At 40.1% G+C, this 115,343-nt stretch carries 109 protein-coding genes; 60 read left to right on the top strand and 49 right to left on the bottom strand.

The genetic code is table 11. The annotated features are described in order from the left end of the window. Positions 1 to 60 precede the first annotated feature (60 nt). On the top strand, positions 61 to 5,439 hold the full coding sequence (locus ESA94_RS10220) for an alpha-2-macroglobulin family protein (RefSeq protein WP_164972699.1): 5,379 nt from the start codon (positions 61 to 63) through the stop codon (positions 5,437 to 5,439). 136 nt (positions 5,440 to 5,575) lie between these two features. On the opposite strand, the gene ESA94_RS10215 is transcribed toward ESA94_RS10220, so the two are convergent. After that, positions 5,576 to 6,049, bottom strand: coding sequence for a GNAT family N-acetyltransferase (locus ESA94_RS10215; protein WP_129130788.1), 474 nt, complete (start codon positions 6,047 to 6,049; stop codon positions 5,576 to 5,578). A gap of 43 nt (positions 6,050 to 6,092) precedes the next feature. On the opposite strand from ESA94_RS10215, the gene ESA94_RS10210 reads away from it, so the two are divergent. Then, positions 6,093 to 7,280 carry a dipeptidase gene (locus ESA94_RS10210; RefSeq protein ID WP_129130787.1) on the top strand — a complete coding sequence of 396 codons (1,188 nt, stop codon included), beginning with the start codon at positions 6,093 to 6,095 and terminating at the stop codon, positions 7,278 to 7,280. Between the two features lie 31 nt (positions 7,281 to 7,311). Here ESA94_RS10210 and ESA94_RS10205 read toward each other — a convergent pair whose 3' ends face one another. Next, the gene (locus ESA94_RS10205) at positions 7,312 to 11,433 is read right to left on the bottom strand and encodes a hybrid sensor histidine kinase/response regulator transcription factor (RefSeq protein ID WP_129130786.1); all 4,122 of its coding nucleotides are present in this window, start codon (positions 11,431 to 11,433) and stop codon (positions 7,312 to 7,314) included. A 224-nt stretch (positions 11,434 to 11,657) separates the two neighbouring features. Here ESA94_RS10205 and ESA94_RS10200 point away from each other — a divergent pair, with 224 nt between their 5' ends. The 16 genes from ESA94_RS10200 to ESA94_RS10125 all read left to right on the top strand — a co-directional run bounded on the left by ESA94_RS10200 (position 11,658) and on the right by ESA94_RS10125 (position 28,402). Beyond that, on the top strand, positions 11,658 to 12,401 hold the full coding sequence (locus ESA94_RS10200) for a hypothetical protein (protein WP_129130785.1): 744 nt from the start codon (positions 11,658 to 11,660) through the stop codon (positions 12,399 to 12,401). A gap of 163 nt (positions 12,402 to 12,564) precedes the next feature. Next, positions 12,565 to 13,215 (top strand): DUF2306 domain-containing protein, encoded by a 651-nt coding sequence (locus tag ESA94_RS10195; RefSeq protein ID WP_129130784.1) that lies wholly within the window; start codon positions 12,565 to 12,567, stop codon positions 13,213 to 13,215. A gap of 11 nt (positions 13,216 to 13,226) precedes the next feature. Further along, positions 13,227 to 13,703 carry a lipocalin-like domain-containing protein gene (locus ESA94_RS10190; RefSeq protein WP_129130783.1) on the top strand — a complete coding sequence of 159 codons (477 nt, stop codon included), beginning with the start codon at positions 13,227 to 13,229 and terminating at the stop codon, positions 13,701 to 13,703. A gap of 78 nt (positions 13,704 to 13,781) precedes the next feature. Further along, on the top strand, positions 13,782 to 14,672 hold the full coding sequence (locus ESA94_RS10185) for a dioxygenase family protein (RefSeq protein ID WP_129130782.1): 891 nt from the start codon (positions 13,782 to 13,784) through the stop codon (positions 14,670 to 14,672). Positions 14,673 to 14,692: 20 nt separating this feature from the next. After that, the gene (locus tag ESA94_RS10180) at positions 14,693 to 15,136 is read left to right on the top strand and encodes a nuclear transport factor 2 family protein (protein WP_129130781.1); all 444 of its coding nucleotides are present in this window, start codon (positions 14,693 to 14,695) and stop codon (positions 15,134 to 15,136) included. A gap of 9 nt (positions 15,137 to 15,145) precedes the next feature. Beyond that, positions 15,146 to 16,078, top strand: a complete 933-nt coding sequence (locus ESA94_RS10175) for a hypothetical protein (protein ID WP_129130780.1) — start codon at positions 15,146 to 15,148, stop codon at positions 16,076 to 16,078. Positions 16,079 to 16,081: 3 nt separating this feature from the next. After that, positions 16,082 to 17,020 (top strand): hypothetical protein, encoded by a 939-nt coding sequence (locus ESA94_RS10170; protein WP_129130779.1) that lies wholly within the window; start codon positions 16,082 to 16,084, stop codon positions 17,018 to 17,020. A 2-nt stretch (positions 17,021 to 17,022) separates the two neighbouring features. Beyond that, positions 17,023 to 17,976: a hypothetical protein gene (locus ESA94_RS10165; protein WP_129130778.1), complete on the top strand. Its 954-nt coding sequence runs from the start codon at positions 17,023 to 17,025 to the stop codon at positions 17,974 to 17,976. A 3-nt stretch (positions 17,977 to 17,979) separates the two neighbouring features. Next, positions 17,980 to 18,888 (top strand): hypothetical protein, encoded by a 909-nt coding sequence (locus ESA94_RS10160; RefSeq protein ID WP_129130777.1) that lies wholly within the window; start codon positions 17,980 to 17,982, stop codon positions 18,886 to 18,888. Positions 18,889 to 19,015: 127 nt separating this feature from the next. Continuing rightward, a complete protein-coding gene (locus ESA94_RS10155) occupies positions 19,016 to 20,209 on the top strand; it encodes a DUF1624 domain-containing protein (RefSeq protein ID WP_129130776.1) in 1,194 nt (397 codons plus the stop codon). 10 nt (positions 20,210 to 20,219) lie between these two features. Beyond that, positions 20,220 to 21,377 carry a serine hydrolase domain-containing protein gene (locus ESA94_RS10150; RefSeq protein ID WP_129130775.1) on the top strand — a complete coding sequence of 386 codons (1,158 nt, stop codon included), beginning with the start codon at positions 20,220 to 20,222 and terminating at the stop codon, positions 21,375 to 21,377. A 20-nt stretch (positions 21,378 to 21,397) separates the two neighbouring features. Beyond that, positions 21,398 to 22,813, top strand: coding sequence for an APC family permease (locus ESA94_RS10145; RefSeq protein WP_129130774.1), 1,416 nt, complete (start codon positions 21,398 to 21,400; stop codon positions 22,811 to 22,813). A 102-nt stretch (positions 22,814 to 22,915) separates the two neighbouring features. After that, a complete protein-coding gene (locus tag ESA94_RS10140; protein WP_129130773.1) occupies positions 22,916 to 23,674 on the top strand; it encodes a DUF2490 domain-containing protein in 759 nt (252 codons plus the stop codon). A gap of 78 nt (positions 23,675 to 23,752) precedes the next feature. Then, positions 23,753 to 25,936 (top strand): penicillin acylase family protein, encoded by a 2,184-nt coding sequence (locus ESA94_RS10135; protein WP_129130772.1) that lies wholly within the window; start codon positions 23,753 to 23,755, stop codon positions 25,934 to 25,936. 51 nt (positions 25,937 to 25,987) lie between these two features. Next, positions 25,988 to 27,559, top strand: coding sequence for an N-acyl-D-amino-acid deacylase family protein (locus ESA94_RS10130; protein ID WP_129130771.1), 1,572 nt, complete (start codon positions 25,988 to 25,990; stop codon positions 27,557 to 27,559). A gap of 9 nt (positions 27,560 to 27,568) precedes the next feature. Then, entirely contained in the window at positions 27,569 to 28,402 is an 834-nt protein-coding gene (locus ESA94_RS10125) for an aminotransferase class IV (protein ID WP_129130770.1), read from the top strand. Here ESA94_RS10125 and ESA94_RS10120 read toward each other — a convergent pair. Continuing rightward, positions 28,395 to 28,691, bottom strand: a complete 297-nt coding sequence (locus ESA94_RS10120; protein WP_129130769.1) for a hypothetical protein — start codon at positions 28,689 to 28,691, stop codon at positions 28,395 to 28,397. The two genes, ESA94_RS10125 and ESA94_RS10120, sit on opposite strands and share 8 nt — an antisense overlap. Before the next feature lie 189 nt (positions 28,692 to 28,880). On the opposite strand from ESA94_RS10120, the gene ESA94_RS10115 reads away from it, so the two are divergent. Both ESA94_RS10115 and ESA94_RS10110 read left to right on the top strand, forming a co-directional pair. After that, positions 28,881 to 29,462, top strand: a complete 582-nt coding sequence (locus ESA94_RS10115; RefSeq protein WP_129130768.1) for a hypothetical protein — start codon at positions 28,881 to 28,883, stop codon at positions 29,460 to 29,462. A 21-nt stretch (positions 29,463 to 29,483) separates the two neighbouring features. Continuing rightward, positions 29,484 to 29,969 (top strand): hypothetical protein, encoded by a 486-nt coding sequence (locus ESA94_RS10110; RefSeq protein WP_129130767.1) that lies wholly within the window; start codon positions 29,484 to 29,486, stop codon positions 29,967 to 29,969. 35 nt (positions 29,970 to 30,004) lie between these two features. Here the strand turns inward: ESA94_RS10110 and ESA94_RS10105 are convergent, their stop codons facing one another. Continuing rightward, positions 30,005 to 30,295 carry a hypothetical protein gene (locus ESA94_RS10105; RefSeq protein ID WP_129130766.1) on the bottom strand — a complete coding sequence of 97 codons (291 nt, stop codon included), beginning with the start codon at positions 30,293 to 30,295 and terminating at the stop codon, positions 30,005 to 30,007. Positions 30,296 to 30,389: 94 nt separating this feature from the next. Here ESA94_RS10105 and ESA94_RS10100 point away from each other — a divergent pair, with 94 nt between their 5' ends. Together ESA94_RS10100 and ESA94_RS10095 are read left to right on the top strand one after the other, a co-directional pair. Then, the gene (locus tag ESA94_RS10100; protein ID WP_129130765.1) at positions 30,390 to 32,297 is read left to right on the top strand and encodes a sensor histidine kinase; all 1,908 of its coding nucleotides are present in this window, start codon (positions 30,390 to 30,392) and stop codon (positions 32,295 to 32,297) included. Beyond that, positions 32,266 to 32,874 (top strand): response regulator, encoded by a 609-nt coding sequence (locus tag ESA94_RS10095; RefSeq protein WP_164972698.1) that lies wholly within the window; start codon positions 32,266 to 32,268, stop codon positions 32,872 to 32,874. The genes ESA94_RS10100 and ESA94_RS10095 overlap by 32 nt, the downstream gene beginning before the upstream one ends. On the opposite strand, the gene ESA94_RS10090 is transcribed toward ESA94_RS10095, so the two are convergent. Together ESA94_RS10090 and ESA94_RS10085 are read right to left on the bottom strand one after the other, a co-directional pair. Next, positions 32,875 to 33,486, bottom strand: coding sequence for a zinc-dependent metalloprotease family protein (locus ESA94_RS10090; protein ID WP_129130763.1), 612 nt, complete (start codon positions 33,484 to 33,486; stop codon positions 32,875 to 32,877). A 5-nt stretch (positions 33,487 to 33,491) separates the two neighbouring features. Next, positions 33,492 to 35,435 (bottom strand): alpha-ketoacid dehydrogenase subunit alpha/beta, encoded by a 1,944-nt coding sequence (locus ESA94_RS10085; protein ID WP_240671025.1) that lies wholly within the window; start codon positions 35,433 to 35,435, stop codon positions 33,492 to 33,494. 105 nt (positions 35,436 to 35,540) lie between these two features. On the opposite strand from ESA94_RS10085, the gene ESA94_RS10080 reads away from it, so the two are divergent. Beyond that, positions 35,541 to 35,906, top strand: a complete 366-nt coding sequence (locus ESA94_RS10080) for a hypothetical protein (protein ID WP_129130761.1) — start codon at positions 35,541 to 35,543, stop codon at positions 35,904 to 35,906. A gap of 2 nt (positions 35,907 to 35,908) precedes the next feature. Here the strand turns inward: ESA94_RS10080 and ESA94_RS10075 are convergent, their stop codons facing one another. From ESA94_RS10075 to ESA94_RS10055, 5 genes are all read right to left on the bottom strand, one after another. Beyond that, on the bottom strand, positions 35,909 to 36,271 hold the full coding sequence (locus tag ESA94_RS10075) for a phage holin family protein (protein WP_129130760.1): 363 nt from the start codon (positions 36,269 to 36,271) through the stop codon (positions 35,909 to 35,911). A 77-nt stretch (positions 36,272 to 36,348) separates the two neighbouring features. Next, the gene (locus ESA94_RS10070) at positions 36,349 to 36,747 is read right to left on the bottom strand and encodes a GxxExxY protein (RefSeq protein ID WP_129130759.1); all 399 of its coding nucleotides are present in this window, start codon (positions 36,745 to 36,747) and stop codon (positions 36,349 to 36,351) included. Positions 36,748 to 36,866: 119 nt separating this feature from the next. Continuing rightward, complete coding sequence (locus ESA94_RS10065; RefSeq protein WP_129130758.1) at positions 36,867 to 38,165, bottom strand: M16 family metallopeptidase; 1,299 nt, start codon at positions 38,163 to 38,165, stop codon at positions 36,867 to 36,869. A gap of 114 nt (positions 38,166 to 38,279) precedes the next feature. Further along, positions 38,280 to 39,518, bottom strand: a complete 1,239-nt coding sequence (locus ESA94_RS10060; RefSeq protein ID WP_129130757.1) for a M16 family metallopeptidase — start codon at positions 39,516 to 39,518, stop codon at positions 38,280 to 38,282. Positions 39,519 to 39,612: 94 nt separating this feature from the next. Continuing rightward, positions 39,613 to 40,797, bottom strand: a complete 1,185-nt coding sequence (locus tag ESA94_RS10055) for a pepsin/retropepsin-like aspartic protease family protein (protein WP_240671024.1) — start codon at positions 40,795 to 40,797, stop codon at positions 39,613 to 39,615. A 163-nt stretch (positions 40,798 to 40,960) separates the two neighbouring features. On the opposite strand from ESA94_RS10055, the gene mqnC reads away from it, so the two are divergent. From mqnC to ESA94_RS09995, 12 genes are all read left to right on the top strand, one after another. Continuing rightward, positions 40,961 to 42,085, top strand: coding sequence for a cyclic dehypoxanthinyl futalosine synthase (gene mqnC / locus ESA94_RS10050; RefSeq protein ID WP_129130756.1), 1,125 nt, complete (start codon positions 40,961 to 40,963; stop codon positions 42,083 to 42,085). Positions 42,086 to 42,222: 137 nt separating this feature from the next. Further along, positions 42,223 to 42,699: a hypothetical protein gene (locus ESA94_RS21595; RefSeq protein WP_205755949.1), complete on the top strand. Its 477-nt coding sequence runs from the start codon at positions 42,223 to 42,225 to the stop codon at positions 42,697 to 42,699. A gap of 92 nt (positions 42,700 to 42,791) precedes the next feature. Continuing rightward, entirely contained in the window at positions 42,792 to 43,442 is a 651-nt protein-coding gene (locus ESA94_RS10040; protein ID WP_129130755.1) for a hypothetical protein, read from the top strand. Positions 43,443 to 43,523: 81 nt separating this feature from the next. After that, positions 43,524 to 43,988 (top strand): VOC family protein, encoded by a 465-nt coding sequence (locus ESA94_RS10035; RefSeq protein WP_129130754.1) that lies wholly within the window; start codon positions 43,524 to 43,526, stop codon positions 43,986 to 43,988. A 152-nt stretch (positions 43,989 to 44,140) separates the two neighbouring features. Further along, positions 44,141 to 44,959, top strand: coding sequence for a helix-turn-helix domain-containing protein (locus tag ESA94_RS10030; protein WP_129130753.1), 819 nt, complete (start codon positions 44,141 to 44,143; stop codon positions 44,957 to 44,959). 87 nt (positions 44,960 to 45,046) lie between these two features. Beyond that, entirely contained in the window at positions 45,047 to 45,451 is a 405-nt protein-coding gene (locus tag ESA94_RS10025; protein ID WP_129130752.1) for an MmpS family transport accessory protein, read from the top strand. A gap of 9 nt (positions 45,452 to 45,460) precedes the next feature. Further along, entirely contained in the window at positions 45,461 to 45,883 is a 423-nt protein-coding gene (locus ESA94_RS10020; RefSeq protein WP_205755948.1) for a DoxX family protein, read from the top strand. 136 nt (positions 45,884 to 46,019) lie between these two features. After that, positions 46,020 to 46,589, top strand: coding sequence for a Crp/Fnr family transcriptional regulator (locus tag ESA94_RS10015; protein WP_129130751.1), 570 nt, complete (start codon positions 46,020 to 46,022; stop codon positions 46,587 to 46,589). An 83-nt stretch (positions 46,590 to 46,672) separates the two neighbouring features. After that, a complete protein-coding gene (locus ESA94_RS10010) occupies positions 46,673 to 47,296 on the top strand; it encodes an NAD(P)H-dependent oxidoreductase (protein ID WP_129130750.1) in 624 nt (207 codons plus the stop codon). A gap of 83 nt (positions 47,297 to 47,379) precedes the next feature. Further along, positions 47,380 to 48,051, top strand: coding sequence for a type 1 glutamine amidotransferase domain-containing protein (locus ESA94_RS10005; RefSeq protein ID WP_129130749.1), 672 nt, complete (start codon positions 47,380 to 47,382; stop codon positions 48,049 to 48,051). Positions 48,052 to 48,209: 158 nt separating this feature from the next. Then, entirely contained in the window at positions 48,210 to 48,776 is a 567-nt protein-coding gene (locus ESA94_RS10000; RefSeq protein WP_129130748.1) for a hypothetical protein, read from the top strand. Positions 48,777 to 48,864: 88 nt separating this feature from the next. Continuing rightward, positions 48,865 to 49,320: a DinB family protein gene (locus tag ESA94_RS09995; RefSeq protein WP_129130747.1), complete on the top strand. Its 456-nt coding sequence runs from the start codon at positions 48,865 to 48,867 to the stop codon at positions 49,318 to 49,320. A gap of 4 nt (positions 49,321 to 49,324) precedes the next feature. Here the strand turns inward: ESA94_RS09995 and ESA94_RS09990 are convergent, their stop codons facing one another. Then, complete coding sequence (locus ESA94_RS09990; protein WP_129130746.1) at positions 49,325 to 49,711, bottom strand: winged helix-turn-helix transcriptional regulator; 387 nt, start codon at positions 49,709 to 49,711, stop codon at positions 49,325 to 49,327. 122 nt (positions 49,712 to 49,833) lie between these two features. Here ESA94_RS09990 and ESA94_RS09985 point away from each other — a divergent pair, with 122 nt between their 5' ends. The 3 genes from ESA94_RS09985 to ESA94_RS09975 all read left to right on the top strand — a co-directional run bounded on the left by ESA94_RS09985 (position 49,834) and on the right by ESA94_RS09975 (position 51,767). Next, on the top strand, positions 49,834 to 50,697 hold the full coding sequence (locus tag ESA94_RS09985; RefSeq protein ID WP_129130745.1) for an SDR family oxidoreductase: 864 nt from the start codon (positions 49,834 to 49,836) through the stop codon (positions 50,695 to 50,697). Between the two features lie 107 nt (positions 50,698 to 50,804). After that, positions 50,805 to 51,251, top strand: coding sequence for a DinB family protein (locus ESA94_RS09980; RefSeq protein WP_129130744.1), 447 nt, complete (start codon positions 50,805 to 50,807; stop codon positions 51,249 to 51,251). Between the two features lie 63 nt (positions 51,252 to 51,314). Continuing rightward, entirely contained in the window at positions 51,315 to 51,767 is a 453-nt protein-coding gene (locus ESA94_RS09975; RefSeq protein WP_129130743.1) for a GNAT family N-acetyltransferase, read from the top strand. Between the two features lie 2 nt (positions 51,768 to 51,769). Here ESA94_RS09975 and ESA94_RS09970 read toward each other — a convergent pair whose 3' ends face one another. The 10 genes from ESA94_RS09970 to ESA94_RS09925 all read right to left on the bottom strand — a co-directional run bounded on the left by ESA94_RS09970 (position 51,770) and on the right by ESA94_RS09925 (position 62,338). Continuing rightward, on the bottom strand, positions 51,770 to 52,498 hold the full coding sequence (locus ESA94_RS09970) for a 2-phosphosulfolactate phosphatase (protein WP_129130742.1): 729 nt from the start codon (positions 52,496 to 52,498) through the stop codon (positions 51,770 to 51,772). Positions 52,499 to 52,563: 65 nt separating this feature from the next. After that, positions 52,564 to 54,654 (bottom strand): matrixin family metalloprotease, encoded by a 2,091-nt coding sequence (locus ESA94_RS09965; RefSeq protein ID WP_129130741.1) that lies wholly within the window; start codon positions 54,652 to 54,654, stop codon positions 52,564 to 52,566. An 83-nt stretch (positions 54,655 to 54,737) separates the two neighbouring features. After that, positions 54,738 to 55,262 (bottom strand): SRPBCC family protein, encoded by a 525-nt coding sequence (locus ESA94_RS09960; RefSeq protein WP_240671023.1) that lies wholly within the window; start codon positions 55,260 to 55,262, stop codon positions 54,738 to 54,740. 39 nt (positions 55,263 to 55,301) lie between these two features. Further along, entirely contained in the window at positions 55,302 to 56,387 is a 1,086-nt protein-coding gene (gene gcvT, locus ESA94_RS09955; RefSeq protein ID WP_129130740.1) for a glycine cleavage system aminomethyltransferase GcvT, read from the bottom strand. Positions 56,388 to 56,502: 115 nt separating this feature from the next. Continuing rightward, positions 56,503 to 57,393 carry a hypothetical protein gene (locus tag ESA94_RS09950; protein ID WP_129130739.1) on the bottom strand — a complete coding sequence of 297 codons (891 nt, stop codon included), beginning with the start codon at positions 57,391 to 57,393 and terminating at the stop codon, positions 56,503 to 56,505. Between the two features lie 73 nt (positions 57,394 to 57,466). Next, on the bottom strand, positions 57,467 to 57,937 hold the full coding sequence (locus tag ESA94_RS09945; RefSeq protein WP_129130738.1) for a nuclear transport factor 2 family protein: 471 nt from the start codon (positions 57,935 to 57,937) through the stop codon (positions 57,467 to 57,469). A gap of 108 nt (positions 57,938 to 58,045) precedes the next feature. Further along, on the bottom strand, positions 58,046 to 60,289 hold the full coding sequence (locus ESA94_RS09940) for a PspC domain-containing protein (protein ID WP_129130737.1): 2,244 nt from the start codon (positions 60,287 to 60,289) through the stop codon (positions 58,046 to 58,048). 19 nt (positions 60,290 to 60,308) lie between these two features. Then, positions 60,309 to 60,707 (bottom strand): PadR family transcriptional regulator, encoded by a 399-nt coding sequence (locus ESA94_RS09935; RefSeq protein WP_129130736.1) that lies wholly within the window; start codon positions 60,705 to 60,707, stop codon positions 60,309 to 60,311. A 292-nt stretch (positions 60,708 to 60,999) separates the two neighbouring features. Then, positions 61,000 to 61,824: a sterol desaturase family protein gene (locus ESA94_RS09930; protein WP_129130735.1), complete on the bottom strand. Its 825-nt coding sequence runs from the start codon at positions 61,822 to 61,824 to the stop codon at positions 61,000 to 61,002. Between the two features lie 79 nt (positions 61,825 to 61,903). Next, complete coding sequence (locus tag ESA94_RS09925) at positions 61,904 to 62,338, bottom strand: putative signal transducing protein (RefSeq protein ID WP_129130734.1); 435 nt, start codon at positions 62,336 to 62,338, stop codon at positions 61,904 to 61,906. A 116-nt stretch (positions 62,339 to 62,454) separates the two neighbouring features. Between ESA94_RS09925 and ESA94_RS09920 the strand changes: the two genes are divergently transcribed. Then, positions 62,455 to 62,835 carry a hypothetical protein gene (locus ESA94_RS09920; protein ID WP_129130733.1) on the top strand — a complete coding sequence of 127 codons (381 nt, stop codon included), beginning with the start codon at positions 62,455 to 62,457 and terminating at the stop codon, positions 62,833 to 62,835. A gap of 56 nt (positions 62,836 to 62,891) precedes the next feature. Here ESA94_RS09920 and dnaN read toward each other — a convergent pair whose 3' ends face one another. Beyond that, entirely contained in the window at positions 62,892 to 64,007 is a 1,116-nt protein-coding gene (gene dnaN / locus ESA94_RS09915) for a DNA polymerase III subunit beta (RefSeq protein WP_129130732.1), read from the bottom strand. Positions 64,008 to 64,169: 162 nt separating this feature from the next. On the opposite strand from dnaN, the gene ESA94_RS09910 reads away from it, so the two are divergent. From ESA94_RS09910 to ESA94_RS09900, 3 genes are all read left to right on the top strand, one after another. Further along, positions 64,170 to 65,495: a type III secretion system chaperone family protein gene (locus ESA94_RS09910; RefSeq protein ID WP_129130731.1), complete on the top strand. Its 1,326-nt coding sequence runs from the start codon at positions 64,170 to 64,172 to the stop codon at positions 65,493 to 65,495. Positions 65,496 to 65,524: 29 nt separating this feature from the next. Beyond that, complete coding sequence (locus tag ESA94_RS09905) at positions 65,525 to 66,628, top strand: trypsin-like peptidase domain-containing protein (protein WP_129130730.1); 1,104 nt, start codon at positions 65,525 to 65,527, stop codon at positions 66,626 to 66,628. A 90-nt stretch (positions 66,629 to 66,718) separates the two neighbouring features. Further along, positions 66,719 to 67,975, top strand: coding sequence for a pyridoxal phosphate-dependent aminotransferase (locus tag ESA94_RS09900; RefSeq protein WP_129130729.1), 1,257 nt, complete (start codon positions 66,719 to 66,721; stop codon positions 67,973 to 67,975). 85 nt (positions 67,976 to 68,060) lie between these two features. On the opposite strand, the gene ESA94_RS09895 is transcribed toward ESA94_RS09900, so the two are convergent. Next, positions 68,061 to 68,525 (bottom strand): hypothetical protein, encoded by a 465-nt coding sequence (locus ESA94_RS09895; protein WP_129130728.1) that lies wholly within the window; start codon positions 68,523 to 68,525, stop codon positions 68,061 to 68,063. A 126-nt stretch (positions 68,526 to 68,651) separates the two neighbouring features. Between ESA94_RS09895 and ESA94_RS09890 the strand changes: the two genes are divergently transcribed. Together ESA94_RS09890 and ESA94_RS09885 are read left to right on the top strand one after the other, a co-directional pair. Continuing rightward, entirely contained in the window at positions 68,652 to 68,978 is a 327-nt protein-coding gene (locus ESA94_RS09890) for an MmcQ/YjbR family DNA-binding protein (protein ID WP_129130727.1), read from the top strand. A 143-nt stretch (positions 68,979 to 69,121) separates the two neighbouring features. Continuing rightward, a complete protein-coding gene (locus ESA94_RS09885; protein ID WP_129130726.1) occupies positions 69,122 to 70,243 on the top strand; it encodes an aryl-sulfate sulfotransferase in 1,122 nt (373 codons plus the stop codon). A gap of 67 nt (positions 70,244 to 70,310) precedes the next feature. On the opposite strand, the gene ESA94_RS09880 is transcribed toward ESA94_RS09885, so the two are convergent. After that, positions 70,311 to 71,642: a Gfo/Idh/MocA family protein gene (locus ESA94_RS09880; protein WP_129130725.1), complete on the bottom strand. Its 1,332-nt coding sequence runs from the start codon at positions 71,640 to 71,642 to the stop codon at positions 70,311 to 70,313. A gap of 110 nt (positions 71,643 to 71,752) precedes the next feature. On the opposite strand from ESA94_RS09880, the gene ESA94_RS09875 reads away from it, so the two are divergent. Then, entirely contained in the window at positions 71,753 to 72,895 is a 1,143-nt protein-coding gene (locus tag ESA94_RS09875) for a methionine aminotransferase (RefSeq protein WP_129130724.1), read from the top strand. A 93-nt stretch (positions 72,896 to 72,988) separates the two neighbouring features. Here ESA94_RS09875 and ESA94_RS09870 read toward each other — a convergent pair whose 3' ends face one another. Further along, positions 72,989 to 74,536, bottom strand: a complete 1,548-nt coding sequence (locus tag ESA94_RS09870; RefSeq protein ID WP_129130723.1) for a hypothetical protein — start codon at positions 74,534 to 74,536, stop codon at positions 72,989 to 72,991. A 571-nt stretch (positions 74,537 to 75,107) separates the two neighbouring features. On the opposite strand from ESA94_RS09870, the gene ESA94_RS09865 reads away from it, so the two are divergent. The 10 genes from ESA94_RS09865 (at position 75,108) to ESA94_RS09820 (ending at position 85,902) form a co-directional block, all read left to right on the top strand. Continuing rightward, on the top strand, positions 75,108 to 76,016 hold the full coding sequence (locus ESA94_RS09865; RefSeq protein ID WP_129130722.1) for a DMT family transporter: 909 nt from the start codon (positions 75,108 to 75,110) through the stop codon (positions 76,014 to 76,016). A gap of 290 nt (positions 76,017 to 76,306) precedes the next feature. Next, positions 76,307 to 77,017 (top strand): GNAT family N-acetyltransferase, encoded by a 711-nt coding sequence (locus ESA94_RS09860; RefSeq protein WP_129130721.1) that lies wholly within the window; start codon positions 76,307 to 76,309, stop codon positions 77,015 to 77,017. A 76-nt stretch (positions 77,018 to 77,093) separates the two neighbouring features. Further along, a complete protein-coding gene (locus ESA94_RS09855; RefSeq protein WP_129130720.1) occupies positions 77,094 to 78,296 on the top strand; it encodes an argininosuccinate synthase in 1,203 nt (400 codons plus the stop codon). 5 nt (positions 78,297 to 78,301) lie between these two features. Continuing rightward, on the top strand, positions 78,302 to 79,279 hold the full coding sequence (gene argC, locus ESA94_RS09850) for an N-acetyl-gamma-glutamyl-phosphate reductase (RefSeq protein WP_129130719.1): 978 nt from the start codon (positions 78,302 to 78,304) through the stop codon (positions 79,277 to 79,279). Positions 79,280 to 79,350: 71 nt separating this feature from the next. Continuing rightward, entirely contained in the window at positions 79,351 to 80,496 is a 1,146-nt protein-coding gene (locus tag ESA94_RS09845; RefSeq protein ID WP_129130718.1) for an aspartate aminotransferase family protein, read from the top strand. Positions 80,497 to 80,527: 31 nt separating this feature from the next. Continuing rightward, entirely contained in the window at positions 80,528 to 81,484 is a 957-nt protein-coding gene (locus ESA94_RS09840; protein ID WP_129130717.1) for a Rossmann-fold NAD(P)-binding domain-containing protein, read from the top strand. After that, positions 81,477 to 82,268 (top strand): acetylglutamate kinase, encoded by a 792-nt coding sequence (gene argB / locus ESA94_RS09835; protein WP_129130716.1) that lies wholly within the window; start codon positions 81,477 to 81,479, stop codon positions 82,266 to 82,268. The genes ESA94_RS09840 and argB overlap by 8 nt, the downstream gene beginning before the upstream one ends. Before the next feature lie 10 nt (positions 82,269 to 82,278). Continuing rightward, positions 82,279 to 83,352 (top strand): M20 family metallo-hydrolase, encoded by a 1,074-nt coding sequence (locus ESA94_RS09830; protein ID WP_129130715.1) that lies wholly within the window; start codon positions 82,279 to 82,281, stop codon positions 83,350 to 83,352. Between the two features lie 45 nt (positions 83,353 to 83,397). After that, entirely contained in the window at positions 83,398 to 84,693 is a 1,296-nt protein-coding gene (gene argH / locus ESA94_RS09825) for an argininosuccinate lyase (RefSeq protein ID WP_129130714.1), read from the top strand. A 57-nt stretch (positions 84,694 to 84,750) separates the two neighbouring features. Continuing rightward, complete coding sequence (locus ESA94_RS09820; protein ID WP_129130713.1) at positions 84,751 to 85,902, top strand: hypothetical protein; 1,152 nt, start codon at positions 84,751 to 84,753, stop codon at positions 85,900 to 85,902. Between the two features lie 67 nt (positions 85,903 to 85,969). On the opposite strand, the gene ESA94_RS21415 is transcribed toward ESA94_RS09820, so the two are convergent. Next, positions 85,970 to 86,107 (bottom strand): hypothetical protein, encoded by a 138-nt coding sequence (locus ESA94_RS21415; RefSeq protein WP_164972697.1) that lies wholly within the window; start codon positions 86,105 to 86,107, stop codon positions 85,970 to 85,972. A 427-nt stretch (positions 86,108 to 86,534) separates the two neighbouring features. Between ESA94_RS21415 and ESA94_RS09815 the strand changes: the two genes are divergently transcribed. Then, complete coding sequence (locus tag ESA94_RS09815) at positions 86,535 to 87,149, top strand: hypothetical protein (protein ID WP_129130712.1); 615 nt, start codon at positions 86,535 to 86,537, stop codon at positions 87,147 to 87,149. A gap of 39 nt (positions 87,150 to 87,188) precedes the next feature. On the opposite strand, the gene ESA94_RS09810 is transcribed toward ESA94_RS09815, so the two are convergent. Further along, the gene (locus ESA94_RS09810; protein WP_129130711.1) at positions 87,189 to 87,479 is read right to left on the bottom strand and encodes a hypothetical protein; all 291 of its coding nucleotides are present in this window, start codon (positions 87,477 to 87,479) and stop codon (positions 87,189 to 87,191) included. A gap of 258 nt (positions 87,480 to 87,737) precedes the next feature. Between ESA94_RS09810 and ESA94_RS09805 the strand changes: the two genes are divergently transcribed. Beyond that, the gene (locus tag ESA94_RS09805) at positions 87,738 to 91,499 is read left to right on the top strand and encodes a DEAD/DEAH box helicase (RefSeq protein WP_129130710.1); all 3,762 of its coding nucleotides are present in this window, start codon (positions 87,738 to 87,740) and stop codon (positions 91,497 to 91,499) included. Between the two features lie 91 nt (positions 91,500 to 91,590). Here ESA94_RS09805 and ESA94_RS09800 read toward each other — a convergent pair whose 3' ends face one another. From ESA94_RS09800 to ESA94_RS09790, 3 genes are all read right to left on the bottom strand, one after another. Beyond that, entirely contained in the window at positions 91,591 to 91,947 is a 357-nt protein-coding gene (locus ESA94_RS09800; RefSeq protein WP_129130709.1) for a hypothetical protein, read from the bottom strand. Positions 91,948 to 92,060: 113 nt separating this feature from the next. Continuing rightward, entirely contained in the window at positions 92,061 to 92,363 is a 303-nt protein-coding gene (locus ESA94_RS09795) for an FKBP-type peptidyl-prolyl cis-trans isomerase (protein ID WP_129130708.1), read from the bottom strand. A 217-nt stretch (positions 92,364 to 92,580) separates the two neighbouring features. Then, positions 92,581 to 93,666, bottom strand: a complete 1,086-nt coding sequence (locus tag ESA94_RS09790; RefSeq protein WP_164972695.1) for a ligand-binding sensor domain-containing protein — start codon at positions 93,664 to 93,666, stop codon at positions 92,581 to 92,583. A 136-nt stretch (positions 93,667 to 93,802) separates the two neighbouring features. Between ESA94_RS09790 and ESA94_RS09785 the strand changes: the two genes are divergently transcribed. Further along, a complete protein-coding gene (locus ESA94_RS09785; protein WP_129130706.1) occupies positions 93,803 to 94,678 on the top strand; it encodes a winged helix-turn-helix domain-containing protein in 876 nt (291 codons plus the stop codon). A 131-nt stretch (positions 94,679 to 94,809) separates the two neighbouring features. Here the strand turns inward: ESA94_RS09785 and ESA94_RS09780 are convergent, their stop codons facing one another. From ESA94_RS09780 to ESA94_RS09770, 3 genes are all read right to left on the bottom strand, one after another. Next, positions 94,810 to 95,505, bottom strand: a complete 696-nt coding sequence (locus ESA94_RS09780) for a hypothetical protein (protein ID WP_129130705.1) — start codon at positions 95,503 to 95,505, stop codon at positions 94,810 to 94,812. 187 nt (positions 95,506 to 95,692) lie between these two features. Then, positions 95,693 to 96,214, bottom strand: coding sequence for a GNAT family N-acetyltransferase (locus tag ESA94_RS09775; RefSeq protein ID WP_129130704.1), 522 nt, complete (start codon positions 96,212 to 96,214; stop codon positions 95,693 to 95,695). Between the two features lie 123 nt (positions 96,215 to 96,337). Further along, complete coding sequence (locus ESA94_RS09770; RefSeq protein ID WP_129130703.1) at positions 96,338 to 96,883, bottom strand: hypothetical protein; 546 nt, start codon at positions 96,881 to 96,883, stop codon at positions 96,338 to 96,340. Positions 96,884 to 97,345: 462 nt separating this feature from the next. On the opposite strand from ESA94_RS09770, the gene ESA94_RS09765 reads away from it, so the two are divergent. Then, on the top strand, positions 97,346 to 97,768 hold the full coding sequence (locus ESA94_RS09765) for a TIGR03067 domain-containing protein (protein ID WP_129130702.1): 423 nt from the start codon (positions 97,346 to 97,348) through the stop codon (positions 97,766 to 97,768). Positions 97,769 to 98,050: 282 nt separating this feature from the next. Here ESA94_RS09765 and ESA94_RS09760 read toward each other — a convergent pair whose 3' ends face one another. The 15 genes from ESA94_RS09760 to ESA94_RS09690 form a co-directional block, all read right to left on the bottom strand. Further along, on the bottom strand, positions 98,051 to 98,599 hold the full coding sequence (locus ESA94_RS09760) for a hypothetical protein (RefSeq protein WP_129130701.1): 549 nt from the start codon (positions 98,597 to 98,599) through the stop codon (positions 98,051 to 98,053). Positions 98,600 to 98,813: 214 nt separating this feature from the next. Continuing rightward, positions 98,814 to 99,341, bottom strand: a complete 528-nt coding sequence (locus ESA94_RS09755; protein WP_129130700.1) for an Imm51 family immunity protein — start codon at positions 99,339 to 99,341, stop codon at positions 98,814 to 98,816. 119 nt (positions 99,342 to 99,460) lie between these two features. Next, a complete protein-coding gene (locus ESA94_RS09750; protein WP_129130699.1) occupies positions 99,461 to 100,348 on the bottom strand; it encodes a polysaccharide deacetylase family protein in 888 nt (295 codons plus the stop codon). A gap of 224 nt (positions 100,349 to 100,572) precedes the next feature. Next, positions 100,573 to 101,199: a hypothetical protein gene (locus ESA94_RS09745; RefSeq protein ID WP_129130698.1), complete on the bottom strand. Its 627-nt coding sequence runs from the start codon at positions 101,197 to 101,199 to the stop codon at positions 100,573 to 100,575. Between the two features lie 263 nt (positions 101,200 to 101,462). Next, positions 101,463 to 101,936 carry a hypothetical protein gene (locus tag ESA94_RS09740; protein WP_129130697.1) on the bottom strand — a complete coding sequence of 158 codons (474 nt, stop codon included), beginning with the start codon at positions 101,934 to 101,936 and terminating at the stop codon, positions 101,463 to 101,465. Further along, a complete protein-coding gene (locus ESA94_RS09735; protein ID WP_394342829.1) occupies positions 101,933 to 102,631 on the bottom strand; it encodes a M949_RS01915 family surface polysaccharide biosynthesis protein in 699 nt (232 codons plus the stop codon). Before ESA94_RS09735 ends, ESA94_RS09740 begins: the two co-directional genes overlap by 4 nt. 247 nt (positions 102,632 to 102,878) lie before the next feature. Continuing rightward, complete coding sequence (locus tag ESA94_RS09730; RefSeq protein WP_129130695.1) at positions 102,879 to 103,424, bottom strand: hypothetical protein; 546 nt, start codon at positions 103,422 to 103,424, stop codon at positions 102,879 to 102,881. Positions 103,425 to 104,601: 1,177 nt separating this feature from the next. Beyond that, complete coding sequence (locus ESA94_RS09725; RefSeq protein WP_129130694.1) at positions 104,602 to 107,781, bottom strand: type ISP restriction/modification enzyme; 3,180 nt, start codon at positions 107,779 to 107,781, stop codon at positions 104,602 to 104,604. Beyond that, positions 107,778 to 108,818: a DNA cytosine methyltransferase gene (locus tag ESA94_RS09720; protein WP_129130693.1), complete on the bottom strand. Its 1,041-nt coding sequence runs from the start codon at positions 108,816 to 108,818 to the stop codon at positions 107,778 to 107,780. The genes ESA94_RS09725 and ESA94_RS09720 overlap by 4 nt, the downstream gene beginning before the upstream one ends. Then, positions 108,815 to 110,095, bottom strand: coding sequence for a DNA cytosine methyltransferase (locus ESA94_RS09715; protein ID WP_129130692.1), 1,281 nt, complete (start codon positions 110,093 to 110,095; stop codon positions 108,815 to 108,817). Before ESA94_RS09715 ends, ESA94_RS09720 begins: the two co-directional genes overlap by 4 nt. Before the next feature lie 3 nt (positions 110,096 to 110,098). Continuing rightward, entirely contained in the window at positions 110,099 to 110,401 is a 303-nt protein-coding gene (locus tag ESA94_RS09710; protein ID WP_129130691.1) for a helix-turn-helix domain-containing protein, read from the bottom strand. A gap of 91 nt (positions 110,402 to 110,492) precedes the next feature. Then, positions 110,493 to 110,933, bottom strand: a complete 441-nt coding sequence (locus tag ESA94_RS09705) for a very short patch repair endonuclease (protein WP_129130690.1) — start codon at positions 110,931 to 110,933, stop codon at positions 110,493 to 110,495. Between the two features lie 454 nt (positions 110,934 to 111,387). Then, positions 111,388 to 112,068: an alkylmercury lyase family protein gene (locus ESA94_RS09700; RefSeq protein ID WP_129130689.1), complete on the bottom strand. Its 681-nt coding sequence runs from the start codon at positions 112,066 to 112,068 to the stop codon at positions 111,388 to 111,390. 186 nt (positions 112,069 to 112,254) lie between these two features. After that, positions 112,255 to 113,349, bottom strand: a complete 1,095-nt coding sequence (locus ESA94_RS09695; protein ID WP_129130688.1) for a tyrosine-type recombinase/integrase — start codon at positions 113,347 to 113,349, stop codon at positions 112,255 to 112,257. Positions 113,350 to 113,464: 115 nt separating this feature from the next. Continuing rightward, positions 113,465 to 113,854, bottom strand: a complete 390-nt coding sequence (locus ESA94_RS09690) for a helix-turn-helix domain-containing protein (protein WP_129130687.1) — start codon at positions 113,852 to 113,854, stop codon at positions 113,465 to 113,467. 249 nt (positions 113,855 to 114,103) lie between these two features. Between ESA94_RS09690 and ESA94_RS09685 the strand changes: the two genes are divergently transcribed. Then, positions 114,104 to 115,135, top strand: coding sequence for a HEPN domain-containing protein (locus tag ESA94_RS09685; protein WP_129130686.1), 1,032 nt, complete (start codon positions 114,104 to 114,106; stop codon positions 115,133 to 115,135). The last annotated feature ends 208 nt before the right edge of the window (positions 115,136 to 115,343 follow it).

Raw genomic sequence — 115,343 nt, 5'->3', positions numbered from 1 at the left:
GTTGTATTAAATTCAACTTCAAATTATCTCCCCTTCAAACGTCTTTCAACTTTAACCTTTATGCGTAGCCATCTGCACCTGCTGTTTGTAACAGTAGCAGTCACCTGTATGCTTTCCTGTAACCGTAATGCTGTAAAACTAACCGACAGTAATGCCAAAGGCGAAATTCAGCAATTACAAAATCTTGTGTTCAGGTTTAATAAAAACCTGGTGCCTGATTCGTTGCTTAACCGTTGGGATTCGATTCCCTACGTGGAGTTTGAACCAAAGATCAGCGGACGTTTTCGCTGGGAGCATGGCGATGAGTTGATCTTTTCACCATCAGGTCCTCTTTCGCCTGCTACTTCATACAAAGCAAAGATCAACGACGATGTACTTGCATTTACGAAGTACAACAAAGTATCGGTTGGCGAGCCTTTAGAGTTTTACACACCTGAACTGAAACTGGAAAATTCCAACATCACCTGGGTGTTGGATGATGCAACCAACAAAGCCATCCCGCAGGTTGATCTTTATTTTAACTATGTTGTTACCCCTGCTGCATTAAAAGAAAAGCTGAAAGTAAAACTGGACGAACAGGAGAAAGATTACAGTATTCAAACCATCAACAACGACCGGAAAGTTTCTATCCGTTTATTGAATGTAAAAACCGAAGACCGTGATTACAATACAACCATTACACTCGACAAAGGATTGGTGCCAGATGGTGGTAAGAACGCTACCAAAGAATCCATTGAAGAAAAATTCACCATTCCTTCACCATATACACTTACGGTCACCAATATGGAGGCAAGACATGATGGATTGTCGGCAACAGTAAAAGTCTTTACCTCGCAACAGGTGGTGGCTGATGTATTGAATCAATACATCAAACTCAATCCCGGTGTTAAGTATGATGTGGAAGTAGAAGATGATGGCTTTATTATCACAGGTGATGGCTTTGATGTTGATAAAACTTACGAGCTGCTGTTAACAAAAGGATTGCGTGGCAAACTTGGCGGTACGTTGAAAGAAGATTACAAAGAAACCGTTGCCTTTGGTGAACTGGAACCGGATATTGCATTTGGCAACAGCAAGGCGGTTTATCTTACTTCGCAGGGGAATAAAAATATCGAGATCAGGATCAGCAATGTGCCGAAGGTGAAAGTGATCATTTCCAAAATTTATGAAAGCAATTTATTGGCGGCGCATAAATATGGCTACTATCCAAAAACTGGTGGTGATGATGAATATTATTACGATGAAGATGGTGGCGATGCAACGTTGGGCGATGTGATCTACGAAAAAGAAATTGATACACGCAGTTTGCCAAAACTTGGCGGCAGCCGTTTGTTCAACTTCAATATTGCCGACCGTGTGAAAGATTTCAATGGCATTTATCATTTACAGATACAATCAACAGAAGACTACTGGATCAAAGACAAGCGTTTTATTTCTCTCAGCGATATTGGTCTCATTGCTAAAGAAGGCAAGGAAAAAATGCTGGTGTTTGCCAACTCCATTAAGTCGGCAGCATCATTAAGCGGGGTGAATGTAACAGTGTATGGCAGCAACAATCAACTGCTTGGTACAGGAACAACCAATAATGATGGTGTAGCAGAAGTAGCCTATGCACGCAAAGAATACAGTGGTTTTAAACCGGCGATGGTGATCGCTAAAACTGCAGATGATTTCAACTACTTACCATTTCATAATACAAGAGTAAATACCAGTCGGTTTGATGTGGGTGGTAAAGCATGGAGCACAACAGGCATGGATGCATTCATTTATGCAGAGCGTGATATTTATCGACCCGGTGAAAAAGTAAATGCAAACATTGTATTGCGTACCAACGATTGGAAATCACCAGGTGAATTACCGGTGAAGCTCAAGTTCATTATGCCGAACGGAAAAGAAATGAAAAGCTTCCGTAAAATGCTGAACGAACAAGGTTCTGCCGAAGTAAGTATCGATCTGCCTGTTGCTGCCATCACCGGTAGTTATCAACTCGAATTATATTCCGGTAATGATGTATTGCTCAGCAGTAAATCGTTCAGCATTGAAGAGTTTGTTCCGGATCGTATTAAAGTAGCCGCATTGCTCAGCAAAGAATTTTTAACTGTGGGTGATTCTGCTTCGCTTCGCATCAATGCAACTAACTTTTTCGGACCACCTGCTGCCAATCGCAAATACGAAACAGAAATTCAGTTCAAGCAGGCTTACTTTTCGCCTGATAAATATGATCGTTATACATTCTCATTAAGCAATCAATCTTCTTTCTTCGATAAAGTGGTGAAAGAAGGAGCAACCGATGCAAACGGTAATGCAACAGAAGGCGTAAGTGTGCCTGCACTCTATAACAATCTTGGTTTGTTACAGGTTGATATTTATACAACCGTGTTTGATGAAACCGGCCGGCCTGTAAGTAAACTCACCAAAGCCGATGTGTTTACACAAAAAGTGTTTTATGGTTTAGGTTATGATGGTTACTATTATTATCCGCTGAATCAAAGTATCAAGTTCCCGTTGATCGCTTTAAACAAAGATGAAAAAGTAGTCAATGCCATGTCCCGTGTGCAGGTGATCAAGCATGAATACAGAACGGTGCTGAGCAAGAGCGGTGATTATTTCCGTTACGAATCACAGAAAGAAGATAAAGTGATGAAGGAAGATGTGATAACCATCATGGGTGAAAACACGAACTATACTTTTGTTCCCCGTCAACCCGGCGATTATGAAATACGTATTTACGCACCGAATGCTGATACATATGTAAGCCGTAGTTTTTACAGTTACGGAAGCTGGGGCGGCAGTAACAGTTCGTTTGAAGTGAATACCGAAGGACAGATCGATATTGAAACCGACAAGAAAGAATATGCTACCGGCGAAAAAGCAAAGCTGCTATTCAAAACACCTTTCAGTGGTCGTATGCTGGTAACGTTTGAAACAGATCATGTGGTTTCGCATCAATTCATTAATGTAGAAAACCGTTCAGCATCTGTTGATCTGCCGATAACAGCCGATCATTTACCAAATGTGTTTGTCACTGCAACACTTATTAAACCACATACAACAGGCGATATTCCGTTAACAGTAGCACATGGTTTCCAATCGTTGAAAGTAGATGAGAAGAGTCGCAAGATCGATGTGCAGATCACTGCAAAAAAATCAACACGGAGTCGTACGCATCAGAAAGTAAAAGTAAAAGCAACACCGGGCAGTTATGTTACATTGGCCGCAGTTGATAATGGTGTGTTGCAGGTAAGCAATATGAAAACACCTGATCCATATAATTATTTCTATCAAAAGAAAGAGTTGGGTGTAAATGCATTTGATCTCTATCCATTATTGTTTCCTGAATTGCGTGCACGACTCAGCAGTACGGGTGGCGATGGAAGTGATATGGAAAAACGCAATAACCCCATGCCGAACAAACGCATCAAAATTGTAAGCTACTGGAGTGGTGTGCAAAAAGCAAACGGCAGCGGCGATGCAGAATTTGAATTTGATATACCACAGTTCAGCGGTGAAATTCGTTTGATGGCCGTTGCTTATAAAAATGAACAGTTCGGCAGTGCAGAAGAAAATATGACGGTGGCCGATCCTGTTGTGATCAGCGCAGGCTTGCCACGTTTTTTAAGTCCGGGTGATACGGTGCTTGTACCCGTTACATTAAGCAATACCACAAAGAATGCAAGCAATGCAAATGTAAAGATCAATGTAAGCGGACCATTGCAGGTGGTTGGTGTAAGTAATCAGCAAGCACCTTTACCAGCTAATGCCGAAAGCAGGGCAGTGTTCCAGGTGGTGGCACAACAACGCATCGATTCAGGTCGCATCCGCATTGAAGTAAATGCAATGGGTGAAACATTTTTTGATGAAACACAGATCACTGTTCGTCCGCCATCAACCTTGCAAAAAGAAAGTGGCAGCGGCAGTATCAATGCCGGTGCAACACAAAACATCAACATTCCTGTTAATCGCTTTATGCAGGGCAGCGCCGATTATCAACTCATCATCAGTAAATCACCTGCGTTGGAATTAAGTGATCAGTTGAAATATTTAGTGCAGTACCCGTATGGTTGTACTGAGCAAACGGTGTCTGCTGCATTTCCTCAATTGTATTTTTCTGATCTCGCCGATCAGTTGAAGAAAAACAAAGGCGCAAGCGCAACTTCTGTTGCCAACATTAACGAAGCTATCCGCAAAATAAAAATGCGGCAGTTATACAATGGTGCAGTTACGTTGTGGGATGATGAAGGAACGGTGCATTGGTGGAGTACTATTTATGCTGCACACTTTTTACTGGAAGCACGCAAAGCAGGTTATGATGTTGATAACAGTTTGCTTGAAACCATGATGGGCTATCTCATCACCCGTTTAAAAACAAAAGAAACCATCGACTATTATTATAACCGCACACAGAAAAAGAAAATTGCACCAAAAGAAGTGGCGTATAGTTTATATGTGCTGGCATTGGGCAACCGTGCACAGATCAGTGTGATGAATTATTACAAAGCCAATCAAAACATGCTGGCACTCGATAGTCGCTATCTGTTATCTGCTGCGTATGCATTAAGTGGTGATAAGAAAAGTTATGCAGCCATGTTACCATCATCGTTCAGTGGTGAAATAAGTATGCCGCAGACAGGTGGAAGTTTTTACAGTGATGTGCGTGATGAAGCCATTGCATTAAACACCATTATTGATGTTGATCCCGGCAATGCACAAATACCGTTGATGGCAAAACATGTATCACAGTATTTAAAAGAACGTCGCTGGTTAAGCACACAGGAACGTGCATTTGGATTTTTAGCATTAGGCAAACTTGCACGTGCAGCAGCCAAGAGTAATGCAACGGCTGATGTGATCGCTAACGGAAAAACAGTTGGAAAACTCAATGGCACAGACTTGAAACTAAGTGCAAAACAATTGGGTTCATCTAATGTGCAGGTTGCAACAAAAGGAAGTGGTCGTTTATATTATTATTGGGTGGCCGAAGGTGTAAGTGCAACAGGTGAGTATAAAGAAGAAGACAGTTACCTGAAAGTACGTCGGCAGTTTTACAATCGTTACGGACAACCGGTTGCAGGTAATACGTTCAAACAAAACGATCTGATCATTGTGAAAGTGACCATTGATAAAAGCTTCTCCACAAGTGTTGAGAATGTGGTGATCACCGATCTGTTACCTGCCGGTTTTGAAATTGAAAATCCACGCACCAAAGAATTACCGGGCATGGATTGGATAAAAGATGCATCGAACCCGACTGCATTGGATGTGCGTGATGACCGTATTCATTTCTTTGTTGATCTTAACAACATCAGACAAACATATTATTATGCAGTGCGTGCAGTATCACCGGGTATTTATCGCATGGGACCTGTAAGTGCTGATGCGATGTATAATGGAGAATATCATTCGTATAATGGAGCAGGTGTTGTGAAGGTGATACAGTAAGAAACGCTTTGGTATGCCATATCTATAACAGGTTGATAAATATTAATCATGTTGATATAGATATGGCATACCTGACAACAGAAACAAAAACAGCGCCTTCAAAATTTGAAGGCGCTGTTTCTTTATATCGATTTTTTTACACTAACTCTTTCTCCATATACACCACACCATCCAACGGGTTTTCGTAGTATGATGTTGTTTCTACAAAACCATATTGTTTGTACAAACCAATAGCAGGTTGCAGTTTTTCGAGTGTGTCCAGTTTCATTTTAGTGTAGCCGAGCATCTGTGCATCTTTGATCAGTTGCTCCACCAACACTTTCCCGATCTTGTGTTTTCGGTAATGTGGTTTTACATAAAGCCGTTTCATTTCGCAGGCGCCCCGTTCACGCAAAGGTTGCAATGCCACACAGCCAGCCACTTCATTATTCCATTTGGCGAGGTAGATAACACCTCTCGGCGGCCCATATTTTCGAAGAGGGTTTTTCAGTTCTTCTTCAAAACTCTGGAAACAAAGATTTTCATCTAACTCCAGTTCATATTCCCGAAACAGCTTCCGCACTTCATCCAACAGCCAGCCTTCCTGCTGTATATAAATTAACTCCGTCATTTTTTTAATACCTTAACTGCAAACTTACAACCTTTCGTTGCTCATGATTGTACGAATTCTTACTTTATTATTATTTCCTGCATTCCTCTTTGCACAGAACTACCAAAAGCTTCATAAAAAAGCTGTTTTGGTTGATACGCATAATGATATTCCCTCTTCAGCCATTGAAAAGAAAGTAGCATTCGATACGGATCTCAAAGGCAAAACCCATTCCGATCTCCACCGCATGTTTGCCGGTGGCGTAGATGCACAAATGTTTTCGATCTTTTGCGGTGGTGAGCAGAAAACACCTTATGCATTTGCCAACCAGGAGATAGACAGTGTGTATGCATGGGCCAACCGCAATCCATCGAAAATGATGATGGTGTATAATCCTACAGATTTTGCAAAAGCCATCAAAGAAAAAAAGCTTGCAGCGATGTTGGGTGTGGAAGGTGGACACATGATCGAAAACAGTCTGGCTAATCTTGATGCATTGTATAAAAGAGGTATGCGTTACATGACCATTACCTGGAATAACTCCACTCCGTGGGCAACAAGTGCAGCTGATGAAACAACTCCCGGCGGTGCTGTTAACAGCGAAGGGAAAAAAGGTTTAACTGCATTTGGCAAACAGGTGATTCAACGAATGAATGAGTTGGGTGTAATGGTTGATATCAGTCATGTGGGTGAACAAACTTTTTGGGATATTGTCAGCATCAGCACCAAACCCATCATTGCATCGCATAGTTGTGTATGGAACCTTTGCCCACACAGAAGAAATTTAAAAGATGATCAGATCAAAGCCATTGCAAAAAGTGGTGGCGTCATCTTTCTGAATTTCTACGGAGGTTTTATTGACAGCAGCTATGAAGCAAAACGGGATGGCATTTTGAAGCAATACCAACCCGAGATCGATTCACTGATCAAAACAAATATGCAGCCCGATTATGCACGCATCGTCACCGCAGAAAAATACAAAGACAGGCTGTTGAACATACGACCCTCTCTTTCAGTATTGATCGATCATCTTGATTATATAGTAAAACTGGTTGGTGTTGATCATGTTGGTATGGGAAGTGATTTTGATGGCATTGAAGTACCCCCACGTGAGTTGAACGGCGTGGAAGATTTTCCGCTTATTACAAAGGCATTGCTTGAAAGAGGATACAGTAAAAAAGATATTCGTAAAATATTAGGTGGAAATTTTGTGCGTGTGTTTGAAGCGAACATGAAGAATGTGGTGGAGTAAAAAGAAAGATTGCACGCAGAGAAGAATACTTTTATTTTTTCACCTCTGCTCTCCACTCCTGCGGTGTTACTCCAAACTCCTGTTTAAACACTCTTGCAAAATAGCCGGGATCGTTATAACCACAGTCCAGTGCAATGCCGGCAATACTTAATGAAGGGTCGGCTAATAATTCTTTCGCTTTGTTTAAACGGATGATGCGGATAAACTTGTTGGGTGAACAACCGGTCAGCGCTTCAAGCTTACGGTGCAATTGCGAATGACTCATAAAGATCAACTTGCATAACTGCTCCACACTAAATTCATAATTGGTAAAGTTGGCTTCCACCAGTTCTCTTACTTTTTTTACAAAGGCATGCTCGGCTTTTTCTTCCGGTATAATTGCAATTTCTTCTGTTGATGCTGCTTCAGCTTTATCTGCAATGCCCATTTGCCTGCTGTAATACTGCTGTAAATTTTTACGAAGCTCCAACAACTTCTTAATACGCAACAACAACTCTTCTTTATGAAAAGGTTTTTCCAAATACACATCAGCACCTTTATCTAACCCTTCCAGTTTGCTTTGCATATCGGCTTTCGCTGTAAGCATAATAATTGGGATATGGCTGGTTCGTTCATCAGCTCTTAATCTCCTGCACATTTCAAACCCATCAATGAACGGCATCATTACATCGGTGATAATTAAATCAGGAATTATTTCAACAGCAATATCAAAGCCTTCTTTTCCATCTTTACCAACAGCTAATTTATAATTGGGTAAACAGCTTGCAGTATAAGCCACCACATCCACATTATCTTCCACCAATAAGATCAGCGGTGTACCGGCTGCTGTATGTTCGTTATTGATGATAACAGGTTCTTTACGTATAGCATCAGTTACAACAACAGGTTCTTTTATAAAAGCAGGAATAGTTGCAGCAACTTCTTCTGCATGTACTTTCTTCAGCGGTAATGTGATGGTAAACTCTGTTCCTTTTGTTGCACCTACCGGCGGACTTTTTACTGCAATGGTTCCGTTCATCAGTTTCACCAGTTCTTTCGTTAATGCAAGACCTATACCTGTACCTTCTGCTTTGCGTGTATGGCTGTTATCTAATTGATAAAACCTGTCGAAGATGTGTTGCAACTGGTTCTCCGGAATACCAATGCCGGTATCTTTTACTTTCAACAGCAGTGTAGTATAACCTTCTGCTGCTGGTTCCTGTGAAATGCTTACATACACATTACCATGAGCCGTAGTAAACTTCAACGCATTTGATAAAAGATTGGTAATGATCTGCCGCAATTTTTCTGCATCATAAGCAACAGTTAACTCATCTGTATCCGATAAAAAGTGAAACTGCTTTTGCTGTCCTGCTGCCAATGATTGAAATGATTCTACGATATATCGTAAGAAATTGATCACATCACCGTTTACCAAGTGCAGCGTCATCTTTCCATCTTCGAGTTTCGACAGGTCAAGCATTTCATTTACCAGATTGAGCAGGTGCTGACCGTTTCGTACGATCATATCCATCCCATTACCCAAATGTTCTTCAGGATCTGTTTTCACCTGCTGTGCCATGCCCATAATAACGGTAAGCGGTGTACGAAACTCATGTGTAATGTTTGCGTAGAGTTGTGTTTTGAGCGTATCTAATTCCTTTATACGTTTTGCTTCCTGTTGCTCATAATGCAATTGCGATCTCAGTTTCGTTTTATTAATTCTGAAAACGATATAGGACCTCACTGCAAACCCAATCAATAATGCATACAACACATAAGCCCACCAGGTACGCCACCACGGAGGCTTCACTGTAATTTTTAATTCTTTCACACTGCCACTCCACATACCCTGGCTGTTACTTCCCTGCAGTTTAAATGTATAATTGCCGGGTGGAAGATGTAAGTAGGTAGCTGTTCTTCTTGTACCGCTTTCAACCCAATCCTTATCAATACCCACTAATTGATAACGGTATTTATTTTGAGCAGGTGCTGTAAAATCAAGTGATGAAAATTCAAGCGTTAAAATATCCTGCAAGTGATTTAAGGTAATGGAAGATGATTGTTCAATAGCTTCTTCTAAGATGCCCGTTTTATCGTTGGGCAACACCGTTTCGTTACCGGCTAAAATATTCGTGATAAAAACATTGGGTGTGTAGCCCGTTTGTAAAACGGTGACAGGATTAAAAATGTTTATGCCGTTAACACCACCAAACGCAAGATCGCCATTGCTGAGTTTTGTAAACGCACCGGTGTTAAACTCATCATCCTGCAAGCCCGAACTTTTTGTGAAATGACGGAACAACCATTTTCCTTGTTTTTCTTTATTGTTATTCAGCAAACAAAAAATACCATTGTTGGTACTGCCCCAGATATTACCTGCATCATCGGTAAGTAATCCATACACCACATTATTGCAAAGACCTTCTTTGGTAGTGATATGTGTAAACTGGTTGGTTGTTTTATTGAGCCGGTTAAGACCGCCTCCTTTTGTTGCCACCCACAAAATAGCATTATCAAACGCATCATCAATCATACAGGACACATGGCTATAGTTTAAGGCCGTTTTATCTGCAGCGTTTGTTTTATACCATGTAATTTTTGGTGGAGCATCAGCATTGAATTGAAAATTAATTCTTGCCAACCCGCTTTCTGTCCCAGCCCAAAAAACACCGCTTGCATCTTCATGCAATGCTGTTATCTGTGCGCCTTGTAACATCGAATTAGCAGCATTTGCAATGCTGATTTTTTTATAAGCACCTGTATGCGGATTTAAAACAATAAGCCTTCCTCCAAGACCCATGAGCCATATATGGCCCTTACTGTCTTCCATTTTAGATTCAACCAGTTCTTCTTCTCTGCTTACATTGATCCTGTAAGTGGTTGAAATTTTGGTTACGAGGTTTAGCTTTTCAACTACTTTATCAAAATTATCGTCCCTGTAACCATTTTTACGACGCAGGCCCCAGATGGTAAACTCTTTACCCATGAAAAAATCACTTCCATTAAATAAAATCTTTTCTTCTTTGCCCGTTAAGTTTTTTCCGTTGGTATCAAACTTTTGTAATTCGCCCCAGCCTCTTACAAAAACCTGGTTGTTGGGCAAGTCCATTATTGTACGCACACTAAGACCGTTGGCGATATGATGAAACTTTTCTGTGTCGTTACTGTATTTGCGTACACCATAACCGTTTGTGCCAAGCCACACAAGCCCTGATCGGTCTTTATAAATTTTTGTTGGTGTTAATTGCGAAAAACCATGCAGTCTTGTTTGTTCGGGATCGAGCGGACTGCCACGTTTCCAGTTTTTAGTATCAAAAATTTCCAGTCTGCCGGAATCAGTAATGCCCAACCAAAATCTTTTTTTATCTGCTTCGTGTAAAAAAACTCTGCCATGACCTTTGACGATATCTTTTGAAAACAGCGGATACATAACGGTATCCTGTACCTGGCTAAAGAAAAAATCATCGGCCCACACACTGCCATCCGGCGCCGGAGCAGTTTGCCCAAATGAAAAACTGTTCTTTCGCCAAATAAGCGACAGATCGTTGGGCAGCAATTCGTAAACCTTATCAGAAATGATCCAGACTTTTTTCCGGCCATCCATATACATGCAGCTAACATTCCCTGCACCAGGTGCTGATAAATGTGTAATAACAGGCTGGGTATTCTTTTCCAAAAAATCAGCAGGCAGTGAAATAACATTCAATGTTTTTTCCTGTGGAAATACAAGAAACCGTCCATCGGGCAGTTCAATGACTGGTACAAAAACTTTATTGCCGGAAAGACTGTTTGCATTTTTGGGATCGTGTAAAATGCGCCGGAACTGATCTCGCTTCTTATCGTAAATATTAATGCCATCATCAGTAAGTACCCAAAGCCTTCCCTTGCTGTCTTCAAAAAGACGGTTCACATTGTTATTACTTATGGAGTAAGGATTGTAGCTGTCGTGTGTGTACACTTTAAAACTGTATCCATCGTAACGGTTCAGTCCATCTTTGGTACCAAACCACATAAAGCCATCTTTGTCCTGCAAAATATCGTACACATAACCCTGGCTCAAACCTTCCGATGTGGTTAACTGCTCATACTTCAACTGACCTGAAACAGGCATAACAAACCAAATCCCCAAAAGGATCAACAGCAGTTTGGTGAAGAGGAGATGTTGGGGCATTTCTATAAAGATAATCGAAGCCGCATTTTTTATTCAATCTGCCCACTATTAAACAAGGCCTTACGGAGCAGAATGCTGAATTTATCCTGACGATGCACAATTTGTCCTGCCAATTGCGGAGAAACTGAAGAGTAATGGTTGATTCGTACTCACAGAAATTTTTGTTTACCAAGAGCTTTGAGGAAGATTTTAACCGCATTGTTCCTAAACCAAAACAAATCAGTATGAAACAGAAACTTGTTGCGAAGTTGAGCACATACCTTCTTTTAATTGTGCTGCTTCCTTTTGCCGGCATCGGCCAAACAAAAAATGTAATATCTACACACCGGGTATTTCCTAAAATTGACAAGATCACGGAGTTTGAAAAGGCCGTTGCTAATCACGCCCAGAAATATCATAGCGGCGATCACCACTGGCGGGTGTTCGCCATTCAATCGGGACCGGACATTGGTGGCTATCATATTACCGAGGGACCAAAAAGCTGGGAAAGTGAAGATGCAAGAGGCGATATCAGCCCCGAACACCAAAACGACTGGAATAAAAATGTAGCTATTTATTTAACTGATAAGCAAAGTGGTGGTTACTCTGTTTACCAGGAAAACTTAAGCACTATTGCATTGGGCGATTTTAGCGATAAGATCCAGATCAATCATGTATATCCGAAAATGGGTCAAAACGATAATGTGGTAGCCATCATTAAGAAAGTAAAAAAAGCCTGGGAGGCTTCAGGTGTAACTGTTGCTGTGTATATATCGAGTGCATCAGGTCCAACACAATACACATTAGTTACAAGATACAAACAAGGCTTAAAAGAAAGAGCCGTTGGATTTCGTAAACCATTTAAAGAAGTATATGAAAGTGTGCATGGCGAAGGTTCATATGATCAGTATTTAAAAGACATCGCAGAATACACTCAGGAAAGCTGGAGCGAATTATTGTTTTTGCGAAAAGATCTGAGTTCGAAATAACCCTTTTTCCATGTTGATTGATAAACAACCTCATCATACTGCAAATGTGGTGGGGTTTGTTTTTAATATTTATTTCAGGAATTGTATGCCTGTAAATAAATCAGACAACCGCCTTGGTTCGTGTCTTCACGAACCGCAAAGCTTAATAAATAAATCAATCGTTATGGCACAAACAAGAAATTTACCCGTTCCGCAAAAATCAAAATCGTATCTAACACTTGCGGTTGTTCTTTTCCTTACTGTATTTGCAGGAAAATTTATTGTAAAAGATGCCTTGCCTTATTTTGGGTTTGATGAGGAAACCTTTGGACGGTATTGGAATGTTAAATGGCCGTTGATTGGTCATATTTCAGGAGGGTTGATTGCTTTGTTAATTGGCCCCTTCCAGTTTTGGAAAACATTCCGCAATAAATTTTTGAATGTACACAGGGTTCTTGGCCGTGTTTATCTCATTGCTATTTTAATAGGTACAATTGCATCCACCTTTTTAGCATGGACAAGCGGTTACGAAATTGGTTTTACATGGGCGCTTGCATTACAGTTTCTGGCATTTGCGTGGATAGCGTCTGCATCTATGGCCTACCTATCTGTAATGCGGAAACGAATTGTTCAACATAAAGAGTGGATGATAAGAAGCTATGTTATAACTTTTGCTTTTGTTCTCTTCCGCTGGTTGAATGAACTGGAAATTGCAAGGACACTGATGCCTCAATTTACTGACAGAGGCCCAACACTTATATGGTTAAGCTGGGTTGTACCCCTGTTCATTACTGAAATGATCATAAGCTTCAACAAGAAAAAATCAACCTTGTAAAATTTCAACGTATGAAATATTTATTGATAACGATTGCCTGTTTTCAATTTGCAGCAGCAGTGGCACAAACAACAAACAATTCCAAAGGCATCGCAGGTGTGTGGAAGCTGGTTGAGTTTGTTGATTATGATTCTGTTTCCAACACATGGGTCAATCGTTATGGCAAAAATCCAAGAGGTTATTTTATTTATACAGCAGGAGGAATACTAAGTATTAATGTTTCCAGCGATACGCCACTTAAAATAACAGAGGAAGAGTCTAAAAATTATACCATCAACTTTCATGAATTTTATAGCAGTCATTCTTTCGGATACTTCGGTACGTATACATATGAACCTGCAAAAGGACAGGTGATCCATCATGTAAAAGGCGGAACGCTTCCTTTCTATACTGATACAGAACAGCCAAGGCAAATTCAACTGAAAGGAGATACGGCAATCATAGGTGACAACATCAGAACAAGAAGAGTGCTGGTGCGAGTGGAATAATAAAAGCCGATCAGCATTTTATAACAGCTCTGAAATTTATACCTTACTGTAGCCCTTCACCAACTAAAACTAATCATTATGCAACGCAGAACATTTATCAAAAGCTCATCACTTACTGTTATCAGCATTAGTGCATTCGGTGGTTTAAACTGGAATGGAAAAAATTTTGAAGGCGACAACGCAACCACTACGGATATTCTTGGTCCGTTCTACCGGCCAGGTGCACCATTGCGCAGTAACTTAAGATTGCCAAAATCAAATGGAGCGCCCATTGTTTTAAGAGGAATCATTTTTAAAGAAGATGGAAAAACGCCCATCAACAATGCATTGGTTGAAATATGGCATTGCGATGAACAGGAAGTGTATGATAATGCTTCGGATGACTACAACTATCGTGCTGCACAAAAAACAAAAGCAGATGGCAAGTATACATTCAAATCTATTTTGCCTGTTCCCTACAAAGCCGATCCAAACGATGAAGCATCTTGGCGACCTGCACATATACACATGCGTGTGTCTGTTCCCGATCAGCAGGACCTAATTACACAGATCTATTTTAAAGGCGGCAAGTATGTGGAGACGGATAAGTGGTCTTCTTCTCCCGGCGCAGTAAACAGAATTCTTCCTGTAAGCAAGAGCTCATCTGGAGAAAGTGAAATTGTATTTAATGTAGTGATGGCCAAAGAATTTCCGCTCGACCCAAAAGTATATGCTAGGATCACCGGGCTCTATCAATTGCAGGATAACATGAATGTAGAATTTCTGAAAAACGACGATCTGTTGTTTATGAAACAAAACGGATGGTTAAGGGCAAGTTTGAAATACATTGGTAACAACAGCTTTGTAGGCGGCATTGGCTATCCCAAAGTAGTATTTGAATTGCTAAAAGATGGAAATGTAAAAGTAGTGATCGAACGAACAGCGGATATAACATATACAGGTACTAAGTTTTTGAAGTACGAGCAGTAAATCCCTTTCATTTAAAACTCATGATGCAAAAAATAAAACTTCTGTTTGTTGTATTGCTCTTTTCGGCAAGTGTAAATGCACAAGCCACACAAGAACAGAAAACTGTACAGCAAACAATTGAAAACCTGTTCACCGCTTTATCAAACAGAGACAGCGCAGGGTTAAGATTGCACAGTACAGCCGATGTACATTTTTATGAATACGGCGAAGTGTGGACAATTGACACACTGATCAAAAGAGTGATGATCAACAAACCGGCAGATTATAAACGAACCAACAGCTTTGATTTTGTAAAAATAACCATCGAAGGAAACACAGCATGGGCTACCTACTACCTGCAATCAGAAATAACCCGCAACGGTAAAAAGGAATTGGTGAAATGGATGGAAACAGTTGTATTGGTAAAGCTGAAGGAAGAATGGAAAATAAAGTTGCTTCACTCATCGCTCATTTCAAGAACTTAAAACAGCAACATGCAGGAAGAAGAAAAGAAAGAAAGTTTACTGTCAACGGACGACAGTCCGCATCAAGATTTACAGTTGAATACTCCTTCAACTGATGAAACCATTGTACCTGCTACTGAAACATCAGACATCATCAATCCACCATCAGACATAAAAGATATGGAAGTACATCATCATGCCCACGACCCTGCTGCCCCGCACCATAAGAAAAACTGGAAATCTTATTTCTGGGAATTTTTAATGTTGTTCCTTGCTGTGTTCTGTGGATTTTTAGCAGAGTATCAACTGGAGCATAAGATAGAAAAGCAAAGAGCTAAAGAATATGCTTTATCCCTTTACAGAGATTTAGCAGCAGATACAGTAACCAACAGCAGAGCGATTGCAAACTTACACACCTGTATCAGCAGCATTGATTCATTAATTAAGCTGCTGGGGAACAAAGAAGAATTAACAAAAAACACAACTGCAATTTATAAGCTTAGCGTTTATGCTTTTGTTTTTCCGCAATATAAACCCAATGAATCCACTCTTCAGCAATTGCTCAATTCAGGAGCTTTACGCTATTTCAGAAGCAACCAATTAATAGACACGATCAAAAACTATAATAACTCAATACAGGGTTTTAAAGATATAAGAGATGATATGGGAAGCATGAATATTGAATTTCGGAAAGTGCAGTCACGGGTGCTGGAAATTGACCAGGTGATAGAAGCGGTGGCAGCTAATAATTTTTTAAGTCGTGATGCACTAAGTTTTGATCAATTGAAATTTACAGGCAGTCCCCGGCTGATGGTAACTGATCCGCTGCTGATAACAGAGTATAAAAACTGGTGTGCCATCAAAAAATTTTATATGTCTAATACGGCAGCCAGTTTTTCCATTATTAAACGACGTGCCGAAGCAGTATTGCGGATGTTGGAAAAAGAGTATCATTTTAAATAACTCATGGAAGAAAACAAACCCAATCCACAAAACAATGAGGAGCAACCATCACTTCCATCGTTGAATGAAATTTCAATCGATGAATCCATTGCACCTGCTGCTGAAACATCAGAAATCATTCATCCTACATCAGACATAAAAGACATGGAGGTACATCACCACGCCCACGACCCTGCTGCACCACATCATAAGAAAAACTGGAAAAATTATTTCTGGGAGTTTTTAATGTTGTTCCTTGCTGTGTTCTGTGGTTTTTTAGCAGAATATCAATTGGAGCATAAGATTGAGAGAGACAGGGCAAAAGAGCTGGCAAAGAGTTTTTATGAAGAGTTGAAAAATGATTCTGTGAATGTGCAGATAAAAAGCCGCTACCGGATCCGACAAGAAGAATCGTTGTTTTATCTGGAACGCTATTTTCAAGACAGCAGCCTCACAAATCTTTCAAAGCAATTTCAATTAAGCTTTTTGATCGGAATAATATTTCGCTCACCCTCTGTGTTTGAACCAAGAACGGTTGTGCTAGAACAATTGAAAAACTCCGGTTCACTACGTTACTTTAAAAACGATGAGTTGCAAAAGTTGATAGGCGACTTATTGGTGTCTATAAAAAATATTTATGACCGTCAGCAAATAGAACAAGAAATAAGGAATAAGTATTTATGGGATTTAATGATACGGCATTATGACTATTCGTTTGATGATAAAATTAAACGCCTGAACTCTGATTTGTTAGTAGCTGCAGAAACCTATGAAAAAAGTGACCAGGTGATTCCTTTCCAATTTAAGTCTATTGAAAAATTCGACAAACAAGGTACCATCAACGCAATTGGCTTGTTTGGAAGAAATGGATTGCATTCCACACGGGAGTTACATTACAAAAAATATATGCAAATAAACGCTGCTCTGTTACGCCTGTTAAGAAACGAATATCATCTTAAATAACAATGGACGAAAACAAACCTATCCACAACGAAGAGGAAAAAGGTCCGCCGTCGATAGACGAAAGTCCACAGCAAAATACACAGTTGAATACTCCTTCAACTGATGAAACCATTGCACCTGCTACCGAAACATCAGAAATCATCAATCCTACATCAGAAATAAAAGACATGGAAGTACATCATCACACCCACTCAGGTCATGGAAAGAAAAACTGGAAAAGTTATTTCTGGGAATTTTTAATGTTGTTCCTTGCTGTGTTCTGTGGTTTTTTAGCAGAGTATCAACTGGAGCATAAGATTGAAAGAGACAGAGCTAAAGAGTTGGCAAAGAGTTTATATGAAGAACTAAAAAGTGATTCTGTTGCTATTGCAGAGAAATCAGGGAACAGAATAAAGCTGGAGAACTCTGTACAATACATGATGGATTATTTTAAGGATAGCAGCTTTTCAAATTTTTCAAAACAGTTTGTTATTCACTTCAATCGGACATTTGCTTTTAACGCTCCAACTTTGTTTGAGCCCAAAACGATTATTTTGGAGCAATTAAAAAATTCAGGGTCGCTTCGTTATTTTAAAAACGATGAATTACAAAAATTAATTGGAGAACTTACTGTTGTTATTGATAATATAAATGTAAGGCGTGAAATGGAAGCCTCATACAGGCAGTCCTACATTATTCCCTTCCTGATAAAACATTTTGACTCAGATTTTGAAGAAACTACAAGAAAATTAGGTGCACAAAACTTAATTGATTTCATTGCTGAATATGAAAAGAACAGTACAGAGGTATCCTTCAAATTGAGAAAACCTGAACAAATAGATACAGATGAGGCAAGGAACATGTTAAGTGTGTTTGCTATAACCTACAGAGGCACAAGAACCATTCAATTTCAAAAATACTTTGAAGTAAATGCGGCGTTGCTTGAGGAGCTGCGTAAACAATACCATCTGCAATAAAGTATGGAAGAAAACAAACCTATCCACAACGAAGAGGAAAATGGTTCACCGTCAATAGACGATAGTCGACAGCAAAATACACAGTTGAATACTCCTTCAACTGATGAACCCATTGCACCTGCTACCGAAACATCAGAAATCATCAATCCTACATCAGAAATAAAAGACATGGAAGTACATCATCACACCCACTCAGGTCATGGAAAGAAAAACTGGAAAAGTTATTTCTGGGAATTTTTAATGTTATTTCTTGCTGTGTTCTGCGGATTTTTAGCGGAGTATCAGTTGGAGCATGTAATAGAAAACAGCAGGGAAACACAATTCATCAGATCTTATATTGAAGATTTGAAACTGGATACAGCTTCCATCAATAGAAATCTTGTTTATCAAAAAGAAAGAAAACTGCAACTCGATTCCATGATGAACTTTTTAGAAACACAAACGATCAAAGGCCATGAAAGTGACTTCTATTATTTAGGAAGAGTTCTTTTACGAACCAGGCGTTTTCAATCAAGTGACAGAACCATTACTCAATTAAAAAATTCAGGAGCGTTGAGGCTGATCAGGAATGAACAGGCAGCAGACAGTATTATCAGTTATCAAAAACTGGTTGAAACAATTCTTGGCAATATTGCTGATGAACGGGATGAGCGAAGAGATGCTGATCCTTTAGTATTACGGATATTTAACCCCTATGTTTTTGATAAAATGCTGGATGATGACAACATCATTCATAAACCCGCAGGCAATCCGCCGCTGCGTTCTTATGATGCCTCGTTACACCAGGATTTGGCGTATCGTTTTCATCAATTAAAAGGAAGTAATCGTATTCTGTTCACGAGGCTTACACTATTACATCAAAAAGCGTCAGCCATTATTACTTTTTTGCAAAATGAATATCACCTTAATTAACAAGCAGCATTTAAACAGGTATTAAAACAATTCAATCAGGTTAATAGTTGTTGCAAACTTCAATTCTTATTTCTAATTTCAACTGCCGACCTTGCCTGGCCGGCTTTTTTATTTTAACCAACCAACTATGCTTCAGCAACCACTATCATCACCCAAACGCATTGAATCGATCGATCTGCTTCGTGGTCTTGTTATGATCATTATGGCACTCGATCATACAAGAGACTTCTTTCACAAAGAAGCGTTCACCGGCGATCCGTTGAATGCAGCCACCACCACACCCATTCTTTATTTCACCAGGTGGATCACCCATTTCTGTGCACCAACATTTGTGTTTCTGTCGGGTATGTCGGCATGGTTACAGCATCAGCGTAAAACAACAAAAGAACTGAGTTGGTTTTTGATCACCCGTGGGCTTTGGCTCATTGTTGTGGAGATCTTCATTGTTACACTCGGCATCACAGCCGATATTCATTACAGCATTTTTATTCTGCAAACCATCTGGTCCATTGGTATCAGCATGGTGCTGCTTGGTTTGGTTATTCATCTTCCGTTCAAACTTATATTACTCATTGGTGCTGTAATTGTGTTAGGGCATAACAGTCTCGATTTTGCAGAAGCAGCACGCAAAGGCATTGTTCCCATCTGGTGGAATTTCCTGCATCTGCCAACAGTATTCCCCATTGCTGATGGTCATGTGGTGGGCATTTTTTATCCCTTCCTCCCATGGACGGGTTTAATGATCATTGGTTACTGCTTTGGCAAATACTATACATCGCTACAACCGGAAAAGCGAAACAAACATGTATTGTACATTAGCCTGTTGCTGCTGTTGATCTTTGTTGCAGTTCGTTTCAGTAATATTTATGGCGATCCTGCCGACTGGACCAAACAAAAAGATGCGCTCTCTACTTTTCTTGTATTTATGAACGTGCAGAAATATCCGCCTTCGTTATTATTCATGTGTGCAACCATTGGCGGTGCATTGTTGTTTCTTTCGTTTGTAAAAACAACAAGCGGTAAGTTGGCGAAGATCATTATTGTGTATGGCCGTGTTCCTTTCTTTTATTATATCCTGCATTTCTATTTACTTAACCTCTTACACATTCTTGCTTACCTTTCGAGAGGACACAGTTTTGCAGAAGGGTTAAAAGGAATACCTGATTTCCCGTTTTTGTTTGCTGTACCCGGCGAAGGTTATTCTTTAGGTATTGTTTACCTGATCTGGATAGCAGTGGTAATTGCATTGTATCCATTATGCAAATGGTACGATACCTATAAGACCACACATAAAGAAAAGAAATGGCTGAGTTATTTATAATATTGTATACATGAACCACAACAAACAGAAAACCGTTCTCAGTTTCGTTTTGCTTCTTTTTCTTTTTTCAGTTAATGCACAGCAAACTTATTTCCCGGATGCTGATTGGCAGATCAAAAAGCCGCAGGATCTTAAAATGAATGCAGCTTTGCTCGACAGTGCTGTTGCTCTTGCGTTAAGAAGTGAAAACAAAGTAGAGCGTGACCTACGTATTGCCAATATGAAATCGTATTCACGTGAACCGGGCTACAAGATCATTGGCCCAATGAAAGAACGTGGCGGACCTGCCGGCCTTGTTATTAAGAACGGATACATTGTTGCACAGTGGGGCGATGTGAACCGTGTTGATATGACCTTCAGCACAACCAAGAGTTATCTTTCTACTGTTGCAGGTTTAGCTGTTGATCAGGGCCTTATTAAAAATGTAAATGATAAAGTGGGTACGTATGTGTGGGATGAAAGTTTTGAAGGTGCACATAATGCAAAAGTTACCTGGCATCATTTACTCAATCAATCAAGCGATTGGAGTGGCACTTTGTTTGGCTTACACGATTGGGCCGATCGTCCGCCGAGAGACGGTGGTATTGATGATTGGAAAAACCGCAAGCTGCTTGAGCCAGGAACAAATTATGAATACAACGATGTACGTGTAAACCTGTTGGCTTATTCGTTATTGCAGGTTTGGCGCAAACCATTACCTGTTGTACTGAAAGAAAAAATTATGGATCCTATTGGTGCATCCACAACATGGCGTTGGTTTGGTTACGAAAATTCGTATGTAACAATGGATGGTTTAACCGTTCAATCGGTAAGTGGTGGCGGGCATCATGGTGGTGGTATCTTCATCAACACATACGATCATGCACGTTTTGGTTTATTGTTTTTGCGAAACGGCAAATGGAAAAACCAACAGCTGCTTTCAGAAAAATGGATCAACGCTGCAACACAACCATCACCTGCCAATAAAAATTATGGCTATATGTGGTGGCTCAACACAGAGCAAAGCTGGAAAGGCATTTCACCAAACGTTTACTATGCTGTAGGTTTTGGCGGCAATTATATTATTGTTGATAAAGAACACGACCTTGTTGTAGTTGCACGCTGGATGGATGACAGTAAGGTTGCCGATGTGCTACGCCTCATCATTCAATCAGCAGAAAATAAATAAGCTTCCACGCAAACCCGGCCATGAACAACGAAACTAATACATCAACTACTCCACAACCAACGCTTAAACGGGCATTGGGTTTAGGCACAGGTGTATTGCTGGTGGCGGGTATGATGATCGGCTCCGGTGTGTTTAAGAAAATTGTTCCCATGGCACAAACGGGACTAAGCGAAACATGGATCATTCTTGCATGGATCAGCGCCGGATTAATTACCATGTTCGGGGCATTTACACTTGCCGGTCTTTCCGACTTAACAGAAGAATCGGGTGGTGTGTACGAATACCTGCGGCTTTCGTTTGGCAATTTCTTTTCGTTTCTGTTTGGCTGGACCGATTTTACCATCATCGGTTGTGCATCTGTTGCAGCACTTGGTTTCATCTTTGCACAAACCGTAAATGTGTTTATTCCGTTGGGCAATCCGTTTCATAGCCTTGCACATATTTCCATTGGAGATTTTATTTTTCCTTTTGCTGATGGCGGTATTAAACTGCTGGCTATCGTTGCTATTGTATTACTCACGTGGATCAATTATCGTGGCGTACAAAACGGAGGACTTGTAAACAACATTATTACATCTGCAAAGATCATCGGCATTCTTTTGCTTATTGTTCTTGGCTTATCGCATGCTTCTGCAAACGAAACTGCAACAATCATTACAAACAAACCTGCAACTGAACTGCATGGAATGGCTTTATTCAGTGCAGTACTTGCAGCCATGCTCAGTGCATTTTGGGCTTACGATGGCTGGAGCAACATTTCATTTATTGCAGGCGAAATAAAAAATCCGAAACGCAATATTCCCATTGCTATTATGAGTGGCGTAGCCATTGCTATGTTGTTATATGTGTTAATCAATATGGCGTACATGCATGTGTTGCCTTTGCAAACATTAAAAGCTGTTGATGACAGCCAGATAGGTGCTGCTATAGTTGCAGAAACATTGCTGGGCAAAGTGGGACAATCGTTGATCGTAATACTCATCATGATCTCAGTGTTTGGTACACTCAACGGAATTATTTTGGCGCATGCACGCATTTATTACCGGATGGCGCAGGAAAAATTCTTTTTCAAAAAAGCTGCAACAGTACATCCTGTTTACCGAACACCATCGGTGGCATTACTTTATACAATGATCTGGAGTTGCATACTTGTATTATCCGGCACGTTCGATATGTTGACCAATATGGTGATTTTTGCCGGGTTTTTGTTTTACAGTCTTGTTGTAATTGCTCTATTTAAAATGAAACGCAACGGAACTATCAAAACAAAAGTGATCGGTTACCCGTTTATCCCTGCTTTTGTGGGGTTGTTTTCTGTTGCATTGCTTGTGAACACAGTTATTACCCAACCCGTTCAATCGCTTATCGGGCTTGGGCTTGTACTAAGCGGTGTTTTGTTTTATGCTTATTTCAGGAAGCAGCACGGTACAGGTTAGTATGCTGTAATTGATGCAGCATCCCGTTTCAAAAGACATGAATCAGCATTACATGTGACAGAACTCACCAAGAAAAGAAATTCACTGTTTTATTTTTGCAGTATGTATTTGCAGTTAAACAAGTATCTCTCTTTCCTGTTTCTGTTTATCTCTTTCAGTTCCGCAGCGCAACCCACCCGTGAAGTACAGTTACAAAATCATTTCTGGACAAGCGTTAACACGCAGGCACGCATCAGCAATAAGTTTTTTGTTATCGGCGATTTTCATGTACGCAGAACCAATTATTTAAAGAACAACAACTTTTATTATACAAGGTTGGGTGTTGGTTATTATATCAACAAAAACCTCAGTGTTGCCTTAGGTGCGGGTCACATGTGGTTGGCAAATAAAACAGCTACCACCGAACTTTTTGTAAATGAAAACAGAATCGTACAACAGGTTCAGCTCAACCAACCATTAGGTAAAGTGCAGGTGTCGCAACGTTTTCGTTTAGAAGAACGCTGGATACAGAAAGTGGCAAATGGCGAACTGACTGATAACTATCGCTATACAACACGTTACCGATACCAGTTAGCACTCAACATTCCTGTAAATAAAAATAAATATGTACCAAGTATTGTTTTGTCGGATGAATTGATGTTGCAGACAGGGAAAGATATTGTGTACAACAATTTCGATCAAAACCGTTTGTTTGCCGGTATCAAACAACAGATCACTCCTTCGCTCTCATTCGATTTTGGTTATATGCATGTATGGCAGCAGCGTTTAAACGGTTATCAATACAATCTTAACCAAACAATACGTTGGTTCTTTTACTGGCAACCCGATCTCAGAAAGAAGCATAACACTGTAAAATCTTAAGCTCTACCGTTGCTGTAATGCTTTTTGCAGGCAGCCAATGAATACTTAGCTTAGTGGTAACTGTTAATGGTTATCGTTATGCGTTATTTTGTTCTACTGCTTCTTGTTCCCTTCTTTTCTGCTGCACAGTCGTTCTCCTCTGCTGAAATAAACAAATGGAAACAACAAGCCCAACGTGTTAACATTATCCGTGATAACTGGGGCATACCACATGTATATGGAAAAACAGATGCCGATGCAGTGTTTGGTTTGCTGTATGCGCAATGCGAAGATGATTTTAAACGGGTAGAAGCAAACTACATTGAAAAACTGGGCCGTAAAGCAGAAGTAGCAGGTGAAAGTGAATTATACAATGATCTGTACTTACGATTGGTTATCGACAGTGCAGAAGCTGTTGCTGATTATAATAAAGCCCCTTCCTGGTTAAAAGAGTTATTGAATGCCTATGCTGATGGGATTAATTATTATCTCTATACACATCCCAATATTAAACCGGCATTACTCACTCGTTTTAAACCCTGGTATCAATTACTGTGGACCGATGGAAGCATTGGCGCCATCAGCACCGGCGATATTACTGCAGAAGATGTAAAGAATCTGTATGGCAACGGTAACGCAAGCATTACCTATCATCCGAAAGAATTTGTAGACAACAGCAGTGGTTCAAACGGGTTTGCCATTGCCCCATCAAAAACAGCAAGCGGTAAAGCCATTCTGTACATCAATCCCCATGTAACATTTTATTTCCGTCCGGAAGTACATATGGTAAGTGAACAAGGGTTGAATGCATACGGCGCTGTAACATGGGGACAGTTTTTTGTATACCAGGGCTTCAACGAATATTGCGGCTGGATGCACACCAGTGCTAACGTAGATGTGAGTGATATGTATATAGAAAAGTTTTCCGGCAGTGGTAATAACTTCACGTATCAATATGAAAATAAACAACGGCCGGTAAAACAAAAACAGATCACGATAAAATATAAAAAGGGGAATGAGTTGTTGTCGAAAACGTTTACCACGTATGCTACGCATCATGGTCCTGTTATGGCAAAACGCAACGGACAATACATCAGTGTACGTTCGGGCAACCGAATGTTAAATGGTTTGCTGCAAAGCTGGCAGCGCACCAAAGCAAAAGGATTAGATGATTATAAAAAAGTAATGGCGTTGCGTGGTAACACCAGTAACAGCACTGTGTTTGCAGATAACAAGGGAAACATTGCTTACTGGCATGGCAACTACGTACCGAAAAGAGATATAAAGTTCAATTGGGGAAAAGCGGTGGATGGATCAGTGATAGCAACCGAATGGCAAGGGTTACACGATGCAACTGAAACAGTACAAGTCATCAATCCTTCAACAGGCTGGATTCAAAACTGCAACTCTACTCCTTACACAGTAAGCGGCGATGCAAGTCCGAAGAAAAAAGATTACCCGGTTTACATGGCACCCGACGGAGAAAACTTCAGAGGCATTAACGCCGCAAGAGTGTTGAGTCGTGAAAACAAATTCACCATCGATAAAACCATTGCTGCAGGTTATGATCGATATCTTTCTGCATTTGAAGTGTTGATACCTTCGCTCGTTAAAGCATTTGAAACCGGTGTACAACCAGGCGACAGTCTGCATCGTTCGCTTGCCGCACCCATTGCCGTGCTGAAAAACTGGAACTATCATTCTTCCAATCATTCCATTGCAACAACACTGGCGGTTGAATGGGCACAACGCTTAAATGCATCCATCCGTAAAATTTATATTGAAGATGGTGAAGATGACCAGGTAACTGCTACCAAACGTTTTGCTGCAACAGCAATACCCTTACAGTTGCTGGCGCCTTTGAACGAAACAGTAAAACAACTGAAACAACAGTTTGGTACATGGGAAGTGGAGTGGGGCGACATCAACCGCTATCAACGCATCAGCAACGAACTGAACCAGCAGTTTGATGATAACAGTTTAAGCTATCCGGTTCCTTTTGCCTCCGCTTTGTGGGGCATGTTGCCATCGTATAACAGTCGCAGTTTTCCTGGTACAAAAAAGCGTTATGGCTTTCATGGTAATAGTTTTATCTGCGCCGTAGAGTTTGGAGAAAAGATAAAAGCAAAATCACTACTTGCCGGTGGTAACAGCGGCGATGTAAACAGCAAACATTTTACCGATCAACTGGAGATGTACACCAAAGGGCAGTTTAAAGATGTGCTGTTTTATAAAGAAGATGTAGTAAAACATGCAGAACGCAGCTATCATCCGGGAGAGTAATTTCCATTGCAGATAATTGTGTTTCTTAAAACATAAAATCAACACAACAACATGAGAACAGTTCTTTGCTTTCTGTTTTTAATTCCGCTGCTTGTTTCGGCACAGCAGTACGATATACTTATCACAAACGGAAAAATTATTGATGGTACGGGTAACAGTTGGTTTTATGCAGATGTAGCTGTGAAAGATGGAAAAATTGTGGCGGTTGGAAAACTCAATCAGCAAACAGCAAAAAAAATTATTGATGCAAAAGGCTTAATTGTTGCACCAGGATTTATTGATGTGCATACGCATATAGAAGGCGAAGAAGCCAAAACACCAACGGCTGAAAATTTTATTTACGATGGCGTTACAACAGTTGTAACAGGTAACTGTGGTTCCTCGCAGGTTGATATGGGCCGTTATTTCAAATTTATCGACAGTGTTAAACTATCCATCAACGTTGCTGCGCTTGTTGGGCACAACGATGTTCGTAAAGCAGTAATGGGTAGAGCCATGCGTGATCCCGGCGAAACAGAAATGCAGCAAATGGTTTTGCTGGTGGAACAAGCAATGAAACAGGGGGCAGTTGGTTTATCAACCGGGCTTATTTATATACCGGGCACTTATTCTAAAACCAACGAAGTGGTTTTACTTGCAGCTGCGTCTGCAAAATACAATGGCGTGTATGCAAGTCATATCCGCAACGAAGGCGATAGTGTAGCTGTTGCTATACGTGAAGCAATACAGATAGGCCGGCTGAATAAAATGCCTGTAGAAATTTCGCACTTTAAAGTAAGCGGACAACAAAACTGGGGGCGGAGCAAAGAAACAGTTGCTTTAATAGAAAATGCACGCAACGAAGGTATTGATGTTACCATCGATCAATATCCCTACACTGCAAGCAGTACACAATTAAGCACAATGTTGCCCGATGAAATTTTGGCTGATGGGCAGGATTCGATTGTTGCAAGACTTAACCGCACTGATGTACGCAGTTATGTAATTGAATCGATGCTGAAGAGTTTAAAAAAACGCAGGCTCAAACATTTCAGTTATCCGGTTGTTGCCAACTACCGCTTCGATACAACATTGAACGGTAAAAGCATCGAGGAGGTAAATCTTATTAAAGGAAAAAAACACAAGGCAAGTGCCGAAGCTGAAACTGTAATTGAAATGATGCTTAACGGTGGTGCGCAAATGGTTTTTCATGGTATGAGTGAACCAGATGTAAAACGCATCATGCAATACCCGTACAATATGTTTGCAAGCGATGCCGGTATCCGTGCCTTTGGCAGTGGCGTACCGCATCCACGTGGTTATGGCACCAATGCAAGAGTGTTGAGTAAATATGTACGTGAAGAAAATGTACTTACACTCGAAGAAGCTGTCCGCAGAATGACATCCTTACCAGCACAGAAATTTCAACTGAAAGACCGTGGTTTACTGAAAGAAGGTATGGCTGCTGATATTATAATTTTTGATGCGACAACGGTAAAAGACAATTCAACATTCGATCAGCCGCATCAATACACAACAGGTTTTAAATTCGTGCTGGTAAACGGTCAATTAGTGGTTGATGAGGGAAAGCATAACGGCACACGCAGTGGTGTTGCATTAAAAGGACCGGGCTATTTACAATAAACAGTTTTTATGTGGACATTTATTAACGACAACTGGGTAGATGCAGAAAAAGCCAGCATACATGTAAGCGATCTTGCAATACAGCGTGGTTATGCTGTGTTCGATTTTTTCCGAACAGTTGAGCAAAAGCCCTTGTTCATCGATGATCATCTTGAACGGCTACAGCATTCGGCTGCAGTGCTTCGTTTAAAACTTCCGTACACGGTTAACGAGTTAAAACAGATCGTTCTTGAACTTGTCAATCGCAATCAACTTTCAACATCCGGTATTCGTATTACCGTAACAGGCGGCAATGCTGCCGATACCTATACGCCAACAACTCCCAATGTTATCATTACACAAAGTCCATTAACAATGGATGCTGCGTTTGATGCGCAAAAAGGAATTACACTTATTACTGAGGAATATGTTCGGGAATTGCCGACAGCAAAATCCATTAACTACCTCATGGGTGTTTACCTGCAACAAAAAGTAAAAGACGCCGGGGCTGCAGATGTATTGTATGTGAAAGACAGTTACGTAAGCGAACTTCCACGTTCAAACATATTTATTGTAAATCAGCAAAACGAATTAATTACTCCCGACAAAAATGTTTTGTCGGGCATTACACGAAAACATATTCTGCAATTAGCTGCAACATTTCTTTCTGTAAAAGAGCAACCTGTAACATTGCGGGATGTGCTGACAGCCAAAGAAGTTTTTGTAAGCAGTACAACCAAACGATTGCTGCCTGTATTGAATGTAAACGGTCAACCGATTGCCAATGGAAACCCAGGTGCGGTGACGAAAGAACTGTACACGCAATTTCTTTTACTTGAAAAGCAAATAACAGCTGTTACATAATTCGTTTCATGATCTCACGTTCCGAACTACGAACCAAAGGTTTAAACCTGTTGTACCATTCGCTCCAGGCTGCTGCGTTTAATTCCTTCTTCAATTCGCTTTCATAAGCAGCCAATGTTTCAAATGGCAGTTCAAGAACAAGGCGATAACCTTCTCCCGTAAAATCGGTAAGTACTCTGCTGCCCGATGGCTGCGAAAGCAAATGCTTTTCCATGGCTTCATCCAGCAATTGCTTTGCTTCACGATAACGGCCAAACTGTAAATGAAATATTTCCCGTACAATAAACATAACCTGTGTTTTAAAAGTGAACAAATAAATACGGGTTGAGTAAGTACCAGAAAGTTACATACAATCCGTTTAAAAGAAATCAGCATTGGCGAACCTCTGCAACAAAATACCAACAAAGGAGTATTGCGTGTATTGCCTTAGTTGCAGAATTTTAACCGTTTAACCATTTTGTTTCACCAACTCCTTTTTATGAAATTATTATTCCTTCTGCTTGCATGCATTTCAACAACTGTTTTACACGCACAAATTGCGCCTGAGCCCGGTGTGTACAGTTCGGAAGACGGCTATTACAGCATTACCATTGCTTACAAGAAAGATGAAAAAGTACTCACCATTGTTGAACCTAATAAAACATCCAACTACACATTTGTAAGCGGTAACGAATACAGGTTTGTAAACCCAACCAATGGCATTGAATATTTGATAGAAGTTTTAAGTACAGAAAAATTTGCAGCTTACAAGCCAGGCAACAAAGCCAACAGATCTCTTTTTTATTTTACAGGAAATGCAAGTACACCTGCAACAAAAAAAGAGTTTATTGATTACAGTAAGATAGCTGAGAAGTACAAAGAAAAAATGAAAACCGACCCAAAGGATGCGCAACTATGGTCGCTTTGTGCAGCTGCTGCCAATGCAAGAAGCAGTTTCAGCAAAGAAGGTTTTGAAGAGTATGTGGCTAAAATAGTTCCATCTATAAAAGCAATACTGGAAAAGAAAGATAAATGCCCTTGTACTGATGCTATTGATCAGTCAACCTTCGATAAATACTAAACTTTCCTCAAAAATTATTTTATGAAAAAGAAATTAATATACTGCTGTTTGGGGTTGTTGCTGTCGTGTTTACTCCTGTCGTACACTTACGCACAAACTGCAGCAAGTACAGATACAACAAAAAAACCCAGACAAACAACACTTGAATTGAGAGAGGATGGGTTGATCATTACATTACGTATTGTAACAAAAGCCGACGGTACTGAAACTGTTTTAACACGCATACGCAATACACGATCCGATAAAACAGCAGTTGTATTGCTGATTTCGGACGATGAAAAGCATTCCATTAAACAAGTGATACCACCGGGTAATATTTTTACCGGTAACATTGGCGACATACGGGGCTTTACCATTGGTACCGACTTTGTTGCCCCAGAAGTAAGAGATGAGAGTGGTATTATTGATTGGTTGAAGGTAAAAGTGCGTGACTATATTCTGCTTAACAGCAATGGTCTTGAAAAGAAACCTTTAGACTCCCGTGGAAGCCCCGGTGTTCGTGGTTAAAAAAAAGCCCGCATAAAATATGCGGGCTTTTTTTGTTAAGGACATGCTCTTTTCTGGCGTTCTGCCTCTGCAAAATTATTTGCATCGTTACAGCCATACGTTCTTGCATAAAACTCCCAGGCTCTTTTGCACGATGATGACAACCTGTTTGGAATTTGTATTGAATACTGTGTTCCTCCCGAAAAGCAACTCCACTTGTAAGTGTACGTTGAATTGTCTGTCGGTGTTGTCATGTCGTCTTCCTCTTCTGCAAACCAATCTTCGCAGGCAGTAAACAAAAACATTGTTGCAACAAGAGCAGTTAACATGAATAGTTTCTTTTTCATTTAAAGGTTTTTGGTTAGGTCAAAACTACTTTGCACAATATTTTACCGCAATACCTACAAAGGAGTATTTCTGTTGCGTAAATAACCATTTACTTTGTACAAGTTCAATTGGCTGCTTAACATTTACAAACGCTTACTATACCTGATCCTCTGTTTACTGCTTTGCTGCGTCGCAACAGCACAGATACAGTTTTTTCATAACGAATCGAAAGCAAGTATTAAGAGTTCGCTGATACTTGCTTACGCCGACAGTTCAGTAAAAATGGACATTGAGCGTTATGCACAAATAAAAACTAACATGCAGCCGCTCAATAGTGGCAAATTTAATCTCAGCTATAAAAATGAAATGCTGTGGTTGTATGTTCCGGTTACTGCTGTTGAGGGTTATTCTTCTTTTACAAACATTATGTTACGCAATCCGCATCTGAACAATTTGCATGTGTGGATGTTCGAAAACGACAGTCTTGTAAAAACATTTGCTCCTACCGGCGATCATTTACCCTTTGCTACACGCACATTACGCTATGCCGATTTTGTATTTCCTATACCTGAGCAAAACAAAAACAAGCTTGCCTTTTTAATCCTGCTCGATAAACGGAACGAGCAGTTAAATGTTCCTGTACACTTTGTTACCGAAGATGGATTTTCATCGTACAACAGGCGCAAAAATTTATTGGCAGGTTTAATGTCTGGGTTAGGGTTGTTTCTTTCCTTGTTTACATTCTTTTTGTTTTACGCCATGCGGGAAAAGCTGTATGTGTATTACAGCCTCTATGTATTAATGGTGTTCTTCTATATTTTCAGCGATTATGGTTATTCGTTCATGTACCTGTTTCCCAATCATCCTTTACCTGCCGATTTTACACGACCGCTTTCCATTTCGCTTGCATCACCATTATATATGTTATTCGCCATAACGCTGTTAAACATTAAAAAACATTTGCCCACACATTACAAATGGGTTGCAGGCTTTGTAATTTTTTATCTCAGCTGTTTAGTAATTAGTGTGTTTGTAATACCCAACACGGGAAAAGTCCGCATCGTACTTGTTTGGTTAATGCAGATCTTTCAAAATACAGGAGCTATTATTATCCTTATTACTGCCATTGCAGCATTACGCAAAAAAATTCCATACGCAGCTTATATTATCTGTACAAGCATTGTGTTGCTGTTTGCGTTTTTTGTGTTTATGCAATATGTTTCAGGTTTTATTACCGATACGTTTCTTACCCGTAATATGATGAACATTGGCTTTGCCACCGAGGTAAGTATTCTTGCGTTTGTACTTACGCTTCGTTTTAAAAAATACAAAGAACAAAGTGAGCAATTGTTGCGTACCACAAACCTGCAGCAGGAACAGATCTTTCAGAACATCAGCAATTACCAGGAAAAAGAAATGCAGCGTTACAGCAGTTTGTTACACGATTCTGTTGGCGCCCGTCTCTCGGCCATCCGGTTAAACCTCGAATCGTTGAACCGAAAATTGCCCGAAGCCCAACTGGCAAAATCCATTGGAGATATAGGCGATCTTGCAAACGATGTGCGGCAGTTTTCGCATTCGCTTTCGCCTGTACTGCTGCAAAAGAAAGGATTAATAGGGGCAATAAAAGAAATAACAGATACTGTTAATGATAGCAAGGAGCTATATATCCAGTTCGAATCGATCGGTTCTTTGCAGAAAGTGAGTTTCCGCTACGAATTAATGCTGTACAATATTCTGCAGGAGCTTATTCAAAACATTCTGAAACATGCACAGGCAACAGAAGTAATCATACAACTGATACTGGAAAAGGAATTGATTTATCTTTTTGTTGAAGACAACGGGAAGGGTTTTAACCATTTATCAATTAAAGAAGGACTTGGATTTTCTCAAATCCAACAATTGGTTACTTTCGTAAAAGGAAGTCTTACAATTGATGCCAAAGAAGGACATGGTTGTAAGGTTACACTTGAATTCCCTGTACTACCAGATGAAACCAACCATCCGACTACTTATCGTTGATGATCATCCTTTTTTTTCTGAAGGGTTGAGCAATGCGCTGCGCCCACATTCGGAGTATGTTGTGGTTAACAGCGTACAATCGGGTAACGATGTAATGGCTGCGTTACGCACAAGCGAAGCAAACATTCTTATTCTTGATATTAATCTTCCCGGCATAAACGGGTTGGAGCTGTTGCCCGGCATAAAACAAAAATATCCGGAACTGAAAATTATGCTGCTGAGTATGTATATGCCTGCCGATATACGGATTGATGCGGAGAAACAGCCCATTGATGCATATGTGTTGAAAAATTCCGGTACCGATATTCTATTAGCCGCATTGGAACAATTAAAAGCAGGAGAACGCTTTTTTGATCCGAACATTCAATCTACAAATCATCATGCCAACGATAACTTCAGCAGAAAGTTAAAACTCAGTTCACGTGAGCTGGAAATATTGCAGTTGCTGAAAGATGGCTACTCTAACAAAGAAATTTCGCAGAAGCTGTTTTTGAGTGAGCTAACGGTAAAAACCCATCGAAAAAATATTATGGCAAAAATGGATGCTAAAAATATTGCAGATCTGTTAAGGAAATAATTATAGTTGCAATTTTTGTTTGCAGCTTGTACACAACCCTTTCACGCCATCCAGTTTCATTTTTGCCTCTGCATCTACCATAATACATTGCTGATCGGGACAATGGTTGAGTGAGAAATTATGCCCCATTTCGTGTACCACCACTTTAAACAAACGCTCACGTAAATGTTGTGGTGAGTTTGCAGTTTTCTTTAACCGGTAAGTTGAAATTATACAAGCATCACCGGGTTTGTAACCTAAGCCCATTACACCAAAGTCCACCTGTCCGCTTTTAGTTGTCGACACATCCTCCTTTGTTATCCCAACAATTGCTCTTACGGAAACGGGTTTCCCCTGTTTAAGCCACTTAATGGCAGAGTCGGCCCGATAACGGTTACGTGGTTTGTAATAACAATGCGGAGGAAACTGTTGCAGCTTAGCAATTTCAATTGTTACCGGATAAAATTGTTCAATAGAATCTTTTAGAAAAACAAGCGTAGGTGAATCGTTAAATGAGAGTGGCTGTAAAAGAATAACAGGTTTATTTTTGGGTTCTTTAATTGCAATCGGCTTGTTTCTGTTGCCACAGGAACAAACAAAAAACAAAAACACAAAAAGATAAATGCGTTGCATTCTAATTAATAGCCGATCAGTTTTTCAATTGTTTTTCCCAATCTCGCCTTCGCCATAAAGTTTTGCTCTAATTCAATATTAAACGGAATGGGTGTGTCTAAACCGGCACAGCGCATCACCGGTGCATCGAGTAATTCAAAGCAATGCTCAGCAATCCATGCTGCAATTTCACCACCAATACCGCCGATCAACGTGTCTTCGTGTAACAACAACACACGGCCTGTTCGTTGCACCGCTGCACGAATAGCTGTATAATCTAAGGGAGCAAGTGAACGCAGATCAAGTATATCAATCGAAATTTCCGGATGTTCGGCTGCATAATCTTCGGCCCAGTGCACTGCAGCACCATAAGTAATGATCGACACTTCATCGCCACTGCGTACATGACGGGCTTTGCCGATTTCAATTTCATAATATTCTTCAGGCACAGCTCCACTTATAGAACGATACAATGCTTTGTGTTCGAAAAACAAAACCGGATTAGGATCGTTGATGGCAGCGATCAACAAACCCTTTGCATCCATTGCTGTTGACGGATACACAATTTTCAATCCCGGTGTTTTAGTAAACCAGGCTTCGTTACTCTGGCTATGAAAAGGACCGGCACCAACACCGCCACCAGTGGGCATACGTATCACCACATCGGCATTTTGTCCCCAGCGGTAATGAATTTTTGCAAGATTATTTACGATCTGGTTAAAACCGACTGTAACAAAATCAGCAAACTGCATTTCCATCATGGCTTTGTAACCTTCAAGACTTAAACCCAATGCTGCACCAACAATGGCACTTTCACAAATAGGTGTGTTACGCACACGCTCTTTACCAAACGCTTCAACAAAACCTTCCGTTATCTTAAATGCACCACCATACTCAGCAATATCCTGCCCCATTAAAACAAGATTGGGGTGTTGTGTCATGCTTTGATGAAGAGCTTCTTTGATAGCGTCGATGAAACGTTTTTCGTGAGTAGTGTGTGTTGAGTAGTGAATAATATCCGAATGATCGATCTTTACTGACGATTGACGACTGACGATTGACGATTCAGCAAACAAATCATCAACTTCTTCCCCTGTATCAATCTCCATCGCCTTCGCATTGTAGGCGATCTGCAGCTCCTGCTCTATCTGTTGTTTCAGTTCTGCACGAATAGCTTCAACACCTGTTTCCGTAAGTACCGCTTCCTGCAGCAAATACGATTCATAGTTTTTAATGGGATCTTTTTCTTCCCATATTTCAAACAGATGTTTTGGAACATACTTGGTGCCACTTGCTTCTTCGTGGCCACGCATGCGAAAGGTCATGCATTCGATCAAATACGGTTTCTGATGTTCGATGCAAAACTGTCGCACACCTTTAATAGTATCGATCACCGACAGAATATTGTTACCATCAATCTTAACGCCTTCCATTCCATAACCTCTTGCACGTTCAACCAAACTTTCGCAACGGTATTGTTCGTTTGTTGGTGTGCTCAATCCATAACCATTGTTTTCAATAATAAAGATCACAGGCAGATCCCACACTGCTGCCACATTCAATGCTTCGTGAAAATCGCCTTCGCTGGTACCACCTTCGCCTGTAAAAGCAAGTGAAACTTTAAGTGGTGAGCCTGTCGAACCATGTCGAAGCTTGTTTGCTAAAGCCACACCATCGGCAATGGCGAGTTGCGGACCGAGATGCGAGATCATTCCGCATACATGATGTTCTTTACTGCCGAAATGAAAGCTGCGTTCTCTTCCTTTGCTGTAGCCTTCTTTGTTGCCCTGCCATTGCATAAACAGTTTGTACAGCGGCATGTTGCGGCTGGTAAACACTCCGAGATTGCGGTGAAGCGGCATGATCCATTCATCCTCATCCAATGCCAGTGTTGCACCAACAGCAATTGCTTCCTGGCCAATACCACTAAACCATTTGCTAATTTTTCCCTGCCTGAGCAATAAAAGCATCTTTTCTTCGATTAATCTGGGATAGAGCAGATTTCTGTAAATGCTTACAAGCTCTGTATTGGTAAGGTTTTTGCGATCGAACAACATTTTTAAATTCAATATCAGGTGAACAACAACTTTTTCTCTGCCGTTTCTATTAAACAGCTGCTGTTGCTGGCGGCAATTGTTAGTCTGCAATTGCCTTTAGCAGCTGCAGCACAAGTTAAGACAAACGATCGTATGCAGGTTTCGAAACCCGAAGAACTGAAAATAAAACAAGAAGGAAACAGTTTGGTTTTGCGTTTTCCCAAATTGCAGTTTAAATCGGCATTGAAGATCATTAACAGCAACGGCATATTGCTCAAAGCCATTATGGTTGATGAAGGGTTAGAACTGTATCAACTTTCCAGTGCTGATTTTCCGAAAGGCATTTATAGCTGCGTAATTGAAAACCGTACGCAACGGTTTACTGCAAGAGTGTTACTACGTTAAGTTTAGTTTGCTTTGTCTCTTCCTTCCTCTTTCAATACCATTTTGTGTACAATGGAATTGATGATGGATAAACAGATGCTGAACAACAGCGCATACCAGAAACCATCCACAACAAAGCCCTTTACAAAATAAGCATCGAGTAAAATAATACAGGCGTTGATGACAAAGAGAAAAAGACCCAATGTAAAAATGGTGGCCGGGAGCGTAAACAATACCAGGATGGGTTTTACAATGGCATCAAGCAATGCCAATACAAATGCAACAACAATTGCTGTAAAAAAATGATTGATGCTGATGCCGGGTAATAAGTACGCCAGCAAAAATGCATTGACAGCTGTAATAAGAACCTTGAGAACAAATTTCATAGTTCAACACAGAGTTGAGGAGGTACAGAGTAACACTGAAATTTATTATCTAACCCCCGGTTAAAAATTTTACTGTTTTAAACAGTATCGATTATTCCATTAATTCTTCGTCTTATACCTTCTTTTAGCAGAACAACATTAAAATTAATTAATAAACCAAGGCGCTTATCAGCAAGTTTCAGATAAGTAACAAGCTGTGCTTCATGAACGGGCAATAATACTTCTACCGATTTAAGTTCAAGAATTATTTCATTTTCTACCAACACGTCAATAATGAATTGCTTATCCAACTCTTCGCCTTTAAAATATACCGGTAACGATACTTGTTTTTCAACATTCAATCCGGCATCTCTTAACAATTTAATCAGGCAAACCTCATATACAGACTCCATCAAACCCGGACCCAGTTCCCGATGTACCTCAATAGCACTGCCAATAATAGTTTGTGTTATCCTGTTGTAATCATCAAGCTTCATACAACAAAATACACATCACAACTTTAATCTCCAATATAGGCACCCTCATCATTCTTCCTCCAACTGTGTTCTCAACATCTCCTAAACTCTGTGTTGAAGATTGTAAGCAAAGCGCACAATTACACCACCACCAACTCATAAAACTTTTCCGGCTGTAAATATTTATTCGCCAGCTCCTGTAATTCCTTAGCCGAAATGGTTTTAATAATGTTGACTGAATTATAAAAATAGTTTTCATCCAGTCCGTTTAAAATTAAATTTTTCCAACGGCCGATGATGTGGAAAGGACCATCGAGATCGCCCAGTATTGTACCGATAAGATAATTCTTCACCAGTTGTAATTCTTCTTCATCCACCAACTCATCACGCAGGTCCCGCATTTCGTTATACACTTCCGTTATGGTTGCTTCGCAAACATCTCTACCTGCTTCGGTGCTTATCATCCATGCTGTTGTAGAAATATGGTTGAGAATATAACTGTGAATACCGTAGGTGTAACCTTTGTCTTCACGGATATTACTCATCAGGCGTGAACCAAAGAAACCACCAAACAGGGTGTTCAACACCTGTACTTTTTGAAAATCGGGGTGATGGCGGTTGGGGAATGGTTGCGCCAAACGGATTGCACCCTGCACACCCTTCTCATCGTTGATGATGCGGTACTTCATTTGTTCTGCAGGTGCAAGCGGATGAACAATGGCCGGTATTTCCTTTTTATTCAGCGGTAACTGACCAATTGTACTGTTCAGTTGTTGTGCAAAATCTGCAGGCAATAAGCCGGCAGCAAAAATGATGCACTTCCCTTCGGTATAATATTGTTTGTAATAAGCCTGTAGTTGTTGTTGCTGCAATGCATCATAATCTTCTTTGTTGCTGTACACGCCGTACGGATGATTTTTTCCAAACACGTATTCATCAATCAAACGGCCTGCAACAAAATCGCATTTCTTCAAATTCACAGTCAATCGCTGCTGCATATTCTGGCGATAGATATCCAGTTCGTGCTGCGGATAAACAGCATCGGTGATCATTTCGGCAACAACAGGTAAGTGTGTTGCTAAATGGCGATTGATGCAGTGCAACACAATGTTTGCTGTTTCGTTGTAACAGCCACGTGTAAGATGCGAGCCGTAGTAATCGAAATGCTCGTTCAGTTGAAAAGCAGTTTTATCTTTTGTGCCGTTCTTAATTAAAAAGTTAGTGGCCGCTGCTATATTGTTCTGTTGCTCGTACCAGTTACCTGCGCTGAACACCAGTTCCACGCTCATTACTTCCTGGGTGCCTGCGTTTACTGCATATACTTCTACACCATTGTCGAGTACATATTTTTCATAAGGCTTCAGCTTCAGTTCAAATTCAGTTGCATCTTTTATAACAGGTGCAATGGTTCTGTTCAATTGTTCAGTTACTATGCTCATTCGAAATATCTTATTTTTAATTTTTTGTTTCACAAAGCGAACAAAGGATACACAACAATCGCAAAGCTTTTGTGTGCATTGTACATCCTTTGAATTCTTCGTGCTGCTGCCTTATCAATTCTTACTCAAATAATACAGTGTATTGCTGTTGCGTTCATCGAAGATCTTTTTGCTTTCAGCCAATACTTCTTCTGCTGTTATACTCTGGTATTTTGATAACTCTGTATTCATCAGTTCTGCATCGCCCAGCAATTCGTAATAAGCCAAACTGTTTGCCCGGCTCATTACACTCATATCTTCAAACAAAATGGTACTTTCTGTTTTGTTGATCACTTTCTGTAATTCTTTTTCATCCACCAACTGCTCCGTCATCTTCTGCACTTCTTCGTTTACCGCAGCTTCTGCATCTTCTATCTTAACACCTTTTACCAGTTTGCCTTCAATAGTTAATAAACCATTATCAACAGAACCGAAATGATAACATTCAATGCTGCTGAAGAGTTTTTTTCCTTTCACCAATTGTTCGTACAAACGACTGCTGGCGCTGCCTCCTAAAATATCAGTAATTAAATCGGTAATATAATAACCACGTTCGAGGCGTGAGGCCATGTGCCATGTTTTTACAAATGCATCCAATGGTACATCGGCTTTAATTTCTAAACGGCGGGCTTCTGTTTGTGCAGGTTCTTGTGGAACTTTACGTTCGTACTTTTCGCCTGAGGGAATTGGAGCAAACCATTTCTCTGCAAGCTTTAACACATTTTCTGTTTCTACGTTACCGGCTACAACCAAAATTGCATTGGCAGGTGTATAATGTTTGAAGAAGAAATTTTTTACATCCTGCAATTGTGCATCTTCAATATGCTTCAGCTCTTTACCAATCGTCATCCACTTGTAGGGATGTTGCTTGTATGCCATCTCCCGCATTTTGTGCCACACATCGCCATAAGGTTTGTTGAGATAATGCTCTTTAAACTCTTCACTCACCACTTTGCGTTGCACATCCAAACTTTTTTCGCTGAAGGCAAGACTCAGCATGCGATCGCTCTCCAGCCAGAAAGCTGTTTCTAAATTTTCAGCAGGCAGCTGGCAATAATAATTAGTAAGATCGTTAGTAGTGTAGGCATTGTTTTCACCACCGGCTAACTGTAATGGTTCATCATAATCGGGTATGTTGATGGACCCGCCAAACATTAAGTGCTCAAATAAATGCGCAAAGCCGGTTTGCTTTTCATCTTCATCTCTTGCACCAACATCGTACAACACGTTTACAACAGCCATTGGAGTTGCTGCATCTTTATGAATTAATAAGCGTAACCCGTTGCTTAAAGTATATCGTTCAAACTGAATCATAGTTATTTTTTATTTCATCACAATAAGAGGTTGCCCCCTAACCCCTCCCCGGAGGGGACCGTAAAATTCGGTAAAAAACGAATGACGGAAGCTGTTACTTTAAAATACTACCAACTTTTAACTCAATCATATGCGGAACGGTGTTGCGGAAAATGAGAATGCGCAATTTTTGTCCGGGATGTTGTAACAGCAGCTTGTATTGGTTAATGTTGTTGCTGAAATTATTTTCAATACCAAAAATCACATCACCGGGCATTAATCCTGCCTGTTCAGCCGGAGAGCCCTGCTGTATTTCGGTTATCAGCACTTTGCCATCAATAAAATAATAATTCATACCCGTATATGAATAATCGAAGGCATCGTTCATGTGCGAGTTGGGTGTTAAATGAATCAGGCGTTCGGGATAATTAAATACAATATTAAACCTGCGCAACAGATCGCTCCCCAACAAACCTGCTACCGATGGATAACCGAGTACATTCAACGAATCATTGTATACATGAATAGGCACTTTCGAAAACCTGTATTTACCAATACGCATTTTTTTGATGGTGGTAAGCCGCATATTGATCTTACCGATCAAACCTTCAACCTGTGTGTTTACTGATTTTTTGTTCTTGCTTAACAGAGCACTGTCTTTCATAAGCTGTTCGCTCATGAGTACACATAAGCCGGCACCGGTATCGAAATATAAATTGAGCAGACTGGTTTTTTCATCCTGCACCTGGTGTTTGGTGATGGGTATTGATGCAAAAGCAGGATTGAGTACCGTTCCGCTTTTCGGATACTTGTAAACACCGGGAGTGTAAACGCTGATAAGTTGCTTATCAAAATCGAGCCCCACAATATAACGGCGCAGAAACGAATAGCCAATGATACCATCCACTCGCAAACCATACACCGAGGTAAGAATTTCGTAATCGTTAATATGAAAATCGAGATGTTCTACATCCAGGCCGGGAAAATGGAGTGTACCATTTTTATAATAATGAATCGGTTTAATGCCTCCAATACCTCTCACAGTGCGGTCGCTCGGTTCTAAAGGCAAACGGTAATACAAAGCAGTAAGTGTATCGAGCGAAATGCCACCGCTACCGGAATCTAAAATAAAGTTGAGCGTATCGGGCAGGTTGTTGAGTGTAGCATGCAGCACAATAATACCACCGCTGAGTTGTTCGAAGTGGAAACTGGTAAGCAGCCTTGCAGGCGGGAAACTTTTTTCCTGGGCAACCAGTTTTCCGCAGAGCAGGAGCAGGCATATCGTTCTGATAAGATTCACGTGTACTACAAGTTAGACAATGGAAATCAGAAAAATGCTTCGTGGTTCATAATTTATCAGGCTGTACCTTTGCGGCACCGATAAACGCAGATAAAACCAGATGAGCGGTTAAGTAAAACACCCATCTGGGTATTTCTGGTATTTCATTTTTAATTTGATGTCTATGAACTTGAGCGATCTCTACCGGAAGGCTTCCAACTTTGAGTTTTTAACTGTTGAAGAAGGCATGTACCTGTTTGAACATGCGCCGTTAACTGAGTTGATGTTTGTGGCCGATGAATTACGTAAGCAACAGGTGCCACATGGTAAAGTAACCTGGCAGATCGACCGGAATGTAAACACCACCAATGTGTGTATTGCCAATTGCAAGTTCTGTAACTTCTTTCGCATACCCGGTCATCCCGAAGCATACATCACCGACATTGAAACGTATAAAAAGAAAATTGAAGAAACCATCAAATGGGGTGGTGATCAGTTGTTGTTGCAAGGCGGGCATCACCCCGAACTTGGACTGGATTTTTATGTAACGCTGTTTAAACAGTTAAAAGCATTATACCCCAACATTAAACTGCACACACTCGGACCACCCGAAGTTGCACACATTACCAAGCTGGAAAAAAGTACCCATCACGAAGTGTTGAAAGCATTGAAAGAAGCAGGTATGGATTCGTTACCCGGTGCTGGTGCAGAAATTTTAATTGATCGTGTACGTCGTTTGATCAGTAAAGGAAAATGCGGAGCGCAGGAATGGCTGGATATTATGCATGAAGCACACAAGCTCAACATCACCACAAGTGGTACCATGATGTTTGGTCATGTAGAAACATTACAGGAACGGTTTGAACATCTTGTGAAGATCCGAGAAGTACAAAGCCGCAAACCGGCCGATGCAAAAGGTTTCCTGGCATTCATCCCCTGGACCTTCCAGGATGTAGATACATTACTTGCAAAAATTCGTGGTGTACATAATTTAACCACAGCCGAAGAATACATCCGTATGATTGCGATGAGCCGTATTATGCTGCCCAATGTAAAGAACATACAGGCGAGTTGGTTAACGGTAGGTAAACAAACAGCGCAACTGGCATTGCAGGCAGGGGCCAACGATTTCGGAAGTATTATGCTGGAAGAAAATGTAGTGAGTGCTGCTGGTGCCCCACACCGTTTTACTTACAAGAGTATTCAGGAAGCGATTCGTGAAGCAGGTTTTGAACCACAGCTCCGCACACAGCAATATGAATGGAGAGAATTACCAAGTGTGATTGAAGAACAGGTGGTGGATTATTGATGAGATGGAAACACGGATGACGCAGATTATTGCGGATTGAAAAGATAAGGACAGCCGATGCGATGCATCGGCTGTTTTGTTTTGTCAATAGGATGTGTATTTTTATCAGGTATCCCCAACTATCAAACATCGTCTTTGTGTCAGAAGGTAATCTCAATAAAACGAATATTTGTGATGAATGCGGAAGCGAGTATTATCGTGACACTTCACAAATGTCTAGTCTTTGTCCCGAATGTTCCTATATTTTGTATGATTATGAAAATTGTAAGCATGCATTTAAAGATGGAAGATGTATCAAATGTTATTGGGATGGGAGTAAGTCTCTCTTTTCAATAAATATTACAAAAAAAACAAAAGACGATTTTTATCCTTTGATGAAAGTTACTCTGAATGGGGAATGCGGAGTTGTCACAGAAGAATTTGTTGAAGTAAAAGACAATATTCAACAAGTTGGCAGAACGAAGTTGTATGGTCTTATTTGCTGGGACACAAACAAGCAGCCAGACTTTGAAGATTGGAGAGGTTTGTGGTGGACTTTCGTTGCGCAGGGTGGAACTGAGTTAAATAATAACCACCAGTTTAAGTTCATTAATGACGATGGCACTTCTAAGTAGAAGCCTAAATGCAAATATCCAATGCTAAAAATCAGGTGTTTTTTATCGGTTAGTGTCATCACCAACCGAAACAATAAGTAAGAACGTGGTTGGTGAAGACACCAACAACTGAAGAAATTCAATGTTTCAAACAACTATCCAAACTAAAAATGACAAAACCTTTTATTGGAATAATACTTTTGACAGTTTTATTCATTCGTTGTGATGAAAAAGCTAGCAATCAAAACAAAATTGACAAATTGCAAAACATAGTTATTGATAAGCAGAAGGATTGGGGTGGAAATTTTAAACTTCATATTCAGAACAAATCAGTCAACGACTCTTCATATATCTACACTGTTTGTTCGGTTGAAAAGGGTCTGCCAATCGGGTTTGAATTAGAAATTCCCGTCAGGATAAATAAATTCGGAGACGGTGTAATATTCAGGTCTCTAGGTGATACCAGCGACAATTTTCTAAAATTACTCTACTCAATCTACGGGCTCAATTTGCAACCTACTTTAAAATTTACAAAAAAAACTTCATGCAGCTATGCTAGCCTTAATGATCTCGGTTTTAAAGGTGACGGTCAAAAAAGACTTGAAACAATAAACTACATCAAGGTCTTTTTTGAAGGTGATGGAGAAAATGAATATGCAGAGCTTTATTTGAATATTGATGAGCCTAATGGAATGATTGAGTTTGAAGAAAAGGATTTTGAATATAGACCTTATATCGTCTTTTTTTTAACAGCAGATCTATAAAACGAAAGTCACTACGGAAACGCTTGCTAACTAACTACCTTTATACAAACATCATCACTCTCCATTCAAACAAATCAATCTATGGCAAAAAGCAAATTACTCCGCATGGACAATATTGGTATTGTTGTAGAATCGCTTGATGATGCCATTGCATTTTTTTCCGAGCTTGGTTTGCATCTTGAAGGTAGAGCAACCATTGAAGGAGAATGGGCAGGAAAAGTGACAGCGTTGGGAAATCAACAGGTGGAAATTGCCATGATGGTAACGCCGGATGGGCACAGTCGTTTGGAGTTGTCAAGGTTTATTGAACCGGCTGTTATTGCCGATCACCGCAATGCGCCGGTGAATGCGCTTGGTTATTTGCGTGCAATGTTCGCCGTGAGTGATATTGATGATACACTTGCAAGACTTCAGAAAACAGGTGCACAGATCGTTGGTGAAGTGGTGCAGTACGAAGATATGTACCGGCTTTGTTATGTGCGTGGACCTGAAGGAATTCTCATTGGTTTGGCCGAACAACTCACAAATAACAGGAATCCGTTGTAAACAACACATCAAAAAAATTAAACCATGTTTCGGCTTTTCCTTTTGCCGATGAATATTATTTGCAAATAGTTAAGATCAAATAACATAATTAATTTCTACAGTTCATTTTCTTTGCAGCGATTCGGCTTAATCTATGGTCAGTATAAAATAATATGAGTGGACTAATGAATTACCGGCAATATGTACCGTCACAAGAGCTACAATCTTTTGTGCGTTATTTCTGGAGTTTCGATGCAACCTTGCCGGAAGCTTCGCATATTTTCATTAAAAGCTTTGCTGATCGTTTTCCACGGCTCATTTTTCAAAACACAACGGAACATTCTTCCATACATTCCGTTACAGGTGATGTGTTGCCCGACTGTTACATCAGCGGAGCAGATACAACACATACGCTTGCAAAAATGGGCAACAGCTTTTCTCATTTTGGAATAAGCTTTCAGCCACATGCATTGCATTGGTTGTTTGGTATTGATGCTGCAGAGCTCACCAACCAGATGCCTTCCCTTACTGATCTTTGTCACACAAGATTAACACAGCAACTTGCTGCTGCTAAAAATCACCGGGAGCGGATAATTCTGACCACTGCATTTCTACAGGAAAAACTCAGCAAACAACATATTTATTCATGGATACCTGAGTACATGAATACCAACACAGGTGCAGAAGAAAACAGCTTATCTTATTTACATAAACAATACCGTTATTCCGAACGGCAACTGGAACGAAGTTTTAAATCTGCCACCGGTCTTTCTTTTGGAAAATTTCAGCGCATCTGCCGGTTTGAAAAAGCATTGCAGTTACTCTCATCAAGCACTTACAGCGAACTCACTTCGCTTGCATTCGATCTTGACTTTACCGATCAATCGCATTTCATCAAAGAATTCAGATCGTTTGCCGGTGTAACTCCTTACAGTTTTATTAAACAAAAGAATATCGGGTCTGAAAGTTCTTCCTTTCTTTACACGGCTTAAATGCTTGCCGCTTTTTTACAATTCTGTAAATAAGCCCGTTAATAGTTTTGATGGTACAAGTCTGTAACATATCATCAAACTATAACAATGAAACACTTATCATTATTCCGTCTCTTTGCAATTGCTGTAATGTTGTTGACAGTTCTATCCTGCAAAAAAAACAAGGACAGCAACAACAGTGGCTCTTCACGAAACATTAAATACGAAGTAAGCGGCAATGCCAGCGGCAAACTGAACATTGTGTATTACAATGCACAAGGCAGCGCCACAACGTTGACAAATGTTTCCTTACCATGGAGCAAAGAAATAACTGTAGAGAACAGTGCAGCCTATGCTGGTTTTACCATATCGGCAGCAGGTGGTGGTGCAGGAACTGCCGGTCAATCAGTAACAGCAAAGCTGTATGCCGGAGGCGTGGTTAAAAAATCACAAACAGCAACTGTTGATAATAATGGCTATGTGCAGATCGGTCCGCTGATGCATTATTTTTAATCAACCAACATGAATAATTCAAACGGACAGGCAATGTCCATAAAAGCGGCTTCTCTTATTTTGCGTGTAACATTGGTGAGCATTTTACTGATGCACAGTATTCCGGGGATGTTTAACGGCGGAGTTCATGCATTTGGCAAGGATTACCTTGACAAGGTTGGCTTTGCTCCGTTTGGATTATTTCTTGCGTGGACAATTAAACTCCTGCATTTATTCATTTCGGTTTGTTTCCTGTTGAACCGTTTCATCTTTCCTGCCGCCGTCATTGCGATTGTAATTTTTACAGCCGGTATTTTTATGGTGCACCTGCCAAACGGATGGTTTGTTGTGGGCAGCGGAGCAAACGGTATTGAATTTAATCTGCTGCTGATTGCATCCCTTATTGCTGTTATACTGCTTCGCCAACAGAAAAACAAAGCGTTTGTTGTTTAGAAGTAAATATTTTTTCAGCTGCATCAACATCTTGTGCATTCACACAGGAAGCAAATCATCGTTCAAATAAACTTCATTAGAAGCGGCGTATATTTATGTGTTGTACAAAACACATAAACATCATTCCGTTAAACCAATGAGTGAACTATTAAGACAGCATATTGAAAAAATCACACCCTTAACGGATAAGGAATTCGATTATATTTTTTCGCATTTTACAACGAGGAAATATAAAAAACACCAGTTTCTTGTGCAAGACGATACAGCTGTACAGCATGATTATTTTGTGCTGAAGGGTATGCTCAAAGCATCGTATATAACTGCAGAAGATGGTAAAGAACACATTCTGCAGTTTGCTTGGGAAGACTGGTGGATCACCGATTACCAGGCTTATTTTAATCAGACCAACGCAACGCTTACTATCGATTGCATTGAAGACACTGAAGTGTTGGCCTTGTCATTATTCAACAGAGAAAAGATCTGTTCCGAAATGCATAAGATGGAACATTTCTTCCGGCGTAAATCCAGCTTCGGTTACGTGGCTTTGCAAAAACGTATTTTATCTTTACTCACTAATTCGGCAGAACAACGCTATCAACAACTGCAAAATGCTTACCCTCAACTTTTTCAGCGTGTTCCCAAAACATTACTGGCTGCTTATCTCGGTGTTTCGAGGGAAACACTCAGTCGCTTCTCTAAAATGTGATGTACATCACAACAAGATTGTGACATAGCTCCTTTACCATTGTTTCGTGCCGTTAGAACTTTGCATCATAAATGCAAAGAGTTATGAAAATATTTATCATCAATGGCGGACAGGTATTTGCTCATTCAGGTGGCTTTTTAAATCAACGTATTACAGAATGGGATCAAAGTTTCTTCACCCACGAAAATGGTTTTGAATTAAAAACAACCAATATTAACCATGCTTATGATCTGCAGGAAGAGGTAGAGAAATTTGTTTGGGCCGATATTATTATCTACCATTTTCCCGTTTGGTGGTTTTCGGTACCGCATGGTTTAAAAGAATACCTCGATAAAGTTTTAACAGCCGGGCACAGAGCAGGTATGTACTACAGCGATGGTCGAAAAATGAATAACCCCGATCGTAATTATGGTACAGGTGGTTTGCTGCATGGCAGAAAGTATATGGTTACAACTTCATGGAATGCGCCTGAAGCAGCATTTACATTGGAAGATGAGTTTTTTCAACAAAAAAGTGTTGATGAAGGTGTTCTGTTTGGCTTTCATCGTATGAATGCATTCCTGGCATTATCAGCTTTACCAAGCTTTCACTTTCACGATGTAGAAAAAAACATGACAGCTGATCGGTTAGAACAATTCAGACTCGACTACCTGCAACATCTATCGGCAGAAATTTTTCAAACACAATTACACGCAATTGAACAATGAGCATAAAAATAACGGTACTGCTGTTAGCAGTCTTTTCTTTTAGAAGTCAACAATTATTCAGTCAGCATTTAAATAATAACAACATGAAAAAAATACTTTTTGTGGTAACCAGCCACGATAAAAAAAGCAACACAGAAGAACCCACCGGTTATTATCTTTCAGAGGTAACACATCCGTGGGATGTATTGGTAAACGCAGGTTATGAAATTGATTTTGTGAGTCCGAAAGGTGGCAAAGCTCCTGTAGATGGTTTTAATCTTGAAGACTCCATCAATAAAAAGTTTTGGGAGAACAATGTATATCGCAACAAAGTAGAACATACCATGAAGCCTTCTCAAGTTGATGCATCACAATATGCAGCGATCTTTTTTGCCGGCGGGCATGGTACCATGTGGGATCTGCCACAGAACGAAGAGATAGCAGAGATTGCACGAAAAATTTATGAAGCCAATGGTATTGTAAGTGCAGTTTGTCATGGTCCTTCGGGGTTGGTGAATATTAAATTAAGTAATGGCAAATACCTGGTTGATGGTAAAAGAATCAATGGCTTTACCAATGAAGAAGAATATGCGGTGAAGTTGGAAAACGTAGTACCATTTATGTTGGAAGATAAATTAATTGCACGTGGTGCCAGGTTTGAAAAGTCGGGTCTTTGGCAGGAGCATGTTACTGTTGATCAACGATTGATCACAGGCCAGAATCCACAATCGGCGCATGCAGTTGGAGAAGCAATTAAAGCTGAGTTGAAAAAGTAAATTGTTGAGATGAATTTCAAGCCGTGATGTTATTGAAAACATCACGGCTTTGTTGTTTTTTATCGGTTGTTGTGCGCAGCAACTGAAACAAGTAAATAGAATATGAAAAAATACCTGAACTAGAAGATGATTATATTTATATGTTGTAGTCTATTTTTATGAAACAGTTTCTAACAATACTATTTATTATATCCCACCTTACAAGCTCTGCTCAGAAATATAGCTTAGTAATTAAAGATTCGGCCATAATAAACTTTATGCAGTGGCTTTTTCAAAACGACTCCTCTTTTAAATCTGTTAAACAGGTTAACAATAAAATTGTCAGATTTCATTCAGATAACTTTATTTACACAGACAGTTCAGTTTTAAATACCGATCGCTTCTCTCAAAACATATTTAGAAAAGAGAATAACTTGAATGAGTATTTTAACGCTGGAGATGCTAACTATTTTGCTCAACAAATTAATCAGCAATTTACCGATAAGTGGCAACTAAGTATAAAACGAGTTATGCTATTAGACAGTATCAAACTTATTAACAATCGGGTTGATAACGTAGTTTATTCCTATTCTTTGCCACTATTCTCAGTAGACAACAAATATACTATCATCATCGAAGCTTTTTTTTGCGGCCTTGTTTGTGGAGGTGGAGAATACAATTTATACGAAAGAGGGATTGATAATACCTGGAAAAGAATTAAGAGTTTTAATAAATGGGCTGAATAAAAATTGTCCTTTCACCAGTTTGCCCACCAGCTATTAAAAACAACAATTAATTCCCATAGCTTGCACAATATTCAAAAACTTATCATTCATGGAATCAACTCTTCATCATTGGAAAACAAGCCGCAGTATCTATACCGGTTTTTTTGATAAATACAATCTGGAGCAACTGAATAAAATTCCTGCAGGTTTTAATAACAATCTTATCTGGAACATCGGGCATGTAATTGCTGCACAACAGGGGTTGGTTTACCGTTCGTGCAATGTACCTATGCACATCAGCGATGATTTCTTTAACCGTTACAAACCTGGTACAAAACCAACGGCTGATGTTACGCAACAGGAAGTGGATGAAATAAAAGAATTGCTCACATCGCTCATCGAAAAAACAGAAACCGATCTTGCAAACAATATCTTTCAAACCTTTAACCAGCGTAAGACGGGAACCGGTTTCTATTTACGCAACCTGGAAGATGCTGTTACCTTCAACAACTATCACGAAGGAACACACTTCGGTTACATGCTGAGTATTGCCAAATTTATATAAAACATTACGCTGTTTTCGATTGCAGTATCGGCAGCAACTCCAGCATATTTGCACGGCGGTGCTGTAATCCCCATTCGAGCATTGCTTCTACAACCTTGCTCAGTTGTTTGCCCGATTTGGTTAATTCGTATTCAACCGTTACAGGCGATGTTGCATAAACAGTGCGGCTGATGATGCCGTTCATCTCCAGATCTTTTAACTCCTGCGACAGCATGCGGGGTGTGATCTTTGGTATTTCCCGTTCTATTTCTTTAAACCTTTTTTTACCAAACAGGAGCGTACCAATAATGGGCATTTTCCATTTTCCCTGGAAGGCGTTCAATGTATCCTGTATTGCCAGCACATACGATGTGGGGCATTTCTGAATGTTTTTAAGTGTTGCTGCTGCCATGTTGTTGCGGTTGCTATACTTTTTGATACCGGTATACTATTGTATACCGCTATACTTTATATAGCAAAGGTAAGGTAGTTTTGTTCCATCAAAAAAAATTATACACGCTTAAAACTTAAACCATGATTTTAGTAACAGGAGCAACCGGACAGTTAGGAACCATTGTTGTAAACGAATTGTTGAAAAAAGTACCTGCCGCCGGGCTTGCGGTATTAGTGAGAGATGAAAACAAAGCAGCTGCTTTTAAACAACAGGGTGTGAGTGTTCGGGTAGCAGCCTACCAGGATGCTGCAGCATTGGCTACTGCTTTGCAGGGTGTAGATAAAGTATTGCTCATTTCATCAAGCGATTTTAACGATCGTTTTGGTCAGCACAAAAACGTTGTGGATGCGGCAAAGCAGGCGGGTGTTAAACATTTGCTTTACACAGGTGTAACCATGCAGAATTTTGAAACATCGCCATTAAACGGTTTTATGAGCGATCATTACCAAACTGATGCTTACATTAAAGCAAGCGGACTTACCTACACACTGTTGCAAAACAGTTTGTACACAGATGTTATTCCGATGTTTGCCGGACCACAGGCAGTAGATACAGGTATTTTCTTTCCTGCAGGCGATGGTAAAGTAAGTTTTGCTGCAAGACAGGATTTGGGTGAAGCTGCAGCGAATGTGCTGATAACCGAAGGGCACGAAAACAAAACGTATGCGCTTACAGGTGATGTTGCCTATTCCTTTGCTGAAATATCAACCACACTTGCAGGTCTGGCCGGTAAAACCGTTAACTACATCAGCCCTGAGCCTGCTGCGTTTGAAGAAGCATTAAAAGGGTTTGGCTTACCTGCTGAAATCATCGGCATGTCTTCAACATTTGCTGCCGGTATTAAAAACAACGATTTCAATTACGTAAGCTCAACATTAGAACAGTTGCTGGGTCGCAAGCCAACAACACTTGCAGCATATCTCAAAGGCGCCTATAATCTTTAATCGTTCAATTGCCCGGTACATACAATCTGCACCGGGCATTTTTTATACTTCATTTCATGGTTCACCCCTTTGTTGCAAAACATCGTTTCTTTGTTTAAAAGAAAAACATGCTGCTTACTACTTTACGTCAACTTTTTCAAAGAGATCTTACAAGACTGTATAACGAAATAGAACAATATAAAAGCAACGATGTTCTCTGGGTTACAGACGGGCATATTGCAAATTCTGCCGGAAACTTATGCCTGCATTTAGCAGGCAATCTGAAAACATATATTGGTGCAGAACTCGGCAACTATCCTTACATACGAAACAGGGAAGAAGAGTTTGCCAAAAAAGATATGTCGAAAGAAAGCTTGCTTATGCTTGTGCAGGAAACAAAAGAAATTATTGATAACACGTTATCCGTTTTGCCCGATTCTGTTTTAGCAGAAGAATATCCCTTACTTGTATTTGCCGAAAAAACGTCTACCGGTTTTTTTCTTGTACATCTTGCAACACATCTCAGCTATCATCTGGGCCAAATAAGTTACCATCGTCGTTTGCTTGCTGTGTAAGAAGCGGATTGTGCATTTCCTGTTTTGGTTCAGGATTTTTATCTTGTGTAGAGTTTTTCACGCATGCTTACATTCAACAAAACAGATTCAGATAATTCCGATTTCAGGTTACTGGTTGCAGAACTCGACCGGGATCTTGCGGCACGTTATGGCGAGCAGCAACTTTTTTTCAACCAGTTCAATAAACTCGATCACATACATCATGTAATTGTGGCTTATTATAATCAAACCCCCGTTGGCTGTGGTGCATTTAAATTATTTGAAGATGCTGTGGTTGAAATCAAACGTATGTATGTAGAACCTCAACAACGTGGAAAAGGAATTGCTGCTCTTATTTTGCAACAACTGGAGCAATGGGCAAAAGCCGAAGGTTTTACCGCCTGTGTTTTAGAAACAGGATTAAACCAGCCGGAAGCCATCAGGCTTTATGAAAAAGCAGGTTATGAACGCACACCCAACTACGGCCAGTATATTGGTGTAGAAATCAGTATTTGCATGCGTAAAGAATTACAATAAAATTATTGAGCCAGCAACATTCCTTCTTTATACAAAGGCAATACATTGGCAATATCCGGCGTCATACAAAAACGGATGTCTTCAATTAAACCAAAACGATCTACCAGTCGGTGATAGTGTGTGAGGTTGGGAGCAAACGCATGCAAATCATCTTTCACTGTGTTGTACTGCATTTCTGCAGTTAACGAACTGTCGCAATGAATGGTAAAGTGCTCTTTAATGCGACTTATAACAGCGCCTGCAAATAAAGTGTCTTCTAAATTGTAACGGTCTTTCCATCCTGCACATCCCAGTACCACATTCTTGTTTTCTTTTACCAGGTAATCGCACACCGCACTGAGGTTAGGAAAAGATCCGGTAATGATGGTATCGGCTTCATTATCCAACGCCATCTGTAACAGCTTTGTTCCGTTTGTTGTGGTTAACACCAATGTGCGGCCTTTAATAAACTCCGGACTGTATTCCAATGGAGAGTTTCCATGTTCTAACCCATCTGCAATTTTTCCATCACGTTCGCCTGCAGCAATGCCATTTACATGTTTGCTGAGGGCAATGGCTTTCGCCACTTCATCAACCGGTATTACACATTGCGCACCGTTGTGCAGCGCCGATGCTATGGTTGATGTTGCACGAAACACATCAATAATTACAACAACTGCATTACGTAAATCGTACAGGTGTAATAATGCAGGAGAAAGCGAAGTATAAAGTGTGGGTTTATTGTTTGCCATTAGGCCGCAAAAATAAGAAAGAGCAGGCAATGCTGCCTGCTCTTATCAAATTCGTTCTGTTATGCTTAGTGGCCAAGCATCAGCTTGCCCGAAATAACTTCTGCACCATCTGTTAAACGATAGCTGTAATATCCTTTTTGTAAGTGCTGCACCGGTAATATGGTACGGCTGCCGGTAATATTTGTATTGATGATTAACTGGCCTGTAGAACTAAACAGTTGTAACGAAACTTTTTTGTCTTGCCAGTTTTGAAGATAAACCTGCAGTTGATCTCCGGCTTCACTGGTCCAAACACGCCAGCTGTTTGTTTCATCGCCATTTACATATACAATGGTTGAGCTGATGCTGTTTCCGCTAAAATCCTGTTGTGTAATTCGGTAATACCAGGCAAATGGTCCTGCTTTTTCATCAATGTAACTATAGTTATGTTGTAATGCCGATTGTTCTTTACTGTTTACAAATGCAATGCTTTTCATTTGCTGCGTTGTTTCACCACGTTCAACAAAAAAGCCTTTGTTATTATATTCAAGTGCTGTAGACCAGTTTACTGTTACACGTGTTTTATCGTTTCGCTTTGCACGAAAACTTAAAAACGATACCGGTAATGTTCCTCCTGTTGCCGGTGTCATTTGTGCACCTGAGCCCGAAGGGTTAAAGCAGGTAGGATCATCGGAGTAACTTAATTTGGCAATACCAGCTGCAATATCGTTGGCAGAAAGCGTTCTTGCTGTTGCTCCGTTTGCAATTGCATAATGCATTACCTGGCCCGATGCAATTACATGCCCCAATCCATGTGCATGGCCTAATTCGTGTAGTGCTACAGATTGAAAATCGTATTGATTTGATGCGGGTGCTGCGGGGCCATATTGCCAGGTGGTAGATGCTGTTGGAACATCTCTGAACTGAATATCCATATCACTCAGCCACCATATTGTATTGCTCTGTTCACAAACGCCCGGTACAGCAGATGCCCTGAAATTACTTGTACAAATTGCAAGTGTACCTGCAGCAATTGCCGGGTTAAAATAAACAGCATTTACATTATCATCTGCAGATGTTGCAACACTGGTTGTTCCGGTAACAGAAAAGTTGACTGCGGTATTATTTCTCCAGGTAACCACAGCGTTGCTAAAGGCTGTTGCCGCCGAAGTGTTTGCTGCAAACGAAGTATTTAATTGAAATGTATAACCACCGCTGCCATTTAAGTTACGTAAATAGTAGCGCTGCCTTGTTGTTTCTGCATAGCCATAAAACGTATGTTCAATTGAAGTATGTGCATACTGAACCGTAAGGTTGGATGGAGATACATGTACCGCATCTACCACAACCGGACCGGTACCTGCTTCGCTTGGTACTTTTGCAACAATTGTATTGTCGTTCCAGCTAATAATATCGGAGTTTAAACCTGAAGCAATAAATGTAGCGCCACCATCATTTGCATTTGCAAAGAATACATTTCCCACAGTTGTACCAAAGCCAGTGCCGGTAATTGTTATTTGATCGGCAGCATCGGTTGTGCCGGCTCTTACTGCTGATGGCGATACAGATGAAACAGCTGTTGTTCTTGCAGCAACACGTGGCTTACCGGCAGGCTCGTAACGTTTGCCTTCGGGAGTTACAGCTTCTTCTTGTGCAACGTTTTTTATCTTCAGAAACAACTCCTCTTCTGTTTGTTTTTCTTGTTGCATTACATCTGTAAAAAGACCAAAAGTTTCAACTATAGCAGCTTGTGCTCCTGCATAAGGCGTTGTTTGTATAATTGCTTTATTGCGGTTACGCACCGCTGCATTTTCGTTCCTTGAAGAAACTTTATTGAGGAATAAAACGTACGCCTGCTTTTCCTGTAACTGTAACGATGGATACACCAATGTAGCCCGGCCTTTATGTACACCACCTTCTGTTCGGATATAGATAAACGCCGATTGCTGTTTGTTTTTTAACCAGGCTTTTACTGCAATCTTATTAAGGGTGTAAATATTACCTGTTGCGGGGTCTGCAAAGGTTTCTTTTTCTGCAACCACGCCTTTTACAATGTAATTGCTTTGGCTAACCCTTTGATTAAGGGAAACAGGAACCATCATGCATTGTGCAAATAACGAATTGGAAAAAAGAAATGAAAGTAAAATTGCAAAAGTTGCTTTGCGTGGACTCTTCATTGGATACGGTTTCTTAAGTTATTGGGTCTAAACGTAACCAAATATAATAATCCTTTACATCGAAACACACGTAGTTTTACTCGCTAATGGCCAACATAGGATTTCCACTTAGCAGTTTCAGCAAAATCTTTAATGGTTTTGTTTCTGGCATGTAAAAGTTGCTGCAGGTAATTGGTTAAATAAACACGGTTTAACAGTTTGCCAAATACATTGTAAGGTGTTTCAAACTCAAGCTCATCAATCATAATTGTTCCGTTTTGTACTTCTTTAAAATGATGTTTGTGTGTGTACGAAACAAAATCGCCTTTTTCCATTACACCTTCAAAATAGCCGGGGCTTTTCATTTCGGTGATCTTTACCGTCATTATCCTGGTTTTAAACAAATGCTTTGCTTTCCAGGTTACCCATTCGCCCTGGTTAATAAGACCCGATGTCACACCCGCAATTGCTTCTTCGTTATTATGTTGCTGTGATATTTTATGCAGCCCGATATGTCTGCTGAGATCAAACACCCGTTCAATTGGTGCAGCAATAAATGTTGTAAGATGGATAGATGGCATAGAAGTATGGCTGTTAAAAATCAATGAGCCACCGCATTGGTGACTCATTGGTTGATTTTGTATATCAATAATAATGCCTTTTGTTCTTTACAGGAAAGGAATCTTCACCACTTTTGCTTTCAACAGCTTGTCTCTTACTTCTACATAAATTTCTGTGTCAAATGCAGCGAAGCTTGTAGCAACATAACCCAAGCCAATCGCTTTTTGTAAAGAAGGCGATTGTGTTCCGCTGGTTACTTTACCAATTTCATTTCCTTCTGCATCTTTTATTTTATAGTCGTGGCGTGGAATACCACGGTCGATCATTTCAAAACCAACCAGCTTACGTTCTACGCCATTTGTTTTCTGTTGTTCAATAATTGTTCTTGCCGTAAAGTCTTTGGTAAACTTGGTAATCCAGCCGAGGCCTGCTTCCAATGGTGATGTGTTATCGTCGATATCATTTCCGTATAAGCAAAAACCTTTTTCTAACCGGAGTGTATCACGTGCACCTAAACCAATTGGCTTAATACCCGACGCTTTGCCTGCTTCAAAAATGGCATCCCATATTTTTTCAGCAGCACCATCCTTGTCTTCAAAATAAATTTCAACACCACCTGCACCCGTATAACCGGTAGCACTTACCAGTACATTATCTACACCTGCAAAAACACCTTTTGCAAATGTGTAATACTTCATGTTCAGAATGTCAATATCGGTTAAGGGCTGCAGAATTTTTGTTGCGTTGGGACCCTGTATTGCCAGCAAACAGGTTTTATCGCTGATGTTGTGCATTTCAACATTCGCTGTGTTATACTTCTGTATCCAGTTCCAGTCTTTTTCAATATTACTGGCGTTAACAACCAGCATATACACTTTGTTTTCTTCCACACAATAAACAAGCAGATCGTCTACAATACCACCTTGTTCATTTGGCAAACAGCTGTATTGCGCCTTACCGTCGGTAAGTTTCGATGCGTCGTTACTTGTAACCCGTTGAATAAGATCAAGTGCTCCTTCTCCTTTTAAAATAAATTCACCCATATGGCTAACATCAAACACACCGGCATTGTTACGTACCGCTGCATGCTCATCGTTAATACCACTGTAGGAAATAGGCATATTATAACCCGCAAACTCAGCCATCTTTGCGCCGAGTGCAATGTGTTTACCTGTAAAAGGAGTTGCTTTCATACTTTTTTGCTCATTTAATAGTGCGCACAAAAGTAAAGGAAGCATTTGGATTGCTGTTGTACAAGTTTGCGAAAAACGATTGCGCATGAAAGCCTGCAAAAAATCGTGTATAGCATTAATTGGCCAGCGCTGCTTCTAATGTTGCCTGTATACGAAAAGCATGGCTTGAACCCATTGTTACAAAAACATGCTTTCCTTTTTTAACTTCCTGCAGCAATGCATTGCAGAGATAATTATCACGGATAAGATTGCAGTCGTTAAAAATTTCGGAGAGGTAACCGGGAGGCCATCCAAACTCATCGCTTGTTTCACGCCAGTCTTTTAACTGCGGAAAATCTTTATCCCAAATGCTGTCAACTTCTCTTACATCTTTGATCATTCCACGCAAACCTGTATAATCGGTTCGGCTGTTGATGTATTGCTGTAACTGTTTATCGGGATCAGAAGGTTTGCCAAAACGATAGTTGCTGAAGTAGGGACGCAACGAATAAAACAACGCCAGTTGTTTACCCGGATATTTTTTTGCAAGTAAACGCACTTCTTCTTCTTTCGGAGGTTCCCATGTATAATACGGCACTTTGTATTGTTTTGCCAGGCGAACAGTTTCGCCGTTTTCACCGTATTGTTTAACGGGGTTTTGTAAACCGCCAAATAAGAATCCGAGTTTACCTTCTACAAAAACAACATCGGGTTGCATCGAAGTAAATACAGAGCGTAAACTGTCGAGCTGCGGATCGTCGGTGTCTTTTGTATGCTGAATACCCATTACACACAAAACTCCTTTACCCGAATTGATGCGATAGATATAAGGTTGACGATGTGTGCCCACAGTATCATATGCTTTCATATCCATTACAGGCACAGTAAAGGTTTTCATTTCATCAACTGTATAGTACGATGGTGAACGCCAGATAACACCGGTAAATAACAGAACAATAAATGCTGTTGCAATAATTAAAAAGCAAATACCAATAACAACAATAAGTTTTCTGAGTTTCGTTAGCATAAAACAAGGTTTGGCCATACAGCAGAAGCTGCATAAGCAAGTGATGATAAGGTGAACGCTTAAGTTGAATGAATTAGTGATCTACGCTGATGATGCGGGTTACCTTCCAGCCCTGATCTGTTTTTTTCCAGGTATGTATAAACTTAAATACACCGCAATCCATTTTCCCGTTTTCTTTATGGCAGAAACGGTGTTGTGCAATCTGCACAATACCAAAGTTTGGAATAACATATACTTCCATTGTTTCAACCAGTAATTCTCTTGTAAGATCAGGTGTGGCAGCTTTCATTCTCTTGAACGCTGCAATATTATCGGCATAGAACGTAAGCCCGCCTCTGTCGTGGTAAAACTCAAGGCTTGAATCTACATAACTACTGAAGGAGTCGATGTTTTTGTTGAAGTGCGAAAACCAGCTGCTGTCGAGTTTAAGAACAAATGCAAATAATTCTTTGTCCGGATGTTTTTGATTTGCCTGTTGTGCATGGGCTGCACCAAATACAACAATTGCAAGTAATAAAGCGGTGATAAATCTCAGTGTACGCATAAAGTAAGGTTTAATGGTAATGATGATGATGATTGCGCCGGAGAAAAAATAGCCCCTTTGTCTTTTTCAAAACATCGGGGCCGTTGGCTGTTCCAACTTTAACCGAGTTTATAATGCATTTACTGTCATTGGCTGAAACAGTGATGCGTCGTTATTAGTTGCTGCTTCTTTCTGAACCACCTGTTTGCTTGGTGCTACAGGTGTTTTTGGTGTATCGGGACTATAACGGTAACGCAGACTGTCGTTTTCTTTCTTACGGTTTTTTAATTCCTGTTCACGTTCATTCAGTTCTTTCTTTTCACGTTCGAGGCGTTCCATTTCGCTTTCAATATCTCCTTCTTCACGTTCTGCTTTTTCAATTTTGTCCTTACCATCAACACGCTCAAGTCCGTCTTCTGTCATAATGTATTCAATCTCTGTATCGTTCCATCCACGATTGCTCCAGCGGTGATCATCTTCCCACTCCCAATCGCCACCACGACCATTAATTGTAATGTTATGCCACTCTAAACGCTCTACAGTTCTGTCGATATAAATACGCTTGCCCACAGGAACTTCAACCGTTACAACAACACGTTGGTTGCGGAACTTCGACTGTTCGCTTACAGTAAAGCCTTTGTCGAGCGAAAGCACACTGTCTTTAAAGTTGATATTATATTTAATAGAGTTGGCGTTGTTTTGCGCTTTATCTCTGGTTGGGCCTGAGCTGCGTTTGTCGTAGTTAACATGAAACAGGCTGTCGCTGCTTTTTACAATACGTAAACGGATGTTATTAATATATAAGCTGTCGCCATCGAGTGTAAACACATCATCAATACTAAATGCACTGCCGTAAACTTTTACTTTCGATGAAGGTACTTTCACGATCATTTTTCCGGTAAGGGGTTGTGCCATTTCCACCACCTGTTGTTCGTGTGCACTTACACGGAAGTTATTGGTGAAAGAAGAAATGAGAATAATAAAGCATACCAAACCAACAAACCAGAGAAACCCAAATGTGTAACCGAGGTAAGGGTTGCGGCTTTTTGTACCTATAATCTTACGGATAACCCATGTTAATAGCGCAACAACCGGTACTGCAAAGAACAACAACAACGTTCCCCATGCAGCTACATGTTGCCAGGTGCCTTCTAAAAAGAAACCTTTAAAAGGGAAGGCTGCAACACCGGCGAATGTTACACCGATCAATGCCATTAACAAAGAGAATGCAATTACACCGGCAATAAAGAGGAAGAATGCTTTAAACAACACACCAATTGCATGACCGATACCACCTCTTGTGCTGCGTTGTACCGATGCACTTGTTGCATCTACAGGTACAGGTGTTGCTTTGCTTTTGTAACCGCCCAACTCTTCGCTTACACGTTGTGCACCTTCGTGAATGGTTGTACCAACACGTTGCGCACCTTCTTTCAATTCTTCGCCCATTTGTGTTGCTTTTTCACGAATGGTTCCGCCTGTTCCAAGTTCTTCCTGTACAGCATTTTTAATACTGTTCACATCAATCTTTTCACCACGCATCTGCAGTTTTTCTGTTGCTGTACTTGCGAGTGGCAATACAATCCAGAGAATAACATAGATCACAAACAATGTTCCGCCAAAACCACCGAATACAAAGTCGGGTTCAAAATCAAAATTGAACATGGCGTTACGGAAGATGGATGAAATGATACCGAGAATAAGCGGTAAACAAAACACCACACGTGGTACCCAAACAGGAATATTAAAATAACTTGCTAAACCACTTGCAACACCACCAATCATTTTATCATCGGGGTTACGGAACAAACGCTTGCGGATGTTCGACTTAAGATCTTTCAGAGGTAATACGATCCACAATACAATGTAGATAAGAATACCTGTACCAAACCCACCAAAGCTAATGAGCGCAAACAGGATACGCACCACTGTAGGATCGATCTTTAAATAATGTGCTAAACCGCTACACACACCACCAAGAATTTTATCGTTGGCATTACGGCCAAGACTTCCACGTTGCTCTTCTGCTGCAGTATAGGTGTTTGCTGTTGCAGATGCCGTTGATGAAGAACCGTTGTTTCCGTTGGTAGAAGTACCGGTTTCGTTATCCATCTGTTCAAAATCTTCCACACTGCCCATACTGCTGCAAATGGCAGTAACATTTTCTTCGGTAATACAGGTAGCACCTTTCTTCAGCTCTTCGTTAAAAAGCTCGGCAATACGGTCTTCGATATCATTAATGATTTCATCCCGGCCTTCTTCGTTGGCAAAGTAGCGACGCAGACTGTCGGTATATTTCTGCAGTTGCTCAAATGCCGCTTCTTCGATGGGAATTACCCGGCCTTTGAAATTTATATTGATTACCTTTTTCATAATAATAACAGTTTAATGGTTAAAGTGGACTTTCAGGTGAAGGGGGATGCACTTCGATTGTTTCGCCGGTAACAGCTGCATTGGGCTTACCGTTGGGCCGTGTTACAGTTGCAACAGAACTGGCCATTTCGTTCCAGGTTTGCTCCAACTCTTTGTAAAAGGCGCCTCCCTTTTCTGTAAGTGAAAAATATTTGCGGGGAGGGCCGCTGCTGCTTTCCACCCAACGATAGGTTAACAAGTCGGCATTTTTCAATCGGGTTAATAGTGGATACAGGGTTCCTTCGAGGATGTTAAGGTTCGCCTTTTTCATTTCCTCTATTATATCACTGGGGTACACTTCGCCCCGCTGGATAACGGAGAGAATGCAAAACTCCAGGACTCCCTTACGCATCTGGCTTTGTGTGTTCTCGATATTCATAACCTGAGGAGTTTGTTTTGATGATGTGTAAAAGATTCTCAGTTTCGGGAGAGCTCTTCCGTTTACCGCTCTCTTTTACACAGCTTAATTACATTGACAAAACAAAACTAAGAGATATTTCAGTACTATGCAACACAAAGTACCATCTTTTTTTTAGTAGTTGGCAGATGCCGATAGCATGCAAAGACTAAAATACTGAAAAACAGTATTTTAGTTTCCGAAGTTTTTTTAAAAAAAGTGAAAATATTTTTACGAGAGGCTGTCTCAACAGGTAAAATCCTGACAAATTTGTTTACTCTTCCAGTTTTTTGAAGGGTTTCATCATCAAACTTTTTACGTCTTCATCCTTTTCTGCAGGATAATAACGGTCTAACCCGTACTTAATATCCTTTGTATCGAGTGTGTAGAATGTGCCCAGCAAACGATCCCATATAGAGAACACCGCACCGTAATTACTGTCGGTATACGGCTGTTTCCAGTGGTGATGCACTTTGTGCATATTGGGCGAAATGAGAAACCAGCTCAGAGCTTTATCAAGTTTTACCGGCAGGCTGATGTTGGCATGTGTAAATGCTGTGGCCAGAACCACCAGGGTCTGGTAGATCATAACGCTGTACATGGGCGCTCCGGAAATAAAAATGAGCAGTAAAAAGAAAATTCCCCGCAACAGGCTGTCGCCGGGATGGTGCCGCAACCCGGTTGTTACATCCACATTTGTATCGCTGTGATGAATAAGATGAAAACGCCATAAGAGTGGTACTTTATGCATCACCAAATGCACGAGCCAGCTGCTGAAGTCTAAAGCCAGCACACCAATAATAATGGTAACAAGTATGTTGGCGTTGGTCCAGTAAACAATTCCAAATTTTGTAGCGGCGCACCAATCGCTCAGCTTAATAATAAGTATTGCCAGAAATGTATGAATGATGAGGTGAATAACCGTAAACACAAAGTTTACACCTGCATGCCGCAGCTTTGATTTTTTATACTTGAGTGGGAAGAGCGGAATTGCTCCTTCAATGACCCAGAACAACAAAAGCCCGCCAACAAGGATAGCCATCCTTTCGAGCGGACGATGTTCCAATGTTTCAAAATGGGCAAGTATTTCGTTCCACATACAGATTTATTTCTGCCATAAGTTACGAAGTGAAAATGGATACAGAAAAATTGTTTAATCCGTCTCACGGATTAGTTTTTTACTGCTTCGGAACAACAGAAGGGTCAGACGGAGCTTGCTTTACTTCTTCAAACTCTTTTCCGCAATTAAAGCAATGATAGATTTGTTCTGCCGCCAACGGATATCCACCGATCAGGTAAGTAAACAACGCACTGAACCAGTTGGATGGTTTCCGGTTGCTTACAATGTATTCTACGTTCAGTGAGCCGCAGTAAGGGCAAGCCCTGTTTTCTTTTGCTTTGTTGATGATGGTGCGCAACAGATCCTGCGCCCTTTCTTTTTGTGTTTCGTGCACCATCAGTTTTATACCGCCAATGGCATTGGTGAGCAGCGGATCGATGGTAACAGTATGTTCATCCTTAAGCCAGCAGTTGATGCCTTCTTCCTGCAGCTGCATAAGATGAAGATTGGCATCGATATAATTGTAGTAGGTATTGAGTAGGATGTGGCTCATGTATTAAATGTACAATGAAAAAGATTGATTATTTTGAACAGGCTTAATTAGTAACCATGATCATCTTTACAACAGACGAACCACTAACAAACCGAAGATTCTTTATATCAATATTTATGCAGCTTATTTTTATGCTGCTATTTTTTATTGTTTTTCACTTTGTTGGTGGTGACAAGATAGATACTGCTTATCTGATATTCGGTATTCTATTCACTGGTAATATTATCAGCCTTCTCCAACTAAGCAAACTTGAAGAAATTCGTTTTGATGAAGAGAAAAGAGAGTTTCATTTTTATTCAAAAAGTTATTTTTCAAAACTTCGGAAAGTAAAAACTTCGTTTGACGGATTAATTGTGAGCCAAAATGACGATACTTTGAAAATCAGAAAGGGTAGAAAAAAAGTTTTCACGGTAGGTTGTAAGGAAGATAAATTTTCAATAGAAAAAATGAGCGGTATCATTACAACATTCAAGGCAAACAATATTCCTGTGCAATAAAAAAATCCCGCTCTTACAAGCAGGACTTTTATTGTTAGTATTGGTTTCTATATTCTTTATTGATTCAACATCAGCGGCATTACCAACATCAACACATCTTCGCCTTCGTTTTGTTCGGTTGGTTTAATAAGGCCTGCTTTTGTTGCCGTACTTAATTCCATTTTTACTTCGTCTGTTTCAACAGCATTCAGCATTTCAACAAGAAACTTTGCGTTGAAGGCAATCTGCATGTCTTCGCCATCGTACTGGCATTTCATGCGTTCGTTACCTTCAAAACTAAAATCAACATCCTGTGCTGCTAATTGCAATTGGCTTCCGTTAATACTTAATACAACCTGGTTGGTGCTTTTGTTACTGAACACACTTACACGACGAAGAGCGCCTGCCAGTTCGTTGCGGCTTGCGATCATGCTGTAAGGATTATCGGCAGGAATAACCACTTTATAATCGGGGAAACGTGCATCAATTAACCGGCACACCAGTTCTGTTGTACCATGAATCACAAACAGGTGGTTGCTGTTGTACGAAACGGTGATCTCGTCTTCATTGCCGGGCAACGCTGTTTTTAATAAGTTCAATGGCTTTTTAGGAACAATAAAGCTTTCACTTTTCGGACAGCTTACATCGGTACGCTTATAACGCACCAAACGATGTGCATCTGTTGCAACAAAGGTCAATCCTTTTTTATCGAGTTCGAAATACACACCCGTCATTGCCGGACGCAGATCGTCGTTACTTACCGCAAACAATGTTTTGTTGATGGCAGTAACCAAGGCAGATGACGTGGTTGTAAACGAAGTGGTATCATCAGCAACCGGTTCTTTCGGAAAGTTATCGGGGTTTTCGCCCATTACTTTATACTTTCCGTTATCGCTGGTAATTTCAATACCAAAGTTCTTATCAATGTTGAATGTAAGTGGCTGATCGGGCAGGTTCTTCAATGTATCCATCAAAATACGGGCAGGAATACAAACACGGCCGTTATCTTTCGCCTCAATATCCATGTGTATTTTCATCACTGTTTCCAGGTCGGTAGCAACAACAGTGAGTTTATTTTTATTGATCTCAAACAAAAAATCTTCCAGAATTGGCAACACAGTGTTGGCGTTAATTACACCATTGATCTGCTGCAGTTGTTTCAGTAAAGCCGATGACGAAACGATAAACTTCATAACGCTGTTCTAATTTAATAACGGGGAAGGTAATGAATAATTAGCTGTTAAACCTGCAAGATAAGGGTTAAATTATCAACTTGTTTTACGCTTTTGTTCAGGGTTTTGGCTGCCAACGATACGGTGAAATGATTGTACTTTCGGCTTCCTAATTCATTGCCGATGTTTGATAAATTATTTGGCCGGAAAAAGAAAAACGAAAGCCCGGAAACAAAGATCCCTCCTGTTTCTTTTGGCCGGTACAGCGATAACAATAAAACGCTGCAAAAAACAAAACGCTGGACCGATGCGGATAACCTGTTTAAAGAAAACCGTTATCATGAAAGTATTGTTGCCTTTTTTGATTACCTGCGGGACGATGCCGTGCAAAACGTAACCATTCAAAGCTCTGCAGCCGAACAGCAGTTCAGTATTTACCAGGGCAGCAAACTTGTGCGTGGCAGATATACGAATGAAACACTTTCTGCAGAGGTTACACTTGCCCGCATGGCGCAGCCTTCAGTTCCTGTAATGCGTCGTTTGCTGGAACAAAACTTCAACCTGTATTATTGTCGCTATGGTATGGAGGCCGACAGACTTTGTATGCGTTTCGATACCGAACTGGCAACAGCCAATCCCAACAAATTGTATTACGCCTTTAAAGAACTGGCAACAAGAGCCGATAAACAAGACGATCTGCTTTTGCAGGATTTTCAAACACTGCTCCCAATAGATACCGAGCATATTGAAACAATACCCGACAGTGAAAAAGAAGTAAAGTACAATTATCTGCAACAATGGATAACCGAAACGGTTACACTTGTAAACACGCTGGATGCCGATAAAATGAGTAACGCCATTTCTATGTTGTTGCTCAACCTTGCTTACAGGATCGACTTTTTGCTGGTGCCCGAAGGCAGAATCCTGTACGATCTGGAAGACCTGGTAACCGGTTATTTTCTGAAAGATGAAAAACCTGTAATTGAAAAGAACAGAACAATGCTGCTGGCTTTCCAGGCAATTGCAGCGCACCCGAAAGAAATTGTGTTTGCCTGTTTGTTCAGGAGTAAACACAGCTTCGCCATTACCCAGCCTACACAACAAAAAACAATTTCTGATTCTGTTTTTGGTTCTAACCAGAATATGCTTTGGTTTAGAGATAATAATTACCCGGAAGTGGCGCAGCAGATAAGTGAATACGGGTTCAGTTATTGTCAATACAATTTCAGTTTGCCAAAACCGGTTAGCGATCTATATCTCACATTAATGAAGGTATCCTATGCTGCTTTCTTTGCTGATATCGGTTTTTCGCCGGTATTGTATAACAACAGTACGGGTGAGTTTAACGTAAGTGTTATTGAGCAGGCAATTGAACAGATCATCAACAGCTGGAAAGAAAAATATCCGCAGCTTGCATTTAAAACCGAAAACCTGAAATACGATTCTATACTAAGCTTTACACATTCCTTTACTTCGGAAATAGAATTTGTAAATACGGAGATTAAATAAACCATCATCCTTAAAATCTTTGATTCATCATGCCATCAACGGTTGAGATAGTTGACTCATTTAAAGATGCCATCATACAAATTGCAACGCAAACAGGAACAGGTACCGGTTTTTATTTGCGCAAATACGATTTGATTGTTACCAACAATCATGTAATTGAAGGAAATGCAGAAGTAACCATTGCGGGTAAAAAATTCGATAAAGCATTAAGCAGGGTTTGGTACACCGATCGTAAACACGATCTTGCTTTTTTACAACCACCGGCACAAATACAATTACCGGAAATTTCATTAGGAGAATATGACCGTTTGAAAGATGGAGATCCGGTTATTGCAATTGGTCACCCATATGGTTTAAACTATACAGCAACACAGGGTGTAATTTCGAAAGTAGATCGTGTTCGTGAGGGTTTAAAGTATATACAGATCGATGCAGCCATTAACCCCGGCAACAGCGGCGGACCATTGGTGAACATGGGCGGCGAAATCATTGGCGTTAATACATTCATTATTCTTGGAGGCGATAATCTTGGTTTTGCTTTACCCGAACAATACCTGCGTACAGCATTGGATATTTATGCGCCATACAAAGGCAAACCATCAACCCGTTGCCATGCATGTGAGTTTTTAGTATTACCCGAAAACCTGGATAGTGGTAAATATTGCCCTTCCTGCGGCACCGAAGTAAAATTGCCGGAGATGCCAAAAGAAGAATTTGAGCCGATAGGTGCAGCTAAAACCATTGAAACAATTTTAAAATCGTTGGGCAAGGATATTAAGCTGGCACGTGAAGGAGCAAACACCTGGAGTGTGAAGGAAGGCAGTGCACGCATCATCATCCGTTACAATCCTGAAAATTATTTTATTGCAAGTGATGCTTATTTGTGTTTACTGCCGAACGACCCTTTGCGCATTAAGCCGCTTTACCAATTTCTGCTGCAGGAAAATTATCGCAACCGTGGATTAGTGCTCAGTTGTGTTAATCAAAACATTATTCTGAGCCGTGTGGTGTACGATCTTGATCTTACAGCCGAAAATGGTGTACAGCTTTTTCAGCAACTGTTTCAAAAAGCAGATGCATACGACGATCTGTTGAAAAAAGAATACGGTTGTCTGGAACGAATAGAAGAATAATAAACTCATTGATAAATTAAGCAGCAGAAAAACGATCAACTGTTCGTTTTGGGAGTTCTTGCCCTACATTTGCGCTTTTAAAAAAACAGTATGAAGCTTTCTCATCTCTCCGAAACACTTGTAGGTTCAGAAATTGTGAAACTCGGTAACCAGATCAAGGAACGCATTCGCATGGGCGAACGTATTTACAATTTCACAATCGGCGATTTTGATAGTGCTGTATTCCCCATTCCGCAGCAACTGGAAGATGAGATCGTAACAGCTTATCGTCAGCACTATACAACTTATCCTGCAGCAGAGGGCATTCTTGAATTACGCCAGGCTGTATTGCAGTTTTTGAAAGAACGTGAAGGCCTGGATTATGGGGTGAACGAAATACAGATCGCATCAGGCGGCCGTCCGCTTATTTATGCGATCTTCCGTGCTATTGTTGATAAAGGCGATAAAGTAATTTATGCAACGCCATCGTGGAATAACAATCACTACACGCATTTCAACGAAGCAGAGCATGTAGTAATTGAAGCTACACCCGAAACAAACTTTATGCCTACGGCCGAAGCAATTGCACCGCATATTAAAGGTGCTGCCTTGCTTTGTTTGTGTACACCACAAAACCCAACGGGCACCATGATACCAAGAGCAGAACTGGAAAAGATCTGCGATATGATCTTGGAAGAAAACAAACGCCGTGGAGATGATGAAAAGAAAATGTACCTGATGTTCGATCAGATGTACTGGACGCTTACGTTTGGTGATAATGTTCACGACAATCCTGTTACACTTCGCCCCGAAATGAAAGCATACACTGTTTTTGTTGATGGCATCAGCAAAGTGTTTGCAGCAACAGGTGTGCGTGTGGGCTGGAGTTTAGGACCGGAATATCTTATTGGTAAAATAAAAGCTATTCTTTCACATGTAGGTGCGTGGGCACCAATGGCAGAACAGAAAGCAACTGCTGTTTATCTTTTACAAAAAGAAAATGTAGACAGTTACCTGGTTGATTTTAAGAAAGCCATTCATTATCGTCTTTCCGAAATTTCAAAAGGTTTTGTGCAGTTAAAGCAGGAAGGCTTTAATGTAGATGTTGTTGCTCCGCAAGGCGCCATTTATCTTACGATTAAGGTTGATCTGAAAGGAAAGAAAACAACTGAGGGTGTTTCATTAGCAACACAAGCCGATGTTACCAACTACTTACTTGCAGAAGCAAAACTGGCAATTGTTCCGTTCTATGCATTTGGTGCAGATAAAGAATCGCCCTGGTATCGCTTAAGTGTTGGCACCTGCAAAGAAGAAGAGATTCCTGAATTTCTTGGTAAGCTGAAAGAGGCCATGCAAAAGTTAAGCTAAGAGTTAAAAGAGGAAAAAGAGAGCGGTTGAAAATTTCAACTGCTCTTTTTTTTTATCTGTGCTCATCAGTGTAATCGGTGAGCAACTAATACCGGAAACGGATTAGCTTCTGTTCATCTGCAATCAACAGCTTTCCTTCCTGTACCACTTCAACTGCTGTGCGTGCACAACATTCATCGCTGCAAAATTTTTTCACCAACAGGTATTGCAACGCTTCGTTTTTTATTTGCAGTGCCATGGTATCGGCTGCACGTATGGTATACAGTTTCCTTTTTGCACTGTCAATCAAAAAAGGTACTTCGGTATACGGCGAATTTTGTTTGATGTAGAGTTTAATATCTGCAGCTGTTAATGTAGCGTTTGGTCCAAATATTAGATCACGGCCGGTTGTTTTATCCGTTACTGCAAAATGTAAGTTGCTCCAGTAAGCTACGCAAACCACAGCCGGGCAAATGATATCCTGTTTGCATACATACCGGTTTTCTGTTTTCTTTTTACAGGAAACGCACAGGCCGACTATTGTAAGGATGATGAGAAGTGTTTGTTTCATACAATTGTGACCACAAACAAAGTATTTTCGTTGCATGAACTATCCATAAAGATTAACAAGCTGATTTATACCTGCAGCGATGATAATTTTTATGGGTATCCTATATGGTAAATAAAAAAGAAGCTCATGAACATTGAAACCATACGAGACTACTGTTTGTCGAAACCCGATGCAGAAGAAACATTGCCCTTCGGTCCGGATGTAATTGTGTTTAAAGTCAACAATAAATCTTTCCTGTTACTCCCACTCGATACAGAAGAGCTCCGCTTCAATGTAAAATGCGATCCCGATCTTGCTATTGAATTGCGTGAACAATACAGTTGTGTATTACCCGGCTGGCATATGAATAAAAAACACTGGAACACGATTGTGGTTGATGGCACAGTTTCATCAAAACTTATACGTGAATGGATCGATCATTCGTATGATCTTGTAAAGAGTAAGAAAAAATGAAATTGATTTTATCAATTTAGTTTCTGCAATAATTTTTGAAAACATCTGTCTGCTTTTTCTTTTTTTTTCCTTGGTTGATTGTAAATCTGTTAAACTTTATTTAACGCCGTAAACTTTTTCAATCAACTGTCGTCAGAAGCTGCATGATAAAACCATTATTAGCAGCATCGCTATTTATAGTGATCGTTTCCTGCAAAAAAGATTCAGTAAAAACTTATGTAAATAATCCCATTGAAGGCGAAATTCTTGTAGCGCCATATTCTGCAAATGCAGAAAGCGGCAAGCTGTTGATTCTTGATGAGCTTGGCAACACAATCAAAGAAAAAACAACTCCGGGTGTTGCAATGAACTTTCAAAAATGGACCATTAACGGCAATGTTCGCTATACTTATCTAGTAGAAGATGGAGATGGTTATCATATTCCCGGCTACAGTGCATACATACCCGGCTACCAGGTAATTGCCGATGAAAACTTAAATGAGTTGAAGCGTGTTTATTTATTATCGCACAATACAATTGACGCAACAGCACAACCACTGTTGGATGCACATGATTTTATTCTGCTTGATGATGAGCATTACATTGTAATGTCGTACTACGAAAAAAAGGTAACGAATATTCCGGCCGATTTAAATCCATCTGCAGATGTTCGTTTAATTGCTCCTGTTATACAAGAAATTAAAAACGACCAGGTAATCTTTCAATGGGATGGTACCGAACATCCTGAATTGTATTATGAAAGTGTAGAAGGAAACAGCTACTCCAATACAACTGCTGTACAGGATTACCTGCACATTAACTCGATGTTTGTTGATCCGAACGACGACAATCTTATTTGTTCGTTCCGCAATGCCAATCTTGTTTTAAAAATTAACCGGACAGATGGTTCAATTGTCTGGAAACTTGGCGGTAAAAACAGCAGTTTTACATTAAGCAACGACCAGGTTTTCCTTCGTCAGCATAACGTTACATTGTTAACCGATGGCACATTGCTGATGTTTGATAACGGTGCTGCCGGAGAACGTACCAGTACAAGAATTGTTGAAATGCGTTTGAATGAAGCAGCGAAAACGGTTTCTTCGTTCTCTGCTTTTACAGTTCCATTAGATTATTCGCAATACATGGGTTCGGTACAAAAAATAAACGACTCTTACTTTATTGGTGGTGGTACCGGCAAATACATTCTTGAAATTAATCCGTTGTCGGGTGTAAAAAGTTTCGAAATGAAGCTTGACTTACCAAGTTACAGAAGCTTTAAATACTAATCACAAAAGAGTTGTGAGAGGTTTGTGTAGCTGTTGAGCATAAATTCAACAGCTGCACATTCTTCAATTAAACAACCGGCAGTTTATATCCATTGTAGTATTTGCTCAATAAATATTTTTGATTCACTGCTTCATCTGTAAATGCTCCCTTCGTTTTATTCCACAGTAATTTTTTTCCGCTTCTGAAAGAAATATTTCCCATTTGTGCAACAGTGGCTACATGTGCACCTGCTTGTATCGAACAATTCAGCTCTTCAGCCTTGCGTGACTTAACTGCAGCAATAAAATTCACCCAATGTTTATCTAAGCCATTGTCTGACGATTTTTGAAAAGGCATAATCACTTTATTCTTGCTTTGTCGTTCTTCAATTACTTCCCAACCACCACGATTTAAAATAAGCGTTCCGTTATTGCCAATGAATGCAATGCCATGATCTCTGCCGTAAGAACCATTGTCAATACCCATTGCAGAATCCCACACAAGATTGAACTTTTCAAATTCGTACAGCGTCGTTAATGTATCAGGCGTTTCTTCATACAGATCGGGGTAAGCAAATTTTCCACCCAAGCCTGCAATGCTGATGGGCAATTCAGCTTTCATGCCCATCAACGCATAATCTAACAAATGCACACCCCAGTCCGTCATCAATCCGCCCGCATAATCCCAAAACCATCTGAAATTAAAATGAAACCTGCTGCTGTTAAATGGTCTTGTTGCAGCCGGGCCAAGCCATTGTTTATAATCCACACCTTCGGGCGGTGCTGAATCAGGAACAACAGGTCCGGGTTTCATCCATCCTTGGTAGCACCACACTTTTGCTGTGCGGATATTTCCTAATTGTCCACTATGCACAAATGCAACTGCATCTTTAAAATGTTGTTGACTACGTTGCCATTGGCCTGCCTGCACAATTTTGTTATAACGCTTTTGTGCGGCTACCATTCTGTTGCATTCAATAATGGAATTGCCAACCGGTTTTTCTACATATACATCTTTCCCTGCTTCACATGCGTGGATCATCATGAGTGCATGCCAATGATCAGGTGTACCGATAATGACGGCATCAATATCTTTTTGCTCAAGCAATTTTCTATAGTCGCCGTAAACTTTTATGTTGGAAACATCTTTATTGTTTTTGCTCAGCTCACCCAAACGTTTATCAATAACAGATCTGTCAACATCACAAACAGCAACAAGATTTACACCGGGAATTTTTAAAGCAGACATGACATTACTCCAACCCATTCCTTTGATTCCGATAGCACCAATGTTTACCTGGTCGGAAGGTGAAGTGCCATTCTTGAAAATGGAAAATGCGTTGGATTCAAAAGCAGGTAACAGTATTCCTCCTGCAGCAAGAAGCGTTGATTGTTGCAAAAACTTTCGGCGGGCATTCATCGTTAAAATATTTAATAAAAGGAAGATAAGTATTTAAGCGTTTAACAGCTGTAAGTTGTTGCAAGAAAAAAGAGTTCCGCAGATACGTTCCTCTTCTTTACTTTGTAGGTATGCAAATCAAGAGCAAGCTTCCCAATGTAGGTACAACCATTTTTACGGTCATGAGTGCATTGGCTACCGAACACAAAGCGGTAAATCTCGGACAAGGATTTCCTGATTACCCAATGAGCGAAGAGTTAACAGCAAAAGTTGCCGAAGCAATGAGGAATGGACATAATCAATATGCACCAATGCCGGGATTGATTGGTTTGCGGGAAAGCATTGCGGAGAAAGTTGAATTCTTGTACAAAACAAAGATCAATCCCGATACAGAGATAACGATAACTCCCGGTGGTACCTATGCCATCTATTCATCATTAACAACCATCTTACAACCCGGCGATGAAGTGATCTTGTTTGAACCGGCGTATGATAGTTATATCCCGAACATTGAGATCAACGGTGCCAAAGCAGTTCCGCTACCTTTAACGTATCCTGATTATAAAATTGATTGGGATCTTGTTCGCTCTTCCATCACAGCAAAAACAAAGGCCATTCTTATCAACTCACCACATAACCCAACAGGAAGTGTGCTGGATAAAAATGATATTGCTGAATTAAAAAGTATTGTTGCAGGCACAGAGTTGTTTATTGTAAGTGATGAAGTGTATGAACATCTTATTTACGATGAGCTGCCGCATGAAAGCATGTTAAAATATCCGGAGTTGTTCGAACGCAGCTTTGTGAACTTTTCATTCGGCAAAACCTATCACTGTACCGGTTGGAAGCTGGGCTATTGCATAGCACCTGCTGCTTTCACAAAAGAGTTCAGAAAAGTACACCAGTTCAATTGCTTCAGTTGTTTTACACCTGCACAGGTAGCATTGGCAGAATACTTAAAGAATAAAGATGCTTATTTATCGCTGCCCCGTTTTATGCAGCAGAAGCGTGATTATTTTATTGAGTTGATGAAGAATACAAAATTCGATCTGTTAAGCACAAGCGGTAGTTATTTTATCTGTGCCAGTTATGGCCGCATCAGCGAAGAAAGCGATAAGGATTTGGCTATACGGTTAACAAAAGAAGCGGGTGTTGCTACCATTCCGCTTTCCGCTTTTTATCATAACCAGAAAGATGATAAAGTAGTGCGTTTCTGTTTCAGCAAACAAAACAGAACATTACAACAGGCTGTAGAACGATTGATGAAGATTTGATGCTGAGAAATGCTGTCATGCCGACGAAGGAGGCATCTGTCAAATGCAGAGCAAACGCCCGGCAGATTCCTCGTGCCTCGGAATGACAAAAAACTATCTTCTTTTACTTTCCTTGTATTTACCATGCACCACCTGTTCCATGGTTTTGTTATACACTTTACTTTCTGCCCAGGAGATAATATCGAGATAAGCAAAAGATCTTGTCTGGAAACGGTTTTTTTCCAGGTGTTTGATCTCGTTGAGCAATTGTTGAAGCGCTGCTTTTATTTTATCGGGCGATTGTGTAAAGCTGGTTTTTAAAAACTTGAACACTGCTTCTTCAACAGTTGTTAAGTTTTTCATCTTCTCCATGAAACGGTGTACCGATTTACTCAACGAATCAAGTATTTCGTAGTTGCCCAATTCGTAGTGACTCAACAAATGCATCAGTCGGGAGTAACACTGCAGATCGATGCGCATTTCCATTGGTCCGTGAATAATACGATGCAGGTAATCGATCGACTGTTCGTAATTGCCACTTCCAAAGTGCAAGGATGCTATTTTGTAGTTAAATACAAGTATGCGGTGCTGATCTACAAACAGCGAATATTCATTCAGCTTCTCTTCAATTTTCGGCACCAGCTTCAACCCTTCTTTAAACGTACCTTTCATCAGATGACCATTTACACGTGAGCTGTTGATGTAAATAGAAGTGTGTGTGCGGAAGTTGTCGTGTACTTGTGCTTCAGGAGTTTTTTCCCAATCTTCAAACTCCTTCAAAGTATCTTCAAACTTTTTGAAATTACGCAGATCGAAATGCGCATTCAGCAACGCCTGCATACCCTTAATGTAATGACCGGTTTCAATGGCTTTCAGATGTGGTTCTTTACGGTAAAGATCAACCCACTTCTCAGCATACTTGTAATACATTAAAAAATCCTGGCGGATAAACGCATACCAGCAATAGCTTTGGTAGAGATATAACTCTTCGTAAAATCCGTTTACTTTGGTAAGATCTTTTGGTAAATAACTTTTAAAGAATGCTTTAATGTCAATTTCATCATCTTCATTGCGTGCATGACCATTCATTACATACCAACGGTACAACAGCAATGCAAGATTAGATAAACGTGTTACACGATCAATATGGCTGCTGATCTGAAATGCTTCTTCAGCCATTTGCTCTGTCTTATCTGTTGTACTGCGTGTAATGTGTAACGTTTCGATCTTCTTTTCAAGCGAGATCAACTGCACCAGCGTGTTCATCTTTTGATTTGCACGTGCAAGTTCTTTTGCTTTTTCAATAATGCGTAAGCTTTGTTGCTTTAATCCTTTATTGTAAAGAAGGCGTGCGTTATCTAAGTGTTCACTCAACTGCAGATCAACATTCTCCCCTGTTTTTAATAAGCGAAGACTTGCAAGTAATTCTTTGTAGAGATGCGTTTTAAGATTGGCGAGTTTGGTTTTGCTGTTATCAGTAAGCTTTTTCAGCAAAACACGTTCATCATATTCCTGCATTTTATCCAATGCATCAAAAAGCTGGATGATCTTAAGATCTTCTTTCGATGAACTACGCTTGATATATAGTTTGAAATGCCGCTTCTCGGCTTTTTCAAGGGAGTGAACTAATTGAAATAATGTATCTGAAAAACGGTTGGCCATAATATTTTTTTTGTCTGAAACCCGTGTCCACACTGCATTTCATGCTTCTGCTATCCATTTGGCATCATGAAAAAACCTTTTTTTTGATTTGATGCGCAAATTACACAGGTTTACATTTGTATCGGATTCGGGCTTAAAAAAAATATGGAAAGCAATCGCTAAGTGAGCAAAGCATCGTAACGGCCAAGGATCAAGTCACAGGCAAGTGACTCTCGAAAGATACAGAACTATTTTTTTATATGGCAAGCAATCGTTAACGGTCAGCTGTTTCTACAGGTGACCTTTTTCTTTTAAAAGGTTTGCTAAAATAATGTAAAAATTCATTCCACAAAGTTTTTTTTTCGGGCTTTTATTACACAAGTAATATTTCCTCTCCGTTAAATTTTTATTGTAAAAAAATTAAACCGGTTGTTCTTCTTTTACTTACGTGTGTTTGTTATGCTTTTCTTTGACTGATCTTCATATTGATAGACGCATGCAATAATCATATACAATAAGAAGAGGTTATATACAGGTGGTTTCTTCGGGTATCTTTGCAGGCACTCTAACCCAACTTCTCCCAGAAAAAAAATTGAAAATTTCTCCATCATACCGTGGAATCTTCTTCATGTTGCTGGCAGCATTGGGTTTTTCTGTCATGGGAGGTGCCGCCAAAGCATTAAAAGGAAGTTTCAACGCCGGTCAATTAGTGTTCTGGCGAAACAGCATTGGGTTGCTGTTTATAGTAGTAAGTTTATTGAACCGTGCACCGGAACAAACGGGTGGCAAATTACTCCGCCTCATCTTTCGTGGTTTTATGGGTACTTCTGCCGTGTACATGTTGCTTTACTGTATTCTGCATTTACCATTAGGTACAGCCATGAGTTATAATCTAACCTCTGCTTTGTTTATTGCACTGTTTACGTTTCTGCTGTTTAAAGAATACGAAGGTGGTTGGGTGATAATGGCTGTGCTGCTCGGCTTTGCAGGTATGCTGCTTATTTATAAACCAAGCATTCATTTGCCCTGGTATTATCATTTAGCAGGTTTGCTTAGTGGCATCTTATCGGCCATTGCTTACATCACCGTTGGCAAACTCACGAAGTATTACGATACAAGAGTAATTGTTCTTTCATTTGTTCTCACCGGTGTGCTGGTGCCCTTGTTGTTCACTTCCTTCCGATCAATATTACAATTACCGGCCGATGATATTCTCTTCATCAACTGGCGCTGGCCGCAACAAACAGAATGGTGGTATATATTATTAATGGGCTGTTCAGCTTTGTTCGGGCAATATTTTGTAACAAAGGCTTATGGTGCAGATAAAGCGGGCATCGTTTCTGCCATTAGCTATGCAGGCATCATCTTCAGCATTTTCATTGGCATGATGCTGGGCGATGCGTTCCCGGATACGGTTTCACTCTTCGGCATTTTGCTCATTATCATCAGTGGGCTAATGATCTCTTTGATAAAGAAGAAGCGAAGCGCCGATGCAAACTAAGCTCCACTAACTACCGTTCTTAAACGTTTACAAAAATTTTATGTCTCATTTATAATATTATCGTTTACTTTTGTTCCTCAATTTTCAAAGCAGTTGACAAACACAAATACATACCACATTTTTGAAGTTCGTGCTAACAACAGCACCTGTAACTTCTATGTATTTTCTCCACGACCTCGACGTGTATTCTGACAGGACGAACCCCTCACCATGGTCCCTGTCAGTGAACATTCTCCCCGGAATTATTCTAAGGATTGGTTATCCCTTTTTCAAAAGGCATTTATGCAGTCATGGACAATCAGGAAATTATTATACGTGTAGCCAATAGTGGCGACACACACTACGCAGAAACGATCACCAACGAAATGGAGGAGAGTGCCAAAGCACGTGGCACAGGTATCGCAAAACGCAGCCCCGAATATGTAGCTAACAAAATGAACGAAGGCAAAGCAGTGATTGCATTGCTGAAAGATGGTACATGGGTGGGCTTCTGTTATATTGAAACATGGAGCCACGGTGCGTTTGTGGCCAACAGTGGATTGATTGTTTCGCCTGCATTCCGCAAGAGCGGTGTGGCAAAACTCATCAAGAAAAGGATCTTTGATCTTTCCCGTCAATTATTCCCCGGTGCAAAAATTTTCGGTTTAACTACCGGTCTTGCTGTAATGAAGATCAACTCCGAGCTGGGTTACGAACCCGTTACCTACAGCGAGTTAACACAAGACGAAGAATTCTGGGCTGGCTGCAAAAGCTGTGTGAATTATGATATTCTCATGAGCAAGCAACGCAAGAACTGTATGTGTACGGCCATGTTGTACGATCCTGCCGATCACTACGAGCCCGAAGAAACCAAACAATATTTTGAAGAAAATAAAAGTGGCTTTGAACGTTTACTGCGTTTCAAAGAATGGAAATTTTTAAAAGCTTTCCGTCGTAAAGAAAACGGTGGAAGCGGCGGCGAAAGCAAAGCCAAAAAGTTCCTGCATTTTTTTCATTTATAATAGTTTGACCGGCAGCTGCTCTTTGCGGAGCTGCTGTTGCGTCGCACACTTCAACGTTCTATAATTCTGTTCAACAATGGCAAACAAAAAAATTGTTCTCGGCTTCAGTGGTGGTTTAGATACAACTTACTGTGCCAAGTATCTCAGTGAAGATTTAGGCTACGAAATTCATTCAGTAATTGTAAACACCGGCGGCTTCAGTGATGAAGAGTTGCAAAAGATCGAAACACACGCTTACAAGCTCGGTGTAAAAACACATACAACAGTAAACGCAGTAAAAGGTTATTACGAACGAATTATCAAGTATCTCATTTTCGGAAACTGTTTAAAGAACAATACTTATCCGCTAAGTGTAAGTGCTGAACGTTTAAGCCAGGCATTGCATATTGCTGAACACGCCAAGAAATTAAATGCTGATGCAGTAGCACACGGCAGCACCGGTGCCGGTAACGACCAGGTGCGTTTTGATATGATCTTCCACATCATGATTCCCGGTGTAGAGATCATCACACCGATTCGTGATATGAAGCTGAGCCGTGAGCAAGAAATTGCTTACCTCAAGAGCAAGGGCGTTGAAATGAATTTTGAAAAAGCTGTTTACTCTATTAATAAAGGATTGTGGGGAACAAGTGTTGGCGGTAAAGAAACACTTAATAGCAAAGGCATGTTGCCCGAAGAAGCATGGCCAACACAGGTAACCAAAACAGGAAGTGAAGAAGTAAAACTTCATTTCGAAAAAGGCGAACTGAAAGCGGTGAACGATCAGCAGTCAGATCATCCTGTTGATGCCATCAACCATTTACAATCTATTGCAGGTGCTTACGGCATTGCACGTGATATTCATGTGGGCGATACGATTATCGGTATTAAAGGTCGTGTAGGTTTTGAAGCGGCTGCTCCAATGGTGATCTTAAAAGCACATCATGCATTGGAAAAGCATGTCCTCACAAAATGGCAATTGCAGTGGAAAGATACACTTGCTCAGTTCTATGGTAACTGGATGCACGAAGGACAGATCCTTGATCCTGTAATGCGTGACATTGAAGCTTACTTCACCAGCAGTCAGCAAAATGTAACCGGCGATGTGTTTGTACAATTGATGCCTTACCGTTTCCAGGTAATTGGTATCGAAAGCAAATACGATCTTATGAGCAGCAAGTTTGGTAAGTACGGTGAAATGAACACCGGCTTTACAGGTGATGATGTAAGAGGTTTCTCAAAAATATTCGGCAATCAAACTTCTATCTGGACTTCGGTGCAGGCGGAAAACGAAAAGTAGTAGTCATGCAGATTAAAGTTGGTATCATAGGTGGCGCAGGTTATACAGGTGGCGAATTGATTCGTTTGCTGGTGAATCATCCAAACGTGGAGTTGTCTTTTGTTCATTCAAGAAGCAATGCAGATCAACCGGTGTACAAAGTGCACCAGGACCTCGTGGGTGAAACGGAATTAAAATTCACCGGTGAGTTATCAAACGATGTGGATGTATTGTTTCTCTGTCTTGGTCATGGTGAATCAAAAAAATTCTTAGCTGACAATACAATTGATGAAAAAATCAAAGTAATTGATTTAGCTAACGACTTTCGTTTGTCTAATAGCTCAACAATTGGCAACCGCAAATTTGTTTACGGCCTGCCCGAATTGAACAAAGAACAAATCAAAACTGCAAACAATATCGCCAACCCCGGTTGTTTTGCTACTACACTTCAACTTGGTTTGTTGCCCTTAGCAAAAGCAGGTTTGTTGAAAGATGTGTACACAACTGGCATCACGGGTAGTACAGGAGCCGGACAAAGCCTTGCGGCTACATCACACTTCAGCTGGAGAGCAAATAACATCCAGGCATATAAAACATTAACGCATCAGCATCTTGGCGAAATCGGCGAATCATTAGTGCAATTACAACCGAACAGTGATATCAATGTGAACTTTGTTCCATGGCGTGGCGATTTCACAAGAGGCATTTTCATCAGCTCGCAAGTAAAATGCGAAAAGAGTTTAGATGAGTTATACAAACTGTATGAAGAGTTTTATGCTGATGCTGCATTCACCCGTGTCATTAAAGAAGCGGTCTTCTTAAAGCAGGTGGTGAATACCAACAAGTGTTTAATTCAACTGGAGAAAGTGGGTGATATGCTTGTTGTTCATTCAGCAGCAGATAATTTATTGAAAGGCGCAAGCGGACAAGCGGTGCAAAACATGAATCTCTTGTTTGGCTTAGATGAAACAGCAGGATTGAAACTGAAAGCAAACTATTTTTAAAATAACCACTAAGACACGGAGAACACAGAGTATTCTCTGTGTCTCTGAGCCTCTGTGGTAAAACTTACAACATGAATTTATTCGACGTTTACCCCATCAACCCCATCACCATTACAAAAGCCAAAGGCAGTTATGTATGGGATGATCAAGGCGAGCAATACCTCGATTTATACGGAGGTCACGCTGTCATCAGTATCGGACACACACATCCGCATTGGGTAAAACGAATTGAAGAGCAGTTGAACAAAATTGCTTTCTACTCCAACTCTATTAAAATTCCGTTGCAGGAAGAACTCGCTGCCAAGCTGGGCAAAGTAAGTGGTAAAGAAGATTACCAACTCTTTCTTTGCAACTCGGGTGCAGAGGCAAACGAGAACGCATTGAAGCTCGCAAGCTTTCACAATGGTCGTAAAAAAATTGTTGCATTTAATAAAGCATTTCACGGTCGTACATCATTGGCAGTAAGTGCAACTGATAATAAAAACTACATCGCACCGGTAAACGAAACTGATAATGTGATCTTTCTCCCTTTCAATGATGAAGCAGCATTAGAAGCTTGCTTCAAAAAACAAGGCGATGAAATTTCGTCGGTGATCATTGAAGGAATACAAGGCGTTGGTGGAATTAATGTAGCTGATGTTTCTTTCCTCAAAAAGATCCGTTCACTCTGCGATCAATACGGCGCAGTTTATATTGCTGATAGCGTGCAGTGTGGTTATGGCAGAAGCGGTAAATTCTTCAGCCACGATTTTGCAGGTGTAAATGCTGATATCTACAGCATGGCAAAAGGTATGGGTAATGGTTTCCCTATCGGAAGTATCATCATTGCGCCGCATATCAAACCAAAACATTTCCAACTCGGTACAACTTTCGGTGGTAATCATTTGGCTTGTGTGGCTGCATTAGCAGTGCTGGAAGTAATGGAAGAAGAAAAGTTATTGGGCAATGCAGTGATGATGGGCAAATACCTCCGTGAAGAACTGGAAAAGATCGAAGAGATTGAAAATGTAAGAGGTCGTGGTTTAATGATTGGTTTTGATGTGCCGGAAGAAATAAAAGACCTGAAGAAAAATCTGTTGATGAATCACAAGATTTTCACCGGTGAAGCTAAACCAAATGTGATCCGTTTGTTGCCAAGTCTTGGTTTGAAGAAAAGAGATGCAGAAATGTTTATTGATGCGGTGAAGGAAGAGATTGAAGTAATGAAGGTTAATTAAGTTTTTTATAAAGAAAGAAAAGACATAAGAATTGAAACAGTTTATTTCCGTTCATGATGTAGACAACATCAACGCTCTTGTTCAAAAAGCGTTGACGTATAAAGCAAACCCGCTTGTTGATAAAGCAATTGGTGAGGGCAAGCGTATGGGTTTGATTTTCCTCAACCCCAGTTTGCGTACACGTTTAAGCACACAGATCGCTGCGGAGAATTTAGGTATGCAGCCGATTGTGTTCAACGTAGGCAGCGAAGGCTGGACATGGGAGTTTGAAGAAGAAGCCATCATGAGTGGTACAACGGTTGAGCATGTAAAAGATGCAGCACCTATTCTCGGAAATTATTTCGATGTGTTGGCGATCCGTACATTCCCATCGTTGCAAAATAAAAAAGATGATTACAGCGAACTGTTCATTAAACAGTTCATTAAATACGCTGGTGTTCCGGTTGTGAGTTTAGAAAGTTCAACACTGCATCCGTTGCAGTCGTTAACCGACATCATCACCATCACTGAAACATTCAAGGAAAAACGCAAACCAAAAATTGTGTTGACCTGGGCACCTCACATCAAGCCTTTGCCGCAATGTGTTGCCAACAGTTTTGCGCAATGGATCAATGCTTGGGGCGAAGCTGATTTTGTAATCACTCATCCGGAAGATTATGAACTGGATGAACAATTCACTAAGGGAGCAACCATCACACATAACCAGGATGAAGCGTTAAAAGATGCAGATTTTGTGTATGTGAAAAACTGGAGCACCTATACCGATTATGGTCGCATTTACTGCAACGATCCTGCATGGATGTTGACAGAAGAAAAACTGAAAGCAACTAACAGCGCTAAGATCATGCATTGCTTACCTGTTCGTCGTAACGTGGAGTTGAGTGATGAAGTGCTCGACAGCAGCAACAGCATTGTAACACAGCAAGCAAGCAATCGTGTATGGGCGGCACAAACAGTGTTGGCAGAAATCCTGAAAGCAAATGGATAAACTCATTGTTATAAAGATCGGTGGCAACATTGTAGATGATGAAGCAAAGCTTTCATCGTTTCTACAAGACTTTGCTTTCGTGTCTGGTCCTAAAATTCTAATTCACGGCGGCGGCAAAGTTGCAACCAAGATCGGCGAATCGTTGGGCATCGAAAGTAAATATGTAGATGGTCGTCGTATTACCGATGCAGCAACCATTGATTTGGTAACGATGGTATATGCAGGGCTTATCAACAAAAAAGTAATTGCACAATTGCAATCGCTCAATTGCAATGCAATTGGTGTCACAGGAGCAGATGGAAATCTTATCCCTGCTAATAAGCGTCCCGTAAAAGAAATTGATTACGGTTTTGTGGGCGATGTAAAGTCAGACAAGATCAATGCACAGAACTGGAGCAGTTTATTAGAACATGGTTTTACTCCGGTTGTCGCACCCATCACACATGATGGAAATGGTCAGCTGCTTAACACCAATGCCGATACCATTGCACAGGAAGTAGCCAAAGCAATGAGTGGTTTGTACGAAGTAAGCCTCATCTATTCATTTGAAAAAGCAGGTGTGTTACTCGATGCAAATGATGATGCAACGGTCATCAGTAAGATCGATCCATCATCCTATCAAGAATTAAAAGCAGAAGGAAAAATATTTGCGGGTATGATACCCAAACTGGATAATGCATTTGCTGCATTAAACAGCGGCGTAAAAAAAGTAGTAATTGGTAAAGCAGAGCAATTGAAAGATCTGATCAATGGAGAAAGCGGAACATCCATTACAAACAGTTAAACAAAAAATTATGGCAAACCAGGACATCAGCCAGCTACACACAGAGGCAGTTGAATTGTTAAAACAGCTGATCGCCACTCCGTCTTTTTCAAAAGAAGAAAACGAAACTGCAGAAATTCTCATTCATTTTTTTGCACAGAAGGGAATTGAACATTTTCGTGTTGGTAACAATGTTTATGCAAAGAACAAGTTTTACGATGCAGCAAAACCATCGGTGTTGCTCAACTCACATCACGACACGGTAAAACCAAATGCGAAATACACAAGAGATCCGTTTGAACCCGTTGTTGAAGATGGAAAATTGTTTGGTCTTGGCAGTAATGATGCAGGTGGATGTTTGGTAAGTCTCATCGCAACCTTTCTTTACTACTACGAAAAAGAAAATCTTTCGCACAACGTAGTGTTTGCTGCAAGTGCAGAAGAAGAGATCAGCGGTGTAAATGGTATCGAACTCGTGTTGCCTTATCTCGGTAATATCAACTTTGGTATTGTAGGTGAACCTACCAAAATGGATATGGCCGTTGCTGAGCGTGGGCTGATGGTGATCGATTGTATTGCACAAGGCAAAGCCGGTCATGCTGCACGCAAAGAAGGCATCAACGCATTGTACATTGCAATGGACGATATTAACTGGATCCGTAATTATAAGTTTGATAAAGTAAGTCCGCTCTTGGGTGAATCGATGTTAACGGTTACGGTGATCGGTACAGAAAATCAACAGCACAATGTTGTACCGCCGCAATGCAAATTTGTAATTGATGTGCGTGTGAACGAACTCTATACGTTCGATGAAATTTTGGGTGAGTTGAAAGAAAACCTCAAAAGTCAGTTCAAACCACGCACAACAAGAATGAAATCTACATCTATCCCAATGGATCATCCGTTGGTGAAAGCTGGTATTGAGTTAGGTCGTGGTTATTATGGTTCACCTACCACAAGCGATAAGGCATTAATGCCGTTCCCTGCATTGAAGATGGGTCCCGGTGATAGTGCAAGAAGTCATACTGCCGATGAATATGTATATGTAGATGAGATCAAAGGCGGGATTGAACTTTACATTCAGTTGTTAAATAAAATTTTGTAATCAACTCTGTGGCCTCTGTGCCCTCTGTGTGAAAAAATAACAGTCATGAAACTCTGGAGCAAAGAAAACAGCAGCACATCTGCATTGGTTGAACAGTTTACCGTTGGTCGTGACAAAGAATTTGACTTGCTCTTAGCCAAGTACGATGTACAAGGTTCCATTGCACATGTAACCATGTTAGGCGAAGTGGGCTTGATGACAAAGGAAGAAGCAGACAAAGCAGTAGCAGGATTAAAAGAAATTGCAGCAACCATTGACCATTCACAATTCACCATTGACGAAGGAATAGAAGATGTGCATTCACAAGTTGAGTTTCTGCTTACACAAAAAGTAGGTGATATTGGTAAAAAAATTCACAGTGGCCGCAGCCGTAACGATCAGGTGGCTGTTGATATTAAATTATACCTGCGTGCAGAGATCAGCAATATCAAAGACGAAGTAAAAAACCTGTTTGATCTGTTGATTAAAACAGGAAACGAACATAAGAACACATTACTTCCCGGTTATACGCATCTGCAAATTGCCATGCCATCATCTGTTGGTTTATGGTTGGGTGCCTACGCTGAAAGTTTGGTGGATGATCTTGAATTATTAGCAGCTGCCTATCAAGTTGCGAATAAAAATCCATTGGGTAGTGGTGCAGGTTATGGTTCATCTTTTCCGCTTAATAGAAAACGAACAACTGAATTATTACAGTTCGGCACACTTAACTGGAACAGTGTGTATGCACAAATGAGTCGTGGTAAAACGGAGAAAGTAACAGGCATTGGTATGAGTTCTGTTGCAGCTACACTCAGCAAGCTGGCAATGGATTGTTGCCTGTACATGAACCAGAATTTTGGTTTCATTTCTTTCCCTGATGAATTGACAACCGGCAGCAGCATTATGCCGCACAAGAAAAACCCCGATGTGTTTGAACTCATCCGTGCTAAATGCAACCGTATTCAATCCATCCCGAACGAATTAACATTGCTCATCAACAACCTGCCTTCCGGTTATCACCGTGATATGCAGTTGACCAAAGAAATTCTCTTCCCTTCCATTGAAGAACTGAAAGCCTGTCTGCAGTTAATGCAGCTCATGCTGAGCAATATGAAGGTGAAAGAAAATATTCTGACCGATGAGAAATACAAATACCTCTTTAGTGTGGAAGCAGTGAACGACCTGGTTAACAAAGGCGTTCCGTTCCGTGAAGCCTACCAGCAGGTCGGTAACAGCATCAACAAAGGAGAGTTTGAATACGATCTGCAACAACTGCATCACACACACGAAGGAAGTATTGGCAATCTCTGTAGCGAAGAAATTACAGCAGAGATGAACAAAGTACTGGCAAAATTCTAAATCAATTATATTACAACCGCAACAATAACCGTTGCGGTTTTTTTTATTGAACCGTTTATGAAAAAGCTTATCATCTTCATTCTTCTTTGTGTTACAGGAAATAGTTATGCACAGGAAAAAAGCGCTGCATCTGTATACGTTGAACGTATCCCTGATACCGACAGCATCTGGATCACCCTCCAACAATCAGCATTTGTAAAGGCAGGAACGCTGATGGTTGTAGTAAAAGCAACGGAAGCAGCTGTAACAGACACACTTTATTATCCTGCTATTGATACACTCAATAGTTTTCTCTTAACGGTACCGGAAAATTTTCAGAACAACAAAATATCCATCACCACTTTTTACTACCCGGGTTTGCGAAGTGTTACAGGGATACTCAATAACAATAAGATCTCATCATCACTCTTAATGTTTGTATTTGGAAAGGACATTACCAATTACAACAAAGTAATTGAAGTGAAAGAAGATAAAAGCTTTGCTTTACCTAAAATGATCTTTGAAAACAAAGCATCGGTGTTTTTCAATTTTGTTGGCACAAAGCGCAAACAGAAACCGGATATTGTTATTAAGCAGCTTCCTGTTCCTTCGGCTTACGATTCTGTTTCAACCACTGTTTTTGATTTTGGCGCCAACCTGTTTACTTCTGCAGAATATGATTCGTTGCAACGCATCAATAAACTTCCGCCCAATGCTGTGCGTGTTGAAGGGAAAGGAAAAGAGTTACAGCAGATTGTTATTACAGGAACACGTAAAACAAAACTGGAGAAGTACAAAGAGCAATACAGTTCAGGTATCTTCAACAGTATCATGGATAGAGAATACGATTTCCTCGATAATGATGAACTGCTTACCTACACCGACTGCATTACTTTTTTGCTTACAAGAATGCCCGGGCTTACATTAAGTAACGATCGCTCAAGTGGCGAACAGGCATTGTTCTGGCGCAAGGAAAAAGTGAAAGCCTATTTTATTGATGAAATGGAAGTGGACTTTAACCAGGTGCAGATGGTAGATGTATCAACCATTGCTTACTTGAAGTTTTTGCCAACGGTATTGGCCGGCAGTATGAACCCCGGTAATGGCGGCGGCGTGGCTGTGTACACAAGAAAGGGAGAGTTTATGCGTCCCGGTGTTGCCCAAAACAGTTACATCTTCTCACTCAAGGGGTATACACCTTCTGATTATATTCTTTTTTCAGGAAAATAACAGGCATAAAAAAAGCCATACACTCGCAGCAGTAATGGCTTTTCAGGAGTAAAGTTTCTTCATAAGCTTATTCGGCAAAGTAATTTTTCCAACGACGGAATTGTTTTGTTTGGGGTGATTCGAACGATTCTACCAGCAAATGAACAATCTGCTTAATGGAAAGGATAACCGAAGAACTTTTTTTAACAGAGGTTGATTTTTTCATACCAATTGGATTTAAGACTATAAAAATAATTCCCAAAAAAATTTATTGCAAGCGTAGAACTGATGTTTTTTCACTTGCGAATTTTACGGGTTTACATGTAAATTGTACGATTGCGTCTGTTCGTTTACTTCGTTGAAACAAAGTTTATCCTGCTAACACATTGGTTTAAAACAGATTTTGTTCTATTTGTTCGGCAGCAGCTGTTCGTTTTTTTAACTGAAAATCCGTTTATGTAAACGCCTGCAGCAGCAGGCGTTTTATCTTTTTTTCCAAACTAATTGTTTTTACTAAGTATCAATAAACACGTTTGTTTATACTTGTTTATTCTGCTGCAGGCGTTAGGTTATGTTTTCAATACAATTGTTACTCTTGCAAAAGCGCTATAAAACACCGGATTGTTTTTCTATATTGCATCAAATCTCTATCCATGAATAAAAATCGAATGTTGTTTATCTGCATCATTTGTTGCTTATCTCTTACTGCTTTTTCGCAGAAATCTTCTTTTACTACTATCAGACCCGATCTTGAAAAAGTCATCAACGACTATCCTAATCAGTTTGCTTTAATCAAAGGAGAACAAAACCAGGCTGAACCAAATATTATTGAGTACAGTTCGAAAGTGGAAATGAAAGGGGCTGTTGAAACAAAGATCATCGGCTTTCCGGCCAATAAAAAGATCAACTGGTTATGGGAAGCAAAGCTGTTTGTTACAGAAGATATTAACGAACTTAAAAAACAATACAAAGCTTATTACAACGATATTCTCGGCAAATCTCTTTTCAGCAAAGGTGCTAACAACAGCATACGCCCATCAAATACTTACAGCGCACCTTCGGAAGAGTTGCGCTTGTGGAGCAATCAATTTCATATTAACGATGCAACAGGCGAATTCAGCAAACTCGTAATTGACCTTATTGCCGAATATCAGAATTTTGAATGGGTGGTTTACCTGCGAGTGTACGATAAAGAGAAAGATGAAGAAATGCGACCATCAAAAGATACCAACGATCCGTGGCGATACGGAACAAACAAAAATCAATAAAACAAAAAAGAAGCGCTGAATTAAACAGCGCTTCTTTTTTTATTGTGTTTTTACAATTGCAGCACCTGTTCGTTTCCTGCTTACATAATTCCAGATCCACATCAGTGTAAACGACGGAACAAAATCTGTTCCGGGCAATAATTCTTCAGCAAAGTTAAACAACGAACCAACCGACCCTTTCCAGCCACCGAAAGTGCGGTAAAAAATGATGGCCGATACCGGTGCCCAAAGCACATCACCCAACTCACCCAATACCGGAAAAGCATACGTTGCATAACCAATGCCATCCATCAACAGGCAAAACAAAAGCGATGTTTGTTGTTTGTTCATGTTTGTATTTTTTCTGTTTAGCAAGATTTAAAAAGAAGTGCCTGCGTTGCATTACCAGGTTTTTTTTCAAGGCAAACCTATAAAGATAAGAAGGTTTTCCAGTACAACAATCGGTTTGAAAACGTTGATAATTCTTTCTGTTTTTAACAGGAAATGTGCGCCGAATGCTTTTACATTTGCAGATTAGCCTTTTCTGAACCGGACCTTGTTTGGCAGGGCTGATACTAATCGATTTCAGAAAACAAAAACTGTTTACGCTTGGCTTTACCTCATTTGCTGAAGTTTGCTTACAATCACGGTACCGAAGAAGTGATCCGTCGTGGTAAAAAGATTCACGCCATCGGATTTGCTGAACTTGTAGAACACGATGAACTGATGGGCACTGTTGTGTTTCGTGTGCGTGACGATTCGTACTCCACTTTTTACAAAGTGTATATTCAGAAGTACAAAGATGCCAACGCTATGAATGTGCGTTGCAGCTGTCCGTACAACCTTGGCGATATCTGCCGTCACGAAGTGGCGTCGCTTTTTCAGCTGCAGGATCTGATCGATAAAAATATACTCGGCTTAAAAGATCTGCAGTACGATCAGCGCCACACCGTGGTAAAAATGAAAAGCATTGAGCTTAAAACCATCCGCACACTTACTGCAGCAGCAGCATTAAACGATGCCGAAGTTTTTCTGCGCAGCAAAAAAGCAAGTATTCTTTCTGCCAAAGACGAATGTGTAAAAGCAGAACTGCAGATGAACGGCGAAGTGTGGCCCGTAACCATTCAGAAAAACGACGAACGTAATTTCGATACCTCCTGCACCTGTGCAGAAAATGCACATGCCATTTGCGAACACAAAGCTGTTGTGTTTATTCAGTTACTGAATGCACACGGACCATTGTACTTCGACAGTATCCGCAACATGGATAAGGAAAAAGGAAAGCTGCTGGGCATTTACGGCTATTCGCTTACCGATAACTGGCAGGATAAATTTGAATTCATTTATAAAGATGGCAAACCCTTTCTGCGTGTTCTCGATCCCGGTGTAAAACGGGTAGAACCTTCTGCCGCCAAAAAACCAGAGCCTGTTGCCAATACCGTTGCTGTGCAGGACGAAGAAAGCGCAGCTGTTGAAACGGAAGAAGAAGCAAAATCACTTACACGTTTGGGTGTGGTGTTGAATAATAACAGCAAGCAGTTTCCTTACTTCAGTATTGACGTGGTGAAGGGAGAAGTGGAGTACGACGGAAATGAGTTTTTTGGCAACATTGAAAAACTCGATGTAAGCAAGTTTATTGAAACAGACGATCTTGGTGAAAATGATAAACAGCTGTTACAGTTGTTGCGTCGTTTACAGGCTTCTGAAATAAGCAAGTTTGTAAACCGCAACTCTCCTTTCTCCGGTATCTGGGAAAACATCATCCATCACGAAGAAGATGATTTGCCGGAAGACACGAAAACGTTGATGTTGGAATATCTCCTTCCCCGCATACAGAAACTATTTGCCGAAACAAGTTCGCCGGTATTGCTCTTACCAAAAGGAAAAGAGTTTAAAACAAAGAACCTCGTACCAATTACAACAACAGGCACCTTTTTAAAACCCTTCTTTGAATTAAAGCAGGAAAAAAATAAATGGGAGTGGAGTTGTAAAGTAAAGATCAACAGCGTTCCGCTTGATGTACATGAGAACGACTGGAACAGTCCGCTCATTTTTTTACTCAATAACGAGGCTCGCACCTGGGAAAAACAGGAAGATGCACAACTGGTGATCGATTTTGCAAGCAACAAAAACAGGCTCATCAGCAATGGCGATCTGTCGGAGTTTCTTTCGAAAGAAGCATTGAAGATTGCACGTGATTATCATGTGGAGTTTGATGAAGCCTTGATCAAAGAAGTAAAATCGGGTGAACCTGATATTACGCTGCAGCTGCAGGAAAAAGGCGATTACCTGGTGATGATTCCCACCTTCAGTTACAAAGGTTACAAAGTACGCAGCAGCGATAAAGATGAAATTATTTTACCCGGCGAAGACGGGTTGATCATCGTTAACCGCAACCGTGAAAAAGAAAACGAGTTTATAGAAAAGGTTGAGAAGCTGCATTCACAATTCATCAAACCCGAAGGCGGTACACAGTTGGCATTGAAAGGAGCAGAGGTTTTAAAGAACAACTGGTTCTTTTTGTTTGTGGATGCCATGAAGGAAATGAAAGTGCCGGTAGAAGGTTGGGAAGTGCTGAAGAATTTCCGTTTCAATACAGCCAAACCAAAAACAGAAATCTACATCAGCAATGGTGTTGATTGGTTCGATGCAAAAGTAAAAGTAGTGTTTGGCGATCAGAGCGTGAGTATTGCCGAAGTAAAGAAAGCGTTGGCCAATAAACAATCGCTGGTGCAACTGGCCGATGGTACATTGGGTGTGCTGCCCGAAGAATGGATCAAGCGTTACTCCATGCTCTTTCGTGTGGGCGAAAACAAGCAGGATAAACTTCGCTTATCAAAATACCACATCAGTGTTATCGATGAACTTTACGAAAGCCGTGATGAAACAGAGCTCATGATTGAGCTGGAAGAAAAATACGAGCGCCTGCGTGAGTTCAAGCATATTCAAAAAGTTGATCCACCTGCACATCTGCAGCCAATTCTTCGTCCTTACCAGGAAAGTGGTTTTCATTGGTTGAATTTTTTAAGCGAGGTAGGCTGGGGTGGTATTCTTGCAGATGATATGGGTTTGGGTAAAACCATTCAGGCATTATCGTTCCTGCAACATGTACATACAAAAAACAAAGGATTAAAAGCCCTGGTTGCCTGCCCTACAACCTTGATGTATAACTGGGAAAACGAGATCAAAAAATTTACACCAACTCTTACGTATCATATTCATCATGGTGCACAACGCCAGCGAGATAAAGATTTCTTTGCCGGCTTCAATGTCATTATTACAACTTATGGTACGTTGCGCAGCGATATTAAATTGTTGAGCGAACAGAATTTTGATTGTGTGGTGCTCGATGAAAGCCAGGCTATCAAAAATCCCAACAGTAAAGTGGCAAAAGCAGCCTGTCTGCTCAAAAGCAAACACCGTTTGTGTATGAGTGGTACACCTTTGCAGAACAATACGTTTGACATTTATGCGCAAATGAACTTTCTCAACCCGGGTATGTTGGGTACGGTAGAACATTTCCGTAACGATTTTGCAACACCTATTGATAAGTTTGGTGAAAAAGAACAGAAAGAACATTTGCGCAAGTTGTTGTTCCCGTTCATTCTCCGTCGTACAAAAGAGCAGGTAGCAAAAGACCTTCCTGAAAAAACAGAAAGTATTTTGTATTGCGAAATGGAAAACGATCAACGTCGCATTTACGATGCATACCGCAACGAATACCGCTCAAAAATTCTGGGCACCATCGAAGAAGTGGGTATCGGTCAATCGCAATTAACCATCTTACAGGGCTTAATGAAATTGCGCCAGATCTGCGATTCGCCATCTATCTTAAACGAACCGGAAAAACTGCCGAACCATTCCATTAAACTCGACGAACTGGTGCGTGAGCTGGAAGAAAACATGGGCAACCACAAAGCACTGGTGTTCTCTCAGTTCCTTGGTATGTTGGGATTGATCCGTGAAAAACTGGAAGAGCTCAATATCCCGTTTGTGTATTTTGATGGTAGTACATCTGCTGCCGATCGTGAAAAAGCAGTGCAGGATTTTCAGAACAACGAAGAAACAAGAGTATTCCTTATTTCGCTGAAAGCCGGTGGTGTGGGTTTGAACTTAACCGCAGCAGACTATGTGTACATTGTTGATCCCTGGTGGAACCCTGCTGTAGAACAACAGGCCATCGACCGTACACACCGTATTGGCCAAACCAATAACATCTTTGCTTATCGTATGATCTGTAAAGACACGATCGAAGATAAAATTCTGCAGCTGCAGGAACGTAAGCGTTCACTTGCACGTGATCTGATTGCAGACGATAACGGCTTTGTAAAAAGTCTCAGCAGAGAAGATGTGGAATATTTGTTTAGTTAGTTTTTTGCCATTGAGGCATAAATACGTAAAGAAAAAAGGAAGCACGTTGTGCTTCCTTTTTTTATTGAAGAAATGAGAGTTCTTCTGCTTACTAATTTTCTACAACTGTATTGAACGTACTATCTGTGAAAAGACTAATCGGTAGATTTTGTTTTGCTATTATTTGAATCACTGTAATTACTTCTTTTGGCGCTTCCGGACTCTGCGAATTGTACCTTGAGTAGTAAATTTTGCTGACTTTATTTTTTCGTGAAGAAAGATAATAGTCTAGGTTTTCTAATAAAACTTTTTCTCCGTTAACGGTCACATTATTTTCTTCATTCAAATACACTTTTAAAACAGATGAATCATTCTTAAGTATTGTATCAGCTTCGTTATTATTTGTACAGTTAATAAAAGCAAGACATAAAGCAAATACAAGAATGCTGTAGATGTTTTTCTTTTCCATATTTCTGTTATTGTAATAGATTGGTATAAAACTATTATTTTTTTCAAAAAAACATGAATAAGATATAGTAAAAGCAACTATTTACGTTCATTTACAAAAGGGACAAACGCCGACTATAAAATCTTATGCAGAATAACTTTGATCGTTAATGCAGAATCGGGCGATACATTTTGCGGATACGTTTTTCGTTTAACCAGATAATGTGGAGCAATCAACCGGCGTATTTCTCCCACACGCATCCCTGTTATACCTTCGTCAACAGCAGTGGTTGCCTGGTTGCCGCCAAGTAATACTTTTACAGGTGTTGTTGTATGTTCGTTTGAATACAACACGGTTCCGTTTAAATAGCTTGTTGTTTCAAAGATCAAAACTTCCTGCCCCTGTTTTGCCGTATCGCCTTCTCCCTGCTTTAGTATTTTATATTGAAGTCCGGATGCGTGGTTATATAGTGATCTTCAAGCGTTACCTTTCCCGAACGGCTTTGCGTAACACAGGCAGTCACTAAATTTACAAAAGCAAGAAACAACAAGCTGTAGCTGTTTTTCATATACTGTACTGTTTTATGATTGGCAAAAAAAGAACAGCCATTAATAAATTAACGGCTGCTTCGCTTGTATAGTGAAACATTAATCGTCAGCAACCGCCTTTAATAAAATTGATCAGTTGCGAATGCCGCAAACGGAACACACCTCCCGAAAAGCCAAACCACATTTCGCCGTCTTTTGTTTGCATAATGCTTTGTACATGATTCCTGGTAAATCCATCCTTTTCGGTATAAGTAGTAAAGGCAGATCCGTTAAACCGGGTGATGCCTTTGCCCAACGTTCCCATCCACAAATAACCTTGTTTATCTACCAGCATGCTCCACACATCGTTACCGGCTAAACCGTTTGTGTTGTTGTAGTTTGTAAACACATTTTCAGCATAACAACTAACGCCTTTACCCCAGGTACCAAACCAAAGCCGACCTGTTTTATCTTCTGTGATCGACAGTACATTGTTGCCCGCCAAACCATCGGCTTCTGTATAGCGGGTGATGGTTTTACCATCAAACTTTTTTACGCCATCGCCATCCGTTCCAAACCAGGTATTGCCTTGTTTATCTTCATACATCGTCCACACCAATTGAGGCGTAAAGCGTGTAAAACATTTTGAGTTGCCGTAAACAGGCAATTCAACAGCTGTAAATCGGTTGTCGTTTAATTTGCATACACCCTTCATGGTGCCAGCCCACATTTCTCCTTTGCTGTTGCATAACAAACTCCAGGTATCGTTCGATGGCAGTCCGTCCTTTTCGGTAAATACACGAAACGTTTTGCCGTTGTACATGGTAAGACCGTTGTTGGTTGCCATCCAGATATTGCCTTCTTTGTCTTCAGCCATTTTTCTCACTGCATTTCCGCTGATGCCTTCCTTTGTTGTAAAATAAACAAACTGTTTACCATCGTAACGGCACACACCCTCGTTGTTTGTTCCAAACCAGATATTGCCCTGCTTATCCTCCAGCATACAGCGTATATAATCGCTTACCTGCAGCGATGGATCGTAGGCCGGTTTGAACTTAACAGACATAAAGTTGAACACAGGTTTATACTGTGGCTTGGGTTGCCCGTTATTGATGGCCTGGATCATTTCATCGGGCAGTTGTTGCTGGCTGCTGTTTTGTCCCTTGCAGGCAACAAGCAGCAATACAAAAAGAGAAAGGGGGATATGTTTCATAAACGCTGTTTTTGTGTGTAACGAATTTACTCCTGCACAAAGCCTTTGCCGGTAAAACAGCTGTAAATACATTGTAAACACTTGTAAAACCTTTGTAAACAAAGGCAGTTACAGCATTGATTGCCTACTTTTGATTATGGATCGAAAGCTGGTATTGCTGATTATGGCGGGCGGCATGTTGCTGCTGCTGGTTGGTTTTGTGAGCAGACAAAACAGCAAGACCGATTTTGATGAAGCCCGTGAAATGATCGTTATGCGGCAGATTGCTCACAGCATTCTGCAACAAACGGGCGACAGCAGCTCACCCGTTTCGCCGGTGAAGCGCATTTCGGAAAACAAGTTTCAACTTACATTTCCGGTAAGCTTTTCCTTCAGTCCCGACTCGCTGGTAAAAAGTATCGATCGCATCATCAGCAAACACGATCTTCCATCCAATTATATTGTACAGGTAAGTGAAGCACAAAACAACAAAGTCGTTTTTGGTTATGCTATCCTCGGTACCGAACAGCAAAACATTGTTCCCTGCCGGGGGCGCCGTCAACCTGCATTGCCTTATACCATTTTCATCAGCTTTCGGGATAAACCCTTTTCGCCCGGAACCTGGTTAATTCTTGGCGGTGTTTGTTTATTGATCGCTGCTGCTGTTATTACCCTGCGCAGCAAACGCAACAGGCAAACAACAACAGAAACCGAAACAGCAAACAATGCAATTAACCCATCACTACAGATCGGTAATTATTTGTTTTACCCTTCGGTACAACGCTTGGTATTTGCAGGGGAAGAAATCATTCTTACAAGCAAAGAATCGAAGTTACTGAGCATTTTTGCTGCCGAACCAAATGAGATCATCGATCGTAACCGGCTGCAAAAAGAAGTGTGGGAAGATGAAGGTGTGATTGTTGGGCGCAGCCTTGATGTGTTTGTTTCAAAACTACGCAAACGTCTGGAGCAGGATTCTGCTGTTAAGATCAACAGCATACACGGCAAAGGTTACAAGCTGGAAATTGGCTAACGATTGGTTCTCTCTTATAGTTCAACGCCTTGGTTCATGTAGCCACGAATCAATTTCATTTTCTCTTATTCAAAAATTCAAAGCATTTCAATGGCGGGCTATAAATAAAAAATAAGTTAACGCCATTCTTCTTACAATTCTGCGGCAAGCTTATCAAGTAATTTGCGGCCCATGCTGATCATATTTGCATCGTATTGCTCAAGATAACGAGCCATTTTTTTCTTTACCGATTGATACATGCCCGCTTTCACCGGCTGAATCTGGATGGGCATACTCACCGTTCCTGTTTTTGCAACTGTTTTATCGGCGTTAATCACTTTGTACGAAACCTGCAGCTCACGCTCCTGCGGAAATAAGGTTACATTTTCCCAACCTGCACCATAAAGACCAAGAAAAATATAATGACCTGTATTATCTAAATCAAATGCCGACGGAATTTTTTCAACCGTCAATTCAATTGTTTGGTTGTTGAGTTTTGGTTTCAACACTCTTGCTGCATAGCTGTTTACTGTTGATGTAAAACCATTCAATGCCATTTGCGGATTAAGCTTGCAGGCATTTACATAATTCCATTTCCAATAAACGATCAGCGGTAATACACTTGACGATTTTCTGCGGCTCTCGGAAATAACTGTTCCCATAGCAGCAACATTCGATTGCACTGTTACGAGTTCTGTTTTCCGTTTGATGGGTTGAGGAACACTGCCATAATGATTGGCAACCCATTTATCTGTTTTGCGTGGACTTATGCAGGCGTTGAGTAACACGATGGCCGTAAGTACAAGAATAATTTGTGTTAGAAATACGTTCCGGTTTTTAGCTGTCATACAGTTAGTGGCTTTGCAATTTGTACGCAAAGATTCACAATTTTTAATGCCGGCGAAATTTGTTTACTGAACGTGTGTAAAACAGCAACAGCCGTGTATGTTGTTACACTCCGGTGTGAGGAGCTTGCAAAGGTTGTACGCCTGATTAGAAAGCGGTGTTTAATTTATTATCCGTTTTTGAACCGGTTTATTGGCCCACCAATAACCGAAACTGCAGTAAATCGCTATTGGCCTCATCCGTAAACCCTACCTGTTCAAAGCTTAGTTTCTGAAGAAGTTTTATAGAATCAAGATTGTCTTTATGTGTAATGGCATCAATTGTTTTTACAGCAAGAGTGTTTGCTGCAAATGCACTGATTTTTTTTGCGGCTTCATGCATAATGCCCCGGTGCCGGTAACCGGTTAAAAGCTCAAATCCCATTTCGCATCCCGTTCCATCTTTCGAAAAATCAAACAAACAAATAGTACCAATCAATTCTTCATGCTGTGTTTCTGTAATTGCCCAATATAGCAGTTCTTTATTTCGAATGTTACGAATAAAGTTTAAGGCATCTTCTGTGCTTGCAGCTGGTTTTCGGTCGAGATGTTTATTGATTGTTTCATCCGATCTCAGCAAAAACAATTCCGTTGCATCAGTTTCCAAAAGTTGCCGGAGTGTTAATCGTTCTGTGATGAGTACAGGAATTGTTGGCACTATTTTATTGAACATTTTTCTGTTGCTTTTTACCAGGTAGTGCTTCTGTTGTCAGTAATTTATTTGTCTTTCACAGCTTGTGAAAAACAAACATCAGAAACAAAACATAAACCTGTGCGTACTTCACAATTTATATACTCAGCAACCACCTTTAAAAGGAGGACGTTTATAAATTGTTTTACTGTTTTGTTCTACATAATCGCCCCGCACAATTGCATAGGCATACTTGGGAGCGTACGATACGGATCGGCTTTTTATTATTATTCTGTCATTAACTTTCAGATTGTGCAATTGCGCAAATTCATGCGCATTTTCCGGTCCGAAACTTAGTATATAATCATCGCCATTAATCTTCACCATTACCCCGAAACCCAATCTTGAGCCAGGCGGAAGAGAAAGAGAAGTTACAACAGCTTCCATATTGGTAAAAGCACCTGTATGCTTTCTTATTTTAGCAGCGCCGGCAAGCACTTTCTTACCTTGGGGAGACAGTTGCCAGTTTTTGAAGTTGATGCCGGCAGGTGCGGCCTCCCATTCTTTTTTTGCAGCTTGCATTTCTGCAGCAGTGAGCGGCTTTGAATTTGATTTTTTAGCCGTTTCTTTTTTGTTTGCACGATTAGCAAATACCAGTCCGCTGCTTACCACAACCAGAAGTAAGACGAGCGCAGAAATAACTTTTTTCATATTTTTTGCAGGTTTAGTGAATATAGATTTTTTCTCCCGTCAGATCAGGACCGTTAAAACATTTTTTCGTTTCTCGTATCCTTTTAAAATTGCTATACCAAAAATACTTTCATCGTAAGCACACGGAAGAATCCTGGTTGTAAATAATCGTGTAAACTTTGTAAATAATTTCTTCACAAGCAGTTTGTGAGCAGAAACAGCTTACCTGTTAACCGGTTTGTGCAGGTAAATGCAATGGAGAAAATTCCTTCTGTAAGCCGGATAGATGTTTTTACGTTTTGGTTGCAGGTACTCCTTAATAATCTGTTCTTTTAAACCCATAAAATCGTTGATTTGTAATCAACCTATTTCAGGACGAGACAATATTCGGAATACCCTTTTTAATAAGTTATATAATTTAAACAGTGATAAATTGCAATTTTGTAACCTTCTATATAGTTGTACGTTTTGTAATAAAACATTATGAAGATCTACCTCATTATATTGCTACTCGTTTGCACTTTGTCGTGTGGCGACGCCGGGGATGCGGCAAAATCTACCGACCAAGCAAACTTACAAGGAACTTGGTTGGCGCAATCGGAAAGCCAAAACGGCAAGAAATGGAATGTATCTTACCTATATGTCTTCAAAGGAGATAAACTTTTTTTCACAGACGAGACCGGGAAGGAGGTTACGTATTCTTTCAAGTTGGACACTACCGGCAACCTCAAGTTCATTACTATTCAGCCAGATGAAACGCTTAACATTTCGACGCCCGTCAGCATTGCTTATGAGTTGGACGGAGACTCGTTGAAGATTGTGGTAGCACCACCTGGTTTGCGCCCCACAGAAATATCAGACAAAAACGATCAGGAGTTGATTATCTGCAAGCGAAAGGGTTCATGAAACAGCCTAACCATAATGCTTGTAGAAAAGCCATAGCTATTTATATCTTAAATTATTGAACCGGTTTTGTGTCGTTTAACGTTGAGGGCTTTGCGCAGGCGGGGGATCAGAATTACCGTCGCCCCACTACGTCAGCCCGTTAAAATTACAAATGTTGATGATTAGTACGATGCTTCATATTAGGTCATCTGCCCAAGCCGATGCCGATTAGAATTACTGAAGCTGAGAGATTATTCGTCTGCCCCGTTTGCAGCAAAACCCATGTTAGCGGCAGTATTGCAGTCACGCTACTCCGTTGATAGAAAGTCCTTCAAGTTTTCCTGTTGTCAAATTCACATTGATGCTCCAATGTCGGCTACCGCCATCAAAGGTCACTGTAAAATCTGAGGTGTATTCATTTCGATCGTCCCAATTACCTATAATTCTGTCAAACAAAGTATATCTGTCCCAATCGAAATTTATATGAATTACTTTTTCTCCCTTGTGATTTGTAAACCCGATGTACTGTCTAAAATATTTGTTCAGATTTCTATGGATATACTCTTTTTTCTTAAGCTGATTGAGCCTGTCTTTATTCTCTTGTTCAATCTGTTTCTTCAGAATAGCTTCTGCTTGTTTTATTTCATTTTCTGTCGGAGTAAATCTATTAATACTGTCTATCGAGCTAATAAATAATTTGTCTTGCGGATATGATTTTTTAAAAACTGTCCCTCGAAACTTATTTGATTTTACTCCTAATTTATCCTGGTCAGTTGTAGGAAACACTTTTATTGTCGTGCTACAACTGTCTAGAATAAACCAAAGAAAAACTGTAACTAAAGGTCTCCACATATATTGCCGCTAACGTTGAAGCATTGGCGATGTGGCGGTATTCTGTGTTCCGTCTGCTCGGTGCCGCTGCTGATTAAAGATACAAAAGCTCTTTGTTTATTCTGTTGCTCGGCGTTATTCGTCTTCCGAAACTGAAGCTGAGTAGCGAACAAAAAGTCGAGAATATATTCGTCGCACCGCCATATTGCCAAACCGCCTGTTGTACGCAGAAAAATTAGTCGTCAATTTTTTCTCTGTCTGCTGTTTTTAGATATTGCTCAAGTTTTGGAATGTCTTTAAATATTTTACTCACTATGTCGGCAAATTGTCTTTGTGTTTTTTCACTGTCAGCGAAAACATAAAAACCACCAGCCTCTGGGTCAAATTGTAAGTGTTTTAGTAATGCTGGATTTTCTTTCTCTAACATTTGTTTAATGTGTCCTTCCCAACTATATCCGTTTCCAGAATATTGATACTTCTCAAAAATTGGATTGTACTTGTCAAACAATTCTTTACTTTCCATTTCCGCAGCAATCATATATGAGCCGTCTTTGTAAATTATAAACGGGTCATAGCTCTCAATTTTTGTCGAGTCGTACTCCTTGCTAATTCTTGGACTACCTGTTGGAAGTTGCTTTGAATAAAATGGGGCTTGCTTATTTACTTGTTCACTGTCACCTTTTGATTTGTCACCAGTTTGTGAATTGCAGGACTGTGTCAAACAACAAATAATTAAAGTCAGTCCGATTAAAGTTTTTTGCATAGTAGGGTGTCTGTATTTTTTGCGTACAACGTTGAAGCATTGCTGACGGCGGCACAGAATGAAAGTTCAACTGGCGTAAAGTGTCCGCCGCTGGCAGCAATGTAATGTTACCTGCCGTTTTATTTTGTCCAAGTCGGATAGTCAATTAAGTGAACCAATTCTTCTATAACAATTCGTACTTCTCCCTGAATCTTTTCCAAGTCGTGTCTTTTAGCATTGAAACGTCTGTTATGGGCACTTAAATCACCTAACTTTTTAATGCTTGGCAAACTTGAAATTGTATTCCTGCTTGTAGTCCAAGCTGTTTCTTGTGTGAATAAATCTATCAAGTCACTTAGAAAAAAATAATGTCCTTGCTGATTTTTTATTTTTCCTTCAATTCGGTGTCTCTCAAAACACTCAATAATAAGTGTTTCAATTAATTTTCTTAGCATGACAAGGCAAGCATCATTAAGACCGTGATTGAAACAAAAATTGCATTGATTACCCGTTGTAATCAAATAGCCTCTTGTGTTGTCTAAAAGTTGTATTGGGAAGTATTCTTCTACTTTTTTGGTTTGTTGAACTTCTTGTTCAATAGTTTCTTTTTCTCCTTGAACAGTGTTGTACTGCTCAATTAAATTATCATGGTCTTTCAATAATTGATTGTATTGAGGCACAAACTCGTTCCATTCCCCAAGAAGTTTTGAATACTTCTGTTTATATAATTCTTCACTTTCTTGTCTTTGTTGGGCTGCAATTGCGGTAGTCTGATTTATATATTCTATGTAGGATTGCAACAACTTTATTGCAGTTGCTTTTCCTTCAGCCATTTTCTTCTGTTTCTCACTGACAATGTAAGTGTCAAAATACAGTTGTCCCACTTGCAACCATTGTTCACAATAGCGTCCGAATATTTGTTGTACATCAAGCTGCGTTCTATTTTTCCACACCTGCGGGTCAAAATTGTAGGCGTTCACTTCTCTTATTCTGTCTTGCAGTATTGATATGGCTTGTTCTTTATTCATTAATAGTTTCATGGTCTACAAAAAATGGCAGGTAACGAGCAGGGCTTTATGCAGGTTGGGAAAGTTGTTGTGTCTGCCCGTACTGCTGATGATTATTTTGTTTCACTGAAGTTAACTACTAAAGTTCATTATTTAACGTCAAGCCGGAAGTGAAGCTTGGATTTGCAATTGGCTGATATTACAATGTCATGCTCAACTTGCATAAAACCCCATGTAAGCCGCCGTTATTCGTCCTTCACTTTAGGCAGAGTAAACTTTATCATGTCATCAATAGTAGGCGGAAATCTAGTTTTTGTCGAGTCCCATTTAATGTCATCGGAATAGTATTTCCAATTTAGCTGCTTAAATTTCAAAACGATACTTTCTTCTTGCGTTGCTTTTCTAAATGTCCAGTTTATTTTGTTGGTTGAGTCCTTAAATACTTTAAAGATTTTTGAAAGTCCAACTGAAGTAACTGTGTCTTTAATTGAGGCAATTGCAACACGTCTATCATTACTGTCAAGCGTTGCAATATTTAGCTTAATAAAGTCCTCAATACTTGCAATGGGAATATGAATCAAGTCCTTTGGTTTGAGGTCAATAAATTCAGGTGGCGTATCCCAGTCAATACCTGTCCCGCAAAACCAACCATATTGTTGCTGCTGATAAAAATAAACTTCTCCGGCTGTGTCAATTATGAAGTTTGATGGCAGATAATAAGTTTGAATTGGTGGTGGTGGTGGCGGCTCGTCAGATTGACTTTTAATTTCAGGCTTTGTTCGAACAGGAACAAGAAAAACATCATCTGAATTTGTTTGTCGCTGAGAACAAGAAATGAAAACTGTCAATAAGATTACTAATAAGTTCTTCAATGCTTTTTTATATAAGATGTCGATTTAGCGTGTTTCCATATAATGGCGGCTTACGTTCACAGCTTTGCGGTCGCCGGGGCAATTGTTTTACGTCGCCCCTGGCGACGAGTGATGAACGTTGATACTAAAGATAAAATTTTATTCAAAAGCTTAATCGATAAATGTCAGCAGATACAAAAGCTAAATAGGATTACAGGTGATGACCGACGCTTTTCGTCGCCCCCCGCTGCCGCAAAACTGCCTGTTGGCGTCTGTTATAAATTTTAAAATGGGTCAGAGTCCGAGTAAATAAACCACCCATTCCCTTGTCCAAAGGAATGCTTATGATTAGAGCCTTTCATCGTCCAATGGTAACCCTTTTCACTTCTTTCATCGCATCTATTGTACTGAATCTGCATAACAGAAAACCTGTCGCAGTCCCAAAGCGAATCAGGTACAAATCTTATATCTTTAGTTTCACAACTATCTTTATAAACATCAATTTGTTTAATGCCGATGTCTCTTAGCTTACCTATCAGCGTATCTGGCATTTTTAAGTACTTATCAAAAATCAAGAGTGAAGTATCTGAAACTGTAGAGGTATCTAAAATCTTTACAGCTAATGCAAACGTTGATTCATTATCTCTAAAAAACTTTTGCTGGTTTTCATATATTTTATCCCAATTTTTTGAAAATAAATTGCACGAAGTGTATAAACAGAATGCTGCTAAAATAATTCTAATATTAAACTTTTTCATCTCTCTTTAAATATTGTCATTTTATTTTTCATTGCTGTCTGCCAACCTGCCGGGAAAATTGCTTGATTGTTCTTTATCATGAGTTCCATTTTTTGTTTAGTGCTTGTCTGCAAAGATTGCGGCAAGTCATAAAACAGTTTGTCTACCATTGTTTCTCGTTCAAAATCAAGAACGCCATTTTGGTGTCTGATGGCAATTTTTTGTCCCCTGTAGTAAATGATGAATTTTATTCGTGCATCGTCATAACCATTGGCAGCAGAAGTGCCATAGATGATGAAAGGGTCAGCCAAACCATCGTTGTCATAATCTTTGAAGTCAATATACTTTGTCCAAAACCAAATGGAACTTTCATCATTGTTATTTTTAATGATGTTGTCATTGATTTCCCAAAGTTTGATGAATGAGCCATTGTCGGCTTTGACGTTTATTGCTTTAATGTTATGACTAAATGTGTCTTTGTCGACAGAAATTACATTCCTGCTTTCGCTTAAAATGCAATAATACTGTCCGGCCTTGTCTGAATACTTGTAAACTCTAAAGATTGGAAAATTTATATTGAGCGTCTTACGAACAGTGTCAGGGAATAATTCAGTTACCTGTTTGGATGTAAGAATTTCGGATGGAAGCGTTGCCTTTTGAGCAAAAGCATCTGTCCAGTAATTAAGAGCAATGATTAAAATGAAAAGGTGTCGCACTTGTTTTTTGAATTTTAGGGTGTCGAACCAATAGCCGCCAACGTTCACAGCTTTGCGGTCGGCGGGGCAATTCTTTTACGTCGCCCCTGGCGACGTGTGCTGAACTGTGTTACTAAAGATAAAATTTCATTCAAATGCTTAATAGATAAATGTCAGCTTATACAAATGCTAAATAGCATTACAGGTGATGACCGACGCTTTGCGTCGCCCCCGCTGCCGCAAAACTGCATGTTGCCTGCTGTTCTTTTCAGGTTGTAACAAGCGTTGAGTCATCTATTTGCTTTTCTTGTTTTGTTTTGTCCAACCATTCTTTCGCATGTTTACCGACGTATTCCGAAAAACCCCAACCACCAAAGTCAAACTTATATTTTTTTAGTTTTCTTCTTGTGATTTTAATTACGTTGTCAGCCCAACTTACAAAGTCTTCTGACTTATTAACCCATTGCATGTCTTTAACGAATGAAGGTTGGAAATAAAGTCTTCCACGAATTATTTTGTCATTATCAAAACCACAACGGTCATAATGCAAAACAGGTAAATGATTGTCTGCAATAAGCCAATAACCAAACTTCTCAATATGGTTAAGCTCCATTTGCTTTAAATCTTGTTGTCTAACTAAATAAATTCTTGTGCCTTCTTTTCTAAAGTCAAAAGGAATGGTTGTGTCAACTGTACGTACTTTACCGTCATAGTGATAGTAAGGCAAAAAAATAATGTCAACTGTGGCTTTTAGCAAGTCCTCAAATTCTTGGTAGTCGTCTGGATGTAAATAGAAATTTATTTGTCGTCCCATAAGTTATTGTAAGTGTCCAACGGAATAGCAGGCAACGTTTCAGGCATTTGTGCTGTTGGGGGCTTCATCTATTCGTCGCCCCCGGCGACGGCTGCCGAACATTGTTACTAAAGATAAAAATTTATTATGTTGTTCAATAGCAAATGTCAAGCTGGGACAAAAAGCCGAATAGCCTTATTGCTGTTGAATGACGCTTTGCGTCGCACCCCAATAGCACAAATGCGGCTGTTAGCAGCCGTTTTATAAACTGCAATCTTGTTTTGTGTCTTTCGTCAAATATTGAAATTGATATTTCTTAGGAACGGTCGAATTGATGATTTGAATAATGTCGTCCAATTGTCTTAAATAATAATGATGTAAGCTTATGCTTTTCTTTGTCGAGCCGTTTGCGAAGTCTAAAAAATATTCGTCCCCACTTGTTATCATTATACAGTTATTAAAGTAATAATCTTTAAGTGTATCGAGACTAATATTATAAAGTGCAGAAATGAGTGTTGGCGTTTTTGAAATTGACTTCGAGTAAACTGTCTTGCTTTTAGTGGCGCCAAAATAAGTCTTTGTTACCCTTATTGTAGATTCTGTCAAGATATATGTAGTAGTCCCATTGAATATTCTCTCCGCATGATTAAAAGTCGAAAATGAAATACTGAATTTGTCTATAGAATCCTTATTAACAAGAATGTTCTTGTACAATTGGTTGTGTCCAAATGCAACCGAATAAAAGGAAAGAAATATTAGAACTGCTAAAATTTTCATGATGTCAAATTAATGGCTGCTAACGGCCAGAGCTTGCTGCTGTGCTGGTATTTTATAATGTCCAGCCCGGAGCCGCTGCTGATTGAAAAACTAAAGTTGAAGATAACAACAAAAGCTGATAGAATTCCCGTCGGCCGGATAAGGGTTGATAGCGATATGAAGCTAAGAATATGTTCGTCTGCCAGCATAGCAGCAAACTCCCTGTTGTATGTTCGCCCTTCGTCTTGGTGATTTGAATTGAAAGTATGTGTCCACCTGAAGTAGGGTGTGTCCCGGAAGCGTTGGAATAAGGCAGGCTCTTTTGCAAGGTTGGCTTTTGTGTGTCGGCAATTGTGTGCCTTGCAAATGTGCCTGACTTGGTGCGTTGGATATGATGGGGATTAAAAAATATCTGAAAATGAGTGAAGATAAATCTTGTACATTATTTCTTTGCTAACAATTTTCCATTCAGAATTTCCTCAACTGATTTATCTAATTCCGAAATGGTGTCTTTATACAATCTGATTTTTGAAAGTAGAGTATGAAACTCTTTTATTTCATCTTCTTCCAACTGCTTTCTGTAATAAGGATAAGAATGAAGTTTCAACCATTCTCTGACTACGGAGTAACCCGAAACTTCAAACTGCAAAATATCTTCGTCAAGGTCAATATACTGTTTAATCAAATTCCCTTTCTCGTCCATGAAACGAATACTGTCGGTTTCAATTTTGTATTTGTGATATTCAAGTCCGGTCAAATCGTCTTTTGGAGTTTTTGCTTTGAAATCACCTGCTTCAATATTTGCAAGTTGTTCTCCAAACTTTGTAACTAATAGAAATAAATCTTTGTCGGCTGTAATCGGAATGCTTGCCCACTCACCTGCAACATTGTAAAGTTTTCCTTTGAACTGGTCAAGATAAAATTCAGAACTTAAAACAGCATAGCAATAAAAAGTCAAAAGGTTAATCAGTTTTTCTTCTTTAATGCTGAACTGTTTTGACAAAGTTGAAAGCAGAGTAGGGTTGATGTTCGTCTTGACTTTTGAATCCCAATCTTTTTTCTTTTTGTATTCGGGAAAGAAATTGCAAAATATGTGAGCATTACCTCTTGTTGAAAGGTCGTTGTCGGGAACATTCCAACAGAAAGAAGAAAACTTGTGAAGGGTTTGTCCTAAATCTTCAGGTGCAGGAGCAACAGCAAATCCGAAAACATTTTTGTTGCTGTAAGCCGCTCTGATTTCAGGTCTGTCTCTCATTCCACCGCCTTTAGTCTTTCCCAATTCATCAAAAAGATTTTCGTCAAGCAATACATACGATTCCAAAAACGGACGATAAGAATATTTGAAAATGTTCTTTGCGTTAACCGCTTTCTCTAATTTGTTCTTTACTGCATCGTTAATCTTCGTACCAGGTGGTGGCTTTTGTTGCCCGGAATACCATTTTTCTTTTATCGTTGCGTAATTGTTTTCCGCTTTAGCAATAAACTTTGACCTTCTCTTTAATTGCCCTTCCGATGAATGAACAAGTAAATGTGTCGGAGCAAGTTTCAAACTGGAACAGTGTCGTAAAAATATTCCTTCGTCATTCTCTGCGGTCAAAGCCCAAAATTGACTATACATTTCCGCATCGTAATCGCTTGCAGGTTTGAAAGAATAGTTTTCATCCAGCTGATTTATTGCAGTCCAATCTGCAAGCGAAACTTCCGAATTAAAAAATTCATGCTTTTGCTGTCGGTTCAGATTACAAATGCTTTGGTAATTGATGTTGACTTTTTTATTGGCTTCACTTCTCAGAACTCCAACTAAAGCAAGTCGTCCTTGTAAAGTTTTGAAAACATTTGATGCTTCCGCTCCAGTTCTGTTGTCGGTGTCAAATTCAAGAATCCACAAGTCAGAAACTTTCTCACTCAAATATTTTCTTGCGAACTTGTAAGTATTGTATTTCGCAAAACCTGATGGGAGTATAAGAGCAAAAACGGATGGAACACTTTTTTCCGCTCTGTAAATTGTCCACCTTATGAATTTTACAAAATCATTTTGAAGTTGCTTCTGTGTATTCTGTCTTCCCTTTCTATCATCAGCATCCGGTCTAAAATCTTCCATCAGTTGTTTGATTATTTCGCCTTCGTTTTGCGGCTGAAATTTTTTATCCGTGGAAGGTGGGTTGCCAATTATGATTGTTAATGGTGGGTTCGCAAGCTGATATGCGGCTTGTTGTTCTTGAAGAAGCAAAACACTAATTTCGGATGCATCCTTTTTAATTTTCACTTCTTCAAAAAGATTATCGCTGAGTGTGTTTGTCAAAATGATTTTGATGTTGTCAGGATATTTCTCTCCCAACATTGTCATGCGGTAATGTGCAAGTGCGTAAGGCGCAGGAAGAATTTCAAAACCGATTATGCTTGAATTGGAAAGGAGATTAAATCTCTCCAACATTGCTTCAATGAAAGTTCCTGTTCCGCAACATGGGTCAATAACTTTATGTTTTGTCGTTTCAAGTTTCAGATTCGGTAATGTTTTTTTGATTACAGCTTTCACCAAATTCACTGTATAGAAAGCCAATGACCTTGGAGTGTAATATGCTCCGTAATCAAATCTTGTTTCAGGGTCGTAAACACTCAGGAATGTTTCATACAATTCGTGAAAATCGGGTTGTTCAATTTGTTCATCCTTCAATTGAATGTGAGCCAACATCCTTCTGAGGTCGTCATACCAAATTCCTAATCTGCTCAACTCGGAATCAAGTTCCGATTTCAATTCATGCACTAAGGTTCTGAACGGAATTAGTTTGTCGGTATATTCTTTTTCTAAAACTGAGAACCAGAAATCGTGAATCTTTTGATACTTGTCTTTCGGACTCTTTGCCGCTTTGTCAACCACACGATGAGCATACAACAAACCGAATGAAAGAATCTGTGCAATGAAACCAGCGAATGCTTTATCGTCAATTAAAGATTTGTCGTGGCTTTGTTCGGCTGTGCTTTTTAATTCTTTGAGAAGTTTGATTGTTGTTCGCTCTACTTTTGTTTCTCCTTCATCATCGTCAAGTTGCAAAAGTTCAAGTAGTTCTTCCGATAAACTTCTTGCCCGTTTTGCAACTTCATTTACCAACTGGTTTTCCGTTACTTTTCTGTATCCGGCTTTCTTGAAGAAGGTTTTGAATAAAACTTCAACTTCCAAATTCAATTCCGGCTTCTCCCAGTTTATCGGCTTGTTGCAAAGTGAAAAGAGTTTTTTCTTCCCATCATGAGTGAACAAAACGAAATCAATTCCATCAGTGAGTATTACCGGATTTTCCAAAACCAAATAGCGTTCAACTTGACTTTCATAATCACTCACTTTGATTTCTTTATTTTGGTCAAGCCCTTTCGCTTCAACATATCCGTAAACTCCCATTGAATCGGAATTGTGAAATCTCCAATCGGGTCTTCCAAGTTTGCCCTGATTTTTCGGTTCGTGAATTCTGTCAATCTTCTTATCAATCTTTTCAGCAACATTCTTGAAAAAATTATCCAAACTCATTCTGTAAGAAAGTTCACCGGTTGCTTCTCCTGTAGAAGTGCCGATTGAAAATTCTTTTTTCAAATCTTTGAAATATTGTTCCGCTATATGCTGAAAAGTCATGCGATGCTTTGAATTATTTTTTTGCCGATTGCATAAGCTAGTTTTGGTGGAACTGCATTTCCTATTTGTCTTGCAACATCAACTTTGTTTCCGCAAAAGCCAAAGTCCATTGGAAAAGTTTGAAGCAATGCACCTTCACGAAGTGAAATGCTTCTGTGTTGTTCCGGGTGTCCGAACAAACCTCTTGTGAAACTGTCAAACCTTGCTGTTATGGTTGGTGCAACTTCATCCCAACTCATTCTTCCGTAAACATTCCTGTGTCCTATAACACTTGAATCTATTTTATGGCAATCGGCTAATAATTTTTCGGGAAGAAATTCTCTGCCTTGTCCTTGCTTCAAATACTTTATTCGTTCAAGATTAATTTTTGAAAGTTTGTCGCTGCGGTGCAGTGAAATTTTCTCATGCTCTTTTCCGTCAACGGGTGGCTTGGGCAATTTGGAAATGATGTCTCTTACGGTAATTTTTTTTCCGCTTACTTTAGGAAATTGGAATTTCAATTTTCCATTCAGCATTCTTTCTCCGACAATAATCAATCTCTTTCTTCTTTGCGGAACTCCATAATCCTGTGCATCCAAAATTTGTCTGTGAATTGCATAACCGTTTTGCTCTGCAAAAGCAATTGCATCTTCCAAGATTTCCTTTCCTCTTTTTCCAGCGATGCCGGGAACATTTTCCATCAGAAAAAATTTAGGAAGAAAGTCAACGACTTTTTTCATAAATTCAAAAACCAAATTGTTTCTATCGTCCGAATCTTCTCCGATTCTCTGAATTGAAAATCCCTGGCATGGTGGTCCGCCTGCGAACAAAGTCAATTCTCCTCTCTTGATTCCAAGTTCCTTCATCAGTTGTTTGGAGTTGATTTGAGTTATGTCTGCACAAACTGCTTCGTGATTGAAATACTTTGTGTTTAGCTTTTGTGTTTTGATTGAAAGTTCGTCAATGTCAAAACTGAACAAGATTTCAAATCCTGCTTTGGATAATCCCAAACTCAAACCGCCTGCTCCTGAAAAACTGTCAATACAAGTATATCTCATGCAAGAACTGCTTTCTTTGTTTTTAGTGTTGTGTGTCCGTTTTGATGTAAGCCGTTTCCGTTTATTTTCTTAACAGCAATTCCATTTTTGTTTGAAGCAAAGTCAATAGCAATCTGTGTTGCTATTGCCAATGAAAGTAAAGGTGGAACGGCTTCACCGATTTGTTTGAAACACTCGTCAAGATTTCCTTCAAACTCAAAACCATCGGGGAAACTTTGAATCCTTGCCGCTTCCCTAATTGTTAGTCCTCTGTTCTGAATCGGATGAGTGAATCTTCCACTTGCCGGATTTCGTGAATACTGTGTGATTGTGATTGAAGGTTTTTCCCAACTCAATCTTCCGTAAACATCATAGAAACCTGTGACCTTATCCAAACATTTCGGTCCAACCCCTTTCGGTCTGCTTCCTCCGTTCTTCGGAACTTTTGAAATTGTCTCAATCGTGCTTTCCTTGTGTGATGCACTTCTGTGATAAGAATCGCCTTTGAAAATTTCTCCAGCATTTACTTTCGGCAAATCTCCGATTGCATCTTTCACGGTTGCATATTCATCAGGAGCAAGAAGTTCTAACGGAAGTGAGAAATTATTTTTTGAAGCTACAATTACGGCTCTGTATCGTGCTTGCGGAACTCCGAAACCTGCTGAGTTGAAAATAGCTTGTGAGATTTTGTAACCCTTGCTTTCAAAAATTTCTTTCGCTTCCTGATAATGTTGAGAATATTTCTCTCCTAAAATCTCAGGAACATTTTCCATTACGATGTAGTCGGGATTAAACGAAACAACTATTTCAGCAAACGCACCAATTAAAGTGTTTCGTTCATCGTGTTTCTGTCCGTATCTTTTTTGGTGAGCAGAAAAACCTTGACAAGGAGCACAACCGATTATCACAAGCGGCTTCTTTCTTTTCTCTTTTATGCCGAAGTAATCTTTGATTTGTTGTTCCTCCTCGTTTTCATAAATTTCTCTGATGTCTTTCCTAAGAGTTTTTGTTTTGTAGTTTTTCTCAAATGATTTCAAGGCGAACTCACTGAGGTCAATGCCTCCGACAATGTTGAACAAGTTTGTCTTTTGTGATATTGCAGCAAAGCCCAATGACATTCCACCACAACCCGAAAAAAAATCCAACACATCAATTTCTCCTTCTGTGTTTGCCTTTTTTGGTTTCCAGCTTTTTAGAAGTTTTACGCCTTCGTAAAACATTTCTTTGAACTGCTCTTTGCTTTTTTGAGCAGTGCCGTTTATGCCGTTATGTTTTCCGTTGATTGTTTGTTGCTGCATCTTCTAAACTTTTGATTTTTGAACATACTTGATTTTTGCTTCTGCTACTTTCAAAGCTTCGCAAGCAAGATTTTCATCACTTAATTCATAGGTTACTTTGTCGCTTAACCATGCAACAAGCAATTCGTCCTTGTTGAGTTTGTAAAACTTGGCAAACTTCAAAACTTGTTCTCTTGTTGGTTTTCGTCCACCTCTTTCGTACTTGCTAATGATTGCTTGGTCAATGTCTAATTCAGCAGCAACCTGCCGAAGAAGCAAGGAACTCTGTTCTCTTGCAATTCTAATTTTGTCACCAAATGATTCCATGAGACAATGTTTGTTTTGACAGATATTGTCAAAAGTAGGGTAGGTATCCTAAATATATGCTAAAAAAATTGGCATTTTTTATCCACATTTGTTAGTAATTTAGTTCTGCTTTAATACCATTTAGATATTTCAATAGTTTGTTCATGGTCTTAGTAAGGGTCATTTTATTTTTAATATCGCATTCCCAAATGGTCAATATAGACCATCCAAGTTTTTTGAGAGAACGCTTAGACCTCTTATCCCGGTCTATATTAGCTTGAATTTTTCCTTTCCAAAATGTAATATTAGATGTAGGGAGAATTGATTTTTTGCAGTTTTTATGACCATGCCAAAAACAACCATTAACAAAAATTATCGTTTTATATTTCTTCAAAATAATGTCGGGCTTTCCTGGCAAAGCGTCTTGATGTAGTCTGTATCTAAATCCTTTTGAAAATAGAAATTGACGAACTAATAATTCAGGCTTTGTATTTTTTGCCCGAATCTTGCTCATTACATCACTTCGTTTCTTCTTTGTAAAAACGTCTGCCATTGTTTGTGAAAATAACAAAATGCCTGCTGAAAATTGTTGTTCAGTTGACGTTTGAATGTCAAGCCAAATAGAATTCCGTCAGCCGGGGAGGGTTGGTTGTGCATTGCCATTTTTAGCTCTTTGCAAGGTTGGCTTTTGTGTCTGGGTTTCGTGTGCCTTGCAATGTGCTAAAAATAGCGATGGGCAGCATGGCAAAGTCATGTTAGTTTGAATTTAGGTAGGATGCTCGTTTAGGGTGACATACAACGTTAAAGCATTGGCGATATGGCGGTGTTCTGTGTTCCAGCTGCCCGGCGCCGCTGCTGATTAAATATACAAAAGCACATTTTATTCTGTTGCTCGGCGATATTCGTCTGCTAAAACTGAAGCTCGTTAATGAACAAAAAGCTGAGAACATATTCGTCGCCCCGCCAATATTGCCAATGCAATGTTGGCAGCAGGTTTTTTGGTCTGACTAAAACCTGTCTTTTGATTCGCCTAAGCTCCATATTTTGTCATTCAATTCAAACTCAGCAAATATTTTTTTTGCGTCTTCCATTGTCCACTTAGTCCACTCTGGATTTAAGTGATTACCATACCATTTTTTAGAAAAATTCCATATTTTTTCAATGGGTTGAATGTCGCCCTTTGGTATGTTATGTTTCTTTGCCCAAGCGTCAACCTGTTCTGGATTTTCAAAAACCAACATATTGCTACAAGTGTAAATTACATTGTCCCAAGCATTGGTCATAGGGATTGGAAAATGTATGAAGTAGTCTTTTTCTTGTATCTCTCCGTCAATAATATTGATTTCAATTTGTTTGGTTTCTGCACCGATTGTTGTCGTTATTTTTACGTTGTCATTTAGTAACGCTGCAACACCCAAAGAACACCAAGCACAATTTCCCCACCACTCGCCTTTGTCAGTTTTTACATAAAAGTTTGTCGGTGCTAATGAAAATGGATGTATTACCCAAACCTTGGGTTCATTTGGATGCAAAACCACTCCGTGATAATCTTGCAGGTCGTGCAAACCTTGAATTACTTTTTCTTTGTCTGTGTCCAACAGCGTTACAAGGTCTTCTACACTTGGTGCAAAACCTTTGTCAATAATGTGTCTAATTAGTGTGTAATGTAGATTTGAATTTGTTACCATTTTTTAGTGATTGTCTGTCTTTTTAAACTTGCTGCCAACGCATAAATATACGAAAGTTATTCCCTTTCTAACTTTCGCTTTTTTCTATACATTGTTAATTTTCAATCAATTAAAAATATTGTTTTCTTTATCAAACTTTCGCAAATACAACTTAAGGTTTTTACAAGCGCAGCAGGGTAGCTATCGCTAAAATTGAAGATCATCCAAAGGACTCATCACGTGCAAAAGGTCACGGTTGGTTACATGCAGGTAGCGCAACGTTGTTTTAATACTGTTATGACCCAGCAGTTTCATGATCATTGTAACATCTGTGCCCTTATCCAGTAAATGAGTGGCAAAACTATGGCGTAATGCATGTACACTTCCCGGTTTCATAATTCCTGCCTTTTTCTTGGCTGCGGCAAGTACCAACTGCAAACTGCGGCTGCTGTATGGCTCTCCCGCAGTTTGGCCCGGAAAAAGCCACCCCGTTTTTTCCAATTTTGCTTCTTTCCAATACGTACGTAACATAATTAATAACACCGGGCTTAAACGAACCATTCTGTCTTTTTTACCTTTCGCCTGCTTTATAAATACACACATTCGCTTACTGTCTATTGCTTCAATACGAAGACTTACAGTTTCACTTACACGCAAACCTGTTGCATAAGTAAGCATCAACATTGCTTTGTGTTTAAGATTGTCAGCAGCTTTAATAATTGCTGTTATCTCATGCTGGTTAAAAAAATTTGGCAGCTGTTGTTGTTTCTTAGGTCTTGGTATCTCCCAAAAAAACTTATCACGTTTTAACACCTGCTCATAATAAAATTTCAAAGCGTTCAGCCTGCTGTGTAATGTATTTTCACTCAATTGTAACTTCACCACACAAAAAAGCATATACCGTTTCAAATGCTCAGGCGTAAGATCCTGCACCTTGTTTTCGCCCAGCAACTGCAGCAATTGCATAAACTCATTACGGTAAGTTTGCAGTGTACTCTTGCTGTATTTTTTCAAGGCAAGTTGCTCCAGGTAAAGCAGCAACTGTTCTTTGTTATTGCCCGATAAACGGATTACTGATCGTTCAACTTTTTGTTGCTGCACCGCAAGTGCGGTTGCTTCCGGCAGCTTGCATTTTTTCCGGTTCTCTGCTGTATCCGGTATATGCCATCCTTTTAAGCTGCTGCTCCATGCAGCACCCGGCACTTGTTTAATGCGTTCATTCCATGCTTTGTTATGGGCAAATTGCAGCAATACACGTGGCCTGTTCCGGTGTATAATCAGGCTGTAATGGATGTCGTTCATTTCGGTTGCTTTACAATGCAGCAATAAGGTCTGAATTCTTTTGCAGAAAAGAAAACATCCGCCAGCAAAAAAGCCCCGGCAGTTGTGTCGGGGCTTCAAATCTTTTTATTCTTGTTTATTTATTCAGCATCTTCTCCAGCAAGGCAACTTTTTCACGCTCCGTTTCAAGCAGGCGTTCATAAAGCTTTTTGTTTTCTTCCATTGCTTCAATGTACTTTTCTAACGGATTAAATGTACAGTTGTAATTGAAGCCACTATTATCATTAAAAGTGTTAAAGAAGTTTGTTGCAGCTTCATCTGTCAAATTTTTAATTGCATCACTCGGCACCTTTAATACCTTCGCCACATCTTCCAATATTTTCTCATCAATTTTTTCTTTCTGCTCCAAGGCACTCACAGCCTGTTGGCTCAGTCCCAATTCCATGGCAAGCGCATCCTGCTTAATGCCGAGTATCTCACGTATGCGTTTTACATTCCTGCCTTCATGTATGGTCTTTTCTGTCATAACGCTAAAGTAATTATTTCTCTTTGCATTTAATACCTCATTCCGTAACACATAACGCTTAACCCATAACTGCTTTCAACATACAATTTCTTTCCCCGTAAAAAACAGTGAAACAACGGTAAAACACAACCTGTATTGGTAGGTTACCGCCTGCTGTCACCCAACCTTTACACAACGCTCGGCACTCACGACTCCCGACTGACGATTCACGTTTCACGACTCACATTTCATCCCTCTCAACTCCCCACCATGAACTCCCTCATCAATCTCATCGAATATGGCAATCCCGCTCTCATCAGCCGCAATCTCCGCAAAGTTCTTTTCGATTATATGGAATCCGAATTCAGGATCGGAATCACCTCCTATTTCGAAGAACTGTTGCCGGAGCTCAACCAGCTCTTCAATGTTTTAGACGAAGCTGCTGCAATAAACAGGGAGCAGTTAAATCTTATCAGCAAGCAATACAACCTGCTGGATGAAGAACAATGTGCTGCATCTGTTTTTCAAAATGAGCTACTATACAGGGTTGTTAGCTTCCTGGTTACTACACTGCAGCCGGAGCGTATCTATAGTACGGCACATAATAAAATGAAAGAAGATCAATCCCATACCGGTCTGCTCATTATCATGCCCGATTCGTTTCAGGACAAACCCTTTAGTGAATACGAAAACTTCCTTGAAGGGGGTTGCTCGTTGGGCACACAGCTTTGCTTTTCTCTTCACAAAGCAAGCCATGTAAAAGCCGCTCTTGCAGCAGGTCATCCGTTTTACAGTTTTGCCTGCACAAACAATAATCTGCTCTATTGGAGCAAGGAGGAAAAATGGCCGGTTAATACAGAAGAAAAGTTAAAAGAGCTTACGCAAACAGCAGTTCAAAAGTTTAATCACAATTTCAACAAAGCTGCAACATTCCTGCAATACGCAGGACAGGGATTAAAGGAACAGAATAATCTCTCCGCATTTTTCATACAGCAGGCGGCAGAGCTCTGCTGCCGTGCAATACTAACCGCTCTCACCGGTCACGATAAAAAAACACATGCACTTTCTGTCCTTAAAAAATCATGTAGTCGCTGCACCTCAATCGTCGATCATGTTTTTCCAGCCGATACAGAAGAAGAAAAACGTTTGTTGCAGATCATAGACGATGCCTACATTGATGCCCGCTATAAAACCGATTATTCAGTACATGAACCCGACCTTCAACTCTTATTCAATAAAGTTCAGCAACTCCACAACGCCGCAGTACCCGAAATACAAAACAGGCTTGGCTTACCAGTATAAAGCCTAAAAAAAGAATAACCAGAATTTCCATTCGTGTAATTCGTGTCTTTCGTGGTAAAACACTTAGCACATCCGAAGGATAGTCTGTGTTCTTTTGTGTATATCTGTGGCAAAGCAAAATGGGTGTAGCGAATTTCCATCAATCTTATTCCGTGCAATCTGTGAGCAAAAAATCCGTGTGCTTCGTGCTTTTGTGGGAAACCGCAAA

It is taken from the genome of Lacibacter luteus, from assembly GCF_004118265.1.
Taxonomy (GTDB): domain Bacteria; phylum Bacteroidota; class Bacteroidia; order Chitinophagales; family Chitinophagaceae; genus Lacibacter; species Lacibacter luteus.
Note: the sequence above shows the minus strand (reverse complement) of the source record. Positions and strands in the feature narration are given on the sequence as shown.

What these genes read in the sequence shown, in the direction of transcription:
- ESA94_RS10220 (WP_164972699.1), top strand. Translation starts at nt 61, where the DNA reads ATGCGTAGCCATCTGCACCTGCTGTTTGTAACAGTAGCAGTCACCTGT.
- ESA94_RS10215 (WP_129130788.1), bottom strand. Translation starts at nt 6,049, where the DNA reads ATGACGGAGTTAATTTATATACAGCAGGAAGGCTGGCTGTTGGATGAA.
- ESA94_RS10210 (WP_129130787.1), top strand. Translation starts at nt 6,093, where the DNA reads ATGATTGTACGAATTCTTACTTTATTATTATTTCCTGCATTCCTCTTT.
- ESA94_RS10205 (WP_129130786.1), bottom strand. Translation starts at nt 11,433, where the DNA reads ATGCCCCAACATCTCCTCTTCACCAAACTGCTGTTGATCCTTTTGGGG.
- ESA94_RS10200 (WP_129130785.1), top strand. Translation starts at nt 11,658, where the DNA reads ATGAAACAGAAACTTGTTGCGAAGTTGAGCACATACCTTCTTTTAATT.
- ESA94_RS10195 (WP_129130784.1), top strand. Translation starts at nt 12,565, where the DNA reads ATGGCACAAACAAGAAATTTACCCGTTCCGCAAAAATCAAAATCGTAT.
- ESA94_RS10190 (WP_129130783.1), top strand. Translation starts at nt 13,227, where the DNA reads ATGAAATATTTATTGATAACGATTGCCTGTTTTCAATTTGCAGCAGCA.
- ESA94_RS10185 (WP_129130782.1), top strand. Translation starts at nt 13,782, where the DNA reads ATGCAACGCAGAACATTTATCAAAAGCTCATCACTTACTGTTATCAGC.
- ESA94_RS10180 (WP_129130781.1), top strand. Translation starts at nt 14,693, where the DNA reads ATGATGCAAAAAATAAAACTTCTGTTTGTTGTATTGCTCTTTTCGGCA.
- ESA94_RS10175 (WP_129130780.1), top strand. Translation starts at nt 15,146, where the DNA reads ATGCAGGAAGAAGAAAAGAAAGAAAGTTTACTGTCAACGGACGACAGT.
- ESA94_RS10170 (WP_129130779.1), top strand. Translation starts at nt 16,082, where the DNA reads ATGGAAGAAAACAAACCCAATCCACAAAACAATGAGGAGCAACCATCA.
- ESA94_RS10165 (WP_129130778.1), top strand. Translation starts at nt 17,023, where the DNA reads ATGGACGAAAACAAACCTATCCACAACGAAGAGGAAAAAGGTCCGCCG.
- ESA94_RS10160 (WP_129130777.1), top strand. Translation starts at nt 17,980, where the DNA reads ATGGAAGAAAACAAACCTATCCACAACGAAGAGGAAAATGGTTCACCG.
- ESA94_RS10155 (WP_129130776.1), top strand. Translation starts at nt 19,016, where the DNA reads ATGCTTCAGCAACCACTATCATCACCCAAACGCATTGAATCGATCGAT.
- ESA94_RS10150 (WP_129130775.1), top strand. Translation starts at nt 20,220, where the DNA reads ATGAACCACAACAAACAGAAAACCGTTCTCAGTTTCGTTTTGCTTCTT.
- ESA94_RS10145 (WP_129130774.1), top strand. Translation starts at nt 21,398, where the DNA reads ATGAACAACGAAACTAATACATCAACTACTCCACAACCAACGCTTAAA.
- ESA94_RS10140 (WP_129130773.1), top strand. Translation starts at nt 22,916, where the DNA reads ATGTATTTGCAGTTAAACAAGTATCTCTCTTTCCTGTTTCTGTTTATC.
- ESA94_RS10135 (WP_129130772.1), top strand. Translation starts at nt 23,753, where the DNA reads ATGCGTTATTTTGTTCTACTGCTTCTTGTTCCCTTCTTTTCTGCTGCA.
- ESA94_RS10130 (WP_129130771.1), top strand. Translation starts at nt 25,988, where the DNA reads ATGAGAACAGTTCTTTGCTTTCTGTTTTTAATTCCGCTGCTTGTTTCG.
- ESA94_RS10125 (WP_129130770.1), top strand. Translation starts at nt 27,569, where the DNA reads ATGTGGACATTTATTAACGACAACTGGGTAGATGCAGAAAAAGCCAGC.
- ESA94_RS10120 (WP_129130769.1), bottom strand. Translation starts at nt 28,691, where the DNA reads ATGTTTATTGTACGGGAAATATTTCATTTACAGTTTGGCCGTTATCGT.
- ESA94_RS10115 (WP_129130768.1), top strand. Translation starts at nt 28,881, where the DNA reads ATGAAATTATTATTCCTTCTGCTTGCATGCATTTCAACAACTGTTTTA.
- ESA94_RS10110 (WP_129130767.1), top strand. Translation starts at nt 29,484, where the DNA reads ATGAAAAAGAAATTAATATACTGCTGTTTGGGGTTGTTGCTGTCGTGT.
- ESA94_RS10105 (WP_129130766.1), bottom strand. Translation starts at nt 30,295, where the DNA reads ATGAAAAAGAAACTATTCATGTTAACTGCTCTTGTTGCAACAATGTTT.
- ESA94_RS10095 (WP_164972698.1), top strand. Translation starts at nt 32,266, where the DNA reads ATGAAACCAACCATCCGACTACTTATCGTTGATGATCATCCTTTTTTT.
- ESA94_RS10090 (WP_129130763.1), bottom strand. Translation starts at nt 33,486, where the DNA reads ATGCAACGCATTTATCTTTTTGTGTTTTTGTTTTTTGTTTGTTCCTGT.
- ESA94_RS10085 (WP_240671025.1), bottom strand. Translation starts at nt 35,435, where the DNA reads ATGCTTTTATTGCTCAGGCAGGGAAAAATTAGCAAATGGTTTAGTGGT.
- ESA94_RS10075 (WP_129130760.1), bottom strand. Translation starts at nt 36,271, where the DNA reads ATGAAATTTGTTCTCAAGGTTCTTATTACAGCTGTCAATGCATTTTTG.
- ESA94_RS10070 (WP_129130759.1), bottom strand. Translation starts at nt 36,747, where the DNA reads ATGAAGCTTGATGATTACAACAGGATAACACAAACTATTATTGGCAGT.
- ESA94_RS10065 (WP_129130758.1), bottom strand. Translation starts at nt 38,165, where the DNA reads ATGAGCATAGTAACTGAACAATTGAACAGAACCATTGCACCTGTTATA.
- ESA94_RS10060 (WP_129130757.1), bottom strand. Translation starts at nt 39,518, where the DNA reads ATGATTCAGTTTGAACGATATACTTTAAGCAACGGGTTACGCTTATTA.
- mqnC (WP_129130756.1), top strand. Translation starts at nt 40,961, where the DNA reads ATGAACTTGAGCGATCTCTACCGGAAGGCTTCCAACTTTGAGTTTTTA.
- ESA94_RS10035 (WP_129130754.1), top strand. Translation starts at nt 43,524, where the DNA reads ATGGCAAAAAGCAAATTACTCCGCATGGACAATATTGGTATTGTTGTA.
- ESA94_RS10030 (WP_129130753.1), top strand. Translation starts at nt 44,141, where the DNA reads ATGAGTGGACTAATGAATTACCGGCAATATGTACCGTCACAAGAGCTA.
- ESA94_RS10025 (WP_129130752.1), top strand. Translation starts at nt 45,047, where the DNA reads ATGAAACACTTATCATTATTCCGTCTCTTTGCAATTGCTGTAATGTTG.
- ESA94_RS10020 (WP_205755948.1), top strand. Translation starts at nt 45,461, where the DNA reads ATGAATAATTCAAACGGACAGGCAATGTCCATAAAAGCGGCTTCTCTT.
- ESA94_RS10015 (WP_129130751.1), top strand. Translation starts at nt 46,020, where the DNA reads ATGAGTGAACTATTAAGACAGCATATTGAAAAAATCACACCCTTAACG.
- ESA94_RS10010 (WP_129130750.1), top strand. Translation starts at nt 46,673, where the DNA reads ATGAAAATATTTATCATCAATGGCGGACAGGTATTTGCTCATTCAGGT.
- ESA94_RS10005 (WP_129130749.1), top strand. Translation starts at nt 47,380, where the DNA reads ATGAAAAAAATACTTTTTGTGGTAACCAGCCACGATAAAAAAAGCAAC.
- ESA94_RS10000 (WP_129130748.1), top strand. Translation starts at nt 48,210, where the DNA reads ATGAAACAGTTTCTAACAATACTATTTATTATATCCCACCTTACAAGC.
- ESA94_RS09995 (WP_129130747.1), top strand. Translation starts at nt 48,865, where the DNA reads ATGGAATCAACTCTTCATCATTGGAAAACAAGCCGCAGTATCTATACC.
- ESA94_RS09990 (WP_129130746.1), bottom strand. Translation starts at nt 49,711, where the DNA reads ATGGCAGCAGCAACACTTAAAAACATTCAGAAATGCCCCACATCGTAT.
- ESA94_RS09985 (WP_129130745.1), top strand. Translation starts at nt 49,834, where the DNA reads ATGATTTTAGTAACAGGAGCAACCGGACAGTTAGGAACCATTGTTGTA.
- ESA94_RS09980 (WP_129130744.1), top strand. Translation starts at nt 50,805, where the DNA reads ATGCTGCTTACTACTTTACGTCAACTTTTTCAAAGAGATCTTACAAGA.
- ESA94_RS09975 (WP_129130743.1), top strand. Translation starts at nt 51,315, where the DNA reads ATGCTTACATTCAACAAAACAGATTCAGATAATTCCGATTTCAGGTTA.
- ESA94_RS09970 (WP_129130742.1), bottom strand. Translation starts at nt 52,498, where the DNA reads ATGGCAAACAATAAACCCACACTTTATACTTCGCTTTCTCCTGCATTA.
- ESA94_RS09965 (WP_129130741.1), bottom strand. Translation starts at nt 54,654, where the DNA reads ATGAAGAGTCCACGCAAAGCAACTTTTGCAATTTTACTTTCATTTCTT.
- ESA94_RS09960 (WP_240671023.1), bottom strand. Translation starts at nt 55,262, where the DNA reads ATGAGTCACCAATGCGGTGGCTCATTGATTTTTAACAGCCATACTTCT.
- gcvT (WP_129130740.1), bottom strand. Translation starts at nt 56,387, where the DNA reads ATGAAAGCAACTCCTTTTACAGGTAAACACATTGCACTCGGCGCAAAG.
- ESA94_RS09950 (WP_129130739.1), bottom strand. Translation starts at nt 57,393, where the DNA reads ATGCTAACGAAACTCAGAAAACTTATTGTTGTTATTGGTATTTGCTTT.
- ESA94_RS09945 (WP_129130738.1), bottom strand. Translation starts at nt 57,937, where the DNA reads ATGCGTACACTGAGATTTATCACCGCTTTATTACTTGCAATTGTTGTA.
- ESA94_RS09940 (WP_129130737.1), bottom strand. Translation starts at nt 60,289, where the DNA reads ATGAAAAAGGTAATCAATATAAATTTCAAAGGCCGGGTAATTCCCATC.
- ESA94_RS09935 (WP_129130736.1), bottom strand. Translation starts at nt 60,707, where the DNA reads ATGAATATCGAGAACACACAAAGCCAGATGCGTAAGGGAGTCCTGGAG.
- ESA94_RS09930 (WP_129130735.1), bottom strand. Translation starts at nt 61,824, where the DNA reads ATGTGGAACGAAATACTTGCCCATTTTGAAACATTGGAACATCGTCCG.
- ESA94_RS09925 (WP_129130734.1), bottom strand. Translation starts at nt 62,338, where the DNA reads ATGAGCCACATCCTACTCAATACCTACTACAATTATATCGATGCCAAT.
- ESA94_RS09920 (WP_129130733.1), top strand. Translation starts at nt 62,455, where the DNA reads ATGCAGCTTATTTTTATGCTGCTATTTTTTATTGTTTTTCACTTTGTT.
- dnaN (WP_129130732.1), bottom strand. Translation starts at nt 64,007, where the DNA reads ATGAAGTTTATCGTTTCGTCATCGGCTTTACTGAAACAACTGCAGCAG.
- ESA94_RS09910 (WP_129130731.1), top strand. Translation starts at nt 64,170, where the DNA reads ATGTTTGATAAATTATTTGGCCGGAAAAAGAAAAACGAAAGCCCGGAA.
- ESA94_RS09905 (WP_129130730.1), top strand. Translation starts at nt 65,525, where the DNA reads ATGCCATCAACGGTTGAGATAGTTGACTCATTTAAAGATGCCATCATA.
- ESA94_RS09900 (WP_129130729.1), top strand. Translation starts at nt 66,719, where the DNA reads ATGAAGCTTTCTCATCTCTCCGAAACACTTGTAGGTTCAGAAATTGTG.
- ESA94_RS09895 (WP_129130728.1), bottom strand. Translation starts at nt 68,525, where the DNA reads ATGAAACAAACACTTCTCATCATCCTTACAATAGTCGGCCTGTGCGTT.
- ESA94_RS09890 (WP_129130727.1), top strand. Translation starts at nt 68,652, where the DNA reads ATGAACATTGAAACCATACGAGACTACTGTTTGTCGAAACCCGATGCA.
- ESA94_RS09885 (WP_129130726.1), top strand. Translation starts at nt 69,122, where the DNA reads ATGATAAAACCATTATTAGCAGCATCGCTATTTATAGTGATCGTTTCC.
- ESA94_RS09880 (WP_129130725.1), bottom strand. Translation starts at nt 71,642, where the DNA reads ATGAATGCCCGCCGAAAGTTTTTGCAACAATCAACGCTTCTTGCTGCA.
- ESA94_RS09875 (WP_129130724.1), top strand. Translation starts at nt 71,753, where the DNA reads ATGCAAATCAAGAGCAAGCTTCCCAATGTAGGTACAACCATTTTTACG.
- ESA94_RS09870 (WP_129130723.1), bottom strand. Translation starts at nt 74,536, where the DNA reads ATGGCCAACCGTTTTTCAGATACATTATTTCAATTAGTTCACTCCCTT.
- ESA94_RS09860 (WP_129130721.1), top strand. Translation starts at nt 76,307, where the DNA reads ATGGACAATCAGGAAATTATTATACGTGTAGCCAATAGTGGCGACACA.
- ESA94_RS09855 (WP_129130720.1), top strand. Translation starts at nt 77,094, where the DNA reads ATGGCAAACAAAAAAATTGTTCTCGGCTTCAGTGGTGGTTTAGATACA.
- argC (WP_129130719.1), top strand. Translation starts at nt 78,302, where the DNA reads ATGCAGATTAAAGTTGGTATCATAGGTGGCGCAGGTTATACAGGTGGC.
- ESA94_RS09845 (WP_129130718.1), top strand. Translation starts at nt 79,351, where the DNA reads ATGAATTTATTCGACGTTTACCCCATCAACCCCATCACCATTACAAAA.
- argB (WP_129130716.1), top strand. Translation starts at nt 81,477, where the DNA reads ATGGATAAACTCATTGTTATAAAGATCGGTGGCAACATTGTAGATGAT.
- ESA94_RS09830 (WP_129130715.1), top strand. Translation starts at nt 82,279, where the DNA reads ATGGCAAACCAGGACATCAGCCAGCTACACACAGAGGCAGTTGAATTG.
- argH (WP_129130714.1), top strand. Translation starts at nt 83,398, where the DNA reads ATGAAACTCTGGAGCAAAGAAAACAGCAGCACATCTGCATTGGTTGAA.
- ESA94_RS09820 (WP_129130713.1), top strand. Translation starts at nt 84,751, where the DNA reads ATGAAAAAGCTTATCATCTTCATTCTTCTTTGTGTTACAGGAAATAGT.
- ESA94_RS21415 (WP_164972697.1), bottom strand. Translation starts at nt 86,107, where the DNA reads ATGAAAAAATCAACCTCTGTTAAAAAAAGTTCTTCGGTTATCCTTTCC.
- ESA94_RS09815 (WP_129130712.1), top strand. Translation starts at nt 86,535, where the DNA reads ATGAATAAAAATCGAATGTTGTTTATCTGCATCATTTGTTGCTTATCT.
- ESA94_RS09810 (WP_129130711.1), bottom strand. Translation starts at nt 87,479, where the DNA reads ATGAACAAACAACAAACATCGCTTTTGTTTTGCCTGTTGATGGATGGC.
- ESA94_RS09800 (WP_129130709.1), bottom strand. Translation starts at nt 91,947, where the DNA reads ATGGAAAAGAAAAACATCTACAGCATTCTTGTATTTGCTTTATGTCTT.
- ESA94_RS09790 (WP_164972695.1), bottom strand. Translation starts at nt 93,666, where the DNA reads ATGAAACATATCCCCCTTTCTCTTTTTGTATTGCTGCTTGTTGCCTGC.
- ESA94_RS09785 (WP_129130706.1), top strand. Translation starts at nt 93,803, where the DNA reads ATGGATCGAAAGCTGGTATTGCTGATTATGGCGGGCGGCATGTTGCTG.
- ESA94_RS09780 (WP_129130705.1), bottom strand. Translation starts at nt 95,505, where the DNA reads ATGACAGCTAAAAACCGGAACGTATTTCTAACACAAATTATTCTTGTA.
- ESA94_RS09775 (WP_129130704.1), bottom strand. Translation starts at nt 96,214, where the DNA reads ATGTTCAATAAAATAGTGCCAACAATTCCTGTACTCATCACAGAACGA.
- ESA94_RS09770 (WP_129130703.1), bottom strand. Translation starts at nt 96,883, where the DNA reads ATGAAAAAAGTTATTTCTGCGCTCGTCTTACTTCTGGTTGTGGTAAGC.
- ESA94_RS09765 (WP_129130702.1), top strand. Translation starts at nt 97,346, where the DNA reads ATGAAGATCTACCTCATTATATTGCTACTCGTTTGCACTTTGTCGTGT.
- ESA94_RS09760 (WP_129130701.1), bottom strand. Translation starts at nt 98,599, where the DNA reads ATGTGGAGACCTTTAGTTACAGTTTTTCTTTGGTTTATTCTAGACAGT.
- ESA94_RS09755 (WP_129130700.1), bottom strand. Translation starts at nt 99,341, where the DNA reads ATGCAAAAAACTTTAATCGGACTGACTTTAATTATTTGTTGTTTGACA.
- ESA94_RS09750 (WP_129130699.1), bottom strand. Translation starts at nt 100,348, where the DNA reads ATGAATAAAGAACAAGCCATATCAATACTGCAAGACAGAATAAGAGAA.
- ESA94_RS09740 (WP_129130697.1), bottom strand. Translation starts at nt 101,936, where the DNA reads ATGAAAAAGTTTAATATTAGAATTATTTTAGCAGCATTCTGTTTATAC.
- ESA94_RS09730 (WP_129130695.1), bottom strand. Translation starts at nt 103,424, where the DNA reads ATGGGACGACAAATAAATTTCTATTTACATCCAGACGACTACCAAGAA.
- ESA94_RS09725 (WP_129130694.1), bottom strand. Translation starts at nt 107,781, where the DNA reads ATGACTTTTCAGCATATAGCGGAACAATATTTCAAAGATTTGAAAAAA.
- ESA94_RS09720 (WP_129130693.1), bottom strand. Translation starts at nt 108,818, where the DNA reads ATGAGATATACTTGTATTGACAGTTTTTCAGGAGCAGGCGGTTTGAGT.
- ESA94_RS09715 (WP_129130692.1), bottom strand. Translation starts at nt 110,095, where the DNA reads ATGCAGCAACAAACAATCAACGGAAAACATAACGGCATAAACGGCACT.
- ESA94_RS09710 (WP_129130691.1), bottom strand. Translation starts at nt 110,401, where the DNA reads ATGGAATCATTTGGTGACAAAATTAGAATTGCAAGAGAACAGAGTTCC.
- ESA94_RS09705 (WP_129130690.1), bottom strand. Translation starts at nt 110,933, where the DNA reads ATGGCAGACGTTTTTACAAAGAAGAAACGAAGTGATGTAATGAGCAAG.
- ESA94_RS09700 (WP_129130689.1), bottom strand. Translation starts at nt 112,068, where the DNA reads ATGGTAACAAATTCAAATCTACATTACACACTAATTAGACACATTATT.
- ESA94_RS09695 (WP_129130688.1), bottom strand. Translation starts at nt 113,349, where the DNA reads ATGAACGACATCCATTACAGCCTGATTATACACCGGAACAGGCCACGT.
- ESA94_RS09690 (WP_129130687.1), bottom strand. Translation starts at nt 113,854, where the DNA reads ATGACAGAAAAGACCATACATGAAGGCAGGAATGTAAAACGCATACGT.
- ESA94_RS09685 (WP_129130686.1), top strand. Translation starts at nt 114,104, where the DNA reads ATGAACTCCCTCATCAATCTCATCGAATATGGCAATCCCGCTCTCATC.